This is a genomic window from Chryseobacterium nepalense (genome assembly GCF_023195755.1).
Taxonomy (GTDB): Bacteria; Bacteroidota; Bacteroidia; order Flavobacteriales; family Weeksellaceae; genus Chryseobacterium; species Chryseobacterium nepalense.
This window is the reverse complement of the sequence record NZ_CP096203.1, coordinates 2,883,574-2,998,916: the sequence shown is the minus strand read 5'-3', so window position 1 is coordinate 2,998,916 and position 115,343 is coordinate 2,883,574. Positions and strand designations below refer to the sequence as shown.

General features: G+C 36.0%; 124 protein-coding genes and 3 tRNA genes (2 of these 127 only partly in view). 34 read left to right on the top strand and 93 right to left on the bottom strand.

Annotation, left to right across the window (positions count from 1 at the left end; genetic code table 11):
• Positions 1 to 868 carry the 5' portion of an OmpA family protein gene (locus M0D58_RS13445; RefSeq protein WP_248390277.1) on the bottom strand. The gene continues 632 nt to the left of window position 1, outside the view, so the window shows 868 of its 1,500 coding nt (coding positions 1-868); its start codon is at positions 866 to 868; its stop codon lies beyond the left edge, outside the window.
• Between the two features lie 77 nt (positions 869 to 945).
• Positions 946 to 1,404, bottom strand: a complete 459-nt coding sequence (gene smpB, locus M0D58_RS13440; protein ID WP_248390274.1) for an SsrA-binding protein SmpB — start codon at positions 1,402 to 1,404, stop codon at positions 946 to 948.
• A 190-nt stretch (positions 1,405 to 1,594) separates the two neighbouring features.
• Here smpB and M0D58_RS13435 point away from each other — a divergent pair, with 190 nt between their 5' ends.
• The 7 genes from M0D58_RS13435 (at position 1,595) to M0D58_RS13405 (ending at position 10,362) form a co-directional block, all read left to right on the top strand.
• The gene (locus M0D58_RS13435) at positions 1,595 to 3,217 is read left to right on the top strand and encodes an ABC-F family ATP-binding cassette domain-containing protein (protein WP_169231294.1); all 1,623 of its coding nucleotides are present in this window, start codon (positions 1,595 to 1,597) and stop codon (positions 3,215 to 3,217) included.
• A gap of 95 nt (positions 3,218 to 3,312) precedes the next feature.
• Positions 3,313 to 5,025 (top strand): single-stranded-DNA-specific exonuclease RecJ, encoded by a 1,713-nt coding sequence (gene recJ / locus M0D58_RS13430; RefSeq protein WP_248390268.1) that lies wholly within the window; start codon positions 3,313 to 3,315, stop codon positions 5,023 to 5,025.
• Position 5,026: 1 nt separating this feature from the next.
• Positions 5,027 to 5,614 (top strand): nicotinate (nicotinamide) nucleotide adenylyltransferase, encoded by a 588-nt coding sequence (gene nadD, locus M0D58_RS13425; protein WP_248390265.1) that lies wholly within the window; start codon positions 5,027 to 5,029, stop codon positions 5,612 to 5,614.
• 108 nt (positions 5,615 to 5,722) lie between these two features.
• On the top strand, positions 5,723 to 6,418 hold the full coding sequence (locus tag M0D58_RS13420; RefSeq protein ID WP_248390262.1) for a hypothetical protein: 696 nt from the start codon (positions 5,723 to 5,725) through the stop codon (positions 6,416 to 6,418).
• 5 nt (positions 6,419 to 6,423) lie between these two features.
• Positions 6,424 to 6,765, top strand: a complete 342-nt coding sequence (locus M0D58_RS13415) for a DUF3817 domain-containing protein (protein ID WP_248390259.1) — start codon at positions 6,424 to 6,426, stop codon at positions 6,763 to 6,765.
• 320 nt (positions 6,766 to 7,085) lie between these two features.
• Positions 7,086 to 9,362: an outer membrane beta-barrel family protein gene (locus M0D58_RS13410; RefSeq protein ID WP_248390256.1), complete on the top strand. Its 2,277-nt coding sequence runs from the start codon at positions 7,086 to 7,088 to the stop codon at positions 9,360 to 9,362.
• A gap of 139 nt (positions 9,363 to 9,501) precedes the next feature.
• Entirely contained in the window at positions 9,502 to 10,362 is an 861-nt protein-coding gene (locus tag M0D58_RS13405) for an alpha/beta hydrolase (protein ID WP_248390254.1), read from the top strand.
• 22 nt (positions 10,363 to 10,384) lie between these two features.
• On the opposite strand, the gene M0D58_RS13400 is transcribed toward M0D58_RS13405, so the two are convergent.
• The 22 genes from M0D58_RS13400 to M0D58_RS13295 form a co-directional block, all read right to left on the bottom strand.
• Positions 10,385 to 12,142 carry a discoidin domain-containing protein gene (locus tag M0D58_RS13400; RefSeq protein ID WP_248390251.1) on the bottom strand — a complete coding sequence of 586 codons (1,758 nt, stop codon included), beginning with the start codon at positions 12,140 to 12,142 and terminating at the stop codon, positions 10,385 to 10,387.
• Between the two features lie 29 nt (positions 12,143 to 12,171).
• Complete coding sequence (locus M0D58_RS13395) at positions 12,172 to 13,197, bottom strand: hypothetical protein (protein WP_248390248.1); 1,026 nt, start codon at positions 13,195 to 13,197, stop codon at positions 12,172 to 12,174.
• The gene (locus tag M0D58_RS13390; protein WP_248390244.1) at positions 13,194 to 14,783 is read right to left on the bottom strand and encodes an NAD(P)-binding protein; all 1,590 of its coding nucleotides are present in this window, start codon (positions 14,781 to 14,783) and stop codon (positions 13,194 to 13,196) included. Before M0D58_RS13390 ends, M0D58_RS13395 begins: the two co-directional genes overlap by 4 nt.
• Before the next feature lie 10 nt (positions 14,784 to 14,793).
• Positions 14,794 to 15,096 (bottom strand): type II toxin-antitoxin system RelE/ParE family toxin, encoded by a 303-nt coding sequence (locus tag M0D58_RS13385; RefSeq protein ID WP_248390241.1) that lies wholly within the window; start codon positions 15,094 to 15,096, stop codon positions 14,794 to 14,796.
• A complete protein-coding gene (locus M0D58_RS13380; RefSeq protein ID WP_076391904.1) occupies positions 15,074 to 15,418 on the bottom strand; it encodes a hypothetical protein in 345 nt (114 codons plus the stop codon). The genes M0D58_RS13385 and M0D58_RS13380 overlap by 23 nt, the downstream gene beginning before the upstream one ends.
• 57 nt (positions 15,419 to 15,475) lie before the next feature.
• Complete coding sequence (locus M0D58_RS13375; RefSeq protein WP_248390238.1) at positions 15,476 to 16,990, bottom strand: polyamine aminopropyltransferase; 1,515 nt, start codon at positions 16,988 to 16,990, stop codon at positions 15,476 to 15,478.
• Positions 16,983 to 17,198: a DUF350 domain-containing protein gene (locus M0D58_RS13370; protein ID WP_248390235.1), complete on the bottom strand. Its 216-nt coding sequence runs from the start codon at positions 17,196 to 17,198 to the stop codon at positions 16,983 to 16,985. Before M0D58_RS13370 ends, M0D58_RS13375 begins: the two co-directional genes overlap by 8 nt.
• A 10-nt stretch (positions 17,199 to 17,208) precedes the next feature.
• Positions 17,209 to 17,406: a hypothetical protein gene (locus M0D58_RS13365; RefSeq protein WP_248390232.1), complete on the bottom strand. Its 198-nt coding sequence runs from the start codon at positions 17,404 to 17,406 to the stop codon at positions 17,209 to 17,211.
• A gap of 1 nt (position 17,407) precedes the next feature.
• On the bottom strand, positions 17,408 to 18,877 hold the full coding sequence (locus M0D58_RS13360; RefSeq protein WP_248390230.1) for a DUF4178 domain-containing protein: 1,470 nt from the start codon (positions 18,875 to 18,877) through the stop codon (positions 17,408 to 17,410).
• Between the two features lie 2 nt (positions 18,878 to 18,879).
• Positions 18,880 to 19,239, bottom strand: coding sequence for an S-adenosylmethionine decarboxylase family protein (locus M0D58_RS13355; RefSeq protein ID WP_248390228.1), 360 nt, complete (start codon positions 19,237 to 19,239; stop codon positions 18,880 to 18,882).
• A gap of 24 nt (positions 19,240 to 19,263) precedes the next feature.
• Positions 19,264 to 20,187, bottom strand: coding sequence for a citrulline utilization hydrolase CtlX (gene ctlX / locus M0D58_RS13350; RefSeq protein WP_248390226.1), 924 nt, complete (start codon positions 20,185 to 20,187; stop codon positions 19,264 to 19,266).
• A gap of 184 nt (positions 20,188 to 20,371) precedes the next feature.
• Positions 20,372 to 20,674 (bottom strand): four helix bundle protein, encoded by a 303-nt coding sequence (locus M0D58_RS18155; protein WP_428037160.1) that lies wholly within the window; start codon positions 20,672 to 20,674, stop codon positions 20,372 to 20,374.
• Positions 20,675 to 20,769: 95 nt separating this feature from the next.
• Positions 20,770 to 21,684, bottom strand: coding sequence for a dimethylarginine dimethylaminohydrolase family protein (locus M0D58_RS13340; RefSeq protein WP_248390219.1), 915 nt, complete (start codon positions 21,682 to 21,684; stop codon positions 20,770 to 20,772).
• A gap of 206 nt (positions 21,685 to 21,890) precedes the next feature.
• On the bottom strand, positions 21,891 to 22,349 hold the full coding sequence (locus M0D58_RS13335) for a hypothetical protein (RefSeq protein ID WP_248390217.1): 459 nt from the start codon (positions 22,347 to 22,349) through the stop codon (positions 21,891 to 21,893).
• Positions 22,350 to 22,462: 113 nt separating this feature from the next.
• Complete coding sequence (locus tag M0D58_RS13330) at positions 22,463 to 23,749, bottom strand: citrate synthase (RefSeq protein ID WP_248390215.1); 1,287 nt, start codon at positions 23,747 to 23,749, stop codon at positions 22,463 to 22,465.
• Between the two features lie 86 nt (positions 23,750 to 23,835).
• Positions 23,836 to 25,128 (bottom strand): phosphopyruvate hydratase, encoded by a 1,293-nt coding sequence (eno, locus tag M0D58_RS13325; protein WP_248390209.1) that lies wholly within the window; start codon positions 25,126 to 25,128, stop codon positions 23,836 to 23,838.
• Between the two features lie 194 nt (positions 25,129 to 25,322).
• The gene (locus M0D58_RS13320; RefSeq protein ID WP_248390207.1) at positions 25,323 to 25,880 is read right to left on the bottom strand and encodes a hypothetical protein; all 558 of its coding nucleotides are present in this window, start codon (positions 25,878 to 25,880) and stop codon (positions 25,323 to 25,325) included.
• Positions 25,877 to 26,077 carry a hypothetical protein gene (locus M0D58_RS13315; protein ID WP_248390204.1) on the bottom strand — a complete coding sequence of 67 codons (201 nt, stop codon included), beginning with the start codon at positions 26,075 to 26,077 and terminating at the stop codon, positions 25,877 to 25,879. The genes M0D58_RS13320 and M0D58_RS13315 overlap by 4 nt, the downstream gene beginning before the upstream one ends.
• A gap of 35 nt (positions 26,078 to 26,112) precedes the next feature.
• Positions 26,113 to 26,709 carry a hypothetical protein gene (locus M0D58_RS13310; protein ID WP_248390192.1) on the bottom strand — a complete coding sequence of 199 codons (597 nt, stop codon included), beginning with the start codon at positions 26,707 to 26,709 and terminating at the stop codon, positions 26,113 to 26,115.
• A 108-nt stretch (positions 26,710 to 26,817) separates the two neighbouring features.
• On the bottom strand, positions 26,818 to 27,615 hold the full coding sequence (locus tag M0D58_RS13305; protein ID WP_248390189.1) for a sensor histidine kinase: 798 nt from the start codon (positions 27,613 to 27,615) through the stop codon (positions 26,818 to 26,820).
• A 630-nt stretch (positions 27,616 to 28,245) separates the two neighbouring features.
• Positions 28,246 to 29,106 carry a hypothetical protein gene (locus M0D58_RS13300; RefSeq protein WP_248390186.1) on the bottom strand — a complete coding sequence of 287 codons (861 nt, stop codon included), beginning with the start codon at positions 29,104 to 29,106 and terminating at the stop codon, positions 28,246 to 28,248.
• Positions 29,107 to 29,112: 6 nt separating this feature from the next.
• Positions 29,113 to 29,745, bottom strand: a complete 633-nt coding sequence (locus tag M0D58_RS13295) for a response regulator (RefSeq protein WP_248390185.1) — start codon at positions 29,743 to 29,745, stop codon at positions 29,113 to 29,115.
• Between the two features lie 182 nt (positions 29,746 to 29,927).
• Here M0D58_RS13295 and M0D58_RS13290 point away from each other — a divergent pair, with 182 nt between their 5' ends.
• Positions 29,928 to 30,347, top strand: coding sequence for a hypothetical protein (locus M0D58_RS13290; RefSeq protein WP_248390182.1), 420 nt, complete (start codon positions 29,928 to 29,930; stop codon positions 30,345 to 30,347).
• Between the two features lie 57 nt (positions 30,348 to 30,404).
• Here the strand turns inward: M0D58_RS13290 and rplQ are convergent, their stop codons facing one another.
• From rplQ to rplC, 28 genes are all read right to left on the bottom strand, one after another.
• Complete coding sequence (gene rplQ, locus M0D58_RS13285) at positions 30,405 to 30,929, bottom strand: 50S ribosomal protein L17 (RefSeq protein ID WP_248390179.1); 525 nt, start codon at positions 30,927 to 30,929, stop codon at positions 30,405 to 30,407.
• A 6-nt stretch (positions 30,930 to 30,935) separates the two neighbouring features.
• Positions 30,936 to 31,931, bottom strand: coding sequence for a DNA-directed RNA polymerase subunit alpha (locus M0D58_RS13280; protein ID WP_066434456.1), 996 nt, complete (start codon positions 31,929 to 31,931; stop codon positions 30,936 to 30,938).
• Positions 31,932 to 31,964: 33 nt separating this feature from the next.
• Positions 31,965 to 32,573: a 30S ribosomal protein S4 gene (rpsD, locus tag M0D58_RS13275; protein WP_169231317.1), complete on the bottom strand. Its 609-nt coding sequence runs from the start codon at positions 32,571 to 32,573 to the stop codon at positions 31,965 to 31,967.
• A 19-nt stretch (positions 32,574 to 32,592) separates the two neighbouring features.
• Positions 32,593 to 32,982: a 30S ribosomal protein S11 gene (gene rpsK, locus M0D58_RS13270; protein ID WP_002983263.1), complete on the bottom strand. Its 390-nt coding sequence runs from the start codon at positions 32,980 to 32,982 to the stop codon at positions 32,593 to 32,595.
• A 12-nt stretch (positions 32,983 to 32,994) separates the two neighbouring features.
• Positions 32,995 to 33,372 carry a 30S ribosomal protein S13 gene (rpsM, locus tag M0D58_RS13265; RefSeq protein ID WP_042720400.1) on the bottom strand — a complete coding sequence of 126 codons (378 nt, stop codon included), beginning with the start codon at positions 33,370 to 33,372 and terminating at the stop codon, positions 32,995 to 32,997.
• 9 nt (positions 33,373 to 33,381) lie between these two features.
• Complete coding sequence (gene rpmJ / locus M0D58_RS13260) at positions 33,382 to 33,498, bottom strand: 50S ribosomal protein L36 (protein ID WP_007839480.1); 117 nt, start codon at positions 33,496 to 33,498, stop codon at positions 33,382 to 33,384.
• A 111-nt stretch (positions 33,499 to 33,609) separates the two neighbouring features.
• Positions 33,610 to 33,825 carry a translation initiation factor IF-1 gene (gene infA / locus M0D58_RS13255; protein WP_029297754.1) on the bottom strand — a complete coding sequence of 72 codons (216 nt, stop codon included), beginning with the start codon at positions 33,823 to 33,825 and terminating at the stop codon, positions 33,610 to 33,612.
• A gap of 3 nt (positions 33,826 to 33,828) precedes the next feature.
• Positions 33,829 to 35,208 (bottom strand): preprotein translocase subunit SecY, encoded by a 1,380-nt coding sequence (secY, locus tag M0D58_RS13250; protein WP_066434454.1) that lies wholly within the window; start codon positions 35,206 to 35,208, stop codon positions 33,829 to 33,831.
• A gap of 9 nt (positions 35,209 to 35,217) precedes the next feature.
• On the bottom strand, positions 35,218 to 35,667 hold the full coding sequence (rplO, locus tag M0D58_RS13245) for a 50S ribosomal protein L15 (protein WP_248390176.1): 450 nt from the start codon (positions 35,665 to 35,667) through the stop codon (positions 35,218 to 35,220).
• A 19-nt stretch (positions 35,668 to 35,686) separates the two neighbouring features.
• A complete protein-coding gene (rpmD, locus tag M0D58_RS13240) occupies positions 35,687 to 35,863 on the bottom strand; it encodes a 50S ribosomal protein L30 (RefSeq protein ID WP_029297759.1) in 177 nt (58 codons plus the stop codon).
• 11 nt (positions 35,864 to 35,874) lie between these two features.
• Complete coding sequence (rpsE, locus tag M0D58_RS13235; protein ID WP_034712988.1) at positions 35,875 to 36,396, bottom strand: 30S ribosomal protein S5; 522 nt, start codon at positions 36,394 to 36,396, stop codon at positions 35,875 to 35,877.
• 18 nt (positions 36,397 to 36,414) lie between these two features.
• Positions 36,415 to 36,768: a 50S ribosomal protein L18 gene (rplR, locus tag M0D58_RS13230; RefSeq protein WP_169231319.1), complete on the bottom strand. Its 354-nt coding sequence runs from the start codon at positions 36,766 to 36,768 to the stop codon at positions 36,415 to 36,417.
• A gap of 15 nt (positions 36,769 to 36,783) precedes the next feature.
• Positions 36,784 to 37,329 (bottom strand): 50S ribosomal protein L6, encoded by a 546-nt coding sequence (rplF, locus tag M0D58_RS13225; protein WP_076391864.1) that lies wholly within the window; start codon positions 37,327 to 37,329, stop codon positions 36,784 to 36,786.
• Positions 37,330 to 37,346: 17 nt separating this feature from the next.
• Positions 37,347 to 37,745 (bottom strand): 30S ribosomal protein S8, encoded by a 399-nt coding sequence (rpsH, locus tag M0D58_RS13220; RefSeq protein ID WP_116095828.1) that lies wholly within the window; start codon positions 37,743 to 37,745, stop codon positions 37,347 to 37,349.
• Positions 37,746 to 37,892: 147 nt separating this feature from the next.
• Positions 37,893 to 38,162 (bottom strand): 30S ribosomal protein S14, encoded by a 270-nt coding sequence (rpsN, locus tag M0D58_RS13215; RefSeq protein ID WP_027387207.1) that lies wholly within the window; start codon positions 38,160 to 38,162, stop codon positions 37,893 to 37,895.
• Positions 38,163 to 38,165: 3 nt separating this feature from the next.
• Positions 38,166 to 38,717: a 50S ribosomal protein L5 gene (gene rplE, locus M0D58_RS13210; protein ID WP_072883928.1), complete on the bottom strand. Its 552-nt coding sequence runs from the start codon at positions 38,715 to 38,717 to the stop codon at positions 38,166 to 38,168.
• Between the two features lie 13 nt (positions 38,718 to 38,730).
• On the bottom strand, positions 38,731 to 39,057 hold the full coding sequence (gene rplX / locus M0D58_RS13205) for a 50S ribosomal protein L24 (protein ID WP_123852737.1): 327 nt from the start codon (positions 39,055 to 39,057) through the stop codon (positions 38,731 to 38,733).
• Positions 39,058 to 39,076: 19 nt separating this feature from the next.
• Entirely contained in the window at positions 39,077 to 39,445 is a 369-nt protein-coding gene (gene rplN / locus M0D58_RS13200) for a 50S ribosomal protein L14 (RefSeq protein WP_007839504.1), read from the bottom strand.
• A 2-nt stretch (positions 39,446 to 39,447) separates the two neighbouring features.
• Entirely contained in the window at positions 39,448 to 39,702 is a 255-nt protein-coding gene (rpsQ, locus tag M0D58_RS13195; RefSeq protein ID WP_029297775.1) for a 30S ribosomal protein S17, read from the bottom strand.
• Between the two features lie 12 nt (positions 39,703 to 39,714).
• The gene (gene rpmC, locus M0D58_RS13190; protein WP_089999869.1) at positions 39,715 to 39,900 is read right to left on the bottom strand and encodes a 50S ribosomal protein L29; all 186 of its coding nucleotides are present in this window, start codon (positions 39,898 to 39,900) and stop codon (positions 39,715 to 39,717) included.
• Positions 39,901 to 39,912: 12 nt separating this feature from the next.
• On the bottom strand, positions 39,913 to 40,338 hold the full coding sequence (gene rplP / locus M0D58_RS13185) for a 50S ribosomal protein L16 (protein WP_002983219.1): 426 nt from the start codon (positions 40,336 to 40,338) through the stop codon (positions 39,913 to 39,915).
• A 99-nt stretch (positions 40,339 to 40,437) separates the two neighbouring features.
• Positions 40,438 to 41,196: a 30S ribosomal protein S3 gene (rpsC, locus tag M0D58_RS13180; protein ID WP_248390172.1), complete on the bottom strand. Its 759-nt coding sequence runs from the start codon at positions 41,194 to 41,196 to the stop codon at positions 40,438 to 40,440.
• A gap of 7 nt (positions 41,197 to 41,203) precedes the next feature.
• Entirely contained in the window at positions 41,204 to 41,602 is a 399-nt protein-coding gene (gene rplV / locus M0D58_RS13175; RefSeq protein ID WP_029297778.1) for a 50S ribosomal protein L22, read from the bottom strand.
• A gap of 2 nt (positions 41,603 to 41,604) precedes the next feature.
• On the bottom strand, positions 41,605 to 41,883 hold the full coding sequence (gene rpsS / locus M0D58_RS13170) for a 30S ribosomal protein S19 (RefSeq protein ID WP_002983209.1): 279 nt from the start codon (positions 41,881 to 41,883) through the stop codon (positions 41,605 to 41,607).
• Positions 41,884 to 41,885: 2 nt separating this feature from the next.
• Positions 41,886 to 42,707 (bottom strand): 50S ribosomal protein L2, encoded by an 822-nt coding sequence (gene rplB, locus M0D58_RS13165; RefSeq protein WP_034678013.1) that lies wholly within the window; start codon positions 42,705 to 42,707, stop codon positions 41,886 to 41,888.
• A 21-nt stretch (positions 42,708 to 42,728) separates the two neighbouring features.
• Positions 42,729 to 43,019, bottom strand: a complete 291-nt coding sequence (rplW, locus tag M0D58_RS13160) for a 50S ribosomal protein L23 (protein ID WP_029297784.1) — start codon at positions 43,017 to 43,019, stop codon at positions 42,729 to 42,731.
• Between the two features lie 3 nt (positions 43,020 to 43,022).
• On the bottom strand, positions 43,023 to 43,652 hold the full coding sequence (gene rplD, locus M0D58_RS13155; protein ID WP_248390169.1) for a 50S ribosomal protein L4: 630 nt from the start codon (positions 43,650 to 43,652) through the stop codon (positions 43,023 to 43,025).
• Positions 43,643 to 44,269 carry a 50S ribosomal protein L3 gene (rplC, locus tag M0D58_RS13150; protein ID WP_072883922.1) on the bottom strand — a complete coding sequence of 209 codons (627 nt, stop codon included), beginning with the start codon at positions 44,267 to 44,269 and terminating at the stop codon, positions 43,643 to 43,645. Before rplC ends, rplD begins: the two co-directional genes overlap by 10 nt.
• 315 nt (positions 44,270 to 44,584) lie before the next feature.
• Between rplC and M0D58_RS13145 the strand changes: the two genes are divergently transcribed.
• Genes M0D58_RS13145 through M0D58_RS13135 form a run of 3 tightly spaced genes read left to right on the top strand, consistent with a single transcriptional unit; the run spans position 44,585 to position 48,460 of the window.
• Positions 44,585 to 44,728 carry a hypothetical protein gene (locus M0D58_RS13145; protein WP_248390166.1) on the top strand — a complete coding sequence of 48 codons (144 nt, stop codon included), beginning with the start codon at positions 44,585 to 44,587 and terminating at the stop codon, positions 44,726 to 44,728.
• Positions 44,728 to 45,705 (top strand): hypothetical protein, encoded by a 978-nt coding sequence (locus tag M0D58_RS13140; RefSeq protein WP_248390163.1) that lies wholly within the window; start codon positions 44,728 to 44,730, stop codon positions 45,703 to 45,705. Before M0D58_RS13145 ends, M0D58_RS13140 begins: the two co-directional genes overlap by 1 nt.
• Positions 45,706 to 45,757: 52 nt before the next feature.
• Positions 45,758 to 48,460, top strand: coding sequence for a hypothetical protein (locus M0D58_RS13135; protein WP_248390160.1), 2,703 nt, complete (start codon positions 45,758 to 45,760; stop codon positions 48,458 to 48,460).
• Positions 48,461 to 48,507: 47 nt separating this feature from the next.
• Here the strand turns inward: M0D58_RS13135 and M0D58_RS13130 are convergent, their stop codons facing one another.
• From M0D58_RS13130 to M0D58_RS13090, 9 genes are all read right to left on the bottom strand, one after another.
• Positions 48,508 to 50,727 carry a zinc-dependent metalloprotease gene (locus M0D58_RS13130; RefSeq protein ID WP_248390157.1) on the bottom strand — a complete coding sequence of 740 codons (2,220 nt, stop codon included), beginning with the start codon at positions 50,725 to 50,727 and terminating at the stop codon, positions 48,508 to 48,510.
• A gap of 144 nt (positions 50,728 to 50,871) precedes the next feature.
• Positions 50,872 to 51,369, bottom strand: coding sequence for a low affinity iron permease family protein (locus M0D58_RS13125; RefSeq protein ID WP_248390154.1), 498 nt, complete (start codon positions 51,367 to 51,369; stop codon positions 50,872 to 50,874).
• Positions 51,370 to 51,449: 80 nt separating this feature from the next.
• Positions 51,450 to 52,277 carry a GLPGLI family protein gene (locus tag M0D58_RS13120; RefSeq protein WP_248390151.1) on the bottom strand — a complete coding sequence of 276 codons (828 nt, stop codon included), beginning with the start codon at positions 52,275 to 52,277 and terminating at the stop codon, positions 51,450 to 51,452.
• Between the two features lie 20 nt (positions 52,278 to 52,297).
• A complete protein-coding gene (locus M0D58_RS13115) occupies positions 52,298 to 53,134 on the bottom strand; it encodes a GLPGLI family protein (protein ID WP_248390148.1) in 837 nt (278 codons plus the stop codon).
• A gap of 217 nt (positions 53,135 to 53,351) precedes the next feature.
• Positions 53,352 to 53,657, bottom strand: coding sequence for a 30S ribosomal protein S10 (rpsJ, locus tag M0D58_RS13110; RefSeq protein ID WP_002661363.1), 306 nt, complete (start codon positions 53,655 to 53,657; stop codon positions 53,352 to 53,354).
• A 17-nt stretch (positions 53,658 to 53,674) separates the two neighbouring features.
• Entirely contained in the window at positions 53,675 to 55,792 is a 2,118-nt protein-coding gene (gene fusA / locus M0D58_RS13105; RefSeq protein WP_248390145.1) for an elongation factor G, read from the bottom strand.
• Positions 55,793 to 55,798: 6 nt separating this feature from the next.
• Positions 55,799 to 56,275 (bottom strand): 30S ribosomal protein S7, encoded by a 477-nt coding sequence (gene rpsG / locus M0D58_RS13100; protein WP_169231334.1) that lies wholly within the window; start codon positions 56,273 to 56,275, stop codon positions 55,799 to 55,801.
• A gap of 22 nt (positions 56,276 to 56,297) precedes the next feature.
• Positions 56,298 to 56,711 (bottom strand): 30S ribosomal protein S12, encoded by a 414-nt coding sequence (gene rpsL / locus M0D58_RS13095; RefSeq protein ID WP_027381287.1) that lies wholly within the window; start codon positions 56,709 to 56,711, stop codon positions 56,298 to 56,300.
• A 110-nt stretch (positions 56,712 to 56,821) separates the two neighbouring features.
• On the bottom strand, positions 56,822 to 58,366 hold the full coding sequence (locus tag M0D58_RS13090; protein WP_248390142.1) for a hypothetical protein: 1,545 nt from the start codon (positions 58,364 to 58,366) through the stop codon (positions 56,822 to 56,824).
• A gap of 152 nt (positions 58,367 to 58,518) precedes the next feature.
• On the opposite strand from M0D58_RS13090, the gene M0D58_RS13085 reads away from it, so the two are divergent.
• The 5 genes from M0D58_RS13085 to M0D58_RS13065 all read left to right on the top strand — a co-directional run bounded on the left by M0D58_RS13085 (position 58,519) and on the right by M0D58_RS13065 (position 62,213).
• Positions 58,519 to 58,995, top strand: coding sequence for a Dps family protein (locus tag M0D58_RS13085; protein WP_248390139.1), 477 nt, complete (start codon positions 58,519 to 58,521; stop codon positions 58,993 to 58,995).
• Between the two features lie 87 nt (positions 58,996 to 59,082).
• Positions 59,083 to 60,261, top strand: coding sequence for a nicotinate phosphoribosyltransferase (pncB, locus tag M0D58_RS13080; RefSeq protein WP_248390136.1), 1,179 nt, complete (start codon positions 59,083 to 59,085; stop codon positions 60,259 to 60,261).
• Between the two features lie 175 nt (positions 60,262 to 60,436).
• A complete protein-coding gene (locus tag M0D58_RS13075) occupies positions 60,437 to 60,778 on the top strand; it encodes a YciI family protein (protein WP_248390133.1) in 342 nt (113 codons plus the stop codon).
• Between the two features lie 4 nt (positions 60,779 to 60,782).
• Positions 60,783 to 61,373 carry a hypothetical protein gene (locus M0D58_RS13070; RefSeq protein ID WP_248390130.1) on the top strand — a complete coding sequence of 197 codons (591 nt, stop codon included), beginning with the start codon at positions 60,783 to 60,785 and terminating at the stop codon, positions 61,371 to 61,373.
• A gap of 84 nt (positions 61,374 to 61,457) precedes the next feature.
• Positions 61,458 to 62,213, top strand: a complete 756-nt coding sequence (locus tag M0D58_RS13065; protein WP_248390127.1) for a DUF5995 family protein — start codon at positions 61,458 to 61,460, stop codon at positions 62,211 to 62,213.
• Positions 62,214 to 62,218: 5 nt separating this feature from the next.
• Here the strand turns inward: M0D58_RS13065 and M0D58_RS13060 are convergent, their stop codons facing one another.
• On the bottom strand, positions 62,219 to 62,878 hold the full coding sequence (locus M0D58_RS13060) for an SGNH/GDSL hydrolase family protein (RefSeq protein WP_248390124.1): 660 nt from the start codon (positions 62,876 to 62,878) through the stop codon (positions 62,219 to 62,221).
• 165 nt (positions 62,879 to 63,043) lie between these two features.
• On the opposite strand from M0D58_RS13060, the gene M0D58_RS13055 reads away from it, so the two are divergent.
• Together M0D58_RS13055 and M0D58_RS13050 are read left to right on the top strand one after the other, a co-directional pair.
• Complete coding sequence (locus tag M0D58_RS13055) at positions 63,044 to 64,552, top strand: DNA recombination protein RmuC (protein WP_248390121.1); 1,509 nt, start codon at positions 63,044 to 63,046, stop codon at positions 64,550 to 64,552.
• Between the two features lie 105 nt (positions 64,553 to 64,657).
• Positions 64,658 to 65,425: a TrmH family RNA methyltransferase gene (locus M0D58_RS13050; RefSeq protein WP_248390119.1), complete on the top strand. Its 768-nt coding sequence runs from the start codon at positions 64,658 to 64,660 to the stop codon at positions 65,423 to 65,425.
• Between the two features lie 91 nt (positions 65,426 to 65,516).
• Here M0D58_RS13050 and M0D58_RS13045 read toward each other — a convergent pair whose 3' ends face one another.
• On the bottom strand, positions 65,517 to 65,783 hold the full coding sequence (locus M0D58_RS13045) for a hypothetical protein (protein ID WP_248390116.1): 267 nt from the start codon (positions 65,781 to 65,783) through the stop codon (positions 65,517 to 65,519).
• Between the two features lie 184 nt (positions 65,784 to 65,967).
• Here M0D58_RS13045 and M0D58_RS13040 point away from each other — a divergent pair, with 184 nt between their 5' ends.
• Positions 65,968 to 67,131, top strand: a complete 1,164-nt coding sequence (locus tag M0D58_RS13040; RefSeq protein WP_248390113.1) for a hypothetical protein — start codon at positions 65,968 to 65,970, stop codon at positions 67,129 to 67,131.
• A complete protein-coding gene (locus M0D58_RS13035; RefSeq protein ID WP_248390110.1) occupies positions 67,115 to 67,699 on the top strand; it encodes a hypothetical protein in 585 nt (194 codons plus the stop codon). The genes M0D58_RS13040 and M0D58_RS13035 overlap by 17 nt, the downstream gene beginning before the upstream one ends.
• On the opposite strand, the gene M0D58_RS13030 is transcribed toward M0D58_RS13035, so the two are convergent.
• The gene (locus M0D58_RS13030) at positions 67,645 to 68,223 is read right to left on the bottom strand and encodes a 5-formyltetrahydrofolate cyclo-ligase (RefSeq protein WP_248390107.1); all 579 of its coding nucleotides are present in this window, start codon (positions 68,221 to 68,223) and stop codon (positions 67,645 to 67,647) included. The genes M0D58_RS13035 and M0D58_RS13030 overlap by 55 nt on opposite strands.
• Before the next feature lie 106 nt (positions 68,224 to 68,329).
• Positions 68,330 to 69,694, bottom strand: coding sequence for an oxygen-dependent tRNA uridine(34) hydroxylase TrhO (gene trhO / locus M0D58_RS13025; RefSeq protein WP_248390104.1), 1,365 nt, complete (start codon positions 69,692 to 69,694; stop codon positions 68,330 to 68,332).
• Positions 69,695 to 70,048: 354 nt separating this feature from the next.
• On the opposite strand from trhO, the gene M0D58_RS13020 reads away from it, so the two are divergent.
• On the top strand, positions 70,049 to 71,581 hold the full coding sequence (locus tag M0D58_RS13020; RefSeq protein WP_248390101.1) for a trypsin-like peptidase domain-containing protein: 1,533 nt from the start codon (positions 70,049 to 70,051) through the stop codon (positions 71,579 to 71,581).
• 60 nt (positions 71,582 to 71,641) lie between these two features.
• Here the strand turns inward: M0D58_RS13020 and M0D58_RS13015 are convergent, their stop codons facing one another.
• From M0D58_RS13015 to M0D58_RS13005, 3 genes are all read right to left on the bottom strand, one after another.
• Positions 71,642 to 72,094 carry a hypothetical protein gene (locus M0D58_RS13015; RefSeq protein WP_248390098.1) on the bottom strand — a complete coding sequence of 151 codons (453 nt, stop codon included), beginning with the start codon at positions 72,092 to 72,094 and terminating at the stop codon, positions 71,642 to 71,644.
• A complete protein-coding gene (locus M0D58_RS13010; protein ID WP_029297852.1) occupies positions 72,094 to 72,474 on the bottom strand; it encodes a RidA family protein in 381 nt (126 codons plus the stop codon). Before M0D58_RS13010 ends, M0D58_RS13015 begins: the two co-directional genes overlap by 1 nt.
• A gap of 68 nt (positions 72,475 to 72,542) precedes the next feature.
• The gene (locus tag M0D58_RS13005) at positions 72,543 to 75,131 is read right to left on the bottom strand and encodes a putative LPS assembly protein LptD (protein WP_248390095.1); all 2,589 of its coding nucleotides are present in this window, start codon (positions 75,129 to 75,131) and stop codon (positions 72,543 to 72,545) included.
• Positions 75,132 to 75,197: 66 nt separating this feature from the next.
• Here M0D58_RS13005 and M0D58_RS13000 point away from each other — a divergent pair, with 66 nt between their 5' ends.
• The 6 genes from M0D58_RS13000 (at position 75,198) to M0D58_RS12975 (ending at position 77,795) form a co-directional block, all read left to right on the top strand.
• Positions 75,198 to 76,484, top strand: a complete 1,287-nt coding sequence (locus M0D58_RS13000) for an N-acetylmuramoyl-L-alanine amidase family protein (RefSeq protein WP_248390092.1) — start codon at positions 75,198 to 75,200, stop codon at positions 76,482 to 76,484.
• A gap of 56 nt (positions 76,485 to 76,540) precedes the next feature.
• Positions 76,541 to 76,612: transfer RNA gene (locus tag M0D58_RS12995), tRNA-Glu, on the top strand.
• A 291-nt stretch (positions 76,613 to 76,903) separates the two neighbouring features.
• Complete coding sequence (locus M0D58_RS12990) at positions 76,904 to 77,224, top strand: hypothetical protein (RefSeq protein ID WP_248390089.1); 321 nt, start codon at positions 76,904 to 76,906, stop codon at positions 77,222 to 77,224.
• 67 nt (positions 77,225 to 77,291) lie between these two features.
• Positions 77,292 to 77,546: a 30S ribosomal protein S20 gene (rpsT, locus tag M0D58_RS12985; protein ID WP_072883895.1), complete on the top strand. Its 255-nt coding sequence runs from the start codon at positions 77,292 to 77,294 to the stop codon at positions 77,544 to 77,546.
• A gap of 11 nt (positions 77,547 to 77,557) precedes the next feature.
• Positions 77,558 to 77,629 (top strand) — tRNA-Glu (locus M0D58_RS12980).
• A 94-nt stretch (positions 77,630 to 77,723) separates the two neighbouring features.
• Positions 77,724 to 77,795, top strand: a tRNA-Glu gene (locus M0D58_RS12975).
• 122 nt (positions 77,796 to 77,917) lie between these two features.
• Here the strand turns inward: M0D58_RS12975 and M0D58_RS12970 are convergent.
• From M0D58_RS12970 to M0D58_RS12925, 10 genes are all read right to left on the bottom strand, one after another.
• Positions 77,918 to 78,859, bottom strand: a complete 942-nt coding sequence (locus M0D58_RS12970; protein WP_248390086.1) for a transporter — start codon at positions 78,857 to 78,859, stop codon at positions 77,918 to 77,920.
• Between the two features lie 7 nt (positions 78,860 to 78,866).
• On the bottom strand, positions 78,867 to 79,952 hold the full coding sequence (locus M0D58_RS12965) for a cytochrome-c peroxidase (protein ID WP_248390083.1): 1,086 nt from the start codon (positions 79,950 to 79,952) through the stop codon (positions 78,867 to 78,869).
• Positions 79,936 to 80,763, bottom strand: coding sequence for an MbnP family protein (locus M0D58_RS12960; RefSeq protein ID WP_248390081.1), 828 nt, complete (start codon positions 80,761 to 80,763; stop codon positions 79,936 to 79,938). Before M0D58_RS12960 ends, M0D58_RS12965 begins: the two co-directional genes overlap by 17 nt.
• 180 nt (positions 80,764 to 80,943) lie before the next feature.
• On the bottom strand, positions 80,944 to 81,312 hold the full coding sequence (locus M0D58_RS12955; protein ID WP_248390078.1) for a hypothetical protein: 369 nt from the start codon (positions 81,310 to 81,312) through the stop codon (positions 80,944 to 80,946).
• A gap of 4 nt (positions 81,313 to 81,316) precedes the next feature.
• A complete protein-coding gene (locus tag M0D58_RS12950) occupies positions 81,317 to 81,991 on the bottom strand; it encodes a superoxide dismutase (protein WP_282569105.1) in 675 nt (224 codons plus the stop codon).
• A gap of 110 nt (positions 81,992 to 82,101) precedes the next feature.
• Positions 82,102 to 82,782 (bottom strand): SCO family protein, encoded by a 681-nt coding sequence (locus tag M0D58_RS12945; RefSeq protein WP_248390075.1) that lies wholly within the window; start codon positions 82,780 to 82,782, stop codon positions 82,102 to 82,104.
• A complete protein-coding gene (locus tag M0D58_RS12940; protein WP_248390072.1) occupies positions 82,769 to 83,044 on the bottom strand; it encodes a YHS domain-containing protein in 276 nt (91 codons plus the stop codon). Before M0D58_RS12940 ends, M0D58_RS12945 begins: the two co-directional genes overlap by 14 nt.
• Before the next feature lie 288 nt (positions 83,045 to 83,332).
• Positions 83,333 to 83,695, bottom strand: a complete 363-nt coding sequence (locus tag M0D58_RS12935; protein ID WP_248390069.1) for a hypothetical protein — start codon at positions 83,693 to 83,695, stop codon at positions 83,333 to 83,335.
• Between the two features lie 205 nt (positions 83,696 to 83,900).
• Positions 83,901 to 85,859: a heavy metal translocating P-type ATPase gene (locus M0D58_RS12930; RefSeq protein WP_248390066.1), complete on the bottom strand. Its 1,959-nt coding sequence runs from the start codon at positions 85,857 to 85,859 to the stop codon at positions 83,901 to 83,903.
• Positions 85,860 to 85,905: 46 nt separating this feature from the next.
• On the bottom strand, positions 85,906 to 86,325 hold the full coding sequence (locus M0D58_RS12925) for a Fur family transcriptional regulator (protein ID WP_248390063.1): 420 nt from the start codon (positions 86,323 to 86,325) through the stop codon (positions 85,906 to 85,908).
• A 189-nt stretch (positions 86,326 to 86,514) separates the two neighbouring features.
• Here M0D58_RS12925 and M0D58_RS12920 point away from each other — a divergent pair, with 189 nt between their 5' ends.
• Positions 86,515 to 86,922, top strand: coding sequence for a type II 3-dehydroquinate dehydratase (locus tag M0D58_RS12920; protein WP_248390060.1), 408 nt, complete (start codon positions 86,515 to 86,517; stop codon positions 86,920 to 86,922).
• 132 nt (positions 86,923 to 87,054) lie between these two features.
• On the opposite strand, the gene pckA is transcribed toward M0D58_RS12920, so the two are convergent.
• From pckA to M0D58_RS12880, 8 genes are all read right to left on the bottom strand, one after another.
• A complete protein-coding gene (gene pckA, locus M0D58_RS12915) occupies positions 87,055 to 88,674 on the bottom strand; it encodes a phosphoenolpyruvate carboxykinase (ATP) (protein ID WP_248390057.1) in 1,620 nt (539 codons plus the stop codon).
• A gap of 127 nt (positions 88,675 to 88,801) precedes the next feature.
• Positions 88,802 to 89,707, bottom strand: coding sequence for a GYDIA family GHMP kinase (locus M0D58_RS12910; protein WP_248390054.1), 906 nt, complete (start codon positions 89,705 to 89,707; stop codon positions 88,802 to 88,804).
• Between the two features lie 11 nt (positions 89,708 to 89,718).
• On the bottom strand, positions 89,719 to 90,594 hold the full coding sequence (fabD, locus tag M0D58_RS12905) for an ACP S-malonyltransferase (protein ID WP_248390052.1): 876 nt from the start codon (positions 90,592 to 90,594) through the stop codon (positions 89,719 to 89,721).
• Between the two features lie 70 nt (positions 90,595 to 90,664).
• Entirely contained in the window at positions 90,665 to 92,602 is a 1,938-nt protein-coding gene (locus M0D58_RS12900) for a LysM peptidoglycan-binding domain-containing protein (protein ID WP_248390050.1), read from the bottom strand.
• Positions 92,603 to 92,639: 37 nt separating this feature from the next.
• A complete protein-coding gene (gene bshC, locus M0D58_RS12895; RefSeq protein ID WP_248390047.1) occupies positions 92,640 to 94,226 on the bottom strand; it encodes a bacillithiol biosynthesis cysteine-adding enzyme BshC in 1,587 nt (528 codons plus the stop codon).
• Between the two features lie 12 nt (positions 94,227 to 94,238).
• Positions 94,239 to 96,176, bottom strand: coding sequence for a putative porin (locus M0D58_RS12890; protein WP_248390043.1), 1,938 nt, complete (start codon positions 96,174 to 96,176; stop codon positions 94,239 to 94,241).
• Between the two features lie 122 nt (positions 96,177 to 96,298).
• Complete coding sequence (locus tag M0D58_RS12885; RefSeq protein WP_248390041.1) at positions 96,299 to 97,762, bottom strand: RagB/SusD family nutrient uptake outer membrane protein; 1,464 nt, start codon at positions 97,760 to 97,762, stop codon at positions 96,299 to 96,301.
• A gap of 11 nt (positions 97,763 to 97,773) precedes the next feature.
• The gene (locus M0D58_RS12880; protein WP_248390039.1) at positions 97,774 to 100,638 is read right to left on the bottom strand and encodes a SusC/RagA family TonB-linked outer membrane protein; all 2,865 of its coding nucleotides are present in this window, start codon (positions 100,636 to 100,638) and stop codon (positions 97,774 to 97,776) included.
• An 867-nt stretch (positions 100,639 to 101,505) separates the two neighbouring features.
• On the opposite strand from M0D58_RS12880, the gene M0D58_RS12875 reads away from it, so the two are divergent.
• The 3 genes from M0D58_RS12875 to M0D58_RS12865 are packed head-to-tail and all read left to right on the top strand — an operon-like array spanning position 101,506 to position 103,047.
• A complete protein-coding gene (locus tag M0D58_RS12875) occupies positions 101,506 to 101,757 on the top strand; it encodes a S8 family serine peptidase (protein ID WP_248390037.1) in 252 nt (83 codons plus the stop codon).
• Positions 101,727 to 102,410 carry a S8 family serine peptidase gene (locus tag M0D58_RS12870; RefSeq protein WP_345892717.1) on the top strand — a complete coding sequence of 228 codons (684 nt, stop codon included), beginning with the start codon at positions 101,727 to 101,729 and terminating at the stop codon, positions 102,408 to 102,410. Before M0D58_RS12875 ends, M0D58_RS12870 begins: the two co-directional genes overlap by 31 nt.
• 10 nt (positions 102,411 to 102,420) lie before the next feature.
• On the top strand, positions 102,421 to 103,047 hold the full coding sequence (locus M0D58_RS12865) for a T9SS type A sorting domain-containing protein (RefSeq protein WP_248390035.1): 627 nt from the start codon (positions 102,421 to 102,423) through the stop codon (positions 103,045 to 103,047).
• Positions 103,048 to 103,115: 68 nt separating this feature from the next.
• Here M0D58_RS12865 and M0D58_RS12860 read toward each other — a convergent pair whose 3' ends face one another.
• From M0D58_RS12860 to M0D58_RS12850, 3 genes are read right to left on the bottom strand one after another with little or no spacing between them, the layout of a single operon-like run.
• Positions 103,116 to 103,922 (bottom strand): DUF4843 domain-containing protein, encoded by an 807-nt coding sequence (locus M0D58_RS12860; RefSeq protein WP_248390033.1) that lies wholly within the window; start codon positions 103,920 to 103,922, stop codon positions 103,116 to 103,118.
• Between the two features lie 14 nt (positions 103,923 to 103,936).
• Positions 103,937 to 105,487: a RagB/SusD family nutrient uptake outer membrane protein gene (locus M0D58_RS12855; RefSeq protein WP_248390031.1), complete on the bottom strand. Its 1,551-nt coding sequence runs from the start codon at positions 105,485 to 105,487 to the stop codon at positions 103,937 to 103,939.
• Positions 105,488 to 105,501: 14 nt separating this feature from the next.
• Positions 105,502 to 108,372 (bottom strand): SusC/RagA family TonB-linked outer membrane protein, encoded by a 2,871-nt coding sequence (locus M0D58_RS12850; protein WP_248390029.1) that lies wholly within the window; start codon positions 108,370 to 108,372, stop codon positions 105,502 to 105,504.
• 145 nt (positions 108,373 to 108,517) lie between these two features.
• Here M0D58_RS12850 and M0D58_RS12845 point away from each other — a divergent pair, with 145 nt between their 5' ends.
• Together M0D58_RS12845 and M0D58_RS12840 are read left to right on the top strand one after the other, a co-directional pair.
• Positions 108,518 to 110,431, top strand: a complete 1,914-nt coding sequence (locus M0D58_RS12845; RefSeq protein ID WP_248390026.1) for a S8 family serine peptidase — start codon at positions 108,518 to 108,520, stop codon at positions 110,429 to 110,431.
• A 276-nt stretch (positions 110,432 to 110,707) separates the two neighbouring features.
• Positions 110,708 to 111,406, top strand: coding sequence for a hypothetical protein (locus M0D58_RS12840; RefSeq protein WP_248390023.1), 699 nt, complete (start codon positions 110,708 to 110,710; stop codon positions 111,404 to 111,406).
• A 199-nt stretch (positions 111,407 to 111,605) separates the two neighbouring features.
• Here the strand turns inward: M0D58_RS12840 and M0D58_RS12835 are convergent, their stop codons facing one another.
• The 4 genes from M0D58_RS12835 to M0D58_RS12820 form a co-directional block, all read right to left on the bottom strand.
• Positions 111,606 to 112,262 (bottom strand): hypothetical protein, encoded by a 657-nt coding sequence (locus M0D58_RS12835; RefSeq protein ID WP_248390020.1) that lies wholly within the window; start codon positions 112,260 to 112,262, stop codon positions 111,606 to 111,608.
• Between the two features lie 4 nt (positions 112,263 to 112,266).
• Entirely contained in the window at positions 112,267 to 112,839 is a 573-nt protein-coding gene (locus M0D58_RS12830) for a DUF6705 family protein (RefSeq protein WP_248390017.1), read from the bottom strand.
• Positions 112,840 to 112,856: 17 nt separating this feature from the next.
• Complete coding sequence (locus M0D58_RS12825; protein ID WP_248390014.1) at positions 112,857 to 114,461, bottom strand: hypothetical protein; 1,605 nt, start codon at positions 114,459 to 114,461, stop codon at positions 112,857 to 112,859.
• A gap of 217 nt (positions 114,462 to 114,678) precedes the next feature.
• Complete coding sequence (locus M0D58_RS12820) at positions 114,679 to 114,846, bottom strand: hypothetical protein (RefSeq protein WP_248390011.1); 168 nt, start codon at positions 114,844 to 114,846, stop codon at positions 114,679 to 114,681.
• 15 nt (positions 114,847 to 114,861) lie between these two features.
• On the opposite strand from M0D58_RS12820, the gene M0D58_RS12815 reads away from it, so the two are divergent.
• Positions 114,862 to 115,343 carry the 5' portion of a DUF6261 family protein gene (locus M0D58_RS12815; protein ID WP_248389997.1) on the top strand. Its footprint extends 259 nt past the window's final position, so 482 of the gene's 741 nt are visible here — the first part of the coding sequence; its start codon is at positions 114,862 to 114,864; its stop codon lies beyond the right edge, outside the window.

Genomic DNA, 115,343 nt, shown 5'->3' with positions numbered 1-115,343 from the left:
CGTCTGTATCTGGCCAAGGGCATCCGTTGTTTTCAACCGGACCAGCTACGTCTGGACATTGATCATCTTTATCTGGAACTCCGTCTCCATCTGTATCAGGACATCCCTGGAATTCTGGTAAACCTGGAGTATCAGGACATAAATCATCTTTATCTAAGATACCGTCCTTATCTCTGTCTCTGTTACCGAATCTGAAGTTCAATGAAGCAGAAGCTTGCCAGAAGTTAGCAACATTTGATTTATCACCTGGAGTTGATACGTAATCTCCTTGGATACCTAAACCGAAGTTTTTAGTCAACCAGAAGTTAATACCAGCACCTGTAGCAACAGTAAAGAAGTTTGCTTTACCATTTTCGTTACCGTTATCACCATTTCCAATTACTTCTCCAGTAGGCATTCCGTTAATAAGAGCTTCTCTTGGGAAAGTAAGAGATGTATAATCATGTCTCAGGTAGTTAGCACCAACTCTTAAATAAGGATCGAACCAAGATTCTTCATCCCATAAAAGACCTGCAGCTTTTGCCTGGAAACCAAGACCAGTCATTAACATGAATTCTTTACCCATGTTAAATCTCTTGTTTTCAACATTACCTACAGTAGTTTGCCAGTCGATTACTAAACCTTTACCTATGTTTCTAGCAACAGTAAGCTTAGATAATGGCGGAGTAATAGAGAAGTTGTTCACATTGAACATGTTCTTCGTCAAATTATTAGCAGAGAACGTATTACTGAAGTTGTCTCTCTGTGCCGAGTGGTTTTCCGCATGAGCACCAACCCCGATCATCCACGGATTGTTGGTAGTCTGAGCGAACACAGTAGAAGCGACAGTAAGCGCCAATGCTGAAATTCCTAATTTTAGATTTTTCATAGAATTAAATGATTAAATAATTGATAATGCAAAATAAATATAATTTTTCTTTATATACAAAGTTTTTCCGATGATTTTTAACTTTTCTTTAATATTCTGTCGAGGTTACGTTTATTTTCTCTATCTTTAATGCTCTCCCTTTTATCAAAGAGTTTTTTACCCCTTCCGAGGGCAATCAGCACCTTTGCTTTTCCCTTATCATTGATATATAATTTCAAAGGTATAATGGTATTCCCTGCATCCTTTAATTTCTTTTCAAGCTTTTGCAGTTCTTTTTTGTGCAACAGCAATTTCCGTTCCCTTTTTGTTTTATGATTATAAAATGTACCCAATTTATATTCATCAATCATCATATTAATTATATATAATTCCCCGTCAATAAACTGACAGAAGGATTCTGCAATAGAAGCCTTAGAAGAACGCAAAGATTTTATCTCCGTACCGGTGAGCACCATTCCGGCTTCATATTCTTCAAGAATTTCGTATTCAAATCTGGCTCTTCTATTGAATATATTGACTGTTTTTTCTATTTTCATCTTGATTTGTCTGATATCTGAATAAATAAGGTTTATCTGATACTCATCAAATTATTTTGAGAAATCCTTATTTATATAAATTTATTAATGAAATATATAAAAAATACCTTACATTTAAAAACTTGAATATTACATTATTACGAAATACCCAAATTCTTTTCGTATTTTTGCGCCAAATTTACAAAACTATATGTTAACAGTATCTAACTTATCTTTACAATTCGGGAAAAGAGTTCTTTTTGACGAAGTAAACATTATGTTTACCAAAGGAAACTGCTACGGGATTATCGGAGCAAATGGTGCAGGAAAGTCTACATTCCTTAAAATATTAACAGGAAAACAGGACCCAACAACAGGACACGTATCTTTGGAACCTGGAAAAAGAATGTCAGTTCTTGAGCAGGATCACTTTGCTTACGATCAATATACTGTTCTGGAAGCGGTTTTGAGAGGTAATAAAAAACTATTCGAAATAAAAGAAGAGATGGACGCGCTTTATGCGAAGGAAGACTTTTCTGATGAAGACGGCATCAAAGCAGGTGAACTGGGTGTAATCTATGATGAAATGGGCGGATGGACTGCAGAATCGGATGCACAGACCATGCTTTCTAATGTTGGGATTACAGACGATATGCACTGGCAGATGATGAGCGAGCTTGAAAACAAAGACAAGGTAAAAGTTCTTTTGGCTCAGGCGCTTTTTGGGAATCCTGATGTACTGATTCTGGATGAGCCTACCAACGACCTTGATATCGATACGATTTCATGGCTGGAAGATTTCCTTGCAGATTATGAAAATACGGTAATTGTTGTATCTCACGACCGTCACTTCTTAGACACGGTTTGTACCCACATCGGTGACCTTGATTATGCTAAACTTAACCTTTACACGGGTAACTACTCTTTCTGGTACCAGGCTTCACAATTAGCAACAAGACAAAGAGCTCAGGCTAATAAAAAAGCGGAGGAAAAGAAAAAAGAACTTCAGGACTTCATCGCAAGATTCAGCTCCAATGTTGCCAAAGCTAAGCAGGCAACAGCAAGAAAAAAAATGATCGATAAATTAAACATCGATGATATTAAACCATCTTCCAGAAGATATCCGGCAATCATTTTCGAAATGGAAAGAGAAGCAGGAGATCAGATTCTTGATGTAAAAGGTCTTGAAAAAACGAAGGATGGAGAATTATTATTCTCTAACATCGATTTAAATCTTAAAAAAGGAGATAAAGTTGCTGTTTTGTCTAAGAACTCATTGGCAATCACAGAATTTTTTGAAATTTTAGCGGGAAATGTTCAGGCTGACAAAGGAACTGTAGCCTGGGGAGTTACCACTACTCAATCTCACATGCCTTTAGATAATACAAACTTCTTTCAGGAAGACCTAAGCCTTGTTGACTGGTTAAGACAATTCACTAAAAATGATGAAGAGCGTCACGAAGAATTTGTAAGAGGATTTTTGGGAAGAATGCTTTTCTCTGGTGATGAAGCATTGAAATCCTGTAAAGTACTTTCGGGAGGTGAAAAAATGAGATGTATGTTCAGCCGAATGATGCTTCAGAAAGCCAACGTTCTTTTGCTTGATGAGCCTACCAACCACTTAGACCTTGAGAGTATCACGACGTTGAACAACTCGTTGTCTAACTTCAAAGGAAACATCTTATTGGCTTCTCATGACCACGAAATGCTTTCCACAGTCTGTAACAGAATCATCGAACTGACTCCAAACGGAATTATCGACAGAGAGATGACTTACGACGAATACCTTGCCGATAAAAGGGTAAAAGAATTAAGAGAGAAAATGTATTCTTAAATATTTGAAACCGTTCATAACCTGAGCGGTTTTTTTTAACATTCTGCGGCAACATTAAACTTTCCTTTTAAAATATATTTCCCTATTTTTGTGAAATGAGTCAAAAATGGATTTACAAGCCCGAACCCGATGAAGAAATTGTGGATGGATTAAGTTCGTCTCTTGGTTTTGGAACTTTTGAATCTAAGCTCCTCGTTCTTAGAGGAATTGACAATTATCAAAAGGCCAGAGAATTTTTTAAACCGAACCTTACCGACATTCACAATCCGTTTTTAATGGCAGATATGCAGAAAGCCGTAGAACGCATTGCCACCGCCATTGAGAATGGAGAAAAAATACTGGTATACGGAGATTACGACGTAGACGGAACTACCGCCGTTGCCCTGATGTATCTGTACCTCAGCAAAATTGTTCAGAAAAAATACCTTGATTTTTATATTCCCGACAGAAATTCTGAAGGGTACGGAATTTCTACAGAAGGTATTGATTTTGCCAAAGAAAACGGCTTTTCATTAATCATTGCCCTGGATTGCGGAATCAAAGCATTGGATATGATCAATTATGCCCAGAATTTAGGCATTGATTTTATCATTTGTGATCACCATTTACCCGGCGACGAAATTCCCAGTGCAGTTGCCGTTCTCGATCCTAAAAGAAGCGATTGCCGCTATCCTTTTAAAGAACTTTCCGGATGCGGAGTTGGTTTTAAACTTTGCCAAGGTTTAAATACGATCTACAAACTTCCTGAAGCAGAGCTTTTTGAACTCACAGATCTTCTTGCCATTTCTATTGCTGCCGATATTGTTTCTATGACCGGAGAAAACCGGGTTTTGGCTAAAATGGGTCTTAAAATCCTACGCAAAACGAGAAATTTAGGATTACGATTATTAATTCCTGACGACAAACTTTCTCATTTTGAGATTTCCAATATTGTATTCGAAATTGCTCCCAAAATCAATGCTGCGGGAAGAATTTCTCACGGTAAAGCTGCTGTAGAACTCATGGTTTCTGACAACCTGAAGCACGCTCACCAGATCGTAAGCGACATCATGGATCTCAATGATGAAAGACGAGAACTAGATATGAATTCCACCCTTTCTGCTCTGAATCAAATTATTGAATCCCAGCAGGAAACAAAATACACCACTATTGTTTACCATCCTGAATGGAATAAGGGCGTGATTGGAATTGTAGCATCAAGATTAATTGAAACTTATTATAAACCAACTTTGGTTTTTACTGACGGAAATAATGGTGAAATGGTTGCTTCCGCGAGGTCTGTAGCAGATTTTGACGTTCATGAAGCTTTGGATATGTGCTCTGAGTATTTCCTGAAATTCGGAGGACATCACGCTGCAGCAGGACTTTCAATGGAAAAAGATAAATTTGATGCCTTCAAGGAAAAATTCGAGAGAGTGGTTTCGGAGAAAATTAAAGAACATCAGAAGGAACCTTCCATTACTATTGATTCTGAAATTCAGATAGATGAGATTAACAGGGAGTTTATTAATTTTCACAGAAAGCTGGCTCCTTTCGGGCCTCATAATATGAAACCCATCCTTGCTTTAACCAATCAGAAGGTTTCAGGATATATTAAAACGATGGGTAAAGATAATAATCATCTCAAGTTTTATATCAGACAGGAATCAACGGGAAGAAATATTGAATGTGTAGGTTTCAAATTGGGACAGTTTGCCGATGATTTCAGAACAAAAAGCTTTGATCTTGTTTTTACTCTTGAAGAAAATCACTGGAAAGGTAATGTAACACATTATCTTAATATTAAAGATGTGAAATTCAGGGATTAAAATGAAGAAAATAGGTCTCTTTTTCGGATCGTTCAACCCTATCCATATCGGGCATCTGATTCTTGCGAATTATATTCTGGAACATACGGATATGGACGAACTCTGGTTTGTGGTAAGTCCACAAAACCCTTTCAAAGAAAAAAAATCATTGCTGAAAGACCATAACCGCCTGGACATGGTACAGCTTGCCGTGAAAAATTATTCAAAAATGCGCGCTTCCAATGTGGAATTTTCTTTACCTCAGCCGAGTTATACCATTGATACGCTAACTTATCTTCACGAAAAATATCCGGATTATTCTTTCAGCTTAATTATGGGCGAAGATAATCTTCAGAATCTTCACAAATGGAAAAATGCAGATACACTTGTTAAAAATCACCATATCATCGTTTATCCAAGGGTATTTAAGGGTGAAAAAAAAGATTCGGAATATCTTCTGCAGCATGAGAATATTTCCTTTATTGAAGCCCCTGTCATTGAACTTTCTGCAACCGAAATCCGGAATATGATCAAAACCGGAAAAAATGTAAGACCTATGCTTCCTCCCGAAGTTTTCGAATATTTGGACGGTAGTAGTTTTTATAAGTAATTGTTTATGAAACTGTACTTTTTTTTAGTTTTACTATTTTGTCACTATTTTATTTTCGGCCAGGTGATTTTTCAGAAAGATTCTGTTGAAATAAAAAGAGAATCTGCGATGGAAAAAAGGCTACAGGAAATATTGAAATATAAAAAGGAGCAATGTACCAAAGATTCACTGATAGCCGTGCGTGACGCTAAAACTGTAAATAAGTACTTCATAAATAACATTGCACCTAATGGTTCTGAATTTCCTGCACATAAAGAACTAGAAGCTTCTTTAAAAAAGCTTGGAATATTTTGGGGCGGTACATGGATGGGAAATTGTATGGGAACCTACTCTGCAAATTCGTGCTATTATCACTATATGAATGAATTTACAGAAGAAAAGTTTGGCAAAGAAATAATACAAAATATTATTCGGAAATCGCTTCTTGATTATGTTGAAAAAAATCCTTCTATAATTTTTGAAATTAATGATCATTTGGATTGGTTATATGAAAATAATGGAATGTTAGCTGACCAATTAATCAATCAGCTTTTCTATAAAAAATATAAGTATCCAAAAGGATACAGAAAACCACCAAACATTAAAAATTCCTTTACTACTGTTTACCTTTTCTATGATAATACCTCTCATAGTTTAAAACTTGATCATTTTAGGCATCAAATATCTGATGCTCATAACCAAAAGTTCATTCCTTCTTTTGAAAGAATGATCATTGGTTTTATTAATTCTCCTATCTTTGTACTCTCTGAAAATGCAGGACGGTATAACGGATTAAAAACTTCATTTATCATTTATTATAAATAATTCAAATGAATTTCATCGAAAAATTTTTCTCAAAATATCCGCAGGAAAAAATAATCAAATGGTTTAAGCAGGTTTGCGTTGCCGAAGCAATCACGTGTTTCCTGCTCTACGGTGTTGCCATGATCTGGAAACGGTACGATGATGAGGGACTGCTGCCTACCATTTTCATCATTATCATTGGAAATGTACACGGTCTTTTTTTTACCCTCTATTTGCTGCTTTGCCTTCCTGCAAGAAAGATTTATGAATGGGACGATGAAGATTTTGTATTTGCACTTCTTTCGGCATTTTTTCCTTTTGCCACTATCTGGGTCGATAAAAAACTTGCGCGTTTTGACAGAGAATAATACTACACAGGATCTTTTCAGATCCTTTTTTTTGTAATCAACCTAGGATAGTTATCCTGCTGATTATTATAATTCCTTTTTCTTTATTTATTTTTTTAGCTTAACATGTAATATTTTATTCAGCTGAATTGTCTCTACAATAACGAAGACTTAATAAGTTAAAAATTTAACTAAAATTTTAATCACTGTAAATCAATTAGTTAAAATATATTTAAAAACATTTTAAGTACTTTGTATTGCAAGATACTTAATTTATTATATATCTTTGCAATGTTAAATAATAACAAATACAAGCTATTAAACTTTCTAAAATTAAAAACATGAAAACGACAATTTTAATTGCAGCTATATTTTTCAGCGGAATGACCTTCGCACAGGAGAAAAAACAAGACAGTGTAAAAACGAAAAGTATAGAAGGCGTTACAATGACCAAACAGGTTTTCAAAAAACAAAGTGACCGTTTTGTGTATGACGTAGCAGCTTCCCCAGTAGCAAAAGGAAATACTACTTTTGATTTGCTGAAGCAGACTCCCCTGTTGTCTACAACCGATGATAAGACTTTAAAGATTGCAGGGAAAAATAATGCATTAATATACATTAACGGTAGAAAAACCAATATGGATGCAGAATCTTTAACACAGTTTTTAAAAAATACTCCGGCAGAAAATATACAGAAAATAGAGGTGATTACGGTTCCCGGAAGCGAATATCAGGTAGAATCTTCTGACGGAATCATCAATATTGTTCTGAAGAAAAAAATGAGTGACGGCACAAGCGGAAACATGCGAATGTCTAACTCTCAGAATAAATATAATGCCAGTAACGCGAGCTTCTCTGTAAATTACAGAAAAGACAAATTGGGAATCAATGCCAACCTTAGCGGTGGTGAAAATATTAATCCACAAACATACATTTTGAGAAACAGATCAGGAAATGTTCAGAACGAATCCGTGGGTGATATTGATGATCCTAACAAAAACCTTGGAGGATATCTCAATGTTGATTATCAGCTGACCGAAAAGAGCAATCTTGCATTATCCTGGAATTCATGGGCCAATAAAAGCTATAATTCTACCATCAACTTGCTGAATATCATCACGAGATATGATAACAATGATAATTTGATATCAACAGATTATACGAGGACTAAAAATAAAGAAAATGCAAGAAATTATAATAATTCAGTTAATTTGAACTATGAGCTGAAACTTGATTCTCTCGGAAGTAAATTCAATGTAAATGCCGCTTATCTCAATTATAAAAGATTTCAGTATTCTGACAACAATACGATGATTTCAGATGTTCAGGGAAGCACTTCCGGATTTTCAAGAACAGGAAAGAAAATTATTCAGGATATTCCGCAGATCATCAATAATTTTTCCGGAACGGTAGATTATATTCAGAAATTTAAAAATGATTTTACATTTTCTGCCGGAGGAAATTTTAATAAGACCAAAACAGATAACGACACTAAAAATTACACCTACGATTACATCTACAACAATGCGGGACAGTTACAAATGATTGACTTAACCACAGATCCCAACCACTTTATTTATGACGAAAATATTTATGGAGCATATCTTACTTTAGAGAAAAAATTCTCAGATAAATTTTCGGGAAAAATCGGAGCAAGATATGAAATCACCAACAGCCTTGGAACATCTGACAATGCAAAACAACCTGAATATCAGAGAATAAAAAGAAACTACAACAACTTCTTGCCATATTTAAGCTTTAACTACGCGATTAATGACAAGAACAATATCTCGTATTCCTTTTCAAGCAGGATGAGAAGACCAAGTTTCTGGGAGCTTAATCCTGTGAAAAACATCATTACACAAGACAACTATACACAGAACAATCCTTTTGTAAAAGCATCTTCCACTTACAACCAGGAATTAACGTATATGTATAAAAACTCGTACTTCCTGATCCTGAATCACACTTATGAAAAAGACCAGATTACACAGGTGCCTTTACAGAGAAGCTATATTGATCCTGAAACCAACCAGAAAAGAGTTCAGTTGGCTTACATAAGGACGAATTTTGGGGACAAGCAGGAAATGTCTGCCATGCTTGGGGTTCAAAAGTCGCTTTTCAAGCAATATCTGACATTGAATTTCAATGCGGGAGTTCAGCACAATATCAACAACGGAACATTGAATACGGATCCTACAACCGGGCAGGTTTTTGACACCTACATCAACGACAGAAAATCTACCAGCTTAGTAATCACCAGTAACAATACCCTGCGTCTTGACAAGAAGAAAACATGGTTCCTGGGAGTAAACTTCTTCTATGTAGATCAACAGCAAATCGAGCTTGGAATTCTGAAAGACCTGATGAGTCTTGACCTTAGCATCAAGAAAAACTGGAACGACTGGACTTTTGCAGTAAACGTGAATGATGTTTTAAGAACCAATTTGGTGGAAATAGAAGATTTTCAGTCGAGTGGAAATTATAATTATATAAAAAACGACATGTACCGAAGAAGTATTACTGTAAGCCTTACCTACAATTTCGGAAATCAGAAAGTGAAAAAAGTAAGGGATATCGAAAGCGCTTCGGACGCTATTAAAAACAGAACCAGATAACAACAATCATTTCTTCATATATATTATTTTTTGTGGTAACTCACCGTTTTACGGTGGGTTTTTTATTGTTGAATCCTGGCACATACAATGAAGCATAATTTTTGATCAGGATAAATATAATCAGGAAAGATTTTTATACATGAACAACCGTTTATTCATTTTAAGTATTATATTACTTATAATATGCAGTAACTGCAGGCAAAAAAACGTTAATTTCGGAAATGGGGTATCATTTACGATTGAGAAAAATATTCCGTACGGAGAAGATTCCCAGCAGCAGATGGACATTTATCTTCCGGAAAACAGTAAGAAAGAAAAAGATATTTTTATCATTATTCACGGTGGAGGATGGCGCGCCGGAAGTAAATCTGAACTCACTGCTTTTACCTACAAACTGATGGAAAAATTCCCGCGAAATATCTTTGTCAATGCAGATTACCGACTCGCTTCCACAACAAATTTTGCTCTTCCGGGCCAAACTGATGATATTCGTACTATAACAAAGTACTTCGATCAGACATTATCATTCAAACCCAGATATATTCTTTTAGGAAACAGCGCAGGGGCAAACATCTCCATGTTATATGCCTATCAATTTGACCGGGATAATAAGGTAAAAGCAGTAATCAATATCGTAGGGCCTGCAGATCTCAATGATCCCGGATTTAAAAATTACAATGATTATTCATTTCTTGAAAAACATATGATTGATCCTGCCATTGTTCCCAAAAATAGATCATTAATGGATTTCGGAAGCCCTGTACGATGGGTAAATAAAACCGCTCCTCCTACTCTTTCTTTTTATGGAATTTATGATGATATTGTCCCGTTATCACAAATGAAAACCTTAGATTCCGTATTAGAAAAAAATAATGTATATCATGAATCCTATGAATTTAATGGAAACCATGTTAACTGGATCAATGAACCCAATTCTGATTTTCTTATTCAAAAAATACATATGTTTTTAAACAATACCGATCAAAAGAAAACGCTCTGAAAATTTCAGAGCGTTTTCTTTTTTATTCGGACTTAAAGATTTCTGACCTTTCCGAAACTCCGTTGGCATTGAAAGCCTCGATCTGGAAATAATAAGCATCGGTTCTGTCGGCTCCGGTAAAGAAATATTCATTTTTCCCGTACACCATAATACTTCCGTATAATTTCTCAGGAGATTTCCCCCAATAGATTACATATCCGTCTGCATCGGAATTCTGCTGCCACTTCATCCAGATGCTTCTTCTTTCGCCGTATTTTTTAGGATCAGAACGTAAAGGCACGAAATTCTGCACTTTTCCGGGAACTGCTCCTGCACCTTTTCCAAACACCCTGAATCCGCTTAATGCAAACTTTCCTGTCGGCATTTTTAAATTTTCCATCTTTAAAAATCTTGCTTTTGCCGGTTTTTCAAGTTCTACATAATCGTGCGGAACGTCTTTTGTATTTTTACTTTTATCAACAATAACATTCCATTTTTTGCCATCATTGGAACCGTAAATTTTGTACTGATGCATCTTGCCCAGCGTTTTACCCATAAATTCAACATCCTGATCCGCATAATTGATCTGAATGGCATTAATGGTGGAAACCTCTCCTAAATCCGTCTGAAACCACTCTCCGGAATTCCCTGTTTTGGCACTCCAGTAGGTTTTGATATCCTCATCCACCGCATAATTAGAGTGATATCCTCCCAGTGTTGATGAAACCTGAACCGGTTTGTTATAATTCAGTAACATCCATCCGGCAAAAAGCCCTTTGGAAAAGTCTTTTCCCTGTGCATACTGCGGAAGATAGGTGGGATAGTCTCCATAAGCCGTGTTGCAATACATCACATCATCTTTATCAAATCCTGCAGGCCAGATCCCCAGACGTCTTTCAAAATTATTTTTTGTGGAAATAAAAATGGTAGAAATATGCCACCAGTTTTTATAATTATCTTCGAAAGTTGCGCCGTGTCCCGCTCCCCGTGCAAACCCTCCCGGTTTATAAGAAAATGGATTGTGCTGCTGATATTCAAAGCCCCCCAAAGGCTTGTTGCTTACATACACTCCGTCTGAGTATCCACTGAATTCTGTTGCCGGAGCTCCGTACTGCATATAATATTTCCCGTTGTGTTTTGTCATCCATGCTCCTTCCACAAAAGGCTGCAGGAAAACATTATCATTGTATTCCCCGAATCTTTCCCAGCCGTGATCTTCAGGCTTCAGTCTTACAATCGGCTTTACAAAACCTTCCGACTGAAGCGTATTTACCTTCACTTCGGTGCCCAGTAAAGGCCATTCGTTACTGGAACCCCAGTACAGATACAATTTATTTTTGTCTTCATCGTAATGAAAGGCAGGATCCCAGGCTCCTACTTTTAGTGTATCAACAGCAATTTTCCAGTCGTCTTTTGTAGGATTGGTGCTTTTCCAGATCGGGAAATCCTGTTCCCAGGTAGATCCGAAAACATATAATGTATCCTTCATGGCCCAGACCGCCGGAGCATTCAGGTCGTGAATGTATTTGTTATCTCTCAGGAATTTTCTCTTTACAAATTTCCAGTCGAGCATATCATCACTGTACCAGTATCCTTCCTGATTGGTAGAAAAAAGGAAGAGTTTATTTTTAAAATTAACAATTACAGGATCTGCGGTAGCACGGTGTTTTCCCTGTTTTGAAAAAACTTCAAACGGGGTATAGCCGTAGTCGATATTAATGGGGTTACAAAATGTCTTCTGTTGGGCTTTTAAACTAAACAATCCCAACAGGAGCATTACTGACAAGAGGTACTTCTGCATTTTCATACTTTTTAACTTTGAAGACAAAATTAATTAACTTTTTTGGGTTTTCTCCAAATAAAACCGTCCAATAAATAATGGGTAAGCTGAGGAACGATCAATAAAGGGATTAAAAATTGGAACCAGGTAAGTGAAATATTTAGATTTAAAGAAAAATGTTCGTTCCAGATTAAAATTTCCCATAAAAATTCTTCAAAAAATGCAAAGGCAAGAATCGTTACAACAAACAGGAATATTCCGAAAGTTGATTTAAAAAGAGATAAATTATTTAATTTCTGCTCATCTTTCTGTTTTATTTCCCTGATGTAAATTAAAGCGACATAAGGAATCCCGTGTGAAATAACATTCAGGAAAGTGAAAACCAGATCATTATTAAAATAAACAATTCCAAAATACCAGGAAAGATAGGTTCCGGATATTAAGGCAATTTTAGGAATATTATATTGTTTCTTTTTAAATATTTCATACATCGTTTTCAATATCCAGATGATTAAAATTCCGAAATACAGGAAAGTAATCAAAGGAACAAAATCCGGAATATTCTGAAGCCAGCTGAATTCATTTTCAACAAACCATGTAAAAGCTCTGGGTGTTTTAAACCAGTACAACATTGGAAAAATGGTGGCAGAATATACGGCAATTCCGTCTATTTTTTTACTCCAGCTATTTGGTTCAAATCGGGCATAAATTCTCATGAAACCGTATTGCTGCCTGATAAAATGAAAAACGGCAATTAAGGCGAGAACCGACCAAAACGTCAAACTTCCGAATTGATATAAAACCAATCCCAAAATCCAGCTTACAGCAGGAATTCCGTAATACAAGAGCTTTCTCTTTCTAACCTCTTGCTTAACAAAATATGTTTTAAACAAAGTTGAATAGACATGCGCAACATCTACAAAAACAATCAGAAACAGCCATGTGTAAAAGGAATAATGATTTTCAAGTCCCTGAATCTGTTTCTGAAACAAGAAAACAATCAGCAAAATGATGAAAGGCGGCGATAAAATAAACCAGCCGTCTGTTTTTGCATTATGGATCCAGGGTTGTTTCATAACATATTTTTTGCAGTTCTCCATCCCTGATAAAATGCTTCTTCAAAAATTGAAATTCCCGAAAGATCCGAATGTGCAAAGAAAACTTTTCCGTCAATCGGCTGTTTTGCATTCTTGGAATTTTCGAAAATCTGCCCCGGAACCGGTGCAATCATTGCGTGCCCTATTTTATGAAACTGCATTTCGATAATAAAATCTTCAATCAGAGGATGTGCTTTTTTCAAATCTTCCAATACGAGGTTTTTCAGCTGATTTTCTTTTAAAGCATATAATCTTTTCCGTGCTTTCTTACAATTATCCGTCGAAAAACTCCTGTAATAAGTGATCACTTTTTCGCCCATAATTTGCTCTACATTCTGATGTTGGTCATAAATATAACCCAAACCGTCGGAACCATAAATTACGTTATCCCAAGCCAATTCTTCATCTCCTCCAAAGTCATTTCGTAAAATAATCGTTGTTAAAAGCCACGGAACATAATTGAAATTTCCTGCTTTTTTATGATTTAAAATTCTTTCGTTCACAAACTGTGGTGTTGCAAACAAAACCTTTTCAGCTACAATTTTCTTTGTTTTGTTCTGAATATTATCAAAGCTTAAAACCTCAACATTATCATTAATCTTAACATCAAAAACCAAATGGTTAGATAAAGCTTTATCTTTTATATATTTTGAAAAATGCTTTGCCAATCGTGCATTTCCTTCCGGCCAGGTAAAAACCTGATCTTTGTATTTCTTACTCCAGTTGTTTTTTCTTCCGGCAAAATAATGAATTCCCGCCCAGGCCGAAACGTAATCAGTTCCCAATCCATAATCGTCGCGGCACGAATAATCCAGCAGCCATAACAATTCTTCCGACATAAAATTTTCCTTTTTAAGCCAGTCTTTAAAAATAATTTTCTCCAATTGTAAAACCTCATCTTCGCGGCTGGAATCATGAACCGGAATGGCAAACCAATAGTTCCCCGATTCGTCTTTTTTGTTCCTGAAATCATCCATCCGTTTAAAAAAGCGGTCGAATTCCGTTTTTACTTTTGTTGAAATTCCGTTTTGGGGAACGATATCATTCTGCCAGGAATTTTTGAAGAATAGTCGTTCTTGCTGTGGAAAAGTCATCTGGTATTCATCCAGGATCGGGTCACCGGTTTCATCGTCGCCCTGATAAATTCCGGTTTCTTTCAGAAATTCAATGATTTCGGTGTTTTCTTTATTGGGCAACGGTAGATAATGTGCTCCCAGAGGAAATTTGGAGAATTGATTTTGTCCGTTGGATGAGTTTCCGCCCAAATGGTTTTCCATTTCCAGTAAGAGATAATCTTGTTCATTATTCTCACTGAAAAACCGGCAGGCCGAAAGCCCTGAAATCCCGCCTCCTACAATAAGATATTTCGTATGAATTTCTTCTGTAGGTTTAGGAAAATCTTTTGCCCAGAGTTTATGGCCTAAAATATGATTGGTTCCGGTGATTTTAAGCAATAATGATTTGCCTTTCTTACTGCAATACTGTAAAAAAGGAAGCATCAGACTGCCTAAAAATAAGGTTTTAAGGAAATCTTTCCGTGAAAATTGAGTGGATTGATTTGACAAGATTTAAAGTTTATTTTGAGATGCTTTCATAGTTATCATCAGGATTTTGAAAGTTGTTGATAATTCTTAAAACATACAGAACATCTGATCTAACGTCACAAATCATGGTATTATGTTTTGTTAGAAGGAATTTTCTATATTTGGTATCTTCATATTTTTCAAAAAAGACTTTTCCTGATTCTAAGATTGTAATTGCATTCTCCAGCTTATCATAAAAATTCAACAAAACCTTTTCGTTCCAATTTTGCAGAAGAAATTCTCCAATATTGTCGATATCCTGTTGAGCTTCTTCAGTTATTTCGACTCTTATCATTCTTAGACTGTATCAAATTTTTTCTTTTCTCTGCCAAAAATTCTCTAAAGGAAACAGTTCTGCCATTTTCAATATCTTCTTCAGCCCTTTTTAAAGATTCTAAAATCTCTTCATGGGTTTCATTTCTATAAACTGGCTCCATTACTTTAGCAATCGAAAGCAGTTCTTCGGAAGTAAATCTTTTTTCTTTCATCTTTTTAAAAAAAGTTGGTTTTTTTATTCCTGTTTTTTCAATGATGTAAGAGATTTTAAAGGGTGAATCTTTAAGAATCTGATCGATATTATTTTGGATTTCGATATATTTTTCAATTTCAGCTATCATAATTTTATATTTTAAATATCAATTTATGATACAAATATAGCAAATAATTGATAGCCTTTATTGTACTTTCCCCCACTCCTCATCAAAATAACGTACTAAAATTTGGTTATCCAAACGATTCACTTCAATATCTTTTGTCTTCATATCTTTCGTAAAGTAAGAAAGTTGGGAAAAATTGTAATCATAAAATTTCAGATTCGGAATTTTTCGGTAAATTTTATTATTAATAGGTTCAAATGAAGCCATTGAGAATCCCCATTCTCCAAATGACGGAACATATGTATGATATGCCGAGGTAAAAGGAAAAACCTGATTAATTGTTTTCTCAATACACCAGAAGGATTTCGGAGCAAAATAAGGAGAAGTTGTCTGCACAACAATTTTAGTGGCCAAAGTTGTCAGTTTTTCGAGTTCCCTGTAAAACTGTAAAGAGTATAATTTTCCCAAGCTATAATTAGAAGGATCCGGAAAATCAATAATGATAACGTCGTATTTTTTAGTATTCTCTTTCACCCAGATGTAAGCATCTTTATTAATGACTTTAAGTTTAGGGCTGGATAAAGAGCTTTGATTTAACCGACGCATGGTTTCATTATTTTTGAAAAAATTGGTCATTTCTCCATCGAGGTCTACCAAAGTAATGTCTTTTACGGCTTCATATTTTAAGACTTCACGAACCGCAAAACCGTCTCCACCGCCGAGAATTAAAATATGATCAATTTTTTTAGCCATCGACATTGCAGGATGAACCAATGCTTCATGATAACGGTATTCGTCTACAGAAGAAAACTGTAAGTTATTATTTAAATACAACCTGAATTCCCGGTTATTTCTTGTTAAAACTATTCTCTGATACGGTGAGCTTTTGGTATATACAACATTTTCACCATATAGCTTTTCTTCCGAAAATGATAAAATTTTATCAGAAAAAATAAAAAGAACAACCAGTAAAATGAATGCGCCAATCGATTTTATTTTTAATGAAACCGGTCTTGACAATTCATTTTTAAGGTAAAAACATAAAAATATCGCTATCGAAATATTAATCAATCCAAAAAACAATGGCGTTTTTACGATACCAAGATTCGGAATTAAAACCAATGGAAACAAAATAGAAGCCAGCAATGCACCGATATAATCAAATGCAAAAACGTTTGACACCAGATCTTTAAACTGCACCCTGTCTTTTAAAATATTCATCAGAAGCGGAATTTCAACGCCAACAAGGCACCCGGTAAAAAAAACAAAAAGATAAAGAACAGCTTCAAAATGCGCCAGCGTATTGAATAAAATAAACAAAACCACAGAACTGATTCCGCCGATAATGCCTACCAGAATTTCAATTTCTATGAATTTATCAAGTAAATTTCCTTTAATAAATTTGGCAAAATACGATCCTACTCCCATTGAGAAAAGATACACGCCGATGATAAAGGAAAACTGCTTCACGGAGTCTCCCAAGAGATAACTTGCCAGCGCCCCTGCCACCAATTCGTAGATCAGTCCACAGGTAGCAATGACAAATACTGAGAACATCAGCAGCAGCTCAAGAGGAATCCTCTTTTTATCCATGAATTGCCGCGCTTATAATAATTGAAATCCCGATGATGAAAGCTCCGAAAATAATAGCCAAAGCTGTATTTTTATTGTGAGCGATTTCGTGCCAGGTTTTTTCAGGGGTTAATTTTTCAATGATTACATAACAAACCAGCAATATGGCTATTCCCAGAAAGGAATAAATCACTGAATTGATGACCGGTAAAAAGTTGATCTGATCCATAGTTTATATTTTATTTGTGATAGTATCTGTAATAGCCGACTCCTGAAGAATGATATCTTCTTGTTGTTCCGTCGCGGTAGGTTTCTGTTTTTTCGCAGTCACAGAACTGATTTCCTGCGAAAGTAAGATAGGCAAACCAGCCGATAAAAAACATTCCGCACAGAAACAAAATCCAGTTTTCTTTTAAGTAATGAAGTATATTTTCCATCTTATGAATAGGTATACGGTGAATTTGAACTGTTGAACCATTTTGATCTTTCAAAGGCCCTTCTTCCGAAATACAGACCCAGAACCAATGCTATGAGAAATAAAAGAACAAATGCAAAATTCCTGAAAGAGACCGGCAACCATTCTGCTTTTATTTTTACAGATTTATTTTCAGAGGTTGCAGATATGCTTTCTGCTTGAGCATTTGCATTTAGTAAAGAATCAATATCCGCTTTTCCCAGTATCTTGTGAACCAATTGCCCGAGTGTACTTACCGAATCTTTTTTAATCATTTTAGCATCCCCGAAAGATGTGGTTTCGAAGGTCGACTGATTAGTTACGCTGACGGTTCCATTCTCTTCCCTCGATATCGAAAGATTACCATCCGGAGAAATATATTTTGCAGGCTGCGAAGTTTTAAGAGGTTCCTGTCTTTCAGCAGAAATCACAAAATGATAATTTCCGGGAGCAACGCCACAAAAATTAAATGATTCACGCTGGCTTCCCTCGCTCCAGTTTTCTCCATCTTCATAGCCATGGTATTGTTCGATATCCTTTGAAGCGAAGACAATTTCGTTGTTTTTTTCATTAACCAGGCCTAATCCTACATTTGCCCAGGAATTATCAACATTGGAAGAAACTTCAACATTCAAAGGTGCGGAACCGCCGGATAATTCGAAGCTTTTGCTTACCATTTCTTTATCTGCAACATCGGCAAAGTTAATTTCCTGTTCAAAAACCAGGGCATTTGTTCTGGTACCGACCACGTAAAGCTGAATGAGGCAGATTATTAACGCTGATACAGCCAGAATATTGATAGCCTGTGTTACATTGACATAAAAAGGCTGAACAATTCCTATTCCTGAATAATTCGGAAGACTAAGAATATTAAATGCTTTTTTTACTTTATATTTTGAAATATGTTTCCCGAAGAAAAACTCGGTGTTACTGCCCGACTGTTCCTGAGAAATCATTTGGGTTCCGTTTACATATTCTTTGTAGTTGGAAATCGAAAAATTGAGACTGTCTTCAAAAAAGCCTGCCGCCGCATGTATTGTACATTGCGTAGTTTCGTACCATCTGTAGTTTTTCATATGGAATTCCGCAACTTTATCATTAAGCTTTTTCTTAACATCCATAGCATTAATCACATGCAGAAAAACCCAGTGCCCGTCACTTTCACTTAAAAAAGCATTTCCTCCCTTTTTATCTTTTAAATAATATTCTCTCCAGAAAACAGTACTTCCGTATTTTCGGATGATAATTCCGGTTACGGTATAGTCTGTTCCGTCAATTATTCCTTTCTGCCCGACTTCCAGAACAACACTTTCGACAGGCTTTTTAACAACTTTTGCGGAAATATTTTTAGAAATATCAATAAGATTTGAACAGGATTTGCAGACATATTCACTGATTTCAAAATCTGCATCAATTGTATTCTCGGTTTTACATACGGGACAAATGTAATGCATGTTTATCTGTAAATTTTGTGTTTCTGAATGGTTTTAGCTTTAAAATACTGTATCATTTCTTCGGCAATTTTTTCAACTTTTGCCGTATTATCCTGTAAATAATTGCAGAGGAAAACATCAAAGGTAAGCTGCCTGAATTCCGGCCAGGTATGGATACACAGGTGAGATTCCTTAAGGCAGACAGCAGCTGTAAAGCTATGGTTTTCAAAAACATGACTCGTCACTCCTACAATTTCAACATCTTTTGTTGAGAGTACACTTCGGGTAAATTCCAAAAACCCTTCACTGTCTAATAATAAAGCTTCTGACTCCGTTTCCAAAGTCAGAAGAATATGTAAACCTTTGCTGGTAAATGATTCCAATTCAATATATTTTCAGCAAATATATTATTTTTTCGGTAAGAAAACTTCTGCAAGCATACAACGTGCGCTGCCTCCTCCGTTTACTTCAATCGTATTTAAGTCTGAATAAATAATTTCACAGTATTTCTCTATCGCAGAAATCTGATCTTCATGTAAAGATTTATAAGCGGTTTCGCTCATGACCAAAAACTTCTGCCCTTCTTTATTATTTACCTGAAGCATATTTCCGGCAAACTGCTGCATCTGTTCTTCAGAAATTTCAATGATTTCTTTTCCAGAATTTTTAATGGTTTCAATAACCTTGCTTCTTTCCAGTTCATCGTCAATACAATCAAGACAAATAATCACAAACTGATCTGCAACACACATCATCACATTGGTATGGTAAATCGGAAGTCTTTCTTCTCCAACCGTCTGGAATGAATGGAAAACAACCGGTGTAAAACCATATTTCTCACAAAACTCCCTGAATAGATTTTCATCCAGTCTTAAAGAAACCGAGCCGTAGGCAATTTTATTATCGTGATCGAAGATCATGCTTCCGGTTCCTTCCAGGTAATGACCCTGCGTTTCAGGGAAAGACCAGTCGTCGATCTCCGAAACTTCATATCCCTGGTCTTTGATGGTTTCGATGATATCTTCTCTTCTTTCCACTCTTCTGTTGGAAGCGAACATCGGGTATAAAACCACTTTTCCTTCTTTATGAAAGCTTACCCAGTTATTGGGGAAAATAGAATCCGGAGTGTGGGGATCCAATGTATCTTTTATGGTGATGACATTGATTCCTTTGCTTCTCAGTTTTTCAACAAAAGCTTTAAATTCTGACAACGCTTTGAACTGCGTATCAAATCCTTTCTGCTCTATCTGAAAATAGTTATTTTTTGCCGTCTCTGCATTAAATCCGAATGCAATCGGCTCTATCATTAGTACGGTATCTGTTGTCTGCATAGTTTGTGTTGTAGGGAGTTTTAGGTTTGAGAGTCTGAGTGGTTTAGTGTTTAGTGTTTAGTGTTTAGTGTTTAGTGTTTAGTACAAAATTACTTTTCTTCTTTTATTGATGAAAATGTACACCAAGTTTGTGACTGACTCATCATATTCACTAACATCCCGATTATTTGGTTGTATTGATTGTTTAAAATTTTAAATTATTCTTCATTAATATACTCACAACTTCTTGCAAATTGCAGCCAGGTCTGAGTTTCTCCTGCCTCGCCTTCAGAATCTGTAAGTTTTGAAATAAAAGATTCTCATATTTCCTTTTGCCCCATACTCCACTGATATTGGCTGAAACTGAGCGTGAGGATCTTCGTATTTGATCCGTAAGAGAATCACGTTCTTCTGCAGGGAAAATTTTTGAAAGCTTATAGATTTCCATTGCTGTATCAAAAGATTTCTGATAAACCCGCAGATCCTGATGAAATTTTATAGTAGGCATAATCATTTGTATTTAAGTTTAAAAATATAAAACTTTTTAAACAAAATGCAATTACACTGATACACTCATACTCTAAAACCCTATAACGTTCAAACTTATTCTCTCACAAGTGGCATCGTAGAACATCTCAGCAACCCTCCCATTTTTGAAATTTCGCGATAAGGGATTTCTTCAACGGTCATTCCCCATTCGTTTCTCAGGTGGTTGTTCATCCTGGTAAAAGTTTTGTCTGAAACCACTACTTCCGGAGAGATCGAAAAAACATTCGGGAACATTTCAAACATTTCTTCTGCCGTTACATGGAAACAGTTTTCTTCCCCAAAAATGTCGATAATCAGGCGATAATCACTTTCATCTACAAAACCGTCTTTGTAAATAATACATTTGTCTTTACCGATCGGGTTGAAAGTACAGTCGAGATGCAAAATACCTTCATATGGAATTTTATCATTTTTCTTCAGTTCCAGATCGATAATCCTTTTTTTAGGAAAGTATTCTTTGAGAATTTCTATGGCATATTCATTAGTTCTGGCTGTCTTATAGCTTCTGTAGTCTTCGCTGAAGCAGGTCCCAATAAAAAGAAAATCGTCCCAGACAATTACATCTCCTCCTTCAATATGCGCGGTTTCCGGTAGATTGATAATCTTTCTCCATTCCACTTTTTCAAAAATATTCCTGTAAGCTCCCTGTTCATCTGCCCTGTCGGTAATGACATTAGAAATGATCATTTTATCATCAATAACAAAAGCAACGTCTCTAGCGAAGACCTGATTATAATCTTCTATAATACTCGGGCGCAGTACTTCCACGTCGTATTTTTTCAATACGGATTCGAAAGCATTCATTTCATTAATAATATCCTGCTCTTTCGGGTAAATATTGTTTTGTATGGAATAATAGGATTTGGCATCATAACTTTCCTCAAGAGTCGGAACACCTCCCATAGAATTTGGCTGTCCCAGAACCACTGATTTCAGCCTTCCTGTTTCGTTTTTTATATTTAGTTTCATAAAGATTTATGCAATGCTACAAATATAAGTAAAGGCCTGAATCTGGGAAACTTTTAAAGCATTTTTAGACACGGGCTGCAATATAAATCTGAAAAACATTCCTATTGCAGTTTTTTATTAAGGCTCATTAAAGTACTAAAACATTTAATTGCTCGAATAAGCATCTTTTAAAGATATTTTATTATATTAAATTGTATTGATACTGCTTATTTTTCAGGCATATCAGATAATTTACGGTTTTTTGATATGTTTTTTAATGCTTTAAAGGCATACCAAAGTACAATTACACTTACCATCAACTGTCCCGGAACCAAAGTCCTTCTGAAAAGCATGCTGAAATCATTGGCTCTTTTATAGATAAAGGGTACCCACCTTTCTTCAGTTTCGTAAAAATATAGATAATACACCGTTCCGATTCTAAAAATAAAAAGACTAAGGCTAATATAAAACAACATCTTTACCGATTGTTTTGTTGATACAAGAATAATCAGAGTAAAAGCGCAAAGGAAACAGATAAACATCTCCATCTGGTAGAAAATCACATTTACGAGACTGTATGTGGGCGAATAATCTGCAGGTTTGGAATGCAGCATCTCTAGAAAATCGAATGTTTCAACCATGAGGAAAAGCCCGTAGATGATGTAGAGAACAATATTAATCCTCATTGCCCTCTTAAGCGAATTTAATTTCTCATTTTCCATGCTTTAAGTTAAAAAAAATCCACGAAATAAAAAATCCCAAAGCAAGCTTTGGGACTGATTTATAATAATATGAATAATTATCTGTTTATCATATCGATGTAATCTCTTTTCTGAGCACCTTGATATACCTGTCTTGGTCTTCCGATAGGATCTCCTTTCAATCTCATTTCTTTCCATTGAGAAATCCATCCCGGAAGTCTTCCTAAAGCAAACATTACCGTGAACATTTCTGTAGGGATTCCTAATGCTCTGTAGATAATTCCTGAATAGAAGTCTACATTCGGATATAGTTTTCTTTCAACGAAGTACTCGTCTTCCAAAGCAACTCTTTCCAGCTGCATAGCAATATCCAATGCTTTATCCTGAATCCCCAATGCGTTAAGAATATCGTCTGCTGCTTTTTTAATGATCTTCGCTCTTGGATCAAAGTTTTTGTACACTCTGTGTCCGAAGCCCATTAAACGGAAACTGTCGTTTTTATCTTTAGCTTTAGCTACCCATTTGTTTACATCGCCGCCATCTTTTTCGATAAGCTCAAGCATTTCGATCACTGCCTGGTTTGCTCCACCGTGAAGTGGCCCCCAAAGTGCAGAAACCCCTGCTGAGATAGAAGCGAAAAGACCTGTATGAGCAGAACCTACCATTCTAACAGTAGATGTAGAACAGTTTTGCTCGTGATCTGCATGAAGAATTAATAATTTATCCAAAGCCTGAACAACCACAGGATCGATTTCAAAATCCTGGTTCGGCATTCTGAAGGTCATTTTGTAGAAATTTTCTACATAATTCAGGTTGTTGTCACCGTGGTTAAGCGGTAATCCCTGGGTTTTTCTGTATGTCCATGCACAAAGGTGAGAGAATTTTGCAATAAGCAATTCTGCAGCATGATCCATTTCTTCTTTAGAATTTACATTAACGGATTTTGGATTAAAAGCCGTTAAAGCAGATGTTAATGAAGAAAGAACTCCCATAGGGTGAGCAGAACGAGGGAAAGCATCGATGATTTTTTTCATCTCCTCTGCTACGAAGTTATATTTTTTAATATTTGATTCGAAAGAATTGAACTGATCCTGATTCGGCAAGTCACCGTGCAGTAAAAGGTACATTACTTCTGTGAAGTTTGATTTATCGGCAATCTGCTCAATTGGATATCCTCTGTAGAATAATTCTCCTTTATCTCCATCTAAGTAAGTGATGTCACTAAGTGTAGCCCCGGTATTTTTATACCCTAAATCAAGTGTAATCAGACCAGTCTGGTCTCTTAATTTTGAAATATCGATTCCTCTGTCTCCGATAGTACTATCCACAATTGGATATTCATATGAATTACCATCGTAATTCAATATTACTTTGTTGTCTGACATTATTTATTTTTTTTCTAAATATACTATTTATTACAAAACACGGCAAACTAAAAATTTCGCTTGCCGTTATTTATAATTTCAATTAATTATCTTTTGATTTTAAATGCATCCAATCCTGGGAATACTGCAGTTTCACCAAGTGCCTCTTCAATTCTCAGCAGCTGGTTGTATTTTGCCATTCTGTCTGATCTTGAAGCAGATCCGGTTTTAATCTGTCCGCAGTTCATTGCTACTGCAAGATCAGCAATAGTAGAATCCTCTGTTTCTCCTGATCTGTGGGACATAACGGATGTGAATCTGTTATTCTGTGCCATTTGTACGGCAGCCATCGTTTCAGAAAGAGAACCAATCTGATTTACTTTAACCAAAATTGAGTTGGCGATACCTTCTTTAACACCTCTTGATAGTCTTTCAACGTTTGTTACGAATAAATCGTCCCCTACTAACTGTACTCTGTCTCCGATTTTATCCGTTAACATTTTCCATCCTTCCCAGTCGTTTTCCTGCATACCGTCTTCGATAGAAATAATCGGGTATTTCGCAGCCAGTTCAGCAAGGTAAGAAACCTGCTCACTGCTTGAAAACTGAGCGGCATCCGGAGTCTGGAACTTTCTGTAATCGTAAATTCCGTCTTTGTAGAATTCTGAAGCAGCGCAGTCCAGTGCCAACATGATGTCGTCACCAGGCTTGTATCCCGCTTTTTCGATGGCCTGAAGCAATGTATCCAACGCATCTTCAGTTCCGGAGAAAGTTGGCGCAAAACCACCTTCATCACCTACGGCAGTTGAAAGGCCTCTTGAGTGAAGTATGGATTTTAGGTTATGGAAAATTTCAGTTCCTTTTCTTAATGCATGGGAGAAAGAATCTGCTTTCACCGGCATGATCATAAATTCCTGGAATGCAATTGGCGCATCTGAGTGAGAACCACCATTGATAACGTTCATCATAGGAACAGGAAGGGTATTGGCATTTACACCGCCAACATATTTGTATAAAGGCATTCTCAGTTCAGTAGCAGCAGCTTTAGCAGCAGCTAAGGAAACTCCCAGGATGGCATTAGCCCCAAGATTTCCTTTATTGTTTGTTCCGTCAAGATCGATCATAATCTGGTCGATAAGATTCTGATCATAAACAGGAAGCCCTACCAATTCAGGCGCGATTACTTCTCTTACATTCTCAACAGCTTTAAGAACACCCTTCCCCATATATTCTGAACCGCCATCACGCAGTTCTACTGCTTCATGTTCTCCTGTAGATGCTCCTGAAGGTACTGCAGCACGACCCATAGCACCGCTTTCCGTGAATACATCTACTTCAACTGTAGGATTTCCTCTTGAATCTAAAATTTGTCTCGCTTCTATGTAAGAAATGTAACTCATTGTTCGTTTTTTTATAGTTCAGACAAATTTAATCAATTTTTAACTTTAAAAAGCAGATGACACGTAATTTATACGTTTATTCAGAGTTAAATTTTAGTTAATATATGAATTAAAAAATAACTGAAATAAAAACAGAGCCGTTATCATTTAAATCATAATGAGAATGATCATCACCTATATCGTGGCCTATTCTTTTATTTATTTAAATTATATTTTTCCCTCTCTTGCGGGCTAAGTGCTCTCATTGTTTTGGCTTCTTCCACTCTAGCTTCATTAGCAGCTGTTTCTGAAATTTTCTCCTGTAATGAGACTATTAAATCTACAACTTTATTAAAGCTGTTAAAATACTTTTCATCTTGGCATTGCTCAGGAAAATTCACACAATGCTCCTCTAATCTGTACAGAGCGTCTCTGAGCATATTCACCGGAGCTGTCCTTTCTCCCAGTTTGGATAATGTTTCAGCTATTTTTGTAATTTGTTCGGCGGATACACTATCTCCTGTTTTCAATTTGCCTGTGAGTTTGCTGGTAATATCCGTCGTGGTTGCTATGGCGGCATCAGGCTGAACTTCTGATAAAATTTTATCAATCTTACCATTATTATCAAGACTTATGACAGCTCCCCGGCGTGTAGCATCGTATGACATCTGATAATTTGAACCTTTATTTTCCAGTTCTTTCAATGTGGCTTTATGCCTTATATTACATGAAATACACGACAAAATTACGAGTAGATAAAATATTATTTTCATGGCATTACATTATAAATTGAGTTTTCTGTTTCATCAAATCTTGCATTTCCTTTTTCAAGCACTATTGCCAACGCTGAAAATTCCTGAAAGTTCAGATCATCTATTATTTCAGTATCTGCATCTTTAAGCTTTAATATAACCTTTCCTTTTTTGGAAGATATATTCCATTCTAATAAATAGTCAACAATTATTTTCATGGTCAATTTTTTAAGTTAGTGTATTATAAAGAACTTTATTTTACAGGTGTATTTGTGTTAACATTGATAACCGAGCTATCAGAAACAGTTTTTTTCTGTTTTTCATTTGTTTTAATGAGTAAATAGCCCGCGCTACTTGTTCCCATTAAAGCTAAAGCATAATTACCAAAAACAGGAAACTCCGTAGTATTATTAATGAATTGGCAGACAAACACTAAACCGAAAATTATATTAAATAACAAAGCCTGATAGCGGTGTACACTTATTCCGCCCGCATCTGATAATATATCTCTTATAAAACCATTACTATCAGTATTTTTTTTAGGATTTGGTATCTCGTTATCAATATATGTTGCTACACTTGCAGTTCCCACGCTAATTCCCAATAAAAGTAAAATTGAAGGTTCTTTCAGTTTCAAAAGCAAATCAAAGTTACCATTGTTTCCCATACCAGCGCACAAACATATTATTACAATCATTGTCCAATAAAACAACTGACTTCTTGAAAAGCTGTATGTTTTTTCTGATCCATTGTCGACCTGTGTGTCTTTTAATAAATCTGTTTTAACAGCAAGCCACATTCCGAATATAAAAATGGCTACAGGAAGAACATATTCGAATAAAATTTTCATGGTTATTAATTTTTAATTTGTACTTCAAAGTTATTTAAAAAATTTACTTCTAAACATTATTCAAAAAGATAATTCTATAGAAAGTGATATTCCGGTTAAAAAATTATCCTAAAAACTTATAATAAAAAACAGATGGGTTCCGTTTTCAGTTGTAATTTCACAACGACCGTTCTGCTCATGCATTCTTCTTTTCATATTCCGAAGACCATTGCCTTCCGGATTTTTATGGTTAATACCAATTCCGTTGTCGGAAATTTTCATGATAAATTCTTTCTCTTTTTGGCTGAATGATAATTTAATCTCACTGGCCTGACTATGCTTATAAATATTATTCAAAGCTTCTTTCAAGCATAAGAACAGATTTCTTCTCTGTTCGGTTGAAATGGTTGTTTTTTCAGCTATTTTTCCGCTTTCTGTAATGATTACAATTGTTGTTCTCTTAAGAAAGTTTTGAGCATATATTTTAGCATAATCGATAAAACTTCCCAGTGTATCATTCCCTGAATTCAGGCTCCAAAGCATTTCTCTCATGGAAAGATTCATTTCCTCTGAGGTTTTCAGAAGTTCTTCAATATCATTCTTGAGTTCTTCATCTTCGGCACGCTGTTTTAAAAATTCTGCCTGCAGTTTCAATGCAGAAATTCCGGCCCCGAGATCGTCGTGCATATCGTGGGAAATCCGTTCCCGTTCTTTTTCGATGAGCTTTTGTTTTTCAAGTTCTTTCTGGAGCAGCTGGTTTTGGTGTTCGGATTCTTTGAGTTGTTGTTGTTGAATAAAAAACAACTGCCTTTTATTATATAATATGACAATAAAAGCTATGAAAATAACAAAAGCCAGTAATAAAATAATCGCTATAATATAAGTTAATCTTATCGTATCCGGCAGTTCGTTTATTTTTTCATTCATATTTACCATCTTTTTCAAACTTTTCCAAAGCTATATAAAACAAGCTGTACATAATTATATTCACAAAATACTGTGTCATCTTTAATACCTCTAAAAAAGTAGGATCATTATCCTGAAGAAAAAACATAGGAATAGATCGGAAAATAAAGAATATACTCCATAACAATAATCCACATGTAACCCAGAAATGCGGATCATTCGTAATTTTTTTTCCATTAAAGTTTTTAAGCCTATTATAAAACCATATAAGAGAGTTGATGATGAAATAAAAGCAAACAATTATTCCTAGTTTATTATCATAATTTTCTCCATAAAATTTAGTAAAAAATAGGATGTACGCCAACATAATGACTAGAATACTCCAATAGATCTTTTTAAATTTCAATAAAAATTTTGAATAGTATACAAAAAAGAAAATGATAAGAAAAATACTATAATAATTAAATAGGTATGCATAATTTCGTTCCCCTAAATAAAGTTTATAATGACCATAAAGTTCTAATAAAAAAGAAAGCGATAAATAAATCAATAAATAGCCTTGACTGGAAAGATTTTTTCTTCCAGCCAAAACTATTGCTTTAACAACATCAATGAGAAGTATTGCTAAATATATTATTGATATTAACATTTTTATGGATATAATGATCCCATATCAAAGAAATTTCTTCTAATGCCAAGTTCCTCAGGCACATACCTTCCGAGTATAGTAATTCGTTTTTCCTCTTTAGCATAAGCTTCTCTATACCTATTTTCATCAAGTCCATATTTAGGATTTCTTCTAAAAAAATCCAGTATGTATTTATAATTCGGAACTTCTCCTATGATAAATTCTATTTCATCGTATAGATTTCCTTGCGAATTTGTTTCACTCATAATTTTATTTATATCCTCCCAAGGATAAAATACACCATCCGATGGTTTGTCTGGCATTCTATAATCAGAAACTATTCTAAATAAATCACTTTTCTTGTAATTGCAGTAAATGTCTCTAAAAGCATGATCGTCGATTATTGTATTTATATCGAAATTATTTTTCAGATTAAAAATTGCAAAATGTTCGCCTAATAAATTTTTATCATGATCTAAAGGTGTACCTATAATATATATAAATTCTTCTGCATCAGTATCACTTATATCTTCATTATCGGTATACATAAAATATTGCTTCCTATTTAATGTGATAAAATGAAACATTATTCCAAGACCCAAAGAGCTGTATTTTGTATAAAGTTCTTCTAAAGCTTTCTTTTTTACTGAATATTTATCTAAATATAATCTTTTTGAACCATTGTCTAATTTAGATAATACTCCTATTGTCGCCTGATATATAAAAATGTTAGCAATATCATGATGTACATCTTTAAATGCAAGTTCCTTTTCGACTCCTTTGTTATACACCAAATAATCAAGTTTATTTCCGTTAGCCTCCACATATAGAGTATCATAATTTTCTACCAGCGAACATTCGCTGTCTCTGTTAATTGCTTCCATAAGTTCTTAGTTTTTAAAATGGTTAAATTTATTAATAGCCTCCACTTTATTATTGACGTGGAGTTTTCTGTAAATGTTTCCGACGTGTTTTTTGACGGTATCAATACTGATGAATTTCCTATCGGCTATTTCTTTATACAGCAGACCTTGGGAAAGCAGCTCAAGGATTTCTTTTTCCCTCACTGTCAATTCATCGAAACCCTTTATTTCAGGAAGTTTTCTTTCGAAATGGCTTAATACTTTTCTGGCGATGGAAAAGCTCATGGGAGCGCCACCGTTGTAGACGTCCCGGATGGAAGAGAGAATCTTTTCCATGCTTTCACCTTTTACCAAATATCCCATTGCCCCGGCTTTTAAAGAATTAAAAACTTTTTCATCATCTTCAAAACTGGTACACATGATAAACTGAGTATCCGGAAGTTCTTTTTTTAGATTTTCAATAATTTCAATACCGAGCATATCCTGCAGCTGGATATCCATCATTACGACATCCGGAGAAATATCGGAAAGATTATGTAACGCGTCATTCCCATCAAAATACTGGGCAATTACTCTCATATCATCCTGATAATTGATGACTTTCTTTAACGTATTGTTATAATTCTTTTCGTCTTCTACGATGGCTATGGAAATACTCATGTCTGTGATTGTTTAGTTACAAATTTCAACAGAAAATAAACGGAAGTCAATTACTCTTTCGGGTAATTTTAAAAGATTTAAGTTTCATTTGTTGGTTTAGTTTTTGTTTTTATTAAATTTAATAAAAAATATTTTATTTCTAAAAATATTTGGCAATCATCACATTAAAAAAAATTAACATCATGAAAAAGGGACTTTTCGCAGCATTCGCAGTCATTGCACTATCATTTACAAGCTGCAAAAAAAGTGAAACGGGGAATAAAGCTGTATTAAAATCAGACGGTACCGAAAAATCTATGACTGATAGCAGTAAAGCAGATCCTAATATTCAGTATGAAACGGACGTTAACGGAAAAAAATATGTAAAAACAGACTTTGTGTATAAGGCAACTGACGGGAGTCTTGCCAAGGTTGTCTTCAATTATAATGAAAAGACGATGAGCATCAGAAGCAATAATAAAACTTTCATTCTGAATAAAGTTGATTCTGAAGGCAATGAGGCCGTTTATGAGAAAATGGACATGAAAGCTACGATAAAAGGAGACAGCCTGATTCTTGATCAGGACAATAATATCATTGAGCTGGTAAAAACTAAAATCTAAGCAATGAAAAAACCGTTCAGAATCTGAACGGTTTTTCTTTTTATATCTGAATGAATATTATTCTTCAGTCTTTTCCTCTGTAGAATCAGCAGCTTCAGCCGTAGGCTCAGCAGCTTTTTCTTCTACTACAGGAGCTTCAGCTACTACAGCTTCTTTCTTAGCTGTTGCAGATCTTCTGCTTCTTCTTGTTGTCTTCTTCTCTTCAGCATTAGGGTTGTAAAGCTCGTTGAAGTCTACCAATTCGATAAGAGCAGTATCAGCAGCATCACCAGGTCTGAAACCAGTTTTGATGATTCTTGTGTATCCACCGTTTCTCTCAGCGATTTTAGGTGCTACAGTTCTGAACAATTCAGCAACTGCTTCTTTATTTTGAAGATATGAAAAAACAACTCTTCTATTGTGTGTAGTATCTTCTTTTGCTTTTGTTAATAGAGGCTCAACATATACTCTTAAAGCTTTTGCTTTAGCAACAGTAGTGTTGATTCTTTTATGCTCAATTAGAGAACAAGCCATATTAGAAAGTAAAGCACTTCTGTGAGAAGCCGTTCTTCCTAAGTGATTGAATTTTTTACCGTGTCTCATTATTAATTATTTATCAGCGTCTAACTTATATTTTGCAACGTCGAAACCGAAGTTAAGACCTTTTGAATGCACTAATTCTTCTAGTTCTGTCAAAGATTTTTTACCAAAATTTCTGAATTTCATCAAATCAGACTTACTGTAAGAAACCAATTCTCCAAGAGTTTCTACTTCAGCCGCCTTCAGACAGTTAAGGGCTCTTACAGAAAGATCCATATCTGCTAATTTAGACTTAAGGAGTTGTCTTGTATGAAGAGTTTCCTCATCATATTGGATAGATGCTTTTACAGCTTCCGTTTCCAGCGTGATTCTCTCATCAGAGAACAGCATGAAGTGATAAATTAATATCTTGGATGCTTCTGTTAAAGCGTTCTGAGGACTGATAGATCCGTCAGTTTCTATATCTAATACAAGTTTTTCGTAGTCTGTTTTTTGCTCTACACGATAATTTTCAATGCTATATTGTACTTTCTTGATTGGCGTGAAAATAGAGTCGATCGCAATAGTACCTACCGGTGCATTGTTTGACTTATTTTGTTCAGAAGGAACATATCCTCTACCTTTTTCAATATTGAAAGTAATTTCGAAAGTTACATCACTGTTTAGGTTACAGATCACCAAATCCGGGTTAAGAACCTCAAATCCGTTGATAGATTTTCCTAAATCACCAGCAGTAATAACCGTCTGACCTGATACTTTGGCATTAACCTGCTCGTTTGACTGGTTTTCTGCCGTAGCTTTTAATCTTACCTGCTTCAGGTTAAGAATAATTTCGGTAACATCTTCGATTACTCCTGGAATAGTTGAAAATTCGTGCTCTACACCTTCTATTTTGATAGATGAAATAGCATAACCTTCCAGAGAAGAAAGCAACACTCTTCTCAAAGCATTACCGATTGTAAGCCCGAAACCTGGTTCTAGTGGTCTGAATTCAAATTGACCTCTAAATTCATCAGAGTTAAGTAAAATTACTTTATCGGGTTTTATGAATTGTAAAATTGCCATATTATTGGGTTGAGCAAAAATTTGATTAAAAAATTATTTAGAGTAAAGTTCGACGATAAGCTGTTCCTTGATGTCTTCCGGAATTTGGATTCTCTCAGGAGCAGAAACGAAAGTACCTTCTTTCTTCTCATCGTTGAATTGTAACCACTCATAATTTGCTTTAGAAGCCAATGCGTTGGTAACTACTTCAAGAGACTTAGACTTTTCTCTTACAGCAATTACATCACCTGCTTTTACCAAATATGAAGGAATGTTCAGGATTTCTCCGTTCACAGTGATGTGTCTGTGAGAAACCAATTGTCTTGCAGCAGATCTTGTTTTAGCAAAACCTAATCTGTACACTACGTTGTCCAATCTTGATTCGCAAAGTTGCAATAGAACTTCACCTGTTACACCTTTACTTCTGTGTGCTTTGTCGAATAAGTTAGCAAACTGTCTTTCTAAAATACCGTAAGTATATTTAGCTTTTTGCTTTTCAGCTAACTGAACTGCGTATTCAGATTTCTTAGCACCTCTTCTTTTGTTAGGACCGTGTTGTCCCGGCGGTTGGTTTTTTCTTTTCTCGAAGTTTTTGTCATCTCCGTAGATTGCAGCACCAAACTTTCTCGCAATCTTAGTTTTAGGACCAATATATCTTGCCATAATGGATAAATTCTAAAAATTAAACTCTTCTTCTTTTTGGTGGTCTACATCCATTGTGTGGCATAGGAGTCACATCAATGATTTCGCTAACTTCAATTCCTGAATTGTGAATAGATCTGATAGCAGATTCTCTACCTGCACCTGGTCCTTTCACAAACACCTTTACTCTTCTTAATCCAGCTTCGTGAGCTACAGCAGAGCAATTTTCAGCTGCCATCTGAGCAGCAAATGGAGTATTCTTTTTAGAACCTCTGAAACCCATTTTACCGGCAGAAGCCCAAGAGATAACCTCTCCGTTTTTATTTGTTAAAGAAATGATGATGTTATTGAAAGAAGCCTGAATATGCGCTTCACCAATAGCCTCAACTTTTACTTTTCTTTTCTTAACTACTTTAGTTTGTTTTGCCATAATTCCTAACGATTATTTACTAGCTTTTTTCTTGTTAGCAACAGTTTTTCTCTTTCCTTTACGGGTTCTAGAGTTGTTTTTCGTTCTCTGGCCTCTTAAAGGTAATCCAAGTCTGTGACGTATTCCTCGTTGGCATCCTATGTCCATTAATCGCTTAATGTTCAATTGCACTTCAGATCTTAATTCTCCTTCTACTTTAACGTTTTCAGAGATATAGTTTCTGATTGCAGCCAATTCATCGTCATTCCATTCGTTGACTTTCTTGTCTTCGCTGATACCGGCAGCTTTAAGGATTTCTGAAGAAGTACTTCTTCCAATTCCGTAGATGTAAGTTAAACCGATAACACCTCTTTTGTTTTTTGGTAAATCAATACCTGAAATTCTCGCCATAATTTAATGTTAGCCTTGTCTTTGTTTAAATTTTGGGTTCTTCTTGTTGATTACGAATAGTACACCTTTTCTGCGTACGATTTTGCAATCAGCGCTTCTTTTTTTAATTGATGCTCTTACTTTCATTTGAAAATATTTATTTTTTTAACTGTCAAAAGAATCCTTCGATTTCATTTGATAGTATTTATTTTTTTAACAATAGCCAAATGGAACATATGCTCCATTTGGCAGATTGTCTTAATATCTAAATGTAATCCTCCCCTTCGACAAATCGTAAGGAGACATTTCTAATTTTACCTTATCACCAGGTAATAACTTAATATAGTGCATACGCATTTTACCGGAGATATGAGCGATGAGAACATGCCCGTTTTCCAGCTCTACACGGAACTGAGCGTTCGAAAGTGCTTCCGTTATAACGCCGTCTTGTTCAATATGTTTTTGTTTTGCCATAAATTAATATCCAGTCGTTCTTGATAATTTAGACTGCATTAAGCCATCATAATGATGGTTCAGCAGATAGGTATTAATCTGTTGAACAGTATCTAAAATTACTCCCACCATAATCAATAGTGACGTTCCCCCGAAAAATAAGGCGAACGCATCTGTCTGAACAAAGCTTCCGTGTACAATTGCCGGAAGGACTGCAAAGATAGATAAAAAAATTGCACCTGGCAAGGTAATTTTTGATAAAATATCATCTAAATAATCAGCGGTCTCTTTTCCTGGTCTTACCTTTGGTACTAAACCTCCATTTCTCTTCAAATCATCAGCCATTTGGTTTACCGGAATTGTGATCGCAGTATAGAAGAATGAGAAAATAATAATCAATAGCGCAAACAATACATTGTACTGCCAGCTAAAAACATTCTTGAAACCTGCAAGAAAAGTGTTTGACTCATCTACTTTAGTTAAAAGCCCCGGAACGAACATCAGCGCCTGAGCGAAAATGATCGGCATTACACCGGCAGCGTTTACTTTCAATGGAATCCACTGTCTTGCTCCTTGCATAAGATTTCTGTTTACACCTCCTCTTGCCTGAGCTCTGCTTACATACTGGATAGGGATTTTTCTCACAGCAACGGATAATACCACTGCTAAAAGCACGACCAACATCCAGAAAATTACTTCAATAAGGATCATGATTGATCCCATTCCTCCTTTTCCGTTCTGAACTGCCATTTCCTGTACGAATGCTTCCGGTAATCTTGAAAGGATCCCTACCATAATAAGGATAGAGATACCGTTTCCGATACCTTTGTCGGTGATTTTTTCACCCAACCACATTGCGAATACTGAACCGGCAACCAAGATTACAATACTTGGTAACCAGAACATGATGGAATTTGGCTCTACATAATATGCAGATGAGAACTGAGCATATGGTAAGAATAATTGAGTAATAGAAGTTAAATAAGAAGGTGCCTGTACAAGACAAACTCCAATTGTTAACCATCTAGTTATCTGGTTCAATGTATTTCTACCGGACTCTCCATCTTTCTGAAGCTTCTGAAGATAAGGAATAGCCATTCCCATCAACTGAACAATAATAGAAGCAGAAATATAAGGCATGATACCTAACGCCATTACGGAAGCGTGACTGAAAGCTCCCCCCGTAAACGACGAAAGCAAGCCAAGGAGACCTGCTCCTTGCTTGTTACCGCCTTGATTTTTATAATGCTCTAAGAGATCTCCCACTTCTGCAAGGTTAATTGCAGGCAGAGAGATATAAGATGCGAATCTATACACAAGGATAATTCCTAAAGTAAAGATAATTTTATCTCTAAGTTCTTTAAGACTCCAAATATTTTTGAGTGTTTGTATAAATTCTTTCATTAGTAATTATTATAAGGTAATTGCTTTTCCACCTGCTTTAGCGATAAGCTCTTCAGCAGATTTAGTGAATTTGTCAGCTGAGATAGAAACCGCAGATTTCAATTCTCCCCTACCCATAATTTTCACTAATTCGTTTTTAGTTGCCAAACCGTTTGCTACCAAAACTTCTTTTGTAATATCTCCTGTGATAGATTTATTTTCAATTAAAGTCTGGATAGAATCAAGGTTAATAGCTCTAAACTCTTTTCTGTTTACGTTTTTGAAACCGAATTTAGGTAATCTTCTTTGTAAAGGCATCTGACCTCCTTCGAAACCGATTTTCTGAGAATATCCGGCTCTTGCTTTTTGTCCTTTATGTCCTTTTGTAGAAGTACCACCTTTTCCGCTACCTTGTCCTCTACCAATTCTTTTTGAATTGAAAGTAGATCCTGCAGCTGGCTTTATGTTGTTTAAATTCATTTTAAAATTATTTTAAAAATTATTTTTGAACTTCAAGTAAGTGACTAACTGCAGCTATCATTCCTAAGATAGAAGGAGTAGCTTCGTGTTCTACAACTTGGTGAAGTTTCTTTAATCCTAATGCTTCAAGCGTTCTCTTTTGGGTTTTTGTTCTTCCAATAGCGCTTCTTACTTGTTTTACTTTGATTGTTGCCATTGTTTTATTTATTAACCGTTAAACACTTTACTTAGTGAAACTCCTCTCATTCTAGCAATTTCTTCAGGTCTTCTGATATCCAATAACGCTTTGAAAGTAGCTTTCACCACGTTGTGAGGGTTTGAAGATCCTTTAGATTTTGAAAGGATATCGTGAATACCAGCAGATTCCAGTACCGCTCTTACCGCACCACCGGCGATAAGCCCCGTACCGTGAGAAGCAGGTCTTAAGAAGATATCTGCGCCTCCGTATCTAGCAGTAGTCTGGTGAGGAATCGTATGGTTCATTACAGGAACTTTCACAAGGTTTTTCTTAGCGTCTTCAACTGCCTTAGCAATTGCAGAAGCAACCTCTTTAGATTTTCCCAAACCGTATCCGATCACTCCTTCTTCGTTCCCTACAACAACAATTGCAGAAAATCCGAAAGCTCTACCTCCTTTAGTTACTTTTGTTACTCTGTTTACAGCTACGAGACGATCTTTAAGTTCTAATCCTCCCGGTTTTACTCTTTCTATATTATCTAGTCCTAACATATTTCCGAAATTTAATGATTAGAATTTAAGTCCACCTTCTCTCGCACCGTCCGCAAGAGCTTTGATTCTCCCGTGATATACGAATCCGTTTCTATCAAATACAATATTTTCGATTCCTGCAGCAATAGCTTTGGCAGCAATAGCCTTACCTACGGCAGCAGAAACTTCAGTCTTAGTTCCGTTAGCTTCAACGCCTTTCTCTCTTGAAGAAGCAGAAGCCAAAGTTTTTCCACTGTTATCGTCGATTAACTGAGCGTAAATTTCCTTATTACTTTTGTATACAGATAATCTTGGCAATTCAGAAGATCCAGAGATTTTTCCTCTTACTCTTCTTTTGATTCTTATTCTTTTTTCTACTTTAGTTAATGCCATAATACTTATAATTTATTAAGCAGATTTACCAGCTTTACGTCTAACAATTTCTCCTACGAATCTTACCCCTTTACCTTTGTATGGTTCAGGCTTTCTGAAAGAACGGATCTTTGCAGCTACCATCCCTAGAAGTTGGTTGTCGTGAGACGTTAAAGTAATAATTGGGTTTTTACCTTTTTCAGTCAATGTATCTACTTTTACTTCGCTTGGAAGTTCTAATACGATACCGTGAGAGAATCCTAAAGCCAACTCAAGTTTTTGACCTGCGTGTGAAGCTCTGTATCCTACCCCTACTAATTCCAGTTTCTTTTCGAAACCTGTATTTACACCAACAATCATGTTGTTGATTAACGCTCTGTATAAACCGTGAAGCGCTTTGTGTTGTTTAGCATCAGATGGTCTGTTTACGTTCAGTTCACCATCTTTCTGTTCTATAGTAATTCCTGCTGTAAGCTCCTGAGAAAGTTCTCCTTTAGGACCTTTTACAGTTACCACACCATCTTTTTCAGTGATTGTAACTCCTGCTGGAACTGTTATAATTGCTTTACCAATTCTTGACATTTTCCTGTGATTAAAAATTAATAAACATAGCAGATTACTTCACCGCCTACTTTCTCTTCTCTAGCTTTCTTGTCAGTCATTACTCCTTTAGAAGTAGAGATGATAGAAATACCCAAACCGTTTAGTACTCTTGGAAGTTCTCCTGAACCTTTGTACTGTCTCAAACCTGGTCTAGAAGCTCTTTGGATAGACTTAATAGCTGGTTTGTTGGTTTGCTTGTCGTACTTTAAAGCGATTTTGATCGTTCCCTGAACAGCGCTATCTTCAAACTTGTAGTTTAAGATATACCCTTGATCAAATAAGATCTTAGTAATCTCCTTTTTGATTTTCGATGCAGGAATTTCCACCACTTTGTGGCCTGCGCTTTGTGCGTTCCTTACTCTTGTTAGGAAATCTGAAATTGGATCTGTTACCATTTTTCTTTATAAATTATTGGTTAAAGAACAATCAGTATTGTAAGGACTTGAAGAGTAAAATATCAGACTTCAGAAATCTTCGGTCTGATATTTTTTATCTTTAGTATCCAGACAACTTAATTGTCCCGATTTTTTAATTAGTAATTATTACCAACTAGCTTTTTTAACGCCCGGAATAAGACCGTTGTTTGCCATTTCTCTGAAAGTTACTCTGGAAATACCAAACGTTCTCATGTATCCTCTTGGTCTTCCTGTTAGTTTACATCTGTTGTGTAATCTTACAGGAGAAGCATTTTTGGGTAATTTCTGAAGTCCTTCATAATCACCTGCTTCTTTTAAAGCTTTTCTTTTATCAGCGTATTTAGCTACTAACGCTTCTCTTTTGCGCTCACGCGCTTTCATTGATTCTTTAGCCATTTCTTAGTTCTTTTTGAATGGTAAACCGAAGTGAGTTAATAATGCTTTAGCTTCTTTATCTGTTTTCGCAGTAGTAACGAAAGTGATGTCCATCCCCTGGATTTTTTTCACTTTGTCGATTACGATCTCAGGGAAAATGATCTGCTCAGTGATCCCTAAGTTATAGTTACCTCTACCGTCAAAACCATCCGCTTTGATTCCAGAGAAATCTCTGATACGTGGCAAAGCAGAAGAAGTTAATCTATCCAAGAACTCATACATTTTGTTAGCTCTTAGCGTAACTTTAGCCCCTACAGGCATACCTTTTCTTAGTTTGAAAGCAGCTTCGTCTTTCTTAGAGATCGTACCTACAGCTTTCTGACCAGTGATATTCGTTAATTCTTCAACAGCATAATCGATAATTTTCTTATCTGCTGTAGCATCTCCTAAACCTTGAGACAAAACAATTTTCTCAAGTCTTGGTACCTGCATTACAGATTTGTATCCGAATTCTTCCATCATTGCAGGAACAATCGTTTCTTTATATGCTTTTTTGGGTCTTGCTATATATTCCATGTGTTATTTAAAATTATAAAGTTTCACCCGTTTTTTTGTTGATTCTTACTTTCTTATCTCCTTCGGTTTTATAACCTACTTTGATCGCTTTTCCGTCTTTTCCAACTAAAGCTACATTTGAGATATGAATAGAAGCTTCTTTCTCAGTGATTCCTCCTTGAGGGTTAGAAGCTGAAGGCTTAACGTGTTTTTTAACAATGTTAAGTCCTGCAACGATAACTCTAGGGTCTCTTCCTTCTTTTTTGATCACTTCAATAACTTCACCAGTCTTACCTTTGATATCTTTCTTACCGGTAGTAATGATTACGTTATCTCCTCTTTTTATTTTTAACTTTGACATTTTTTTAAAATTTTAAATATTAAAGTACTTCAGGAGCTAATGAAATGATTTTCATATATTCTTTGTCTCTCAACTCACGAGCAACTGGTCCGAAAACACGGGTTCCTCTCATTTCTCCCGCTGCGTTTAGCAATACACAAGCATTGTCTTCGAATTTGATGTATGAACCATCTTTTCTTCTAACTGCTTTTTTAGTTCTTACTACTACAGCTTTAGATACCTGACCTTTTTTAGCGTTTCCTGATGGTGTAGAATCTTTGATAGTAACAACGATTTTATCACCAACTGAAGCATATCTTCTTCTGGTTCCTCCCAGAACTCTGATAACCAATACTTCTTTAGCACCTGTGTTATCAGCAACTTTTAATCTTGATTCTGTTTGTAACATTATTACTTAGCTTTTTCAATGATTCTTACTAATCTCCATCTTTTGTTCTTGCTCAAAGGTCTAGTTTCTTGGATCAAAACTGTATCTCCTTCCGCGCATTCGTTGTTCTCGTCGTGTGCAGTATATTTTTTCGTTTTCAATACGAATTTACCGTACATCGGGTGCTTTACTCTCGTAGTTTCACTAACAACAATAGTTTTTTCCATTTTATTGCTGGAAACCACTCCGATTCTTTCTTTTCTTAAATTTCTATCCATTGTAAAATGAAATTATTGTTTGTTAGTTAACTCAGTATTTAGTCTTGCGATTGTTTTTCTCAAATCTCTGATTTGGATCGGGTTTTCAATTGGGCTGATTGCATGAGCCAATTTCAATTTAGAATATTGAGCTTTTGCTTCAGTTAATTGGTTTTGAATATCACCCGCGCTTAAATTTTTAATATCAGCTTTTTTCATTGTATTCAAAGATTAAAGAGGTTTAACAAAATCGTTAGCAACTATAAATTTAGTAACAACTGGTAATTTTTGTGCCGCAAGTCTAAGAGCTTCTTTCGCTACTTCGTAAGGAACTCCTCCTACTTCGAACATAATTTTACCTGGTTTTACTACAGCTACCCAATATTCCACGGCACCTTTACCTTTACCCATCCTTACTTCAGCTGGTTTTTTAGTAATTGGCTTATCCGGGAAGATTTTGATCCATAGCTGACCTTCTCTCTTCATATATCTTGTCGCAGCGATACGAGCAGCTTCAATCTGTCTTGCAGTGATCCAAGCACCTTCTGTCGCCTTGATTCCGAAAGTTCCATAAGCAAGTTGACTACCTCTCTGGGCATTCCCCTTCATCTTCATCTTATGTACTCTACGGAACTTGGTTCTTTTTGGTTGTAACATAATCTCTAAATTTTAGATTTTAGATTTTAGATTTTAGATTGTTTTTTATTTTAAAAAAGTAACGGTAATTTAAAATTCAAAATGGTCTAATCTAAAATTTTAATTATTATTGTTATTATTGTTATTGTTCTTTCTAGGTCCTCTGTTGTCTCTTCTGTCTCCTCCTCTGTTATCTCTTCTGTCAGACTGACCGCCTTTTTTCTGTTGTCCCACTAGCGGAGAAAGTTCTCTTTTACCGTAAACTTCACCTTTCATGATCCAAACTTTTACACCTAGCTTTCCGTACTGAGTTAATGCCTCACCAATATGGTAATCGATATCTGCTCTGAAAGTAGACAATGGAATTCTTCCGTCTTTGAAAGATTCTGATCTTGCCATTTCAGCACCGTTCAATCTACCAGAGATCTGAACTTTGATACCTTCTGCACCCATTCTCATGGTACCTGCCATTGCCATCTTCACAGCTCTTCTGTAAGAAATTCTGTTTTCGATTTGCTTAGCAATGCTGTCAGCAACTAATACTGCATCCAGCTCAGGTCTTTTAATTTCGAAGATGTTGATCTGAATATCTTTCTTAGTCAATTTTTTCAACTCTTCTTTCAGTTTATCAACTTCCTGACCTCCTTTACCGATGATAAGTCCCGGTCTAGCAGTAGTAATTGTAACTGTTACTAATTTTAATGTTCTTTCAATATAAATTCTTGAAATCCCACCTTTAGATAATCTAGCTTCAAGGTATCTTCTGATTTTGTAGTCTTCCGCGATTCTGTCTCCATAATCGTTTCCGCCAAACCAGTTAGAATCCCATCCTCTGATGATACCTAATCTGTTACCAATTGGATTTGTCTTCTGTCCCATACCTTGATTAATTTTCTTTATTACCTAAGATTAATGTAACGTGGTTAGATCTTTTTCTGATTCTGTACCCTCTACCTTGCGGAGCTGGTCTTAGTCTCTTCAATTGTCTTGCACTATCCACGAATATTTCTTTAACGATAAGGTTTGCTTCCTCGATGTCTGCACCTTCGTTTTTTACCTGCCAGTTGGCAATTGCAGAAAGAAGTAATTTTTCTAATTTGTTAGAAGCTTCTTTCTTAGAATATTTAAGGATATAAAGAGCTTTATCTACTTGCTCTCCTCTAATGATATCAGCAACTAATCTCATTTTTCTAGGAGAAGATGGGCAGTTATTTAATGAAGCTTTAACAACGTCTTTGTTAGCTTCTTTTCTTGCGATTGAACTATCTTGTTTTCTTGATCCCATGATTATCTGCTTCCTTTGTTTTTGTTACCACCATGACCTCTGAAAGATCTTGTTGGAGAAAATTCGCCTAACTTGTGACCTACCATGTTTTCTGTAACATATACAGGGATAAAAGATTTCCCGTTGTGTACAGCAATAGTTTGTCCTACGAAGTCCGGAGAGATCATCGATGCTCTAGACCAAGTTTTGATAACTGTCTTCTTACCAGACTCTATATTTGCCTGAACCTTCTTATCTAAAGTATGATGAATGAACGGTCCTTTTTTAAGTGATCTTGCCATAATTATTTTCTTTTAGATACGATGTAACGGTTAGACACTTTGTTTTTCTTTCTAGTTTTGTAACCTTTAGACGGCATACCGTTTCTAGATCTTGGGTGACCTCCAGAAGAACGTCCTTCACCACCACCCATTGGGTGATCTACAGGGTTCATTACAACCGCTCTTGTTCTTGGTCTTCTACCTAACCATCTGCTTCTACCAGCTTTACCTGATACAGTTAATTGGTGATCAGAGTTGGAAACTGAACCAATCATTGCCATACATTCAGTAAGGATCATTCTTGATTCTCCTGAAGGCAATTTGATGATTGCATATTTTCCGTCTCTTGAAGTTAATTGCGCTGATGAACCAGCACTTCTTGCTAAAATAGCACCTTGACCAGGCTTCATTTCAACACAAGAAATTACAGTACCCAATGGAATATTTTTCAATTTCATTGCGTTACCTACGTTTGGTTCTACGCTCTCACCTGAAACTACTTTCTGATCTACTTTGATACCATTTGGAGCGATGATATATCTCTTCTCTCCGTCAGCATATTCTAATAAAGCGATAAATGCAGTTCTGTTTGGATCGTATTCTACAGATTTTACAGTTGCTTCAACGTTTGCTTTGTTTCTTTTGAAGTCAATAATTCTGTATTTCTTTTTGTGTCCACCTCCGGTGTAACGCATGGTCATTTTACCTGTTTGGTTACGTCCACCTGACTTTTTAATACCAACTGTTAGAGATTTCTCTGGTTTGTTGGTAGTAATTTCCTCAAAATTGTTTACAATTCTGAATCTCTGTCCCGGGGTGATAGGTTTTAATTTTCTAACAGACATTACTATTATTTATAATTATAATTAATTTACAGCAAAAATATCGATAACCTCACCTTCAGCAAGTTTGATTACCGCTTTTTTCAATTTATTCGTCTTTCCAACCTGAAGACCTTTTTTAGTATATTTCGCAGATACTCTAGGAGCATAAATCATTGTATTTACGTCTGCTACTTTTACACCGTAAGCTGCCTCAACAGCCTTTTTAATCTGGATCTTATTCGCTTTGGTATCTACCAAGAAAGAATAAGTACCTCTTAAATCCGTAAGGTAATTAGCCTTTTCTGAAATAACTGGTTTAATAATAACTGACATGATTTATTTCTTTAAATTTTCCTGGAATTTTTCAACTGCACCTTCGAAGAATACGATCTCACCTGCGTTTACTAAATCGTAAGAACTGATTTCATTGAAGTTCATTACTTTAGTTTTAGGTAAGTTTCTTGAAGATAAATATACATTCTTGTTAGCTTCAGGAAGAACGAATAAAGATTTTTTACCGTTAAGTTCCAATGCATTTAATACATTGATGAAATCTTTAGTCTTAGGAGCATTTAGGCTCAGATCTTCTAAAACTCTGATGCTGTTGTCTCTCATTTTCTGAGATAAAACAGATTTTTTAGCTAATCTCTTAAGAGCTTTGTTCAATTTGAATCTGTAATCTCTTGGTTTTGGTCCGAATACTCTACCTCCACCTCTGAATGTTGGAGATTTAATATCCCCGTATCTTGCAGAACCAGATCCTTTTTGCTTCTTAAGTTTTTTAGTAGAAGCAGTGATTTCGCTTCTTTCTTTTGCTTTATGAGTCCCTTGTCTTTGTGCAGCAAGGTACTGTTTAACTTCTAAGTAAACCGCGTGCTGATTTGGCTCGATTCCGAATACTGTTTCGTCCAGAGTTACTTTTCTTCCGGTCTCTTTTCCTGATGTATTTAATACTACTAGTTCCATTTTCTGATAATTACATAAGAATTTTTAGCTCCCGGAACAGCACCTTTTACTACTAAAAGATTCTGATCTTGATCCACTTTTAATACCTGAAGGTTTTGTACAGTCACCTGCTTACCTCCCATTCTACCAGCCATTCTCATCCCTTTGAATACTCTTGAAGGGTCTGATCCAGCACCGATAGAACCTGGAGCTCTAAGTCTGTTGTGCTGACCATGAGTTGCCTGCATTACACCTCCAAAGCCGTGTCTTTTAACAACACCTTGGAAACCTTTACCTTTAGAAGTACCTGTTACGTCAACGAATTCACCTTCAGCAAATAAGTTTACAGTTACTTCCTCTCCTACTTTCACTTCATCAACGAATTCTCTGTAGAATTCTACCAATTTAGCTTTAGGAGCAGAACCAGCCTTTTTAAAATGACCAGCTAACGCTTTACCAACGTTCTTCTCACTCTTGTCATCGAAACCTAACTGAACTGACTTATAACCGTCTTTTTCAATGGTTCTGACCTGTAAAACCGAGCACGGACCAGCTTGAATAACTGTACAAGGAATATTTTTCCCTGCTTCGTCAAACAAAGAAGTCATACCGATTTTTTTACCAATAATACCTGACATTGTTTATGTTATAATAAAATTTATCCTTTATTTATCGTCATTTTCAGGAAGTCTGAAGTAATTTCTACGTTTGATGTAGGCATACTACGCCCCTAAAATGAGTGTGCAAATTTATGAATATTTTTATAACTGACAAATATTTCGTGCAAAATATTTTGATTTTTAATCAATTAGACCATTTTTGTAAAATCGGGAGAAAAATTCAGAGGAATAATTTGTGAATAACAAAATCTTTTCATTACAACCGTTCTTTAGTTGCTGTAATTACGGTTTGATTTTTGTTAGGTTAAATTTATTTATAAATCTTCTGATGATATGAAAAATACATACAACCAACTTATTCCGCATCTGAAAAATGCATTCAGTAGTCCTTTTAAATTTTTTGAAAGAAACCTTAGTAATGCCGTAGAAGCAATAAATTCCGCTTTTACCTTTGATGATATTGATTTGTATCAGTAATGAGAACACTCAGATTCTTATGTATTCTGCTTTTGATATTTTCCTGCAGCACGAAGGAAGATCATCCATACACTTTTTATTATTGGAAAACCAAACTTGCTCTCAATGCGGACGAAAAAATGGCATTGAGTAAAACTACCATCCCTTATCTCTATACCCGCTTTTTCGATGTTGATAAATCCGGAGAAAAATTCCAGCCTTTAGGGGTTATAATTCAGGACAAAAGTTTTATAGTCCATCAGAAAATAATACCCGTTGTTTTCATTACGAACCGTACTTTTCTTTACATCAAAAAAGATGAAATAAATTTTCTTGCCCGAAGCATTAATGAGCTGGTAAAAAAGAAAATTACAGACTATCATCTGAACTCCGCACCAGAAATACAGATCGACTGCGACTGGACGGCGGGAACACGTAATGATTATTTTACATTTTTAAAAGAACTGAAAAAAATTTCAGGCAAAGAAGTCACCTGCACGCTCCGTCTTCATCAAGTACGGGATAAATCCACAACAGGCATTCCACCGGTTAATAAAGTTTACCTTATGTGCTACTCCACTTCTTCACCGTTGGAAAACTCTGATAAAAATTCTATCCTGGATGTCCAGATTCTGAAAAGTTATCTGGCAGATATTGATCAATATCCTATAAAAAAGATAGAGGTAGCATTGCCTATCTATTCCTGGGGAATTGTAACCAATTATCTGGGAAAGCATAAGCTGATTAACGCTCTAGCAGAGAAAGATCTTGAAAATTCAGATTTTAAAAAGATTTCAGATCATGAAATTGAAATTATGAAAGATGGATTTTACTTCGGAAACTATATGAATAAAGGTTTCAGGATTAAAATTGAATCCATTTCTGACAGTCAGCTCACAGAAGTCACCGATTTTCTCGATAAAAAAATTTCCCGTTACCATATTATTTATTATCAATTGGATAGTAAATTTGTCAGGAACCGAAATTTAATTTTTTAGTTCCTTTCGGATGGTAGTAAACAAATAAATGCTCACTAAACACCGCTATACAATGAAAAAATACCTTCTCTCACTCGCTGTTGTTTCTCTTTTTTATACAGAATCCGGGGCTTGTGCCTGGTCTGATCCGGATTACGAATATTTCAATCTTTTTACACAGATTATTATTAAGGATAAATCTTACCTGCCTTTTCTTCACAGCTATTCGACCAGATTTTATACTGATTTTAAACCTTCCATGATACCTGACGAAAATATCGATTCATGGAAAAGATATTTCAGCAATCAGCTGAGCTATGCGCAGACGGAATATCTGGTTAATAAAATGAATATTAACGATCTTAATGCTTTAAAAAAAGGATCGCCCACCAACCAGCTATTGGTAACGTTAGGACCTCGATTTTACCAAAGATACCGTGAAGGACTCGATTATCTTATTGAGGCCAAATACCTGGAACCATACATGAAGATCAATTATATTGAAAGCGCAGATTCATTTTATTATTACAGAGAGCCGGGAACAGGAAAGAACGCAACCAATCTCGATTACAATAAAACCATTGCTGCACTTACCTCATTATATAATGCTGCAAAAAATCCCGAAATAAAACAGCGGTACGGTTATCAGCTTGTGCGATTCAATCATTACACAAGAAATTACGATGCGGCGGTAAAAGCATTTAAAACTTATGTAGAACCTCTGAAACTGAAAGGTGCACCATACATTATGGCGCTTGATCAGCTTGCAGGAGCTCAGCGCGGATTGGGAATGAACAGCGAAGCCAACTGGAACTTCTTCCAGGTGTTCAGGGACAGTAAAAGCAGAAAAGAATCCGCTTTCATATCTATGAAACTTTCAGATACGGCCTCATTTAATAATATTTTAAAAAGAGCCAATACTAATGAAGACAAAAACATGGCTTATTTTCTTTTAGGGTATGAAGATTTCAATAATCCCATTCCTGTAATGGAAAAAATGTTTGAGATCAATCCGGATTCTGAGATCCTGAAAGTAATGGCGGTGAGAAGCATCAATGAGCTGGAAAGAAGCTACCTTCCTATTTATTACTATACAAACGACGACAATAGTGAGAAAACAATTACCGGAACAGATAATACGGATCCGGGTAAAACACAGACTGCAGAGCCTAAAAAAGAGGAACTATCATTCTGGCAGAAAATAATAAGGTTTTTCAAAAACCTATTCAGCAGTAAGAAAGATAAAAATTCTCCTGATGGAAAAGCAGATCAAAGTGATGATGAACTTCTTGATAATCCGGACAGAATTCCTGTATTCACCAGAAATAACTACTGGTATGATGACAAAACTAAAGATTTTCTGGATGACCTGGAAAAATTCACCTCCAAAACAAAAGAAAAATCCAAAGATGAATATTGGCAGATTGCTGATGCATATCTGAAATTCCTGAAAAAAGATTATAAAGCAAGCACCGAAATTCTAGAGAACATCAAAACCTCCAATCCGGAATACACGGAAGAGATTAAAAGAATGAAAGTTCTGAATGATATTGTTTCCCAGCCGAAAATTGATGCGGATTACGAAGATCATTTAATGAAAGACTATTCAGAATATTTTACAGAAAAACCGGAAGTAAAAAAGGACAGTACCGAAACAGATGAATATAATTATTACGGTGAAGTTCCTTCTACAGCAGACTTTCTGAAAGATGTTCTTGCCAACCGTTATTTTCTTCAGGGTGAAGATGGCAAATCTTTCCTGATGAACAATAAGCTTTCCGATCTGCAGTACAGCCCGAATTCAAGTCTTGTGAAAAGTGTGGAAGATTTCTACAGAAAAACAAACAAAACACAGTTTGAGCAGCAGATTATTGCTAAAAACATTAACGACGTCGGAAATATTGATGCTTTTTTTGCCGTAATTTATGGAGACCGGGCCATGAGACAGGCAGATTTTGAAAAAGCTAAATCATATTATGCAAAAGCACAGAACTTCTCCGGAATTCCAAGATCCGATTGGAACTATGATGAGAAAAAACTTACTCCCTTGAAATATCAGGCAGGAGCTTACAACGGATTCAGCAATATTTCCGATCTTGTTTTTGGCCATAATGTCTGGGTAAGTTATCAGAGTGATCCTGATGAAAGTATGAAGAAGGAAGATTATTCCGCATTTCCATTCATTAAGCCAGCTATGAATAAACTCGAACTGGCGGATGCATTGATCCAACTGAAAAAAATCGGAAATGGAAAAGATGAAAAATCTGCTATAGCCAATCAATTGATAGGAAATGTATTGTACAATACTTCGATTCTCGGATATTACAGGCAGCTTTTTGTGATGGATCTTGACAATTCAAACGGAGGAAAATATTACTTTGACACGTCGCCACGAACAAATCCTTACAAGTATTACTACAAAGGATTCCCGGACAGAATTTATATCGAACCGGATAATTTTGATCTGGCAATCAATTATTATAAACGAGCATTGAGCATTTCAGCCAATAAAGAACAGAAAGCGAGAATTCTTTTCCAGATGGCAAGTGCCGAACAGGGAAAATATTACCAGTATGAGGCCTCACACCCTTCAACCGTTGATTATTCTGATCCGAAATACAGTGAGAAAAGCGATGCTTATCAGAAACAGCTTGATCAGATTAAAAATCAGAAGTACAGAACCTATTTTGCTTTGCTAAAAGCACAATATGCAGATACGGAAACAGCTAAAGACCTGCTGGGAAGCTGCACTTATTTTGATTATTTTATGCAATAAATTATTAAAAAAACCTCTGATTAATCAGAGGTTTTTTCTTGTCATCATTATTTTTTTATAAACTTGTTTTTATATAGTGTTCCTTTTTCATCGATATTAATAAAGTAAACACCTTTAACCAAACCTCTTACTATAATCTTACCATCCCCTACTGATCCCTTATTAATCAGCTGCCCCGGAGCATTATAGATTTCATATGTTGCTTTAGATGAAATATTTTTCACGTTTAATACGTCATCAACAGGATTTGGATAAATCTCAACAGTTTTAACATTTTCGGTTTCTGATGTTGCCAATGTTCCCACATTGTTCTGTTTTACCGCATAGAAGACATTTCCAATGGCAGAAACTCTTATATGTCCACTTTTCCCGGCCAATGCTGCAGGAACAAAAACCGTCGCCGAACCTGAATTGGGAACGGACGCCGCTAAAACAGTCCAGTTGTCTCCTCCGTCATAAGTATAATCAATCTTTACGTTGGCAACATTATATGGAGCAGCCGTAGTTCCGGAAACTACCCATGTTACAGTTGAATTCGTATTAGGAGTTAATGTTGTTGCATTAACAGTAAACGCCGCTGCAGATCCTACGACGATTGTCTGAGTAGCATATGCAGTCTGAGCTTGTCCACCGATTTTATTATCTCTTACAGTTACCCGGAAGTTTGTAGTTCTTGCCACAGTAGAAGCAGCCTCAAAATCAGCAGTATTTTTTACCGTTCCTGTCAAAACAGTTGATAATTTAGGAAAATATCTTGTAGGGGTTGATGTAGCAGGCCATGATCTGAAACTTGCTCCGGAAGTAGTGTTGCCAATATTATTTTTAGTAACTCCATTTGCCAGACTACTGGAATTTACCTGCTCCCAGGAATAAGTTAAAGCATCTCCATCCGGATCTGTTGCAGAAGCTGTCAACACAAATGCCGTTGATTTCGGAATGGTATATGTTGTTGTCATTGGAGTTACCACCGGCGGACTATTGGTTATAGGAGTTTCAATATCTGCGGTAACACTCGCTAAATTTGTCTGAACCTGATCAATACTTACACTATGAAAATATGGATCCGAATGTTGCTGAACATCTGTATTTGAGCCTGTAATTCCTGCATAACCCATGATTGTAGATCCTGATCCGGGCTCTACACAAACGCCCGTTCCTTCGTTAAAACTGTAGGTATGATTATCTCCTAACTGGTGCCCTATTTCATGAGCAACATAATCAATATCAAAATTATCTCCCATCGGAATATTATCCGCAGGTGAAGTAATACCACTTCCTTTATAATTATCGGGTGAATTGTATGTGTAAGCATTGCCAAATGAATCCGCACAGTCATTATATGTTGAATAGCTTACATCATTACTTCCTATACATCCAATACATCCTGCATTTCCTCCGCCACCGCTAGCTCCGAATAAATGTCCGATATCATAGGTTGAATCTGACACACCATAAGTTGCTCCGTGCAATACATTCATTAATTCGTAGTTCCATTTACACATAAATTCCGAACTGCTGTACGGATCGGTAGCAGGATTGGAAAAAATAAGATTGGGCGCACTTACCATATTAAGGTGAAGATTGAATTCCTGTTCAAAAACACCATTTACTCTCGTTAAAGTCGCATTTATTTGAGCAAGCGCATTCGCTGTTCCTCCAAAATAATTAGTATATTCTCCTGTAACAGACATTGCAAGCCTTAATGTATGATATTTTTGATTTCCGGATTTTGCAGCTGCTCCTTTTGCCATCATGTCCTGCATTCTTGCTACAGCCTGCTTGTCTTCTTTAGTACTACATACAAAAGCATGTCCGTTCTTAGAAGATTTCCCGTGGATGGAATATACCGTTTTATCTGAAGAGGAAGGCTCAATAAATTCATATTTCCCATTGCTGATAATCATCGATTGAAAATCATTAGGAGCCACACTAAATCTGATATATTTTTCAGGGTCATCAATTCCTTTACCTACGTAAGATCCCAGTTGATATTGATTTGCCATTGCTTCGTCAACTACTGGAAAGCTGTTTACGGCAAATTTTTCAATCTTACCTTCCAGAGTAGGAATTTTGATTGTGACCGCTTTGCCTTCGCCTATTTTTTGAGCTTGCAAGAGCTGTGTTCTAATTTGATCTATATCCAATTTGTAATAAATAGGATTATCATTTCTTCTTACAGCATCTTTTCCAGGCAGTGTTCTGCTCCATTGTGCGTTTACCATTGTTCCGGCAACAGCCAGCAACAAAATTGGTAGTTTTGTTTTCATAAATTAAAATTAGGGCAACAAATTTAAAATTTAATAACAAAACAGCAATAATAACTTTTAAATTATAAATTAATTAACAATTATATAAGAGCCATCTATTGAAAACATTAAACCTTATTGATTTTAATAATTATCTGAATAGAATCAGTTTGATTCTTTCTTTTGTTGTTCCTGCAGCCACTCTTCATGCTTTTTCCTGAAGATTCTGTCTTTATGATCCTGATTTCTATGCGCTGCATCAATAGAGTGTGAGGAATGAATATCATCATCTTCTTCCGCAAAATCCGCAAGTTTTTCATAATAGCAGTGCAGCTGGTCTAGCTCCTTTTCCGTGAGGTCTTCAATATCCACTATTCTGTTGCTCGCTTTTTCATTGGCGGCAATCAGCTCATTCAGCTTGATCTGAATTGCTTTTGAATCTTTATTCTGTGCCTTCTGAATTAAAAACACCATCAGAAAAGTGATAATTGTAGTTCCGGTATTAATAACAAGCTGCCATGTTTCCGAATAATTAAAAACAGGTCCTGAAACACCCCAGATGATTATAATTAATGTTGCTCCTATAAATGCATAGGAACTTCCCGTAAATTTTGTTGCCCAATTTGAAAATCTTTCAAATATACTTTGATCTGATTTAGACATTACACTATTTTTTTCAATAAAAAGCAGCAAAAACTCCGCCGAAGTAGCGGAGTTTCTGGTTAAATTAACCGGTAATAAGATTAGTTATAATGTATCGCTTTATCCACTTCTATAGGATTATTATTTTTCTTAATATTTTTCTGCATCATTTCAGAAAGTTCTTTGAACTGTTCCGGGCTTTTTACTTCGATTCCCATTACCATAAAACGTGCATCAGGATGGGTGTTGTTTTTATATTGTTCTTTAAAGCCATGCAGCGGATCATTATAATGGTCAAGCAACATTTTCTTAAGTCTGGATTCAGGGATTTTGACAGGTTTCTGTCCGCCAAAATTTTCGAGAATCTCTCTGGTTTCGTACGTTTTATAAAGTTTGTAACTTTTTACTAATGAGAATCTGAAGTTATCTTTATCATCATAAATCTCAAATATCATTCCTGGAAGGCCATTAAATTTGTACGGACCTTCATTCAGGCTGATTTCTTTAGTAAACCATGCGGTCCAGTTTCTTCCTCCGTATTTCGCCGTTGCTTTCTGAAGCTTATAACCTCCGATTATTTTTGTCTCGTTATCAAGATTCCAGTTTATTTTATCAGTGGTTTCCACAATAAACATATTCTGAACCATAATATAATTTGAATTTACTAGTGAATTTTTCTTTCTAGTAAGCGCAGGAGTATCATCCCAAACTATATTGTTTTCACCTTTTGTCTTATTGATAGAGTCTGTAACAACAAAATCATAGTTATAGAACTTTACTTCGTCAGGATTCACATCCAGCACCATGCTCACTTTCCTTTTTTCGGCTGCTGTGGAATCCGTTTTAAAATGATATTCATAAATGAATCGGTGCGTTTGTGCACTCAATGATAAGCTAAATAGTATCATTACAAATAGATATTTTTGCATAGTAATTTTACGTTTACTTATTATTTTTTTATTTTCGGATAGTGAACTGCTTGGTCGAGCTCGATAGGGTTGTTATATTTTCTAATTCTTCGCTGTTCCTCAAGTGCATATTGGCGAAGTTCTTCAGGCTTATAAATTATCCTTCCGTCTTCCAATCCCAATTTATGTTCTTCATTAATCTCGATCTGACCGCTGTTGATAAACTTTATAGGATCATGATAATAGCTCAATAGCATAGATTGGTATTTTGAATACGGGATTTCCACTCCTCTTGCCTTTGCATTTTTGTAGAAACTTATGAATTGTGTTTCAGTAAAGTTTTCAGATTTATTTAATGAAAAATGGTAATTCTTTTTATCATCATATATTTCAACAATCAATCCCGGCAAACCGTGAAACTTATAAGGCCCTTCCTGAAAAGCAATGTCTTTAGAGAACCAAGCGATCCAATTTCTGCCTCCAAACTTCGCCGTCGCTTTCTGTAGCTGCAGAGAAGAAGACTTTTTGGTTTCCTTTTCAATTTTCCAAGAGATTTTAGGCTTGTCCTTTAACTGATAAATATCAAAACTCTGGATGCTGTATAGCACATACTCCTGCGTTTTAATTTTTTTACTCATAAGATCCGTAACCTTTCCGTTGAAAGTTCTTAAACCGGAAGTCTTTTCTATAGAATCGCTTACAAAGAAAGGACGTTCATAATAAAATGTTTCATCCGGATTAATATCAAGATAATAATTCGCTTTACGTACTTCAGTTGATGCAGAATCCGGCCGGTAAACGACATCGTATATAAAACGGTGGGTCTGTGCGGTCACTGAACAAGCAAATAGTATGATCAGGTGCATGAGTTTATTCATAGTAATAATTTTGTCCAAATATACATAATAAACAGAACCTTGCAATACATAATACTGATTTTAACATTTTATTTTAAATTTGAAGCATAAAAAAATCCCTCTTCTTTAGAAAAGGGATTATTATCATAGCACGCTTCGACTATGCTCAGCGTTTGGAAACTCAATTGTGATGCTCAGAAAACTTTATCATTCAGACTTCCGTTTTCCAGCAGATTTATCACACTTTAATTTCTACGTCTACACCTGAAGGAAGTTCTAATTTCATTAGAGCATCAACAGTCTTAGAAGAAGAAGAGTAGATATCCATCAATCTCTTGTGAGCTGATAACTGGAACTGCTCTCTTGCTTTCTTGTTTACGTGTGGAGATCTTAACACAGTGAAGATTCTCTTGTTTGTTGGCAATGGAATAGGTCCGTTTACAACAGCACCTGTAGCCTTTACCGTTTTTACGATTTTCTCTGCAGATTTATCTACTAAGTTGTAATCGTAAGATTTAAGTTTTATTCTGATTCTTTGTGACATTTTAATCTAATTTAATATTAACCTTTAGCCTTAGCGATTACTTCTTCAGCAACGTTACTAGGAGCAGCTTCGTATTTCTCGAATTCCATAGAAGATGTTGCTCTACCTGAAGATAACGTTCTAAGAGAAGTTACATAACCAAACATTTCAGAAAGCGGAACGAAAGCTTTGATAACTTTAGCGTTATTTCTGTCATCCATACCGTTTACTGTACCTCTTCTTCTGTTAAGGTCACCTACGATATCACCCATGTATTCTTCAGGAGTTACCACCTCAAGCTTCATGATAGGTTCCATGATTACTGCTTTAGCAGCTCTACCCGCTTCTTTGAATCCCATTTTAGCAGCTAATTCGAAAGAAAGCTGATCGGAGTCAACCGCGTGGAAAGATCCGTCTTTAAGAACAATCTTCATTGCCTCAACTTCGAAACCAGCCAAAGGACCGTTCTTCATTGATTCTTTAAATCCTTTCTCAACAGCAGGAATAAATTCTCTAGGAATATTACCACCTTTAATTTCGTTGATGAATTCAAGACCTGTCTTACCTTCGTCTGCAGGACCGATTTCAAATACGATATCTGCGAACTTACCTCTACCTCCGGATTGCTTTTTGTAAACCTCTCTGTGGTTAGCTTTTTGTGTAAGAGCTTCTTTGTATTCTACTTGCGGCTGTCCTTGGTTAACCTCTACTTTGAACTCTCTTCTCATACGGTCTACGATGATGTCCAAGTGAAGCTCACCCATACCGGAGATGATTGTTTGTCCTGAAGCCTCGTCAGTTTTAACCTGGAACGTTGGATCTTCTTCAGCCAATTTAGCCAAAGCGTTACCCATTTTATCCTGGTCAGCTTTCGTTTTAGGCTCAACAGCGATACCGATTACCGGATCTGGGAAGATCATTGATTCAAGAACGATTGGGTTCTTTTCGTCAGATAACGTATCTCCTGTTTTAATATCTTTAAATCCTACAGCAGCACCGATATCTCCAGCCTCGATATACTCAACCGGATTCTGCTTATTTGCGTGCATCTGATAGATTCTTGAGATTCTTTCTTTGTTGTTTGAACGGGTGTTCAATACATAAGAACCTGCATCCAATCTTCCTGAATAAGCTCTGAAGAATGCTAATCTACCTACGAACGGGTCAGTAGCAATTTTGAAAGCTAATGCAGCGAAAGGCTCATCTACAGATGGTTTTCTTTCAATATCAGCATCAGTTCTCGGATCTGTTCCTTTGATATTATCCTTATCCAGTGGAGAAGGAAGATATTTACAAACAGCATCAAGCATGAACTGTACTCCTTTGTTCTTGAAAGAAGAACCACAAGTCATTGGGATAATAGAAAGGTCAATAGTAGCTTTTCTAAGTGCTTCGTTGATTTCCTCTTCAGAAATTGAATCCGGATCTTCGAAGAATTTCTCCATCAAAGTCTCATCATAATCAGCTACCGCTTCTACTAATTTCTCTCTATATTCAAGAACTTCATCTTTCATATCTTCCGGAATTGGAACTACTTCATAAGTAGCACCTTGTCCAGCTTCATCCCAGATGATCGCTCTGTTTTTAATTAAGTCTACAACTCCTTTAAAATCTTCTTCAGCACCAATTGGTAAAACGATTGGAACGGCGTTAGATCCTAACATTTCTTTTACTTGTTTTACAACGTTCAAGAAGTCAGCACCCTGTCTGTCCATTTTGTTTACGAATCCCATTCTTGCCACTTTGTAGTTGTCAGCAAGTCTCCAGTTTGTTTCAGACTGAGGCTCTACACCGTCTACGGCAGAGAAAAGGAATACCAATCCATCTAATACTCTCAAAGATCTGTTTACTTCTACGGTGAAGTCAACGTGTCCCGGTGTATCGATAATGTTGAAGTGGTAAGGCATTGTTTCAGGTAATTTCTTACCTTGATCTGTTGGGAAATTCCAGTTACAAGTAGTTGCAGCAGAAGTAATGGTAATACCTCTTTCTGCTTCCTGTTCCATCCAGTCCATTGTAGAAGCACCATCGTGAACCTCCCCAATTTTGTGGTTTACACCTGTATAGAATAAAATCCTTTCTGTAGTGGTTGTTTTTCCTGCGTCAATGTGAGCAGCAATACCAATATTTCTTGTAAATTTAAGATCTCTTCCCATTTCAGATTAGAATTTGAAGTGTGAGAAAGCTTTGTTTGCTTCCGCCATTTTGTGAGTATCAGTTTTCTTTTTGAATGCAGCACCTTCTTCTCTTGCAGCAGCTACTACTTCATTAGCCAGTTTCAAAGCCATAGACTTGTCATTTCTAGCTTTAGAATATTTGATTAACCATTTCATTGCCATAGAAATTTTTCTATCAGCTCTGATTGGCATTGGGATCTGGAAGTTAGCTCCACCTACTCTTCTGGAACGTACTTCTACGTGAGGCATAACGTTTGTTAATGCATCTTTCCAGATTTCAAGGGCTGTTTTCTCAGTATCTCCTTTTTTAGTTTCTACGATATCCAACGCATCATAGAAAATTTTGAATGCAATTGACTTTTTACCGTCAAGCATTAAGTTGTTTACGAATCTAGTTACCAATTGATCATTAAATTTCGGATCTGGTAACAACGGTCTTTTTTTAGCTTTCGTCTTTCTCATTGTTTTATTCCTTATTTAATGATTATTTTTTCTTTCCTTTTGCTGGTGCAGCTGGTGCCTGACCTGGCTTAGGTCTCTTAGCTCCATACTTCGATCTTCTCTGTGTTCTTCCATTTACACCAGCGGTGTCTAAAGCACCTCTTACGATGTGGTAACGTACTCCCGGTAGGTCTTTCACCCTTCCGCCTCTTACCAATACTATCGAGTGCTCTTGAAGATTATGTCCTTCGCCCGGGATGTAGGCGTTGACTTCTTTACCGTTAGAAAGTCTTACCCTTGCAACTTTTCTTAGTGCAGAGTTCGGTTTCTTAGGAGTGGTAGTATATACTCTCGTACATACACCTCGTCTTTGTGGACAAGAATCAAGGGCAGCCGATTTGCTCTTCTTGGCAAGCGTGGCTCTTCCTTTTCTTACTAATTGTTGAATAGTAGGCATTTAATTGCTTTTTATTTTAGGGTGCAAAAATAATAATATTTTTTTAATTAACAAGCAGTTATACAGAAATAATATTTTTATTTAAAAATTAATTAACAGATACTTACGTTTCACTTTACTACAGTAACCTCAATATTTCTGTTCCATCTAAAATTTCTGATATTCTCCTTAAGCTTTTCAAGATTTTTTTGATCAACAGCATAAATACTTACTTTATCTCTCGCTACGGTAACGGGATTATTTATTTTCAGTTCAGCTGCTTTTTTCCAGTTTCCAGGAATATTATTATGGAGCCATGCATCATAAATAACAGCAATATCATATCTATTATTGGACGTATAGCGCGTCAAAAAATTTTGAAATTCTGCATCAGGAACCCTTTTATTTTCATTAAAAACAATAGTCTCTAACGAGCCCAGCCCCGCAGTATCCAATAACTGAATCTCCGTAAAGTAGGTAATCGCTCCAATATCATTCGCCACTACTTTTGATTCATTATAATAAGTATGAAGAAACTTTGCCGACTGTATTTGCTGTTCGTAAATATTTTTCCCGCCGTTTTCCAGCATTTTGTGAGCAAAGGCAAATTTGTAAATTAGCAGAAAAATATTTATCAATACAATTCCGGCAATTAACTTTTCCTTTTTAACATAGCTTCTGAAATTTTCAAAAAGACCTTTAAGTTTCGGAATAAGAGCCATTGAAAATCCGGTGAGAATGTATGCTTCGTAACGGAACATTCCTTTAAGGTCTGCAAACATGGAATGAAAAATCATCAGTAAAGAAATCACGATTAACAAAAAATTGTCCCTTATAATATCCTGAAAATTTTTACCTTTCAAATCCCTTATTATGAAAATAGCACTTAACACAATAGGAAAAAACCCGACTTTATAAAAACTTACATTCAATAAAAAATTATCTAAAAAAATGGCTTTTAACTGATGTGGAAAATTCGAATTGAAGCTTAATTTTGTTCCTTTTACGATTACGGAGTTCGGGAATAAATGTCCGTCCTGCTGAAAATTAAACCAACAAAAAAGAACAATCGGAATAAATCCTGTTATTAAAACCAGAAAAGTTTCTTTCCACTTTTCCATTAAAGCAAAGACAAAAGCAAGCGTAACAAAATAAAACATGCTTTCGAAACGTACCAATCCCATCAATAATAACGACAGATAAAATCCCGCAAGCGAAAATTTATTTTTAATTGTTGATAAACAGTATATATTCAGCACGAATAAAAAAACATGGAAAACATGTTCCATTCCGGATAAAACCTGAAGATGCAGAACTGAAAAAAACAATGTGAAAAGCACTGAAATTACGATATATTTAGCATTACTGAATATTCCTGAAAAATACCGGCTTAAAAAATATACGGTCCCGAAACTAAAAGCAATATTAACATACAGAGAAAACCGGTCTGTATTTCCAAAAACTTTTATCAGCAAACTTAGAATGTAAGTAAAAAACGGCGACGAAGAAGTGGAGGAAAATTTATATTTGGTAACACCCCAAACTTCATGAAGCGCAAAATTTTTAGCCATTGCCAGATGAATATATGCATCATCTATAAGATAGATATAATGGCCATCTGTTTTAGAAACCGATAATAAATAATATCCGGCGCATACTATTGTAAAAACAGCCATTGAAATGAAAAAGCTTTTTAAGGCAAGCTTAGATTTACTCAACATAAAAATTAATTCTAAGAATTTCAAAGATAAGTATCATCAATCACGATTTTAGCATTTCGGCATAATATTTACTTAAATTTGTTGTACAAAAATAAACTATCATCAATATGAAAAATGCTAATATTATAGGACTTCAGGAGGAAGACTGCCAGAAAATAGCTGAAAAGCTGAATATACTTTTGGCCAATTATTCAATATTCTACCAGAATACCAGAGGTTCCCACTGGAATATTAAAGGAGATCAGTTCTTTACGCTCCATCCTAAATTTGAAGAATTGTACAACAATCTGGTATTAAAAATAGACGAAATCGCAGAGAGAATACTTACCTTGGGTTCAACACCTGCTCACAATTATTCCGATTATCTGAAAGTGGCAACCATTAAAGAAAGCCTGGAAGTAAATGATGCAACAAAAAGTGTAGAAAATATTCTTAATTCCTTTAAAGTAGTGATTGATTTACAGCGAGAACTTCTCGACATCACAGATCAGGCTGGAGACGAAGGAACGAATTCTCAGATGAGCGACTATATTACCGAACAGGAAAAAGAAGTGTGGATGTACAACTCTTATCTGGGTAAATAATAAATTCGCATCAGCAATTAAAAAAATCACCTTACATTTAGGTGATTTTATTTTTATTAATTATATTTGCGTATAAATTACACAATCATGCACAGCGTTCGATTAAATTCTATTCTTGATAATGATTTCTATAAAATTACCATGCAGAATGCTGTGGTAAAACTATTCCCTGGTTCTGTGGTAAAATATGAATTCATCAACCGCGGAAAACACCAGTTTCCGGCCGGTTTTGATATTGCTTTACGGGAAGCAGTTAATAAGATGGCGGAACTAAAACTTACCAAAGAAGAAAAAAAATATATGGCGAGAACCTGTCCATATATCGATTTACCTTACCTTGATTTTCTGGAAGGCTATCATTATGATCCTTCTGAAGTAAGAATACACCAGGAAGGAACAGAGCTTTCCGTTATCGTGGAAGGTCTTTGGTACAGAACAATCCTTTGGGAAGTGCCCTTGTTAGCCTTAATCAGTGAGCTTCATTATGAAATGAACCACATGGAAAGAGATTCTAATGAAGTGATCATGAACAGAACATTGGAAAAAGCTGCCACTTTGGAGAAACTCGGAGTTAATTTTGCTGAATTCGGAACAAGGAGAAGACATTCTCATAAAGTGCAAAACCTGGTAATGGAAGCACTTACTCAGAACAAAAACTCTACATTCATTGGAAGTTCAAACGTACACTTCGCTATGAAATACGGCGTAAAGCCTATTGGAACCCATGCCCATGAATGGTTTATGTTTCACGCCGCAGAATACGGTTTTAAAATGGCTAACGAACTGGCTCTTGAACATTGGGTAGATGTTTATCGGGGTGATCTGGGGGTAGCCCTTTCGGACACCTATACCACGGATGTTTTTTTCAAGCAGTTTGATAAAAAATTCGCCAAGCTTTTTGATGGAGTGCGCCATGACAGTGGAGATCCTCTTGAGTTTACAGACAAAACAATTGCTCATTACCAGAGACACGGAATTAATCCTTTATTTAAATATATCATTTTTTCCGACGGGCTGAATCTTGAAAAAGTAGAAGAAATCACCAACTACTGCAAAGGAAAAATCGGGGTATCTTTCGGAATTGGCACCAATCTTACCAATGATGTAGGCTTAAAACCTATGAACATTGTGATGAAATTAATAGGCGTTCAGGCTCCGAACAAAGAATGGATCCCTACCGTAAAACTTTCCGACGAACATGGAAAATATACCGGTGATCCTAAAATGATTGAACTGGCTAAGGAATTTCTAAGAATAAAAAATTAAACGCTATAAAAAACTTTTATTACTACTGTTCCTGTCTACATTTCTCTTTTCCTGTGTCATTACAAGAGGGAAAGACGGTGAACCGGGAAAGCCGGGAAAGAATTCATCAGACACAGCTTCTTCAACTATATTCAACCAGGAACTCGCCACAAAGCTTGGAGCCGATCAATATGGTATGAAGCCTTACGTTATCGTAATGCTCACTACCGGCTCTGCAAAAGTTGAGGATAAAACCAAAATGGGAGAATTAATGAAAGGACATTTAGCCAATATCAGGAAACTTTCCGACGAAGGGAAAATTGTTGTTGCAGGTCCTTTTTTAGAGAAAAATAAAGAAGACTATCGTGGTATGTTTATCTTCAACACTCAATCAAAAGAAGAAGCAGAACAATGGGTAAAAACTGATCCTGCTGTAATGGCCGGAGTTTTCAGTTATGAAATTTTCCCGTGGTATGGATCGGCTGCGTTGCCGATGTATTTAAAGCATCATAAGGAAATTGCAAAAGAAAATCCGTAATCAAATGGGATTTTACACTAAGTTTTCAGAGCAAGATCTTATTGAGTCATATAAAAATCAAATTGATTACCAAGGTAAGCCAAGTAATGAGCTATTAGAAGAGATTAAAAAAAGAGGCTCTTTGGAAGATTTTCAGTTAAAAGTTGAGGATCAAAAAAAGACATTGGATGAAAGAAATAGAATTATTCGGGAAATTCATCAGCATTATATGAATAAATCTCCTGAACTGGAATGCCTCAGACAGATCGATTCTGATATATACACTAAAAAGGAAATCCATTTAATGATTCATCAGAAGTATGGTCACATCAGCAAGAATGTTGAAAACCTAAAAGTTGATTCGGACACGATTCTATTCAGTATATTAGGAATTATGGTTTCAACGGTTGCAAGTTCTGTCATTCTTCTCCTATGCTTATATCAATTTGAGTTCCTGGCAGCATTTCATTTTTATTTGCTTGTTCCGGTTTATATCATCAATTATCTGATCATAAAATCCATAACACGGAAAACAAGGGATAATATCGTGGTCTTTCTTGCAACTTTTATAGCAACAGTTTTAAATGTTTTAATATTTATTCTTTTACTAAGATAATAGCGTCTTAGCTATATAAATTATCCAAACACAGCCTCGCATAATTTGTGAGGTTTTATTATATTTATTAAAAGAAACAAAACCATGAAAACCATTGAAGAAGTTCTTAAAAAATTAGACGACATTATCCTTTGGGCCAAACAAAACCAAAGTCCCATCGGATATTTTGCCTGCACCTACCGAATCATGACCGCAGCGGTTCTGAAAGGAATCCAGCAGAAAAAATTCGAGGACAATGCCAGAATGATACAGCTTGATATTGCCTTTGCCACCCGTTATCTTGAGGCATGGGAAGCGTATTCCAAAGGTAAAAAATGTACCAATTCATGGTATATCGCATTTGAAGCGGCAAAGAATCAAAACCTGTTGATTCTCCAGCATATTTTTCTCGGCATGAATGCTCATATCAATCTTGACCTCGGAGTTTCTGCAGCGTCCATTATGCCGTACCGGAAAATTAATCCTTTAAAAAAAGATTTCGAAAACATCAACAACGTTATTGCATCGATCAACCAAAATGTTCAGGATTCATTGAATACAATCTGCTATCCTGTAGATTTAGTTGATAAAATTTCAAACGGCAAAGACAATACCGTTCTGGATTTTGCCATTTCAAAAGCCAGGGAAACCTCATGGGCATCAGCCGTTATCACTTCAAATACTCCCGCATTTTTACGTGAATCCGTTATTGGCATCATTGATTATGCCGCAGCAAAAGTTGCCACGCAGATTATTAATCCAAAATTTACAACTTCAGCCCTGCTTAAAGAATTAAAAAAATGCGAAAGCAACAATGTTGTGAAAAACATTGAGATTCTTGCCTCAACTAAGAATTTATAAACAGACTATTTTATTCCTAATTTTTTAATCAGAATAGATTCCATTTTCTCATACCCTTTTGCGGTAGGATGAATTTCGTCTTCCGTATAAATTTTATCAAGTCCGTTCCGTGAGTCTTTCATTTCGGAATGATAATCTATATAGGGAATATTTCGCTTTTTGGCGTAATTCTCAATCATTTTATTGAGGGCAATTACTTTTTCTGCGGGATGCATACCCTTTCTCCACCCAAAATCATATGCAGGAAGAAGAGAGCATAAAACAACTTTAATGTTATTTGCTTCTGCAAGTTCTACCATTGAAACAATATTTCCAAATACTTTATCCAGAGAAATCGGCCCCTGATTTTCTGCAATATCATTTGTTCCTGCAAGAATAATTACGCGTTTCGGTTTCAGATTAATAACATCTTCCCTGAATCTCAAAAGCATCTGCGAAGTAACCTGCCCGCTGATTCCTCTCCCTACAAAATTATGTTTTGTAAAGAATGACGGATCTGTAGAAAACCAGCCCTCTGTAATGGAATCACCCATAAAAACCGTATTCGGAGCAATATTTTGGGATAAAATTTCCTGATTTTGTTTTTCATATTTAGCATAATTAGCAAAATCCTGCCCTGATAATACGGCTGAAAAAATAATGGCTGCAATACTTAAGAATTTCATTAAAGAATATTTAAATTAAACGGATGCAATAATAACAGTACAAATATACGTTTTGAAACGAGCTGTAAAACCTTTTAATAAAATACTATTTAAAATTTTATTCCCAAATTAAAACTTACGGTTTCCCGCAAAAGAAATCAGCTTTGCTTTTTGTAATTTTGAAAAATGGAGATCACATATTTAATATTAGGATGTATCGCAGGCGGATTTATCGGGTCTGTCATTCAGTATTTTGCCTTAAAATCGTCAATGATTTCAAGAAAATCCTTTGACGAACTGAATAATCTTTATATCAAAAGCAATTCTGATCTGGAAAATTCAAATCTCAAAATCCAGGAGCTGAATCTACAAATCATGAATGATAAAGAAATAACCCTTCAGCAAACCGACCTTTTGAATGACTTAAAAAATGAATTTGCAAAAATTTCAGCAGAATACACCTCATTGAACACCCAGTTTACTGAGCAAAAACAAATACATTTAAAGCAAACTTCCCAGATTGAAAGTCTTCTGACAGAGAAACAGGCACTCTTTGCAAAAAACTCTGAAATTTCTGCTATCAATGAAAGCTTACAGAAATCTCTTGAAACCCAAAAACAGGAAATAACCAAAATTCAGGAAGAATCCAAATTGCAGTTTGAGAATCTCGCCAATAAAATTTTAGAAGAAAAGGCAGAAAAATTCACCACTCTGAATCAGCATAATCTCAAAACCATCCTGGAGCCTTTTCAGGAAAAAATTACTGATCTCAAAAACCGTGTTAATGAAGCCTATGAAAAAGAAAATAAAGAGCGCTTTTCACTGGCAGAAAGAGTTAAAGAACTCGCCGAGCTGAATCAGCAAATTTCAGAAGATGCCAAAAAATTGACCCGTGCCTTGAAAGGCGAAAGCAAAACGCAGGGTAACTGGGGAGAAATGATCCTTGAAAGTATCCTTGAAAAATCAGGGCTGGTAAAAGGCAGGGAATATTTCCTGGAACACGAGCTCAGAGACGAAGACAATAAAGCACTGTTTTCAGAATTCTCCGGTAAGAAAATGCGCCCCGACGCCGTGGTAAAATATCCGGACGAACGAAATGTAATTATTGATTCAAAAGTTTCTCTTACCGCTTTTACTGAGCTTGTGGATGAAGCCGATCAGGATGTATATCGTATAAAACTGAACCAGCATCTGTCATCCATCAAAAACCATATCGCTCAACTGAGCCAGAAAGCTTACGATGATTACGGGAAATCTCTTGATTTCGTAATGATGTTCATTCCGAGCGAACCGGCTTATATTGCAGCAATGCAGGCAGACCAGGATCTCTGGAATTATGCATACGAAAGACGGATTTTATTATTGAATCCAAGTAATCTGATCACTTCCCTAAAACTGATCTCCGATCTCTGGAAACGTGAATACCAGAACCGGAACTCTATGGAAATCGCAGACCGCGGCGCCCGGCTGTATGATAAATTTGTCGGTTTTATAGACAACCTGGAAAAAGTAGGTAAAAATCTTGATCTGGCGAAAAATGTTTATAATGATGCATTTAAACAGCTATCTACAGGAAATGACAATCTGGTAATACAAACTCAAAAACTTAAGCAGCTGGGGATAAAAAACAAAAAAGAACTCCCACAGAGCCTTATCGACAGCTCGCAGGTACATCTTGATATTTCCGGGGAGTAAATTTTCAATATAGCCTTAAGATTAAGCTCTGGCCTTCGGCCGGAGCTTAATCTTAAGGCGCATTTATCAGAGGGATCTTAAAAAGATTTTACATAATTTTGCAACATGTTAATAGAAAGTTTTCAGAACGAAAAAGTAAAATACATTACTAAACTCCTTACCGATAACAGATTTCGTAAAAAGTCGGAAGTTTTTGCGGTGGAAGGACAGCAGGAAAATGAGAGGGCACAAACCTTCGGTTTTGAACCTGTTGAGTTTTTCATATGTGAAAATATCTTTCAGAAAGAATTTCCAAAAGGTAAAATTCATCTTGTAAGCGAAAAAGTGTATGAAAAGATTGCATACCGCGGAAGCTCAGAAGGAATTATCGGGGTTTATAAAACAAAAGAAACCGATTTATTTTCATTTAAGCCTAAAGCAGATTCTACGATCATTGTGGTAGAGGGTGTTGAGAAGCCCGGAAATTTAGGCGCCATTTTAAGGAGTTGTGAAGCTTTTGGGATTGACGGACTTATTGTTTCCGACGGAAAAACAGATTTTTACAATCCCAATGTCATAAGATCAAGTGTAGGCTGTCTTTTCGGAATGAACGTTTTTCAGGCAGCAAATGAGGAGACTTTAGAGTTCCTGAGTAAAAACGGTTATGAAATTTACACTACCATTATGGATGAAAGTTCAAAAGATCTATATACAAGAGATTTCAAAGAGAAATCAGCTGTGGTATTTGGAACGGAGCATTCTGGCCTGAGTGACTTCTGGATAGGAAAAGGAAAAAACACCCTCATTCCTATGACGGGAAGCATCGATTCACTGAATCTGAGTAATGCCGTAGCTATTACCTGCTATGAAGCACTGAGACAAAAAACAGTTTGATAACTGCAGTATTACCATATTGGAGAATTTTGAGCATAAAAAAACCGCATCACTGAGTGAGCGGTTCTTTTATTTTTAAAGCGTGCTTTAATTATTTAGCAGCTTCTTCTTTCTTAGCTTCAGCTTTAACTTCTTCTTTAGCTACTTTAGCATCAGCTTTAACTGAATCTTTAGCAGCATCAGCGTTAGCTTTTACTGAATCTACAGTAGCATCAGCTGTAGAATCGATAGCTGTAGTAGCTGAATCAGCAGTAGCGTTTACTGAATCTTTAGAAGCGTCAGTTGAGTTAGTTTCAGTTTTTTTACAAGCAACTAAAGAGATAGCAGCGATAGCAGCTACGAATAATGACTTTTTCATAATAAATTAAATTTAATTTTGTTAATATTGTTTTATAAAATCTTTTCTCTGTTCGGTTATTTGAACGAGACAAAGGTATAGCAGATAGAAAATTTGTTTAAGAAAAATAATTGTAATACCTTTGTAAAATAGATTTACAAATAAATATACATGATAATCAATAATTTAATTATTTTAAAATAAATTGACTGATTTAGATTTATTACACTTTGAGCAGCTGAAAAAGGATGTACAGGCTCAATACCTGAAAGAACATACCCCTTCCTATGATGATATTTCTAAATGGAAGGGAATTGATATCATTTATTTTCAGGAAGACCTTCGCAAAAAAGCGAAAGGAAACATCAGCGAAAAATCTTTTTATACCTATTTTAAAAATTCACCCGTTACCAAATTACCCAGAATTGATATGCTTAATTTATTGAGTATTTATGCGGGTTATGAGTCTTGGTACGAATTCAAAAAGCAACACCTTTTTGCCGGAGAATTTCTAAAGGATGATGAAGAAATGACCGATGAAGATCTTGTTGAAATTGAAAAAACAGTTTCAGAATCCCCTGTTTTCTCAGCAGATGAAATTTCAGTTCAAAAACAGGACCGAAAAGCACCTGAAAATACAGATTTACAAAAATCAATTACTGAAAATCAAATAATTAATCAAAAACAAGAATTGCCTATCGCAATTAGCACCAATGAGTCGAAACCAAAGAAAAGCTTCGTTCGAAAAAACGTCTGGGCTCTTGTAACCTCTGTTCTGGTAATTCTTACAGGGCTTTTGGGATTCAAAGATGTTATTTTTTCAAAAACATATAAATACTGTTTCACTGACGCAGACAGAGGGGTTGGTGTTGTAAACACCATCGAAATTAAAGTGATCAAGGAAAACGAATCCCCGATTCTTTATAAAATCAAGCCTGGAGAATGTTTTTATTACTCTACGAAGGATAAGAATCTGAAAATGCAGATCAGTTCACCATTTTATGAGTACCTGGAAATCAACAGAAGCCTGGAAAACGCACCAGATGAAGAAATTATTGAATTGAAACCGGATGATTATAAGATGGCGGCCTATTATTTCTCTATTAAAGATGCTAATGGAGATCCTGAGGAACTCAAAAGAAAAAGAAATCAGCTGGAAAGCCTCATCAGCAGTAATGCTGTTATTTACCAAATTTATGACAATAATATCTACGGAATAGAAAGGCTGGACAAACAAAAATATATTACCCTGGTAACAACCCCTACTACATCCCTGAAAAATTTAAGTGTTATTGAAATGAAAAAAGACAATAACGGAAAAATCATCTCCATCAAATTTAAAATTGCAACAGATGAAAAGAATAAATAACTTTTTAATATTTACAGTTCTGCTTCTTGCATTTGTTTCCTGTAACAACAAAAAAACTGAAATAAGTGACCTGGACAAGCTTCGAAACAGCAATAATACCAAAACCTATCCTGCAGTACAGATGGATAGCGCACAGGCTATTAATTACATTACCAAACAAAAAGTTCAGGAACTTCTTGACCTGTCAACACTGTATTTATCCGGAAATAAAAATACGGAAATTGATACCCTGATCTATTCCCAGATGCAGAGTTATTTTCATAAACCTGACAGTCTTACTTTCAAAAATCTTTTTCATGAGCTGGACAGCCTGAAGGTAAAAACCGTTAAGGTAAATAACCTGGAAGTATATAAAGACATCTATAATCAGGATACGCTGGATTTTGCAAAATTTAGTGTAGAATATTTCGACAATAAGAATAAAACGTTGGGCACGTTTGAGAAAAATGCACAATACATTCTTGTTTCCACACCGAATACAAAAAAGGAGTTTAAATTTTTCTTTCTGAACTTTTATTCCAATCCTTTATTAAAAAAAGACAGTACATCGGTAGGTGTAACCAGATAATCCAAAGAAATGTCCTCTTTCCGGACATCATCGATATTTTCATCGGGGTTAAAATAATTAACTCCGATTTTTTTTGATTCCGAAGAAATATTTCTGAAAAAATCATCATAAAAACCTTTTCCGTATCCTACTCTATTGCCGTTTTTATCAGCATACAGCAAAGGGGTAATTACATAATCAAAATCTGTAATCCCTGAATCATCATTGCTAACAGGCTCCAAGATACCCCATTGATTTAACAAGAATGCCGTATCCTCAAAAATTTCTACGGAAATCAGCATTGTATCAACTATCTTAGGCACAAATACCCTGATATTTCGACTAAAAAAATAACTTGTGAAAAACCGGGTATTAATTTCCCTGAATTTATTAATAGGAATGAAAATGTGTGCTTTTTGCTGCGGTAAAGGTTTGAAATATTCAATAAAATTTTTAAAGATATTTTCAGATTTCTGAAAGATTTCTTCATCAGAAAAGAACTTTCTCTTCTCCAAATATTTTTTTCTAAGCTCAGATTTTTTCATAACTAAATTTATAAAAAAGATAGCGCTCCTACGGAGCGCCATTTTATTATTTTCAAAACTTTGTTCTACACAGACAAAACTCTACGGAGTTTCAAGGCCTAAAACATTACTCGGTAATTTTATATAATTTGTCCGATAAACGAACTCTGAAAGGAAGCCCGAAAGTAATCTGATCTCCAGCTTTTGCAAGATTGTTAAAATTTCCGTTAACAAAAATATCAGATATTGTCACTTCCTGTTCCCCTGTTGTAGGCCCGGAAATCAAAACCTTATCCCCTACGGCAAGCTCACCATTCTCAATTAAGAACTGGGCAATTTTAGATTTTGAATAGTAATGCTCTGCTTTTCCGATCAATGTTTTTTTGATTTTGATTTTCTGGCGGATATCCTTTGTTTCAGGTTTTGCTGCTTTTGCTAAAGGCACATCCGGTAAATCACCTGACTTTTTAAACTTCAATGCTTCGGATTTTCCTTTTCTGAAAACTTTATTTCCAACCTGCAGTCCTTTTCTCAGTTTTACCTGTTCTTCCCATGGCATATGAATTGTTTCCTGGCATTCTGTGGAACAGCAGTTTTCCATCGCCGTCTTACACTCGTCACACTGAATAAACAATAAATGACAGGCATCGTTTGCACAATTGGTATGGTTGTCACACGGTTTTCCGCACTGGTGGCACTGTGCAATAATATCGTCGGTAATTCGCTCACCTAACCTGTGGTCAAACACAAAATTTTTTCCGATAAATTTACTCTGAATCCCCTCTTCTTTAATCTGGCGGGTATATTCAATAATTCCTCCTTCCAGCTGGAAAACATTTTTAAAACCCTGATGCTTGAAATAGGCACTTGCCTTTTCACAACGGATTCCTCCGGTACAGTACATCAAGAGGTTTTTATCTTCTTTGAAATCCTGTAGTTGTTCGTTGATAATAGGCAGGCTTTCTCTGAAATTTTCAACATCCGGCGTGATGGCCCCTTCAAAATGGCCTACTTCGCTTTCATAGTGATTTCTGAAATCTACAACAATCGTATTAGGATCTTCAAGCAATTCATTAAATTCTTTTGCCTTTAAATGAACGCCTTTATTGGTAACATCAAAAGTTTCATCGTTCAGACCATCGGCAACGATTTTATTTCTGACTTTGATGGTTAATTTTAAGAATGAATGATTATCCTGCTCCACTGCTACATTAAGACGAATACCCCGCATGAACTCATATGCCTCAAGCGTTTCACGAAATGCATCAAAATTATCCGCAGGAACACTCATCTGAGCATTAATACCTTCATGAGCAACATAAATCCGTCCTAATGCATCCAGCGCATTCCAGGCTATAAATAAATCGTCACGAAATTTTTTAGGATCTTCAATTTTGGCATACGCATAGAAAGATAATGTAAGACGCTCTTTTCCGGCCTCATCTATAAGTCGAGCTCTTTCTTCTGCGCTTAAGGTGTTGTACAGTTGCATGCTATAAACGTTTAAGTGAGAAAATTTTTGCAAAGATAATTATTTTCTAACTATTGAAAAAATAACAATTGTCATATCGGCGGGTGATGTGGTATTGTTTTGGTGTTATAACACTCAATTAAATTTAACTTTATGACAATAAAGACATCCATATGTCATAATGTCATTAAGTTTTTTTTAAGTTTCGTTAATTAAGATTTCAAATTTACAGGAAACTATATAAAGTATTACAATTGCTGTTAAATTTTAGTTAAAATTAAAACATTACATACCAAGTGCATACTTATTTAGCATTAAATTTGTTCACAACAATAATGAAAATTTCACATAATAATTAAATAAGAAAGATATATAATGAAGAGTACTTTAAAAAAGCTATTACCATTTGCCGTAGTAGGAGTGATCTCAGGAGCTACTACCGTTGGAACCTTACAATATTTTAATCATGACTCCAACAGTGCGGACCAGTCATACTTTACCAAATCGGCTTCTGATGTTACCTTTGCTGGGATGAATTCATCTGCTGTGGGTGATGATTTCGTGAAAGCAGCAAAAACTACTGTTCCTGCCGTAGTAACCATTAAAAATTACCAGTCCAGAACGGCCAACAGAGCTTCCGAGCAGGATTTATTTGATTTCTTTTTCGGGGATCCTTTCGGAGGAAGAGGACAGCAAAGACAACGACAGCAGCAACAGGTTCCTGATAATATGCCTTCAGGAATGGGTTCCGGAGTAATCATTTCTCCTGATGGTTATATTATTTCAAACAACCACGTTGTGGCAGGAGCTAATAAACTCGAGGTCGTTTTAAGCAATAAAAAATCTTACATTGCTACTCTAGTCGGCACTGACCCAAACACCGATATTTCTTTACTAAAAATCGAAGAAAAAGGGCTTCCTTACCTGAATTTTGCTAATTCAGATAATATTGAAGTTGGACAATGGGTACTTGCCGTAGGAAATCCACTTGGATTGAATTCTACTGTAACGGCCGGAATTATTTCTGCAAAAGGAAGGGGTATAGGAATTTTAAGCTCACAAGGCAAAGCAGCCAACCCTATTGAAAGCTTTATCCAAACCGACGCAGCCATTAACCCCGGAAATTCAGGAGGTGCTTTGGTGAATACGAACGGAGATCTTATCGGTATCAACTCTGCAATACAGTCTACTACAGGATATTATCAGGGTTACGGTTTCGCCGTTCCATCCAATTTAGCAAGAAAAATTATTGAAGATATCAAGAAATTCGGTATTGTACAGCGAGGCTTCCTGGGCGTACAGTCATTAGATTTATCCAATGACATGCAGGTAGCTGCTTATAATAAAGAGAAAAAAACCAATATCAAAGCTGGCTCCGGAGTGTATGTAACCGGTTTCGGAGATAACAGCGGCGCTGAAGATGCAGGATTAAAAGTAGGTGACGTTATTACGAAAATCGACAATACTGCTGTAACGGACTTTGCAGACCTATCAATTGCCATTGGAAGCAAACGTCCTGGTGATAAAGTTTCGGTAACTTATGTAAGAAACGGAAAAGAAAACATGACTACCGTAACGCTGAAAGATCAGAAAGGCGGAACCTCAACAAGAACTAAAGCAGACCTTAGTGTTACAGAAAAAATCGGAGCTGAATTCAAACCTCTTGATGAGAGATTTAAAACAGATTACGGATTAAATAGTGGCGTAATTGCGACAAATGTCACAGAAGGAAGCGAGATTGCTAAAATAGGAATCGTAGACAACTATATTGTTATTGAGGTTAATGGCAAGCCTGTGAATTCGCAAAAAGATGTAGAAAAGATTCTTGATAAATATTCAGGGAATGTATCGGTAAAATTTGTGGATGCTTACGGACAAATTTATACCAGAGGATTTAAAATGCCTTAACAAATATTCACATTCATATCAATAAAAAACGCTGCCGTTGGCAGCGTTTTTTTATGTTTTTTATGATTGATTTACTTTTTCGGAAATTCTTCTTTTATTCTTACGTTCATAAATAATTTCTACAATCTTTCCTCCTATCCATGAAAACGGGAAAAAAGTTAAGAAAATGGAAATTTTATAGAAGGTAGGATGATACGGGAAAATAATAATATCCAGCATAGCCAGAAATAACATGATGAAACCGATTAGAATAGCATAAGCCACCTTCGCATATTTTACAATCATCGCTGTAGCAACGCCTCCTACTGTTGTTCCCAGTCCTGAAATAAACAAAAGGAAACCAAAGAATGCATCATCATTCTGCATGCTTTGAAGAAATCTTTCCCAATGCTCAAAGGGAGCAAAAGCTTCAAAAGTAATCCATTGCGGAAACACCCTTATCCCAAGAGTAATAATAAGCCCGGCAATTCCCAGACCTACAATAACCGCAATTGTATTTCTTATAAAATTCATTAATCCTGATGAGCAATCATAGAAATTTCGATATCCACATTTTTCGGCAGGCAAGAAACCTGTACTGTTTCACGAGCCGGGAAGCTTTCTGCATCAAGATAAGATGCATAAATATCATTCATTACTGCAAAATCATCCATACTTTTAAGGAAAATGGTTGCTTTCACCACATTTTTAAATGTCATTCCTGCTTCCGTAAGAATAGCTTCAAGATTTTTCATTACCTGATGTGTTTCCTTTTCAATTCCTTCCACCAATTTACCTGTTGCAGGATCTACAGGAATCTGACCCGAAATGTATAAAATTCCGTTTGCCATATTGGCTTGTGAATAAGGTCCGATTGCTGCAGGAGCATTTACAGTGTTGATTATTTTTTTCATTAGAATTTATTTTGGGTGCAAATATAAAATTTATATTCTATTTCTATAATCAAATATCAAATCTAATGCTAGAATGGTGCATTCGGCTGTGTAAAACTTCTGTCTTTATATTTCAGTGCATCACTTAAGATGTTGGCTTTGATACCGATAAAGAAATCATACACCTTATATTGCCCGAAAGGTACCCAGTTAAAATTGATGGTAAAACTTCGCTGATCCCTTGCGAAACCAATCCTGGTATATGCCAATTGTTTGGTCACCATATCATAGTGAGTACTTGCATTAATATTCCAAAACGGCGTGAGCTTAATACTTCCGTCAAGCCCTACAGAAGCTAATCTCGTGGGCGTTCTTGAAGCATAGCTTTTTGTGTAAGCATAATTCGCATTTACATTCAGGGTCCAGGCCTGATCAAAATGAGCATAATTATCATCATCAAAATAATAATTTTCATTTCTCACCTCCCCTTTCGACTGGTACTTTTTGGAATAATCTGTTTTTTCGCCGAAAATTTCGCTGCTTAAAGGATAAGACAGCTGAACATTAAAGCCCTGTACGCTGAAACCTCCCAGTTCTTCCGTTCTGATTCCGGTATCCTGTCCGGGAAGATAAATGATTTTATACGGATCTAATGATAAGCTGGTGTTTACGCTTAATTTATTATCAAAGAATGAAGACTGCCCGTTGATGGTAAGGATGGAAAAACGATGGTCTTTTGCGGCAAAATTGTAATTTCCTGAAAGATTTAAAGATTCGAAAATTTTTATCTTCTTTACTCCCGTAGAATCTTTTTTAGACTTCACTTTCATTTCAATATTGTTTCCGATATTGAATCCCAGCGCGCCTACCATTCCACTGCTTGGCGTTCCTACAATACCGCCTTCAAAAATAGAATAAGGCGTTAAAGCTCCGTTGGCATCATAATAATTCTTATAATACCCGAAACCGGAACCTCCGAAATCAGGAGAATAAGTAAACCCGATGCTTGGCGTCATCATATGCCTGATAGCCTCAATTGCAGAACCCTTCTTGAAATTTGCCTGCCCGTATAAAGTAGTCTGAATACTCGCCGTCGTTGAAAAAGTAGAATATCCCGCAACTCCTTTATCGGTTGCCGTAATAGCTTTGTTGGCAATAGGATCATAATATTTTCTAACAGTTTTAGTCGTTAAAGCATTATCGATATTAGCTCCTAAACTGAATGTGAAATATTTCGCGATGGTGGTATTGGTTCCTAAGGCAATATTATTTTTTAGTCCGGTCTGCAATTTATCCCACATCGCCGCTTTGAAAAGTTCTCCTTCATCCGTCTGAACAAAATTGGTAAGATTGATTCCAGTATTTACCGTGATATTTTCCAGCAATCCTGTTCTTGTTCCGGTTTTAGAGCCGAAAAGATAAAACTGATTAATTGCCACATTCATCTGCGGGAGACGAAGATCTGACAATCCGGTAGCAAAGTTCTGGGAATAAGATGCTGTTGCTGTAATGGTTGCCGGTAATCTCAAAAATCTCTTAGTAACCGTTACGGTTGAATTTTGCTGGGTATTTAATACGTTTTGATTTAAAATATAATTGTTGTTCAGGGTATTGTTGTAGAATTTGGTACTCACAATATCTACCGACGCAGAAAAATTAAGAAACGGATTTGATTTGGTATCCTGAGTATGTCTCCACGCAATTCTGTAGGTACTTGTTTTTCCGTAATCATCCAATCCTTTAATTCCGCGCACCGCCGTTCCGATATCTGCGGAGAAGTTTCCGGAATACCTGTATTTCTTGACATAGTTCATTTCCGGGCGTAAGTTCCAGCTTCCTTTTGTATAAATATCGGCCAGAATCTTAAGATCAAAATGCTCTCCAATCGGCTGATAGTATCCCAGTCCGTTCAGGAAAAAGCCGACATCCTGCCTTTCCCCGAAACTCGGAATCAGGATTCCTGCAGACCTTTTGTCTGAGAACGGCAAAATCGCAAATGGCATGATTAACGGAGTAGGAACCTGTTCGATATACATCTGAATAGGTCCTGAGATGATAGAAGATTTATTTTTTGTTTTAACCAGTTTAATATTGGAAGCACGCAAAAAATAGTCTGCCGTAGTATCTTTCTTTTTAATGAAATAATCATCGGTTGTATAATCCGCCCGCCTCATGGCGAAAACAGAATCATTATATTTCTTTGTCTTTTCAGCAACAATGACCCCTTCATTTTCCTCGGTCCTGGCATTAAATGCGATAGCCTTTTTTGTTTTTGTATTGTACTGAAACTCGTCGGTTTCATATTTTTTACCGGCTTGTGTAATAACAGCGGGCTCGATATATCTTCCCAAAGAATCCTGCTTCCCGCGCGCGTACATAAGACTTTTGGTTTCATCGATGGAAATATAATCCGCATCGATCTGAACATCCTGGTATTTTACCTGTGCGTTCTTGTTCAGATAAATCATTTTTTTCTGAAAATCCCGGCGGTTATAATCTGCTTTGGTCTGAAGAACACTTTCGAGAGGCTCTTTCTTCAGAACAACAGTATCTTGTTTGGGAATAGTATCATTAACCGTATTTTTAGTCAATTTTTCGGGAGCTTCCTGTGCTAAAAAATTGTTAAAAATTAGGATAATTAAAATTTGTAATATATTTTTGGAGACGGTTTTGACCAATTTATTTGTTATATTTATTTATATACAATTAAGGCTCAAAATTAATATAATTTTTAAAACTGTAGGATGCACAAAGTAAATTTTAAAATAATTTTATCATTTCTCCTTCTTCTTTCGATCAACTTTATTTTTTCGCAAAAGAAATTCACCATTGTTCTGGATGCAGGACATGGGGGAAATGACCATGGGGCTAACAGAACTTATGAAGATATAGGCAGGATTGCTGAAAAAGACATCACGCTTGCCATTACCTTAAAAGTTGGAGCAATGCTCGAAAAAAATAAAGATTTCAAAATAATTTATACCCGAAAAATAGACGAATACCCTTCATTGTCGGACAGAACCAACCTTGCCAACAGAAGCAAAGCGGATCTTTTTATTTCAATACATTGCAACTCTTCCAAAAAGCCTACCGCCTACGGAACGGAAACTTTTGTACAGGGGCCGGACCAGAATGACACTAATCTTGAAGTTGCCAAAAGGGAAAACGACGTGATATTTCTTGACGAAAAAGACAAACAGACCTTCGGTTCTTATGATCCGAGTTCACCGGAATCCCTGATTGCACTGAAACTTCAGCAAAGCAAATATCTGGAATCCAGCTTGCTTCTGGGCGGCCTTGTGGAAGACAACTTTGTTAATAAAGACAAAAGAAGCTCTCGTGGTGTTTTCCAGAAAAACCTGCACGTTCTTCGTATGAATGCGATGCCTTCCGTTCTTATTGAGACTGGTTTTATCAACCATCCCGAAGAAAGCCATTACCTTGCTTCAGATAAAGGACAGGATGAAATTGCAGAAAGTATTTACAGAGCGGTTATTGATTACAAAAAAGCGGTAGACCGTAAATCAGGATATGCTGCATCAACGAAAAAACCGGAACCGGAAAAACCTGTGGAAGTTGCCCTGAAAAATGACTTCAGAATTTTACTTCTAAGCTCTCCAACAAAATACAACGACGGAGACCCTGCATTAAAAGGATTAAACTACATTCTTCCCATTAAGGAAAACGGACAGTATAAATACTATTACGGTGTCACAAATCTGGCTTCTGTGCGGGATATTAATATCAAAACAGCTAAAGATGCGGGATTCCGAAATGCATATGCGGTAGGTTTTATGCCGAATCAGAAGCTGAATACAGGATACTATACAATTGAAGTGTATGCAGGTGATAAACTGAACGGAAATTCATTTATCCTGCAAAACCTGAAGGACGTAGAACGAAATAAGGAAAACGGTGTTTTCTACTATACGTATGGAAAAGCACAGACACTGGAAGATGCAGTAAAACTCCAGAAAGATCTTGAAAATAAAGGCATTAAGAATACGGTCATCCAAAAAGTAGCTAAATAAAGCAATATAATTTTGAAGTTAAAAAGTTAATAACTACTTTTGCAACCTCAAAATTTGGCCTATTCGTCTAGTGGTCAGGACTCAAGATTTTCATTCTTGCAACAGGGGTTCGATTCCCCTATAGGCTACGACATACAATTAATCTCTGATCTGTAAAGATTGGAGATTTTTTTTGACTGTAATTAGATAAATAATTACAGTCATTTTCATCATTCAATTTTATTACTTATAATTCATTTTACCATCAGACGACTTTCCAAACCCAATAATCCTATTAAAAAAATGATACACATTATGAATTATTTATCTTAAAAAACACCCAAAAATAGACAGAGGCATTTTGTTGAAAAGAAAAAAATATTATCTTTGCACCGCTTTAAAAAAGAATAGTTATTCTTTCAAAGCCACAAATGTATATCATGCCGGATTTAAAAATACAGGAAGCGAAATTGCTTTTCAAAAAAATCCACTCTAACCCAAAAAGTTACGATTTAAGAATCAATGAAGACGGGATTACAGGCAGTGATGATGAAATAAGTTTCAGACTTTACAGGACAGAAGAAAGAGTCGATTTTGCAGTAACGATTGACGGACTTACCTTCACCAACACCACTGGAGAATGGAACAACGCGATGGCCATGCTTACCGCAACCATCAAAAAATTAGAAAGAGAAGAAGAGAATATTAAAATAGAACAGGCAATAGGAAAACTCCGAAAATATTTATCAGAAGAAAATTAAAAATTTTTAAAGATAAATTTGGCAGATAAAAAAAAAGTTTTTACTTTTGCACTCACATTTGAACGATATGGCAAATCATAAATCAGCATTAAAAAGAATTAGACAAAACGAAGTAAGAAGACTTCGTAACAGATACTACCACAAGACTGCTAGAACAGCAATGAAGGTGTTAAGAAATGAAGAAAACAAAGCTGCTGCTACAGAGCAATTGCCAAAAGTTATCGCTTTGTTGGATAAATTAGCTAAGAAAAATATTATCCACAAAAACAAAGCTGCTAACTTAAAAAGCAAATTAACTAAGCACGTTAATAAACTAGCTTAATAAGTATAGTTGGCCCGTTCGTCTATCGGTTAGGACCTCAGATTTTCATTCTGGTAAGAGGGGTTCGATTCCCCTACGGGCTACAAAATTTAATTACTATTCTAACCTGGTAATTAATAAGAGTTGATACTTATAAAAACAAAAAAACTAACATACTAGCAATAGTAGAAGATAGCTGGCCCGTTCGTCTATCGGTTAGGACCTCAGATTTTCATTCTGGTAAGAGGGGTTCGATTCCCCTACGGGCTACTTAAAAGAGATTCAATTTTTTGAATCTCTTTTTCTTTTATACGACGAATCTATTTTAATCAAATGGCAGCGTAAAAAAATAACCTCCACCATTAAAGTAAAGGTTATATTAGATACTACATTTAAATCCCAACATTCAGAAAGATACTGAACCTTGATTTTGCTTCAATGTCGCCTCCGGCAAGATTGGTGTAAGCAGGAAGCATCACTTCACTGCCCAAACTGAATTTTTTATATGAAGCTTCAAAACCAAGCTTTCCGTACAAAGCACTTCCCGCGGTTTTGGGCATTATTTCTCCAAATTGCCTATTCCAGTCGTAAACTTCACCCTGCATTCCGAATTTTCCGGAAAGAATACTGTTTTCATTTTTCCAGAGCCTGTAAAATCCTGCCGCCGCATAATTCCATTGGTTTCCGAAACGGTAATGTTTATTATTTTCAGTTTTCAAAGTATAATCTGTGTTCAGCAGCACCGCCAGTTTATCTTTCTGAAATTTATAATTCAGAACCATTTGATAATCCCAGCTTCCCGTTCCCAGTTGAAAACTCGGATTTACGCCTGTAATTCCTTTTTCATCAAATCTTCCAATTGGAATTTTCAAACCCAAACCTCCGTTTAGCTGGTGGGAAGAATCTTTGGAATTGAGTAGCTGATAAATTCCCATCACATTTGCATCTCCTATTCCATCAATTCTGATATCTCCCTGTAACGTTTTTTTGTTATGAAACTGAAAAGGAATACTTGCATACACACTTATGTTTTTAGCAACCGGAATTTTCCCCCAAAGCTGAAGCGTATTGAAATACTGATCCTGCGTAAGATCATTGACGAATAAATTTTCTTTCGCTCTGTAATGCTGTGCAAAATATTTAACCCCGATGAACTGAGGATTCAGTAAAGATTCAAAGCCGGAAGATCCATTTCCTGCGGCACAGCCACACGCATCACAATCATTAAAAAAAATTGGGCTGAGCTCTTTAAGAATCAATACACTATCATGGATTTCTTTTGCCTGGCTAAAAAAGCCTGCGGTTAAACCCAATGTTAAAAATATCTCCTTCATGATTTTATTATTCTGCAAATTTGGGGTTGGTTATAAAATTTTTATCACTTAAAGTTTTTAGAAAAGTAATAATGTTCTGTTTCTCCAAAGACGTCATCGGAATTCCGATGTGCCCGTTTTGTTTCAGCAACGGATCCAGGTTGGGTTGATTTTCTACGTTTTCAGAATAGAAATTCATCACTGCATCTAAGCTGTAAAATCGTCCGTCATGCATATACGGCGCGGTGTATTCTACATTTCTTAAGCTCGGAACACGAAATTTCATATTGTCATTCCAATCCAGGGTTACACGATATCTTCCTCTGTCATTAAATTGCGAATTGTAATACATCCCCGTATTCCGATAGCTTTCATCAGTAAACAGATCTCCTGAATGACAAGCCGCACATTTATTCTGAAACAAAGCCATCCCCTGATTTTCATCAGCAGTGAAAACGGCGTTTCCTTTTTTCATCCGGTCGTACTTTGAATCGGCAGAAATCATGGTTGCCATAAATTGGGAAATGGCTTTGAGAATTTTTTCACCGGTAATATTTTCATCCCCGAATGCTGCCTTAAACATTTTTTTGTAATTCGCATCAGCATTTAGCTTTGCTACTGCTTCAGGAAGAGAACTGTCCATCTCAAAATCAGTGGTGATCGGAACCAAAGATCTTTCATCAAGATTATGGCTCACTCCGTCCCAGGTATAATTTTTCAAAAAAGCCATATTTTGGATTGGCGGGGCATTGCGCATTCCCAACCGATCATCAATTCCGTGGCTTATATTGTGGCCGTGATGGGTAAAAGCATTTTCCTGAATATGGCAGAATCCACATGAGATGGTATTGTTTCTGGATAATTTTCCTTCATAAAAAAGCTTTTTTCCTAATGCAACTCCATTTACTGTGATTGGGTTTCCTGTGCTATCGAAAGTCATTTCAGGAAAACCGGATGATTTGTCGAGACGATAAGCTTCATCTTTAGGCAAAGGCTCAATAACCTCATTGCCCGTGCATGATATCAACACAAAAGCTGTAAAAAACAGTAAAATCAAAAGAGAGCCGGAACGACCTCTTTTGGAGGGTCTTAAAAAACTAATCATTGTGAACATGATCTACTTTAAACATTTTTGAAATATTGTTCGTCACCTTCACCAGATGCTGGTTCGATCCCATTGCCATATCGTTGGAACTATCCAATGTTAAAGCGGTTTGCCCACTCAGATATTGATTAAGATCCGCCAGAATATGAACGGAAGGAGTAATTTCTTCAGACACTCTTGCTGTTGTAGGAAAATCAAGGATAATTTCACGGTAAAGATCTGGCGTATTGTTGGCAGAAGTATCCCCCATATTTCCGCAATGGTTCATAAATTCTGTTGTTGCCGAAGATGTTCCGTATCTGCCTTCCAGTTTTGTGAAAATGTATCCTGCAGCCCAGGACCAGGCCATTCCCGCAGTTTTTGCTTTCTGCCAGAAAATTCCCTGTCCGTTCTGTCCCAAAAGATAAGCCGACTGGCTGATTCCTAAACCGATTCTTACTTTTTTGTAATTATTTTTAGGAATTTCTTTCAGGTTGATGTAATTGATTCCGGCAACGGCTTCTGCCTGATCTACGATAAATGCTCCGTTGTCGGGATCGTTGTAATGATATTTGAACTCACTTCCCTTTTCATCAATTAAAGTAATGTTGCTGATTATATATTTCAGGGTGGAAAACTGATGCTTTTGTCCGTTAACGGAAGTTTGGGTGGTTTGATTCAAAACTACATCTCCAAGATTATTGAATCCGTTTTCGAATTTTAGCTGAAGATTTCCCGGAGTGGAATCCATTACCTCATCATCGTCATTGCTGCTACATGATGATAGGGTAAACAAAGTGAAGGTAATAAAGAATAATGATAAAAATTTATAGATTTTCATTGTTGATTTTTTAGTGATAAATAGGTTGATATGCCCCATCGCGATAGGGATGGAAGCGGTTATCCTTTTTTTGGATTCTGACGAAAGGCAGAATCTAAAAAAAGATAGTAGCGGACAGCCCGACCCGTGCAGCCGGAAAAGCCAGGGAAAGGGGATCGCCCAAAAAGATAAAATGATACACTAAAAAACCGGTGGCCGGAAAATAGGTTTTAAGAACAGAAAAGAGTACGCCGTCTCATAGAGAAAACTGGAATTTGAAAAGAATGCGTCTTCTGATGTGTTAATTTCCGTAATATCAGGAAGGACGTAGATGTCCAACAATTTCTGTCCTGAATTTTTTGTTTTGTTTAAAGGAGAAGAATCGGTGTCATTGGTTTTTGCAATTTGTTTGCTTACGTAACATTTTCCGTTACAGTGAAGCTCCGGATTGCTTTTGTTGACACACAAAACTTCGGAGATATAATTATAATTTACAGCATATTCCACCAATGGCACCAGAGGTCTGAATACCACAAATAGTGTGAGAAATATGCTGCAAATTAAGTTCACTGAATTATTTTTTGCTGATCGCTTCTTCGTATCTTCTGCTGATTTCTTTCCAGTTCGTTACATTCCAGATCGCAGTCAAATAATCTGCTCTTTTGTTCTGATATTTTAAATAATATGCATGTTCCCATACATCAATTCCGAAAATAGGGGTTCCTTTTTCTTCTACCACATCCATTAAAGGGTTATCCTGATTAGGGGTAGATGAAACGAACAGTTTTCCGTTTTTGTCCACTGAAAGCCATGCCCATCCCGATCCGAAACGGTCTGCCCCCGCTTTTGCCATCTTTGCTTTAAAAGCATCCATGCTTCCAAATGTTTCATTGATTGCTTTTGCCAGTTTAGCTGAAGGCTGTGTATTTTTTTCAGGGGTTAAAACGGTCCAGAACAGCTCGTGGTTATAGTGTCCGCCGGCATTATTTCTTACGGCAGCCGGTAATTTTGAAGCATTGGACATGATCTCGAATAAGGTTTGTTTTTCCTGAGGCGTTCCTGCAATTGCCTTATTCAAATTTGCTACATACGCTGCAGCATGTTTGGAATAATGGATTTCCATGGTCTGCGCATCGATGTTTCCTTCCAAGGCATTGTAGGCGTACGGAAGTGGAGTCTGTTTAAACTGAGCCATCGCAAACTGCGCCGCAAATACTGCACTTAAAGCAGCAATTTTCATAATTTTCATACTTTTTATTTTAGGTGGTTTATCATTTGGCGGAAAGACGGGTGATGGAAGCTCGAAGTCTTTACATACTACATAAAACTTCCAGCCTCTAACTTCCATCTTCCAAACCTCTATTTCAACAATTTTTTAATATCTTCCATTAAAATTTCGCGGTCAGGATGGTATTTCCCATTCAGCTTTGGCACTTTTCCTTCCGGATCTTGATAATTCAACCCTGAATAATAGAGGATCGGCATATTTTCTTTATTGTACCGGCACCGGACATTTCCTTCTTTATCGACCAGGGCAATCATTCCGCTGTGGTTCAGGCTTTCGCTTTCATCTTCTTTATCTCCCACATAAATATTGAACTGATCAGCAAGCTTACCTATATAATCCCTGTTTCCTGTAAGAAAATGCCAGTTTGGAGATTTTACTCCGATTCTTTCGGCATGTTCTTTCAGAGCTTGCGGTGTGTCGTTTTCAGGATCAATGCTTATGGAAATGATTCCGAAATTAGGATTGTTGATCTCATCTTCAATGGCTCTCATATTGGTATTCATGACCGGACAAATTGTGGGACATTTGCTGAAGAAAAATTCAACCAGATATACTTTTCCAAGCATATCTTTATTGGTGATTTTCTTATTGTTCTGGTCGGTGAGCTCAAAGTCGGGAACCTTCATTACCGTATACAGATTTTTTTTGAAATAGCCCATTCCGACACCGATCGCGAGGAAAAGTAAAGCAATAACCGCAATCGGAACAATTACTTTGCTTTTGGAGTTATTGGTCTTTTTATTTTTGGACATATTTCTCAGGATTCTTTTTGAATTCGTCTTTGCAATAAGCACTGCAAAAACCGTACGTTTTATTTTTATAAACAGCGGTGTCTTTCATGTCGGTATCAGTCGGCATATTACAGATCGGGTCTACTGCATTGGCAAATTTCACCGGTTTTGCATCGGATTTTACTGCTGTTTTTGCCTTTTTATGTTTTACTTTAGGCGTTTCCTGGGCACATGCCATTAATGAAACAGACAATAATGCTGTTAAAATAACTTTTGATTTCATTTTTATTTAAATTGAAAGTAATAATGATTTGAATGGATCGATTTTTAAACTAGACTTACTAATGAATTCCTTGCTTATCCTTAATTAATCATAATGTCTTCTAACGCAAAGATCACAAAGATTTTTTTATAAACTTACTGTTTTTAAGTTCGCAAGTTTTTTGTAAACTTAATGTTTACGGGTTCGCAAGGGTACTTCGACAGGCTCAGCATAAACTAAGCACTCAGCAAGTGATAGCTATACTTTATTTTTAGTATCAATTCAACTAAAGATTAGCTGAAAATAATTTTAAGCTAATGGTGGATGGAATATTCTGGAAAAATATTCTGAAGTACGGAAATTGAAGTAATCCGATTCTGATTTTTTGTTTAAAACATCAAACTGACTGTTATCCGAAAAAGAAAGAATTTCATGGGATATAAAAACATCAATTCCTGAAATTTTTACCGTCTGATTGGTATTTGACTGTTTTTCTGTTTTTGCGAGTTCTTTGGCAACATAACATTTCCCTTTACAGGTAGATTGAGGAATGCTTCTGTTTTCGCAGAGATTCTTTACGATATATTCATAGTTAACCGCATAATTGATCAATGGCAGAACCGGACGTAATGCAATAGTACATATGATTAATATGGAAATAAAAAACCTCAACTTTCTTTTTATTACCACAAATATACTACTGAAAGTTTTCTTATAGGGCAATTATGATGAAAATCATTGATATTTCCGGACAACCCGCTGCACCTTGCGGAAAACTTTCCGGAATTACCAGAAAACTTTTTGCACCCATGCTTTAACTTTTCGGGTTATTAAAAAAGGCTCTATAATAGTTTTACCTATTCAAATATATTTTAATCTAAAAGATCATTCGCTGTATTCTCACGGCATTCAGAATAGCCAGTAACGCAACGCCTACATCTGCAAAAACCGCTTCCCACATCGTTGCCAGACCTCCCGCACCCAGAATAAGGACAGCTGCTTTAATAGTAAAAGCCAACGTAATATTCTGCCAGACAATTTTTCTGGTCTGTTTCCCGATGTTGATCGCCATTGGTATTTTACCCGGCATATCATCCTGGATAACAACATCGGCTGTTTCGATTGTAGCATCACTTCCCAGTCCGCCCATAGCGATCCCAACATCACTGAGTGCCACAACAGGCGCATCATTCACCCCATCACCAACAAAGGCAACGGATTCCTTTCCTGCTTTTATCTCTTTTACTTTATTAACCTTATCTTCCGGAAGAAGATCGCCATAAGCGTTCGGAATTCCCAATTGGGCGGCAACATGTTTTACAACAGAAACTTTATCTCCGCTGAGCATCGTTATTTTTACGTTTAATGCCTTTAACCGGTTGATAGCCGATTGTGCATCTTGTTTAACGGTATCGGCAATGGTGAGATAACCCACAAATTTTTTATCGTAAGCAACCGCTATCAGTGTATACACTATATTTTCAGAATCGATATTGTATTTAATATTGAACTGATCCATCAGTTTGAGGTTTCCAACCAACAGTTCTTTATCATTAATGTTGGCTTTCAGGCCGCGCCCTGCAATTTCCTCAATATTTTCCAGCGGAATGGAATGGTCTATTTCTCCCACATATTCATGAATAGCAGTTGCCACAGGATGTGAACTTTTGCTTTCCAACGCATTAATGAGCTTTAAAATTTCATCTTTATTAAAATCATTATTAAATTGAATTTCCTGAACTTTAAAAACACCTTCTGTTAACGTTCCGGTTTTATCCATTACCACATGCTGAATATTGGCCAAAACATCTAAAAAATTACTTCCTTTGAATAAAATTCCGTTTCTGCTTCCGGCACCAATTCCTCCGAAATAGCCCAAAGGAATAGAAATCACCAGGGCACACGGACAGGAAATTACCAGAAAGACCAATGCCCGATAAAGCCAGTCCCTGAATTGATAACCTTCAACAAAAAAGTAGGGAAGAAAAGTAATTCCTATAGCAAGAAAGACCACAATCGGGGTATAAATTTTAGCAAATTTCCTGATGAATAATTCTGTCGGAGCTTTTTGAGCTGTTGCGTTTTGCACCAGTTCAAGTATTTTACTCAGCTTGCTGTCTTGATAAGCGGCGGTTACCTTTATCTGGCTTACGGTGTTCAAATTAATCATTCCTGCCCATACAGAATCCCCTTTCATTTTTGTATCGGGTTTGCTTTCTCCCGTTAAAGCAGCCGTATTGAATGAAGCCGTTTCAGAGAGCAGTTCGCCATCTAATCCCAATTTTTCTCCTGATTTTAACTGAATGATTTCTCCTATATTGACTTTTTCTGCTTTCACAGTCTCCGCCTTTCCATCTTTTAAAATCGTCACTTCATCAGGTCTTTGATCAAGCAGCAGTTTAATATTTGTCCGGGCTCTTGTTACCGCCATCCCCTGAAAGACTTCACCAACCGAATAGAAAAGCATTACCGCTACTCCTTCCGGATATTCTCCTATCGAGAAGGCTCCTACCGTTGCAATTCCCATCAGGAAAAATTCTGAAAAGACATCACCGTTTTTAATACTTTCAAAAGCCTCTTTTAAAACAGGAAGTCCTACCGGTATATAGGCCGCCAAATACCATATAAAACGAATGATCCCTGTAAACCATTGTGGTTTGATAATATGATCTAAAGCAATTCCTATCAATAATAATATAAAAGAAACAATTGCAGGAAGAAACATCTGAAATACAGTCTTATTTCCTGTATCATGAGAATGTTCGTGATTGTGATCATGTCCTTCGTGATCATGTGTATGTTTCGGTTTTGGTTTTGTACTGCAGCATTCTTCCATAATTCTTTAATTTTATTTCAAATGTACAGACAAAATGCGTGCAACACTATTGCAAACTTTCCATACAGCTCTCACAGATTCCTTTGGCAAACAGCCTTATTTCATCGATCCTGAAATTGGTTTGAAGATTTTCCGGAAAAGAAATATCTTCTTTGCAGGTGGTCTGTTTACAGATTTTACAGTAGAAGTGAAGATGCCAGTCTTTGTGTGTATTTTCGTTACATCCGTCGTGGCAGAGTTTATATTTGGTTGTTGTGTTTTCCTGAATACCGTGAACAATTCCCTTTTCTTCAAATGTTTTTAACGTTCTGTAAATAGTGGTCCGGTCTGCAGTTTCAAAATGATTTTCGATTTCAGATAATGATAAAGCAGCTTCCTGAGAACTCAGAAAGTCATACACCAATATTCTCATGCTGGTGGGCTTTGTGTTTTTGTCTATTAATTTGTTTTCGATATCTTTTTTCATATGCTGTATCATTTGTTATTATAGCCTGTAACAGATTGGCATTTTACAGAATTGATTTTCAAAGTTAATCGTTTTAAAATAGATAACCCGATTGTTTTGCAGGACTTTCCCCGGAAATTGTGTTAGATATTTCGTTAAAAAATTATGCAGGCTACTACACCATATAGTAAAAACCATTAAATTTATCGTATGAAAGTTTTAATTGTCAATGGTCCTAATCTCAATTTATTAGGCACAAGAGAACCTGAAATTTACGGGAATATATCTATGGAAGATTATCTGGGTAATCTAAGATCTGAATTTCCATCTTGTGAGATCCAATATTATCAATCAAATATTGAAGGAGAAATTATCAACAGGCTTCAGGAAGATGATTTTGACGCATTGGTGATTAATCCCGGAGCTTTTACCCACTATTCTTATGCGATTGCGGATTGTTTAAAAAATATTCAGAAGCCTAAAGTGGAGGTCCACATCAGTAATATTTATAAAAGGGAAGAATTCCGGCAAAAATCTGTAACGGCGGCAAATACCGATGCGGTGCTGTCAGGATTCGGGATGGACGGATATAGGCTGGCAATTTTAAGTTTAAAATGATTTAAAAAAATAAAGATGCTTCTACAGGCTCAGCATGACAGACTCTAATACTAAATGTTCTATTTAATAGAAGTTTTAACTCCGAAGCATTTACAAATAAAAAATCCTCATCGTTTGATGAGGATTTCACATTTATTTAATTGTCTGTGTCTGCAGTTGAGGTCCTGAAGCGACTAATTTCTTAGCTTCTTCAGAATTGCAGTACTGTTCAAAGTTTTTGATGTATTTTGCAGCAAGATCTTTTGCTTTTTCTTCCCACTCTTCAGCATTGCTGTAAGTGTCCCTCGGATCAAGGATTCCTTCAGAAACATTTGGCAATGATGTAGGTACTTCCAGGTTCATAATCGGAATTCTTGTCTTTGGAGCATCTTCAATAGAACCGTCAATAATAGCATCAATAATTGCTCTTGTATCTTTTAAGGAGATTCTTTTTCCGGTTCCGTTCCATCCTGTATTTACCAGATAGGCTTTGGCGCCGTGCTCTTTCATTTTACCAATCAGTGTTTTGGAATACATGGTAGGGTGCAATGTTAAGAATGCTTCTCCGAATGCCGGTGAGAAAGATGGTTCCGGTTCTGTAATCCCCCTTTCCGTTCCTGCTAATTTTGAAGTATATCCGCAAAGGAAATGGTATTGCGCCTGATCTTCATCCAATACTGAAACCGGAGGCAATACTCCGAAAGCATCAGCAGAAAGGTAAACAATCTTCTTGGCATGTCCTGCCTTTGAAGGTAAAACAATCTTATTGATATGGTAAATAGGATATGATACTCTTGTATTTTCCGTAATAGAATTATCCGTATAATCTGAAACACCGTTGTTTACAACTACATTTTCAAGAAGTGCATCTCTTTTGATAGCCGCAAAAATATCCGGTTCTTTTTCTTCAGAAAGATCAATCACTTTTGCATAACATCCGCCCTCATAGTTGAAAACGCCATTGTTGTCCCAGCCGTGTTCATCATCTCCGATAAGATATCTTTTCGGGTCTGCAGATAAGGTTGTTTTCCCTGTTCCGGAAAGCCCGAAGAAAAGGGCAACATCTCCTTCTTCGCCTACATTTGCCGAACAGTGCATAGAAGCCATACCTTTTAACGGAAGGTAATAATTCATCATGGCAAACATTCCCTTTTTCATTTCACCGCCGTACCATGTTCCTCCGATGATCTGAAGTTTTTCGGTAAGGTTAAACATGATAAAGTTTTCAGAATGTAATCCCTGCTCTTCCCAGTTCGGGTTTGTTGTTTTCGATCCGTTGATTACCGTGAAATCCGGTTCTCCGAAATTTTGCAGTTCATAATGAGAAGGACGGATAAACATATTCGTAACGAAATGTGCCTGCCACGCCACTTCCATAATGAATCTCACTTTTAACCTGGTATCTGCATTGGTTCCGCAAAAAGCATCCACCACATAGATTTTTTTGGAGGTTGAAAGCTGATCGAGCACTAATTCTTTACAAGACTGAAAAATTCCCGGTGTTGTTGGCAGGTTTACTTTACCGTCCCAGAAAATTGTATCTCTCGTAACATCATCCTGAACAATGTATCTGTCTTTAGGTGAACGACCTGTGAAAATTCCTGTTTTTACTGATACTGCACCAGATTCCGTAAGCTCAGCTTTCTCAAAGCCCTGATTTTCAGGAGAAACTTCCGCCTGATACAATTCTTCGTAAGAAGGATTGTAAACGACTTCATAGTTTCCTTTAATCCCTAATTTTTCTAAATCCTGGATGATTTTAGCGTTTTTCATTTTACTTATATTTTCTATTTCTTTTTTGGGTTTAACAAAATTAATATTAATTAATTGTTAAAAGTGGTTTAAATATAATGATATAAGTCAGAATGGCAAATAAAAAAACAACTTTATAATCTATTGATTACAAGCTTATTATATCCGACCATTCAAAAATAGTGTTAAAATCTTTTCCCCAAAAATAGTCCTTAAAGCCGTCAAATTTTGAGCTCATTACAAAATCTCCGCCCCATGCGCCCAAACTTTTAACAAAAACAGGACAATCTGCGAAAAAACGGCCTTTAACTGCAGGAATTTCAAGAAAATCCGATATTTTTTGCTCATGAATCAACATTAGTTCAGAAAAATTTTCCAATTCTTTGCATAACAAAATTTTTCTTGTGAGATCCGAAAATTCATCAACGAGTTTTTGTGACTTATTTTTTGACTTGTATAAATTGATTCCTTCCCGGCTGTCCTGCTTCTGATTCAGATGAATAAAAATAAGCTCATTTTTAAATGAAGGATTGAAATTTACCTTTTCATATTTTATCTCCGGTTTATTCTGATAAAGCACCGCAGATCTCTCTTTTGCCACGGCAATATCATAACCGCTTCCGCCAAGACTTATCGTATTTAAGGTAAAAGGATTTATACCCGCCCATTCGGCAAGGTTGTTCATTAAAGTAGAACTGCTTCCCAGTCCGTAGTCTGCCGGAAACTGAAGATTCGTTGTAAGGTAATAGGTAAAATTACTTTTAAATTTAGTTTGAGAAAGTAACTGAACATTTTTTAATGTTTTTAAAATGAATTCAGCACTTGCGGGAATATTGGTTTCCACGATCTGCCAGTTTTTATAATCGATGACCGCTTTTAACCAAGGTTTGTTCTGATGGTAAGCTTCCCAGAAAACAAGGCATTTCCCATCTTTTTCTTCTTTAAAAGAAAACTCTTGTCCCAGCCTGGTAGGTACCGCTAAGACAAGAGCTCCGTCCATTGCGAAATATTCTGAAGTAAGCATCAGCTTTCCCGGTGAAAATATCTCGCCCATGATTGTATTTTTTAGACTGCAGACGCAACATCAACAGTGCTGTCTATTTTTTTGATCAGTCCCTGTAACGTTTTTCCCGGGCCTACTTCTACAAAGTTAGTGGCACCATCTTTAATCATATTCTGAACCGACTGCGTCCATTTTACAGGACCTGTAAGCTGTGCAATCAGGTTTTTCTTAATTTCATCCGGATCAGAAACTGCTGTTGTAGTAATATTCTGATACACAGGAATGGTGGCTTTTCTGAATTTTGTCTGCTCAATCGCAGCGGCAAGCCTTTCTTGTGCAGGTTGCATCAAAGGAGAGTGGAAAGCTCCGTTTACAGGCAATAATAATGCTCTTTTTGCTCCTGCTTCTTTTAATTTTGCACATGCTTCTTCAACGGATGCTGTTTCACCTGAGATCACCAATTGTCCGGGACAATTGTAATTGGCAGGCACAACGATCCCGTTGATCTGGGAACATATTTCTTCTACTTTGGCATCTTCAAGGCCAAGGATTGCAGCCATAGAACTCGGATTGGCATCACAAGCTGCCTGCATGGCTTTTGCTCTTTCAGAAACCAGTTTCAAACCGTCGTCAAAAGATAAAACACCATTGGCAACCAATGCGGAAAACTCTCCTAAGGAGTGCCCTGCAACCATTTCTGCTCCAAGACCGTTCACTGCTTTTAATGCAGCTACGGAATGTATAAAAATTGAGGGTTGAGTAACTTCGGTTTTCTTAAGATCATCATCCGTTCCGCTGAACATGATAGAAAGGATATCGAATCCTAAAATTTCGTTGGCAGATTCCATCAGATCTTTGATGTCTTTTCTAGAATCATACAATTCTTTTCCCATTCCTACGAACTGAGAACCCTGCCCGGGAAACACAAGTGCTTTCATCTATTAATTTAAATATTTTTGCAAATATAAATATAATGTTAATAATATTCTCCAGAAGTAATCAGATGATTTACGGAACCAGTCTGATGACACGATATCCCGTATTCACATAAGCTCCGTTTGCTTTTGATTTCACAAACTCAAACTTGGTCGCCAGCTGTGTCTGAACTTTATTTATTTGTTTAAAAATCTCACCTTTTTTGTTTTCACGGGTCAGCATATCGTTAACGACATCAAAACCGATGATGGCATATTTTGGAGGCGTTTTGCAGTATTTACTTTTATAGGCTGCCAGGATTTCCTTTTCAAAATTTCCTTCCGTATTGATTTTTCTGTCCATGAGATAAACCAGGTTTGCCAGAGCAAGATCATCTACTTTTTTCTCAAATGCAGGAACATAATGCATACTGAACGCTTTTACGCCCTGAACTTCTTTAGACAATGCAATAACCCTGTTGGCAAAAGCTTCACCGGTTGCATCGTTGTCACTTGCAAGAATAGCAATTACGGGAGCCGACTGCCCGGTCATCATATTTTGGTCAAGCTGAATATCCGAAGCGGAGGTTACAATAGTAACGTTAGGGTTCTTCAACATTTTCTCAAGGCCTGCTTTTATGTAGTTGGCATTTTCCTTTTTAGAATCAGCAAGGACATATATTTTCTGATCAGAATAAGCGGCTTTAACCTCTTCTACAATTTTATCAGCATAGGTCTGATCGTTTGTCTCAATGATAATAAGATTGCTGTAATTGTATAATTCCGGAGAATTGGCAAAAGGCGCTATAATCGGAATTTTTTGATTTTTTGTAAAGTCAAGGACATCTACCACATTCGACTTAAAAAATGGGCCGATAATAAGATCGGTATTATCCGGATTTATCTGTGTCAATGAATTCCTGAAAGATGCTTCATTTCCGGAATCTACGATTTTCACATCCAATTTTTGCCCGTTTCCGGCATTTCTTTCAATGGCAAGTTTTGCTCCGGTAAGGAAGTCAAGAGCCATTGTTCTGTATTGGGTTTCTCCGGTACTGTATCCGAAAGGTAACATTACGACAACGCTTAATGCATCTCCGTTTTTCTTCACATACGCAGGATCAAGCTTTTTAATTTTTAAAACCATTCCTGCTTTTAATCCACGGGATAATTCAGGATTTAATGCAATTAATTCATCAATAGAGATTCCGAATTTATTGACAATAGAAAATACCGTATCTCCCTGTTGGACAGTGTAGGTCACATAATCATCAGAGGCAGTATTGCTGTTTTTTGAGGAGATTTCGTTTCCGGAATCCATTTTTGCTTTTGAATTTTTTGTTTCTTCAAAAACATCTGCACCGGATGCATTTCCGTTTCCTGATTTTTTAACTAAAATTTTCTCGCCAGGTTTCAGACCTTTCTCTTCAAGTCCCGGATTTAAGGCGAAAAGCTCTTCTCTGGTAAGATTGAATTGCTTAGCAATTTTATAATAATTATCTTTCTGCTGAACAGTATATTCTCCTTCTGAAACTGTAACAGCAGGTTTTTCCACTGTCTTTTCATCAGATTTCGCTATTGAAGCTGAAGTTGTGGTCTGCTGGCCGGTTCCGTATTTTTTTATACTTTCAAGAGGCAGGGTAATTTCATCACCGATCTTCATATGAGATTCAAGATCGGGATTCAGTTTTCTGAGATCGGTTTCTGAAATCCTGTATTGTTTTGTAATTCCGTAAATGGTCTGTTTCGGCTGTAGAACAATTTTCCCCAGCTGTCCGCCAGTGGCAGGTTTTATAGGAACATTCATTTTTGATGAAGATCCCGTTTTATCGTTTTTAACCGTTAAAACTTCTCCGATTGCGATCTTACCATCCTTTACAGAAGGATTAAGCTTCAGCAATTCATCAACAGTAAGTCCGTATTTTTTAGCAATATTATAAGGAGTATCGCCTTTTACAACGGTGTGCAATTTCTGAGCAGACACCCCCAAAACCATGCATAAACTGGACAGAATAAAAAACCTCTTTATCATATTGGATCATTATATTTACAAAAATACTTCTTTAAAATTAAATGGCAAGAATTATTAATTTAGACTCGTCAATTTGCATTTCTTCTAAACAAGTCTCAAGCCATGCATTGCCGTGATCTGCAAAAAAGACACTGAAATTATATACTCTTTCCTGCCAGTTTTTGGAAGGATGTACATCCAGAAACAGATTTTCGAGTCTTTCAAGCATTTCTCTCTGCTTAATTTTTTCAGCATGAAGGAGTCTTTTTTTCATTCTTTTAAAAGATTTCATCTGGCGCACTTCTTCTGCTTTTACCATATTTCCAAAAGACTTTTCGGTGGTTTCCGCAACTGCTTTCAAGTCTGAAAACTGAAGCATTAGCTGGCTTTCTTTTTCTTCCAGAAATCTTAAGATCTTATTATCATCTAAGATTTTATTGTTGGTAATTGCCGTAAAATTCTGAAAAAAATCTTCTGTTTTTAATGCAAGCTTTTCAATTTTCCCTAATGTCTTTTGGTTTAGAAATAACATTGAATTCCTTGGAATCAGGATTGGAAACGGCAGATTAATTTTTTTGAAATAATCCTTCAGTTCCAGCCAGTACATGATTTCAGCATTACCTCCGATGTAAGCAAGATTGGGCAAAATCGTTTCCTGATAAACGGGACGCATTACCGCATTTGGGCTGAATTTCTCCGGGTTATTTTCCAGTTCTTCGAAAATTTCTTCTTTTGTAAACGTTTTATTTTTATCAACAATGATATATTGATTCCCGTCAAAATCAATCCTATCTCTGGTATCTGTAAGATAGAAAAGATTAATTTCCCGGGGATTGACCTGAACTTTACCATATTTTTCAGTTAAGAAATCTATTTTTTCCTTTGATTCTTTATACAAACTGAAATTCAAAAGCTCATCTTTAAATGTTTCTTTCATTTGTGTCTTCAGTTCCTTCGAATCTCCGTCAAGGATCAGCAAGCCAAATTCTGAAAACAGGCGATTGACCAATATCTGAATAGCCTGTGTTAAAGTATTGCCTGCTTTATAGGCTTCTTTCAGCATTAAAATCAATTCGGTTCCAAAAACAAAGTCTTTGAATTCTTTCTCAAATTCTGAAATGAAAAACGTATCACTTAAAGGAATTCTTCCTACCGCTCCACCGGATTTTTCATTAATTTCATAATACTTGTTCTCCGTTTTAAAATGATTGATTTCTGCAAAATCGTGATCTTCTGAAGCCATCCAATATACAGGAACGAAATTGAATTCCGGAAAACTGTCTTTTAAAAAAGAGCAAGTTTTAACAGTCTGCAAAATTTTATACACAAAAAAAACAGGTCCTGAAAAGAGATTCAGCTGATGTCCTGTGGTAATTGTAAATGTTTTTGTATGCCTTAGACTCTCTATATTTTGTTTTTGCTTCGGTGAAAGAGTAAGATCTGAAAGCTGTTTTTCCAATGCTGCAACAAGAATTTCTCTTTGCCCTGAAGTAAAGGAGCTCTGTTTTTCATGGATCTTCTTTTCAAAGTGAGATAAAGAAAATGTATTCTCTTCAAAACCTTCAATATTGTGATTTAAAAAATCCTTTACCAATTTCGGGATACTGACGATATCCTGAAAAGATATTTTGTTAATTGTTTTCAACCTGACTGAATTTTAGTTGAACAAATACCATACTATCCCGATATTCAACCTGAAATCATAAGTTGGATAACTTGGGAATGCATATGCTTTATTATGTGAAATTACGGTTCCTATTTGCTGGCCTTCGATGAAAAAGAACATTTTTTTAACTTTCATATTAAAATAAACGTCAGCAATTGGCTGTCCGCCAATCGAAAAAGAGCCTGCTCCCGGCAGAATATATTCATTAAGAATCGGGAAATATTCTCTGGAGGCAAATTTTGAGAAATAATAGACTTTTATACCGGTCTGTATTTCGGCTGCATTTTTAAATGCTTTCGCCTGATAAAAGAAATTGACACGTCCGATAAATCCCGGCAACGGCAGAAGATCTTTGTTTGTGAGCACGTTCTGGAACTGCAATCTTGTATTTAAATGAAAATTTCGGTAGCTGAATGTTGCATCACCTCCGATCTGGGAAATATTCACGGAGCTTCCGCTTTGCTTAGGCATCGCTGCCATATCAAAATAAGTGTAGTTTTCAATTCTGAAATAATTAGCAAATAATTCGGTTTTGAACCATTTCAGATTGAGACTTCCGCCGGCTTCCATTACCGTCTGGTTTTTTGCATCCTGAAAATAGTAATTGAAATTATTATAAATTGAAGTATTCAGAAGATAATTAAATGAGGGGTATGCTGTCTGAAAATTAAGTTTTGCATTAACAAAATAATCTTTTACCGGCTCGAATTTCAGACTGTTTGCCGTTCTCAGATAACTTCCAAACTGTGTTCCGTTGGAAAATTCCAAAAATGAATTGAGCTGAAATTTATCAAACAACCTGATCTGCAAATTTCCTACAGCCCCAATCCTGTTTTCTTTGATTTCCGTAGGAATTTCGAGCAAAGGCAGAACGACCTGGCTTGAACCTAACTTCAGCATTTGATACCGGACTCCCGCATCAAGCTTAAATTTTTCATTATCCCAAACCAAGCTTACTGTATTGCTGAAATTATCTGAATATTTTTTTGATGACAAAGGACCGTCTGTAACAAGCTGTTGTGGCGCCTCATACCAAAATGCTTCCGGCGTGTTCTGGGTATAGTAGTACTTATTTCCCTGATGAGAAATGGTATGTCTAATTTTAAAAGGAATTTTCTCAGAATTAAAAGGGGCAAATTGATGCGTCAGATAATATCTGCGGTACGAAAACTGAGAACTGGAGGATGCCAAATTTACCTGCATATTCTGTCTGTTTCTGGAGTCACTGTTGCCATTCTGGAAAAGGCTGTCTACTGCAATCCCCCCATTTTCCTGGTTATTAACATTCTGATGGAGATAATGGGCAAACAATTCATAATTTCCGCTTTTGGAAACATAGTGGCCGGTAAACAGGGTATTATTATTGGAAGCCAGGGAGTTCCTATATACTCCCTGAGATCTTAACCCACTATATTCCAAAGAAAAATTAAATCTTTTCCCGATATTCTGAGTATAGGTAGATTTTAGAGCCGCCCCGTTTTTCATGGCATTGTGGTAAATGAATGTTGCTGTGGGGGTTTTTACATCGTAATAGTGAATATCATTAATGCCCAGTATACCATAAGACTTGTTGGTTGGTAAAAGTGCCAGGTTTTGTTCAGGATTTAGCTCATAAGAGAGTGGGTTGAATCCCGCTCCAATATTAGCAACCTGAACTCTCCCGAAGTTGTCCCTGTTGTTGTATTGCGAAAAGATATAGGTTTTGTCAAAAGTCATTACCGTATCAAATACTTTTTTTTCTGCAAATTGTGTTTGATATAAATAATCATTGATGGTAGGCTTAAATATTTTTAGGGAATCTTTTGTTCCTGAATCAATGACCAGGGTATCTTCTCCATTCTTAGAAAGCTGGTTTGCATCGGTCTTATTTTTGACCTGAGCGTTTATGGTAAGGCTGAAGAAGAGTATGATTGAAAGTATATACTTCATGTGTTGATTTTTATACAAAAATGCAAGTGCAGATTTGGTAAGGCAAAAATAAGAAATAATGGGGAATAAAAAACCCGCACTTAAAGTACGGGTTTAAAAAAGATTATTGCATTAAATTGATATTAATAGCCAGGGTTTTGCTTCATATTAGGATTTAAGTTTATTTCAGATTGAGGAATCGGCAACTGCCACCTGTAATCTGATGATTGTAAATTAACTATACTTGCTCCAGGACCAGTTCCAGTACCATCTACATTTGGTCCGAATGCAGATCTATTAACAGGAAGTCCTAATCTCTTTAGTGTCCAAAATCTATCATTTTCGAAAGCTAGTTCAAGTCTTCTTTCAGAATAAATGGCATTTAATAATGCAGTTCCGGTTTCTGTACCAGGAGTATATGGTGAATACCTTTGTCCTCTTAAAATATTCAACAATTGCAAAGCCCGTCCTGCGTTTGGTGTTGATGATTTCATATATGCCTCTGCTGTATTTAAATATACTTCAGCCGTTCTTATAAATTTAACATTAACAACCTGAGCGGTGGAAGACCCTGTTCTTGTTCTATATTTTATTATATGATTATAAGGTGTTCCCGCATAATTTGCTGTAAGCAGATATCCTGTTTTTCTTATATCTGAAATTCCCGTTGGTGAATATTTAAGAAATAAGTCGTAATTAACATTATATTCAGACCTAATACCAGATGCATTCTGATTATAACATACTCCTACCGTCATATTATCAGTATTTACATTTCCATTTAATAGCGAAAGAAGTACTCCGTCTGTATTTGCATCCGTCCATATGCCCGCAAAATTTGTTCTTGCCCCAACAGACGAAGAGTTTGTTATAACATATTCTCCATAAGTAATGGCATTTGCATAATCACCCATATATAAATACACTCTATTCAAAAGAGCTGCTACTGACGTCTTATTAAATCTTCCGATACTACCATTAGATGTATTAATATTATTATATGCAAATAACAAATCTGCGATTACTTTATTATAAGAATCCGTTACAGTTGCATCTCTACTTGGCTTCTGAAAAGGATCAAATACGGTAATATATGGTATTCCCATAGAAGTTGAAGCACTACCATCTTGAGTAGGAATTTTACTATACGCTCTTAACACTTCAAAATGCATTGCACCTCTTATTGCTTTTGCTTCTGCCTCAATATTTTTCATAAAAGCTGTATAAGGTATTTTGTTCAAATTATCAAGCACAAAGTTTGCTCTTGAAATTGCAAAATAAGAATCACTAAATAAAGCTGTTGCTCCACCGGATGTTCCGTTATAACTCCACTGATATTGACTGGTATTTGTTAATCTGCCTTGAGGATTTAGTATTAAGTTATCTGCCAAAACGTCAGCTAGTATTAAGGCATTACCATTATCTCCATCGAAAATATTTTTCATTGCATCATAGGCACCATCAGTAAGTGACCTAAATGATGATTCTGACTGTGTTACAGAATTTGGATTATCCAAGTAATTTGGTTCTACATCAAAGTGTTCTTCGCTACACGATACCAATAACAATAAACACGAAAGAGCACTTATTTTAAATATATTTTTCATTTTATAATTTTTTAAAATTCTACATCAATTCCAAATAAAAATGTTTTTACCTGAGGATAACTATAAAGAGCATATGCTCCACTAATAAATGTACCCCCAGATACATTTTGTGTTTCACCAGATCCTACTGATACTTCAGGATCTCCTTCAAATTTTGTCCATGTTGCTAAATTTTGAGCAGTTACAGAAAGTCTTAGCTTTTTAAGCGGATTATTTTCTCCTAAGAATTTCCTATCAAAAGTATAACCCACTGTTAGGTTTCTAAATCTGATATATGAACCATCCTGTAAAAATCTATCGGAAGTTTGAAGACCAGTTAAACCGTTAGGAGCAGCTCCGGGTTTTGGTAAACTTGCATTTGTGTTTTCCGGAGTCCAGAAATCAATAGCGTCGGTTCTAAGATTATTATTTCCTCCGTTATCTGAATCCAGCATATTTAAAGCCATGTAGTTGTATATATAATTTCCATACTTGAAATTAAAATCTGCATTTACATCAAAGTTTTTATATCTGAATGTTGTTCCAAATCCTCCATAACCTTTCGGCAAGGGTGACTTTCCTGAAAGCGCAACTTGATCATTAGGACTATAGTTCTCAGTTATATTTCCATTAATATCATAATATTGTTCATTCCCGTTCAAAGGATTTACTCCTGCACTCCTCACAAGATAAAACACAAAAGGCTCCTCTCCTTCTTTCAGCATGTTAATACTCCCTACAACTCTTTGACTTTCAAGATCGCCTCTCAATTTATTAAGCTTGTAATCCAAAAGGGAAATATTTGCTCTTAGAGACCAATTAAAGTCTGTAGTTTTAATCACATCTCCATTCAAAGAGAATTCCCAACCTTTATTCTTCATATCACCCGCATTAATAGAAGTTGCATATCCTCCTCCTGTATCTCCTACATTAGGTATTGACAAGATAAAATCCTTTTTACTATCTATAAAATAGTCAACAGTACCACTTATTCTATTTTTCAATATCGAAAACTCTGCTCCATAATTTTGTGACTTTGTGACTTCCCATTTTAGATCAGGATTCCCTTGAGTTGCAGATGGAGATAAGGTTGCAAAGTTATTTGGCGTATTAAGTCCTCCATATGCTGATCCTACAATTAACGGTTGATTTATGAAAAGAGGAATATTATTATAACCCCTAGTTCCCCAGGAAGCTCTTAGTTTTAGATTATTAATATATGTATTATCCTTTAAAAATGTTTCTTTAGTAACATTCCACGCTACACTGGCTGACCAAAAAACATCTGACCAAACATTATTAGCTCCAAATCTAGAATCGGCATCTCTTCTTGCTGAACCGGTTACAATATATTTTTTCATATAATCATAACTTGCCAATATACCATATCCAAACAGTCTTCTTTCTCTACTAAATCCGGTTGTAGAAAAAGGTGTAGAGGTGTTCGATACTTCAGATAATATCGGAGAAGAAAAATTTCTCCCCACAGCATTCACTCTATCTAATTTGAAATTAACATATTCAGCAAGTGCAGTTGCTTCAACATTATGCACTTCGCCGAAGGTTTTACTAAAAGTAAGTAAATTTGTGAATGTGTAATTAAATGAATTCTCAAGTGTTTTTGAAGCTTGTCCATTAATCCCTAGTACTTGATCTAACACTGATCCTCTAAGAATTCTATAATCATATGTATATGCATCAAAAACTCCGGAACCTTGTATTTTATATGTTAAGTATGGTAATATTTTATACTGTGCAAAAATATTAGCATCAATAATAACATCAGAGTTATACTCTGGATTATTCTTTAAAGCTTCTAATATAGGAAACCCCTGAAATGTATTGTTAAAACTTCCATCTGGATTATAAACAGGTTCGTATGAATTATAGTCATACATTGCTCTAAAAGGATTCTGAACATTATTTCTATCCCTAGGATCTTGTGTTCTTCTATAAGAAGCACCAACACCAACACCAAAATCAAGCTTTTCATTTATCTTTCCGTTGTATTTGAATCTACCAGAATATCTTTTGAAAGCATTTAAATATTGAACTATACCATTATCATTGTCATAACTTAATAATAAAGAATAATTGCTTTTATCATTTCCTCCTTTAATACCAACATTATGGCTCTCAATAAATGATCTTCTAAGAATATCTTTTTGCCAATTATGATCCTGACCCAAAGCGTCATTTATTTCCTGTTGATCTGGCCAATCATAATAGCCAGCAACCGTTCCTAAAGCAGCAACTTTTTGCTCATAAGCAATTTTTTCTGCCGCATTCATCATTGTAAAGTTTATATCCTTGATTTTCTCCGAAAATCCAAACTGAGCAGAGTATGAAACCGTAGTTCTACCTCTACCATTCTTGGTTGTAACTACTATCACTCCATTAGCTCCCTGCGATCCGTAGATAGCTGCAGATGCAGCATCCTTAAGCACTGACACATCTTCAATATCTCCCGGCGGGATAGAATTTAAAAGAAACTGCGCTGTGTCATTATTTCCTACGACATTTCCGTCAATAACGATTAAAGGAGAGCTAGCTCCAGATGTGGTTGTAACATTCCCTAACCCTCTTATATTAATATTAGCACCAGAGCCCGGTTTTCCTGAATAAGATGTGATATCTACACCTGGACTTTTTCCCTGCAGTATATTTGTTACTGTAGTAATAGGAGAATATCTTTCCAATGTTTCAGATTTAATGCTTGAAACAGCAGAAGTTACAACATCCTTGTTTTTTTTGGTATACCCTACAACAACAACTTCTTCTATGTCTTTAACTTTAGTTGCCGTATCCTTTTTTTGATTAGTTTTTTGCGCCAAAAGCATCTGCCCTCCTACAAAGAACAAAACACCTGCACTTAATACACGTAATTTCACATTCATATTAACAAATTTTAATATTTAATGGGACAAATATGTTAATAAATATTAAAATCACCAAACCAAATAAAGTTTCAACTAATTGAATTACAGTATTTTATATTAACCTAAATACTATGTTTTAATTCAAAATATTAATTCATAATAATTTTTTGAGAAAAAAATTTTCGTGAAAAAAAATTATGGATGTACTAATTTTTAGGAAAAAAATTATTTAGAATTATTCTAAATTTATAAAGCATAGTTAATCAATGAAATAGAAATACTTTAAAATTATACAAATAATATTATTCTAATCGAAGCTTGCCTGAAACATTGAGATTAAAAGGAATAATTCATTTTTCAGAAATTTGATAGAGATTTTACTCAAATTAAAAGTTGATAAAATACCATCTACCATGATTTAAAAAATGTTAAAGAAAATTAAGATCTCATTTTTTTTCTTGAGAGTTTTTCTATAAAGTCCTTAGTTTTTATATTTTTAGACTATATAAACACATCTATATGAAAAACGGGAAATTATTACTTTTTACTGCAGTTTCGTGGTTCTTCACGCTCCATGGCCAAACCGCCGATGAGCGAAAGGAAATTTCAAATCAGTCTAATAAAACGCTAATATACTATTGCAACATAGATTTAATATTGAACAATCCCAACGCAATTTGCGATTATCACGATTTTTAAATCAGAATCCCGGGGTACTCAAAAAAAATCAGCCAACCAAACTTCGGAGTCCGAGAGCTCGTTGATGTTTTACCTAATGGCGAATATATTTATGCCCAAACTGATAATGCAGGTGTTTCGATCACCGCAATAGCCAATAAGCTTTATAGTGGCGGCAGCTTAGGCCTTAATATCCAGGGACAAAATATGATTGCAGGCGTATGGGATGGCGAAAGTGCCCGGACTACACATCAGGAATTTGTGGTCAACGCAACCTCTAAGCTTACCAATATGGATGGAGCCACAAATATAGATCATGCTACCCATGTTACCGGAACTATTTGTGCACAAGGTATTCTATCAACTGTAAAAGGTATTGCATTCAACGCTTCAGTACTTAATTACGATTGGAATGATGATCTTTCTGAATACTTTCACAAGCAAGCTCAGGATTATTAACATCCAATCACTCTTATGGCTTTGGTTCTTTAAGCAATATATGGTTTTACGGTGCCTACGACTCGAGGGCACAAACATTTGATGAGATCTGTTACAATAATCCGTATTACTTACCGGTAGTTTCAACTGGTAATAGCAGAAATGACACCTCCTCTCCAGGATCTGTTCAAATTGCCAACAAAGGAGGATATGATTTAATCTTCGGGCATGGAAATGCAAAGAATGTAATGACTGTTGCCGCTGTGAGTGAAGTTTCTAATTATGTTGATGAATCTAGTGTAACGATGTCTACCTTCAGCAGCTGGGGACCATCGGACGACGGTAGAATAAAACCGGATATTTCTATGAAGGGTGTAGGTGTAAGGTCTACACTAAGCACCTCTAATACAGCTACAGGTCTTTTATCCGGAACAACTATGGCATCTCCCGGAATTACAGGAATTGTTTTACTATTGCAACAGTATTACAAGCAACTTTATTCCAACTATATGAGATCTGCTACTGTAAAAGGATTAATATTACACACAGCAGATGAAGCGGGATATTGGGCTGGCCCGGACTACGAATATGGATGGGAATTGGTAAATGCAGAAAAAGCCGTCATAGCTATACGAGACAAAAATTCTGCAACTTCTACAAAAAAGCGTACTTGATGAGCTTTCTTTGAGCAACGGCGCTACCTATACAAAAACAATTACCGCAAGCGGTGCATCTCCTTTGAAGGTTTCAATTTCCTGGACATATCCTCAGTCTTCATTTACGAATTCCGGGACTGTAGACCCATCTACCAAATACCTGGTAAATGATCTGGATATAAAAATCACAAAAGATGGTGTAAATTACTATCCATGGAAAATGCAGGGTATGTCTATACCATTCAATAATGTAACGAATACAGGAACTAATGATGCGGATAATTTTGAAAGAATAGACATTAACAATCCTTCAGGAACATATACAATAACTGTTACCCATAAAGGAACATTAACTGGGGGCAGTCAGAACTTTTCTCTAATAGCAACAGCCGAGTCTTTAAGTACTTTAAGTGTAGGAGAAACTCAACAAAAAGAAGTAACACAGTTTTACCCAAATCCTACCAAGGATTATATTTATATCAATGAAACTAAAAGTAATTTGAAAGTTACGGTTTATGATGTATCAGGAAAAATGGTTTTAAATAGATCACTGACAAATAACAGACTTGACGTAAGCAGCTTAGAAAAAGGGAATTATGTTGCGAGCTATATAAGCAAAAAGAGGATAAAGAGTTTTAAATTTATTAAGGAGTAGCTGCCTCCATCAAACAAAAAAATCCGTCCCACTTGTTGTGAGACGGATCTATTATAATGAATTATATCTTAATTTTTAATTAAAACAAATTGATTATTAAGTGCCGATCCGGCAGCTCCTTGAAAATCAAGATCATTGATATTTATAGCACCAGTACAGAAATTAACTGTTCCACTACCAGTTATATTTAGAGTTCCTGTTGAACCACCATAGTTAAACGGTTCGTTTGAAGCTACTGCAATACTTCCATCAGTATTAACAGTTACAAGCATATATGCCGTACTAAAGTTTGTAATATATGGGTTATTGCTCGCCAATATCTTGAATTGGTTAGGCAATGGTCCCTGTTGTAAGACCACTGTATCTCCTGGTTCATAATCCGCCCAAGTATCAGTTACAACTGTATAGTTTCCAGAAAAAGGAGTGATGCTAAATTCACAAGCCTTAGTATATCTTAAGATATAAGTCTGGTCGAAAGTAGCATTCGCAATTGATGAAGACTGCAATTTAAATACAATTACTTTAGGCTCAACAGTTGCAGTTGCTTCAAGAAGCTTAACCTGAAACTGACCTCCAATCTGACCTGCGTTTACTGTAACTTCAGGATTCAAAATCTGAAAATCTGTTCCTTGAACGGCTGTAGAAACTGTATTATCTACTACCAGCTTCACTTGAGCTGCACCTGATAATGCCTGAATCGTACCAAAATCGATAGTAACAGTTGTCGATCCAGTATTTTGTCTCACAACAGCTTCACCGCTTGTACCCTTATTGAAATGCAGGAAGGGCTGACCATCATATACCTCTGCCTCATCTTTACAACTGTTAAGCAGGAAGATAAAAGAGGCCAATATTAAAAATGCAATTTTTTTCATAAGTTTTGTTAAAATTAATTATAACCAGGGTTTTGTTGAACATTAGGATTAGCATTAATCTCATCCAACGGAATAGGAAGTGATGTGAATCTGTAATCACTAGCAGGCAGCGTTAATGGTAATGTCTGATTATCATCATCATACTTATCTCTGTCTATACCTACACCTGCAGCTACACCCATTCTTTTTAAATCTAAATAACGGTGTCCTTCAAAACAAAGCTCTCTTCTTCTTTCTAAAAGAATATCAGCATAAGCCTGCTGAGGAGAAGTATAAGTAATTGTTGCAGCTAAGCCACCTTTAGATCTATTTCCTCTAATTGTTCTGATTCTAGTAGCAGCAGTCGCCAGATCACCTTCACGAACAGCAACCTCAGCTAAGATGAAATACATTTCAGATAATCTGAACATCTTGATATCATTTCTCAATTGAGTTGTTGCAGGAACGTTAGCAGGGGTTTTCCCCGGATACTTGTTAATGACAATCACATCATCCTCTCTAGGATTTGGTCCATTAGGATAAAAATTATCAAATACAGATGATGGATCAACAAAAGCGTCCTTTCTAATATCATCTCCCGGAATTTGGTTGTTGATTAAGGAATAGAGTTTTCTACTCATATCAAAATTTACCGATCCGTTAATATCTGTAGAGTTGGTTGTAAATAAACCTGCAATGTTTGACCATGAACCTACAGCACTATTAGGTCTGGATAGAGACCATAAAATTTCACCTCTAGTAGTGTCCTGCCACATTGTAACGTAACCAGTTCCTGTGCTAGCAGGCTGAAGTGTTAAACCACTGGTAGTAATTGCTGTTGTTGCATTTAGCTTTGCATTGGTATTATCACCTCTATAGTTATAATATCTTGCTGCTATAGCATGGATAGCAGGTTTTTGCAAATAATGCTGTGCTAACAGTAATGATCCACCTGCTGATACACTTGTAGTAGAAAAATTGGTAAGCGCATACTGCAGATCTGATTCAATTAAAGCAAAAACCTCTGAATTTTTTACTCTCGGTAATTTTGTATTCAATATATCAGCCGGTTCAGTACTTAACATTACTCCTAAAGCATTTGGATCTTTCATATCCGTAGAGAAGTAAGACTCTAAAGTTGTGTACGCATACGCTCTGATTGCTCTGGCATGAACTAAAATAGCAGTATATAATGCTTTATCACTTGCATTAAGATTGTTATAATTGATCAATTTACTACCATTTAAAAGAATATTCACTTTATTGATGATATTATAATTGCTCGCCCAAATTCCGGCAACATCTCCAGTAGTTGAGTTTAAAACCCATCTATGTGTCTGGATATCTGTGGTACTAACCCCAGCAGGACCATATCCTACCTCATCAGTAAAAATTGATGTGAATGATATCTCATTCAACGGATCAACAGAAGTATATACGCTTCCATTCAGAAACAACTTCATATCATTAACAGTCTGAAACGCTGTTGCTTGATCATTTATTTCACCATCCTGAACGATATCTAGCGCATCACTACACGATGTCATTACTAAAAATACTGATAGTATATAAAATATTTTTTTCATTTTCTTAATTTAATTTAAAAATCAACTTTTACTCCTAATGTATACATCCTTGGATTCGGATAAATACTTAAACTCGACCCAACCAAAGGTTCAGGATCGAAACCTCTCCATTTTGTCCATGTAAAAATGTTTTCAGCCTGAACATATATCCTAAGACCCGTAATAGGCATATTTCTTAACATTTCTTTGTTCAATTGATATCCAATTGTTGCAGATCTTATCTTAAGGAAAGATGCATCTTTTACGAAATAATCTGAATCCGCTGTATAATCCCAATTGGTAGCTCTTAGGCTTGGAGTATCACTATTTGGGTTTTGAGGATTCCATGCATCTAACAAGTCTGTTGATAAGTTACCTGAACCTACTGCATTAGATCCTAATCCAACTGGATTTGCTAACCAATACAATGCGTTATCAAATTTTTTCACACCTTTTTGGAATGTAAATAAAGCGTCAAAGAAGAAACCTTTGTACGATGATTCAAAGCCAAAACTTCCTGCATACTTAGGAACAGTACTAACTTCTAAATACTGAGCGTCACTAACATCTGGTTTTTCTGTAACACCGCCATCTTTCGTGTAAAACAAAAGATTACCATTACTCTTGTTAACACCTGCATATTTGTATACAAACCATTCGAATAACTGACGTCCTGCAATAGTAGTTGTAGTTCCCGGTTCCGGATCACCATTAATTGTATAATCATTAATTTTGTTATCATTATAAGAACCATTTGCGAATATGCTAAATCTTATATCATTCTTATTAATAACATTATAACGCAATCCCAATTCAATACCCTTATTCGTCATTTTCCCGTTATTCCCTGACACGGAATAAGTTCCTGACACCCCTGAAACAGGAATAGAACTGAATAAGTTTGTTGTTACTTTGTTGTAGACATCAAGAGTTCCTTCTAATTTATTATTCAATAAGGTGAAATCTAACCCGATATTTGCCTGCGCCACATCTTCCCACTGTACCGTAGGATTACCATATCCGAAACCTGAACCTAATACGTTCCCGTAACCAGTCGGTGTCGTATACTGATCTCTTACAATAGTACTTGCAGTAAGTAATGGATTAGCTCCTGGATTACCGGCAAGGATATTTTGGTTACCATTAGTACCGTAAGAAGCTCTAAGTTTCAAGTTACTAAAAGTAGATCCTTCCATGAAAGATTCTTTATCAATATTCCATCTCCCCGCTACAGACCAATAAGTAGCCCATTGATTATCTCCGATAAATCTATAACTTGCATCTCTTCTTATTGTCCCACTAAAACCATATTTACCTGCATAATCATAATTTGTGGTTAAAAAGTATCCTAAAGTACCGGCAGTAATTCTTGATGCACCCACCGTTGGCAAGTAGTTAGTACCATCAAATGGCACATAACCAGTACCAGATCCAGGAACATATGTTCTTGGGTCAAGACCATTTTGATTTCTGGTAGTCGTTCTGTAATAAACTTTGTTATACTCTAAACTTGCCGTAGCATCTAAAGTATGTTCACCAGACTGACCGTTATATCCTACAGATACTACGTTATTGATACTTAAATCCCTTGTTGTAGTCTGTGTTTCATTACCAGTATAAGTGTTAGCTCCTCTGGTTGCCTGAGCCAAATAAGACCATGGCGCACGACCAGAGATTCTATCCCCTTGTCTGTAATCAACACCCAATTTGTTATTTAAGCTAAAATTCTTGGTGATACTGTAAGATGCTCCTAAGTTGCCCGTGATTGAAACTTGGTCAACAAAGTTAGGAAGATTCCCTTTAGTTAATAAATTTTCCAGTACATAAATATTGTTTCCATTATTAAAGTTTGTACCAATTGTATTAAATAAATCTGTCCCGTTAGCGTAAACACCAGGAGCTAGATATGGCAAACCTTGTAAAACTCCTAAAAGTGGGTTTTGCACAGAGTTGTTTCTAATTGCCGTACTGGTTTCCTCAAACAATTCATTTCTTCTAGAAAAAGCAAGACCAATCTGAGAATTTACTGTTAACTTTTCATCTTTTGATTTAGCTTGAATATTTGATCTAACAGTAAATCTTTTGAAATCGGTTGTTGGAACAGCTCCACCTTGCTCCATATATCCAAAAGAGGTATATGAATTAACAGTACTTCCACCTGCCGAAATAGCCACATCGTGAGACTGATACAATTCCGGCTTAAAAAATACATTTTTCCAGTCTGTATCAATTCCAGCTGCCTGACCAGCCAATGCTGTATCATAAGAAGACGTACCTGGGCCTAAACCATAATCTCTCATAATATCTAAGTACTGACTAGTATTAGCAAGTCTGTATTTATCCAATGGTCTTAGGGACATACCTGTCATACCAGTATATGAAACTTTAAAACCACTATTAAATCTTCCTCTCTTCGTTCTGATAACAACAACACCATTTGCTCCTCTGTTACCATAGATCGCAGTTGCTGCAGCATCCTTAAGAACAGTCATCGACTCAATATCGTTTGGATTCAAGTTTCTGTATTCAGAAGCATTTGAAGGTACATCATCAATAACAATTAATGCATCAGTATTACCATTAATTGAACTTGTTCCCCTAATAAGCAAGCTGAATTTAGCAGATCCCGGGCTACCTGATCCACCATTCATTAATACACCCGGAGCAGCTCCCTGTAATGTCGTTAATACATTGGTAGTTGGTCTATTTTCAAGAAACACATCTGCTACCGTATTTGACGCAACTGCTGAGTTCTTTTTTGTAATAGTTTTAGAATAACCTAGTACAACAACCTCTTCGATCTTTTGCTCCTTAACCGGCTGGGTCTTGGTAGAATCCTGAGCAAAAGCCAATTGTCCAGTGAAGAACAGCACGCCCGCCGTTAGCACACTTAATTTAACATTCATATTAACAAATTTTAATATTATTTCGTGCAAATATGTTAATAAATATTAAAACCGCCAAATTTTTTGAACAAAATTTTATGTAAAATAATTATATGAACTAATATAATAACATATTTTACATATATTTGCCAAAAATAGTGTTAAAATGAAAAAATATACTCTTTGTGGATGGTTAATTCTCGCCTCTTTCATTGCTAAGGCTCAAACACAGGAAGAAAGAAGAGAAATTGCCAGCCATTCTGACCAGATTGCTAATCAGTTACTTCTAAAATCGTTAAATACTGAAGAATATCAACGTAAGATTAGAATAGAACAATATCTACAGCAAAATCCAAATGTTAAAAAAATAATAAAGTTTGGAGATATGGGAATACAGGAATTAATGGATGTATTGCCTAATGGAGAAAAAATATATGCATGGACTACTAATTCAGGTGCTGCTTACACTGCAAGGGCAAATCAGTTATATAGCGGCGGGAGCCTCGGCATAAACATTCAGGGTCAAAATATGACTGCTGCTATTTGGGATGGAGGCAATGTGCGGAATACACACCAGGAGTTTATGGTGGGAACAAACAGCAAAATAACATTAGTGGATGGTACTAATTTTCAAGAGCACCCAACGCATGTTGCCGGTACGATTTGCGCCCAGGGAATAAATCCTGATGTAAGAGGTCTTGCATTTAACGCCTCTTTATTATCACACGATTGGACAAATGATTTAGCCGAAATGTTAGATCAGGCATCTTCAGGATTACTAGTTTCCAATCATTCCTACGGAATAGGACAATTAAGCAGTTTATGGTTCTATGGAGCCTACGATTCCAGAGCTCGTCAAATTGATAATATATGTTTTAACAATCCATATTATCTTCCAGTTGTTTCAGCTGGTAATGACCGTAATTCGACTACAGCGCCAGGATCAATTCAAATAAACAGCAAAGAAGGATATGATATGATTTTTGGTCATGGGAATGCAAAAAATATTATTACTGTTGCAGCCGTAAATCAGGTTTTAAATTATGTCAATCCGTCTAACGTGTTAATGTCTCCATTTAGTAGCTATGGCCCGTCTGACGATGGTAGAATTAAACCAGATATTTCAATGAAAGGAGTAAATGTCTTATCTACCTTATCTACTTCTGATACTGCTATCGGGTATATGTCAGGAACCTCAATGGCATCACCTGGAGTTACCGGTGTAGTTGTTCTGCTACAGCAATACTACAATCAGCTTTATGGTAATTTTATGAGGTCAGCAACAGTTAAAGGATTAATTCTTCACACTGCTGATGAGGCAGGCACAACGATTGGTCCGGACTATAGATTCGGTTGGGGACTTATTAATGCACAAAAGTCTGCCATTGCAATTCGTGATAAAAACTCCAGTACAAATTCTAAGAGCGTTATAGAAGAACTTACCCTTAATAATAATGCTACTTACACCAAAACGATAACAGCCAGTGGCACAAGTCCATTAAAAATATCCATTTGCTGGACAGATCCACAGGCACCTGTTAGCAATAATGGAGATGTAGATCCAACTACTAAATATTTAGTGAATGATCTTGACATTAAGGTAACTCAAAATGGCGTTGATTACTATCCATGGAAACTTCAGGGCATGTCTAGTCCATCGCTACCTGCTACCAACACTGGGACAAATAATGTTGATAATTTTGAAAGAGTAGATATTAATAATCCCTCCGGAACATATACAATTACTATTACACATAAAGGAAATCTATTTGGGAATAACCAAAAGTTCAGTTTAATCGCAACATCTGATAATCTGGGCACACTTTCTACTTCCGAAGCTATTAAAGCTAATGACAGCAAAGTTGATTTTTACCCTAATCCTGCGAAGAATTACATTCAGATTAACGAGAAAGATAAAGATTTGTTAATTAATGTTTATGATGCTTCAGGAAAATTAGTAATAACTTCTAAGCTAGTTGATAACAGAATTGATATCAGTCATTTAACTAAAGGAAACTATATAGCAAATTTCATTAATAAAAAAGGAGAAATTAAAAGCTTCAAATTTATTAAAGAATAAACAACAGTTCGTTTAAAAAATAAAAAGAGTTTCTCGCATTTGTGAGAAGCTCTTTTTTTATTACAAACCATATGTAATCCTCTTATTATTCCGAATGCGATATTCGCTGGAAACATTTTATGCTCCAAAAGATAATCGATATTTGCATTTAATACAAATAAAACTATATTCAAATTATCTCAATTATTAAAATTAAATTCTCATTAATAAATAAGCATAACTTATAATAATAATAATAATAATATATTTTGTAATTTTACAATAAAGTTTATAAAAATGACAAAAAAGATTATAGGTATTATTATATTAATATCATCATATACTTTATCTGCACAGCAATTAACCGCATTATCATACAGTGGTGGACAATTATCCACGGGAGGCTCAATGTTTAAAGTAGATTCTCCAGGCTCAAAAAGGGGGTTATCATATGATGAAATTAAAGGTACACCTTATTTAGACAAAACATTTTCTCCGGCAAGATTTATTATTTCTGATAAGATGAATGCTGAAACAGCACCTGCACGCTATAATGCCTATTCTGATAATATAGAATTTCTGAAAGGAGATGAAGTTCTGGCCCTTTTACCTGAGAATCCTTTTACAAGAGTTGAATTCACTGATACGAAGCAAGTATTGGTGAAATTAAATATTGACGATGATTTGAAGGGATATTTTTTTGAGATAGCAAGTGGCAAAAACTCACTATACAAAAAGGTGAAAGCTAAATTTAATGATTTTGTGCCTGCACCAAATTCTTATGCGACGGATAAGCCTGCTAATTTTAATATCTTACCTCCGACTTATTATATTAAAACAGAAAAAGGATTTATCAAGCGTCCAAACAATAAGAAAGAAATTATCGAACAATTTCCTGAAAAAAAAGAAGCTCTAAACAGTTTTCTTAAGGAGAATAAAATTCGATTTGATAAAGAAGAAGATCTGAAAAAACTGGTTAATTTTCTAAATCAATAAAAGTTTATCCAGAATTATAGTGTTAAATTTTCCTTCTGGATTATAGAAAGAGATTGTTTCTTGTGAGACAATCTCTTTTATTCTTACTGCTTTGTAAAAACCATCTCCAAAGGAAAAGTACTTCCCAGATAAACCGTGGTAGAATGTTCTCTTAGTAAGATAATTTTTCACTCTCCCAAATATCTTTTTTTCTTCAAATTCAGAAAACAAATGCTTGAGTGACTGCTATATATTTTTTCCTTTTTTTATAGTATGGTTTTACAAACTCAGGCATAGAGTAATGTTTTGTATTATAAAACGAGTCGTTGATTATCATTTTTACCCTTTCAGAATTTTTTATTTTCTTAGGAAATACTTTTTTATAATTAATAAAAGGGTAATTATTTTTATAAGGCAAAACCCACTTATTATTTTTAATCGGGTAGACTTTCTCTACAAAACTTTGACACCACATATTTTCTAATCTTATAACACCAATAAGAACATATTGACTTTTTTTTGCTTCTTGAATTTCAAAGATTGGGGGCTCAGAGATATATGTCGTATGAACAGAACTTAACAGTTTTTCATCATACTGTCCTTTTATTACTTTTATAACCTTGTAAGTTGTTTGGCTTTCAATACTTTCTCTCAAAGGAACATTTCTTTTCATTAACGGTAAAAGAACAACATCATCATCTATTTTAAAAAAATCATGCTCATATTTATAACTGGGAATAATAATTCTATTGCTAAGTTTTAATTCTTGTTTTTCTTCTATTTTTTCTCCTATAAAAAAAAATTGATATCGATATTCATATTTCTGTGAATATGTAAAACAATAAATAAAGTTTAAGATAAATATAGCAACCTTCATATTCTTACTGCTTTGTAAAAACCATCTCCAAAGGAAAAGTACTTCCCAGATAAACCGTAGTAGGTGTTCTCCCAATGTGATAAGTGCCTTCTCCTACTTTACCAGTAAACTTCATTTGTGTGGTTGAGAGTTTTTTTAATATTACTATAAAACTTTTCTCTTTTTTGACATCCTTAAAAAAAGAAGCTACAACGCCGCCTCCACATTCTATGTCAAATTCGACTTTCAATCCATAGTCATCCATCAAATTATCTCCAGAAGTATCTATGATTGTCAACCCATTTTCTTTATATACATAATAACCAACCAATCTGTCAGCGTAATAATTATCTGTACCTGAAGTATAGTGATATTTAGTCTGTTTAATCAATGTTAGAGTCATTTCTTTGTTTCCTGATGTCCATTTCCATACACCTAAATAGGGCATAATTATATTGCTTATATCTTTCAAATACAGACTTCCATCATTTAAGTTAATAGAATTATGATTGCAAACATCAGTAGCGTCAATAATGTTAGCCTGACTTTTACAGTTAATAGTTAACAGTAATATTATTAATAAAATTAGTTTATTCATTTCTTTGTTTTTTCAAATTATAAAGGACAATCATCTGTTTTCACTGTTCCGTCGGGATCTAATTTTAATTTACCCCATGTGGTATTGTTTCTTCGGTATAAACTGATTCCATTTCCGAAACTCTGAATAATCCTCAAAAATATCTTTTCAGACTTTTCTTTATCGTGAGGAATTTCATCCTTCATTCCATTTATCTTATAAATTCTTTTCATTTTGTTATAAGCCTTTGCTTGTTCATCCTTAGAAAAGTTTCCGCTACCAATGGTTGTAAATTCTGCAAAGAAAGCATCTAAAGCAGCAATATTATCTGCTTTCAGGGCATATACTTCGCCGTTATAGCATGCAAGGTAATAAATATAATATGGTTTAACCGCAGCATCCAAATATTTGTAATGATCATAGAAGTCTACCAGATCAAGATAAGAAGGAGCCAGAAAAGCAGACTTCACCGTATGATTGTGCATCACTGCAATATCAGAGTTAGTAATTCCTGTTTTTACAGCTTGTACGTTGGGGCCTATTTCTTTTGGCATAACGTAGGTGTTATAAACAAGCTGTCCGTGATCATTGGTTACGACAACAGCAGTTTCATGCTCATCATACCCGTTTGTCGATGGCATCACCCGTGTTTTTAAGTCATCAAGTTTATCCTGAAACACCGTATCATTAGAGTTTCTTTTGAGCATTGCACAGGGTGTTATACTTTTAGTAGGCAAAGTTGGCTGTGTAGGTATTCCGCCGCCACATCCTCCATCACTTATATCATAATTGGGGGTTTGGGGAGCCGTCAGGCCACCGTTGCAGTTTCCGACTTCATTGGATGGTAAGCCGGTGTTTCCGCTGCCATCATTTTCACCGCTTCCTAGTCCTCCCGGTGAGGTTCCGGGGCCGGTTGTACCCGGACCGGTAGATCCACCAGGAGTACCGTCGTCTCCTATCGCTTTACAATCTCCTACAACCAGTACAATCAATTGAGATAAAGTTTTTGCATTACAGGTACCGGTACCGGGCTCTCCGCTTCCCGCAGGCTCACCATGTGAATGCACCCCTTCACTGCAGGTTGTATAATGAGTATCTATAGTCCAGGTACATACCGTGCTTTTAGAAAGTTGGCCGCCACCGTTGAAAGTGCCTTTTTGCAGATCGGTAACAGTCACTTTATTTTTGGTATCTACAAAGCCCCCATTCATCAGGATTTGCTTTTCCTGTAAGCTAAGATTGTAAGAAAACAAAAGCTCTCTGTAAGTGCCATCGGTAAGAGGGCTCAACACGAGATTCTCAACAGGAGCATCTGCCGGAGCATTTTCCCGCTTGATATTGAATGTGTAGGTATGGTAATTGGGTCCGTTTTCGATATACGTTACATCATCGGTATCGATGGAAATACCGTTTCCGTAATTTACTGTTTTTGCCTGAGCATTCATCACGGTTTTTACCTTCTCAATTTCAGGAATAAGCTTCAGTTTGTGTATTGCTTCGTCCAGGGAAATTCGCTTCGAGATAAGCTGGAATTTTGAGCTGTTGTGGTAGTTGTCGTTTTCATTGAACTGGTCAGTTCTGCAGGAATACACAGAAAGGCTGACCAGAAGAGTCAGGCAGAGCCTGAAAAATAGAGTCTTCATCCTAATGGTTAATGTTTTAATGGTTAAATATATCACTTTTTTATAACTCAACAAATAGGTGACAAATATTCGAAAAATATACGGAAGAAAATTACTGGTTTCCGGATTATATTATTAAAAGAAATTTTTATGTACTTTTGGAAAAAATACAATGCGCCATGACATTAGTTGAATATTGTATGACTGAAAAGCGCAGGTAGAGTTATGGATAAGTCAGTCACAGGATGCGAAATAATATTCCCTGTTTCCGGAAAGCTTCCCGCACCCCTGCAAGAGGTTTTCCGGAAGGTGGGAAAGTCTGCCGCACCCCTGCAACAAGCATTCCGGTAAGCGGGAAATATTGCCGCAGTACTGTAACAAAGATTCCGGCAAAAAAGAAAAACAAAAAATATTTTAAAATATGAACACAATTGAATTAAAATTACTTCGTAACGCAGAGTACCTGCAATATGTGAAAGATTATTTAGGTATTATCAACCTGAATAACTCTATACAGTTAGGGATCGAAGCCAAACTCAATGCTTTTGCCGGGAAAATTACCGAACTGGAAGCCCTGTACAAAAAAGCAATGGCAAGCGAGAAAACTCAGGAACTTTTGATACTGGATGAAAGAAGGGATAATGCCGTCAACGGAATCTACTATTTCCTGCTCAGCCAAACCTACCATTATGAAGCTGGCAGACAACAGCAGGCACAGCTTCTGCTCTCCAACATGGAACTTTACGGCAGCGGTATTGCCCGACTGAATTACCAGGCAGAGACAGCTACCCTCAACAACATCATACTCGACTGGCAAAGTAAACCCGAACTTACGGATGCTGTTTCTACTTTTAATCTTTCAGCTTGGGTAAACGAACTGAAAACCGTCAACGAAGAATTCAA

Coding starts and splice junctions, on each gene's coding strand:
- smpB (WP_248390274.1), bottom strand. CDS start 1,404: ATGAAAATAGAAAAAACAGTCAATATATTCAATAGAAGAGCCAGATTT.
- M0D58_RS13435 (WP_169231294.1), top strand. CDS start 1,595: ATGTTAACAGTATCTAACTTATCTTTACAATTCGGGAAAAGAGTTCTT.
- recJ (WP_248390268.1), top strand. CDS start 3,313: ATGAGTCAAAAATGGATTTACAAGCCCGAACCCGATGAAGAAATTGTG.
- nadD (WP_248390265.1), top strand. CDS start 5,027: ATGAAGAAAATAGGTCTCTTTTTCGGATCGTTCAACCCTATCCATATC.
- M0D58_RS13420 (WP_248390262.1), top strand. CDS start 5,723: ATGGAAAAAAGGCTACAGGAAATATTGAAATATAAAAAGGAGCAATGT.
- M0D58_RS13415 (WP_248390259.1), top strand. CDS start 6,424: ATGAATTTCATCGAAAAATTTTTCTCAAAATATCCGCAGGAAAAAATA.
- M0D58_RS13410 (WP_248390256.1), top strand. CDS start 7,086: ATGAAAACGACAATTTTAATTGCAGCTATATTTTTCAGCGGAATGACC.
- M0D58_RS13405 (WP_248390254.1), top strand. CDS start 9,502: ATGAACAACCGTTTATTCATTTTAAGTATTATATTACTTATAATATGC.
- M0D58_RS13400 (WP_248390251.1), bottom strand. CDS start 12,142: ATGCAGAAGTACCTCTTGTCAGTAATGCTCCTGTTGGGATTGTTTAGT.
- M0D58_RS13395 (WP_248390248.1), bottom strand. CDS start 13,197: ATGAAACAACCCTGGATCCATAATGCAAAAACAGACGGCTGGTTTATT.
- M0D58_RS13385 (WP_248390241.1), bottom strand. CDS start 15,096: ATGATAAGAGTCGAAATAACTGAAGAAGCTCAACAGGATATCGACAAT.
- M0D58_RS13380 (WP_076391904.1), bottom strand. CDS start 15,418: ATGATAGCTGAAATTGAAAAATATATCGAAATCCAAAATAATATCGAT.
- M0D58_RS13375 (WP_248390238.1), bottom strand. CDS start 16,990: ATGGATAAAAAGAGGATTCCTCTTGAGCTGCTGCTGATGTTCTCAGTA.
- M0D58_RS13370 (WP_248390235.1), bottom strand. CDS start 17,198: ATGGATCAGATCAACTTTTTACCGGTCATCAATTCAGTGATTTATTCC.
- M0D58_RS13365 (WP_248390232.1), bottom strand. CDS start 17,406: ATGGAAAATATACTTCATTACTTAAAAGAAAACTGGATTTTGTTTCTG.
- M0D58_RS13360 (WP_248390230.1), bottom strand. CDS start 18,877: ATGCATTACATTTGTCCCGTATGTAAAACCGAGAATACAATTGATGCA.
- ctlX (WP_248390226.1), bottom strand. CDS start 20,187: ATGCAGACAACAGATACCGTACTAATGATAGAGCCGATTGCATTCGGA.
- M0D58_RS18155 (WP_428037160.1), bottom strand. CDS start 20,674: ATGCCTACTATAAAATTTCATCAGGATCTGCGGGTTTATCAGAAATCT.
- M0D58_RS13340 (WP_248390219.1), bottom strand. CDS start 21,684: ATGAAACTAAATATAAAAAACGAAACAGGAAGGCTGAAATCAGTGGTT.
- M0D58_RS13335 (WP_248390217.1), bottom strand. CDS start 22,349: ATGAGGATTAATATTGTTCTCTACATCATCTACGGGCTTTTCCTCATG.
- M0D58_RS13330 (WP_248390215.1), bottom strand. CDS start 23,749: ATGTCAGACAACAAAGTAATATTGAATTACGATGGTAATTCATATGAA.
- eno (WP_248390209.1), bottom strand. CDS start 25,128: ATGAGTTACATTTCTTACATAGAAGCGAGACAAATTTTAGATTCAAGA.
- M0D58_RS13320 (WP_248390207.1), bottom strand. CDS start 25,880: ATGAAAATAATATTTTATCTACTCGTAATTTTGTCGTGTATTTCATGT.
- M0D58_RS13315 (WP_248390204.1), bottom strand. CDS start 26,077: ATGAAAATAATTGTTGACTATTTATTAGAATGGAATATATCTTCCAAA.
- M0D58_RS13310 (WP_248390192.1), bottom strand. CDS start 26,709: ATGAAAATTTTATTCGAATATGTTCTTCCTGTAGCCATTTTTATATTC.
- M0D58_RS13305 (WP_248390189.1), bottom strand. CDS start 27,615: ATGAATGAAAAAATAAACGAACTGCCGGATACGATAAGATTAACTTAT.
- M0D58_RS13300 (WP_248390186.1), bottom strand. CDS start 29,106: ATGGAAGCAATTAACAGAGACAGCGAATGTTCGCTGGTAGAAAATTAT.
- M0D58_RS13295 (WP_248390185.1), bottom strand. CDS start 29,745: ATGAGTATTTCCATAGCCATCGTAGAAGACGAAAAGAATTATAACAAT.
- M0D58_RS13290 (WP_248390182.1), top strand. CDS start 29,928: ATGAAAAAGGGACTTTTCGCAGCATTCGCAGTCATTGCACTATCATTT.
- rplQ (WP_248390179.1), bottom strand. CDS start 30,929: ATGAGACACGGTAAAAAATTCAATCACTTAGGAAGAACGGCTTCTCAC.
- M0D58_RS13280 (WP_066434456.1), bottom strand. CDS start 31,931: ATGGCAATTTTACAATTCATAAAACCCGATAAAGTAATTTTACTTAAC.
- rpsD (WP_169231317.1), bottom strand. CDS start 32,573: ATGGCAAGATATATTGGTCCTAAAACTAAGATTGCGAGAAAGTTTGGT.
- rpsK (WP_002983263.1), bottom strand. CDS start 32,982: ATGGCAAAACAAACTAAAGTAGTTAAGAAAAGAAAAGTAAAAGTTGAG.
- rpsM (WP_042720400.1), bottom strand. CDS start 33,372: ATGGCGAGAATTTCAGGTATTGATTTACCAAAAAACAAAAGAGGTGTT.
- rpmJ (WP_007839480.1), bottom strand. CDS start 33,498: ATGAAAGTAAGAGCATCAATTAAAAAAAGAAGCGCTGATTGCAAAATC.
- infA (WP_029297754.1), bottom strand. CDS start 33,825: ATGGCAAAACAAAAACATATTGAACAAGACGGCGTTATAACGGAAGCA.
- secY (WP_066434454.1), bottom strand. CDS start 35,208: ATGAAAGAATTTATACAAACACTCAAAAATATTTGGAGTCTTAAAGAA.
- rplO (WP_248390176.1), bottom strand. CDS start 35,667: ATGAATTTAAACAACATAAAGCCAGCTGCAGGATCTACTTTCAATTCA.
- rpmD (WP_029297759.1), bottom strand. CDS start 35,863: ATGGCAACAATCAAAGTAAAACAAGTAAGAAGCGCTATTGGAAGAACA.
- rpsE (WP_034712988.1), bottom strand. CDS start 36,396: ATGTTAGGACTAGATAATATAGAAAGAGTAAAACCGGGAGGATTAGAA.
- rplR (WP_169231319.1), bottom strand. CDS start 36,768: ATGGCATTAACTAAAGTAGAAAAAAGAATAAGAATCAAAAGAAGAGTA.
- rplF (WP_076391864.1), bottom strand. CDS start 37,329: ATGTCAAGAATTGGTAAAGCAATTATAACAGTTCCAGCAGGAGTTACA.
- rpsH (WP_116095828.1), bottom strand. CDS start 37,745: ATGGTAACAGATCCAATTTCAGATTTCCTAACAAGAGTAAGGAACGCA.
- rpsN (WP_027387207.1), bottom strand. CDS start 38,162: ATGGCTAAAGAATCAATGAAAGCGCGTGAGCGCAAAAGAGAAGCGTTA.
- rplE (WP_072883928.1), bottom strand. CDS start 38,717: ATGGAATATATAGCAAGACCCAAAAAAGCATATAAAGAAACGATTGTT.
- rplX (WP_123852737.1), bottom strand. CDS start 39,057: ATGTCAAAGTTAAAAATAAAAAGAGGAGATAACGTAATCATTACTACC.
- rplN (WP_007839504.1), bottom strand. CDS start 39,445: ATGTTACAAACAGAATCAAGATTAAAAGTTGCTGATAACACAGGTGCT.
- rpsQ (WP_029297775.1), bottom strand. CDS start 39,702: ATGGATAGAAATTTAAGAAAAGAAAGAATCGGAGTGGTTTCCAGCAAT.
- rpmC (WP_089999869.1), bottom strand. CDS start 39,900: ATGAAAAAAGCTGATATTAAAAATTTAAGCGCGGGTGATATTCAAAAC.
- rplP (WP_002983219.1), bottom strand. CDS start 40,338: ATGTTACAACCAAAAAGAACCAAGTTCCGTAGAGTACATAAGATGAAG.
- rpsC (WP_248390172.1), bottom strand. CDS start 41,196: ATGGGACAGAAGACAAATCCAATTGGTAACAGATTAGGTATCATCAGA.
- rplV (WP_029297778.1), bottom strand. CDS start 41,602: ATGGGATCAAGAAAACAAGATAGTTCAATCGCAAGAAAAGAAGCTAAC.
- rpsS (WP_002983209.1), bottom strand. CDS start 41,883: ATGGCAAGATCACTTAAAAAAGGACCGTTCATTCATCATACTTTAGAT.
- rplB (WP_034678013.1), bottom strand. CDS start 42,707: ATGTCTGTTAGAAAATTAAAACCTATCACCCCGGGACAGAGATTCAGA.
- rplW (WP_029297784.1), bottom strand. CDS start 43,019: ATGTCAGTTATTATTAAACCAGTTATTTCAGAAAAGGCTAATTACCTT.
- rplD (WP_248390169.1), bottom strand. CDS start 43,652: ATGGAACTAGTAGTATTAAATACATCAGGAAAAGAGACCGGAAGAAAA.
- rplC (WP_072883922.1), bottom strand. CDS start 44,269: ATGTCAGGTATTATTGGTAAAAAAATCGGTATGACTTCTTTGTTTGAC.
- M0D58_RS13145 (WP_248390166.1), top strand. CDS start 44,585: ATGAAAAATACATACAACCAACTTATTCCGCATCTGAAAAATGCATTC.
- M0D58_RS13140 (WP_248390163.1), top strand. CDS start 44,728: ATGAGAACACTCAGATTCTTATGTATTCTGCTTTTGATATTTTCCTGC.
- M0D58_RS13135 (WP_248390160.1), top strand. CDS start 45,758: ATGAAAAAATACCTTCTCTCACTCGCTGTTGTTTCTCTTTTTTATACA.
- M0D58_RS13130 (WP_248390157.1), bottom strand. CDS start 50,727: ATGAAAACAAAACTACCAATTTTGTTGCTGGCTGTTGCCGGAACAATG.
- M0D58_RS13125 (WP_248390154.1), bottom strand. CDS start 51,369: ATGTCTAAATCAGATCAAAGTATATTTGAAAGATTTTCAAATTGGGCA.
- M0D58_RS13120 (WP_248390151.1), bottom strand. CDS start 52,277: ATGCAAAAATATCTATTTGTAATGATACTATTTAGCTTATCATTGAGT.
- M0D58_RS13115 (WP_248390148.1), bottom strand. CDS start 53,134: ATGAATAAACTCATGCACCTGATCATACTATTTGCTTGTTCAGTGACC.
- rpsJ (WP_002661363.1), bottom strand. CDS start 53,657: ATGTCACAAAGAATCAGAATAAAACTTAAATCTTACGATTACAACTTA.
- fusA (WP_248390145.1), bottom strand. CDS start 55,792: ATGGGAAGAGATCTTAAATTTACAAGAAATATTGGTATTGCTGCTCAC.
- rpsG (WP_169231334.1), bottom strand. CDS start 56,275: ATGAGAAAGACGAAAGCTAAAAAAAGACCGTTGTTACCAGATCCGAAA.
- rpsL (WP_027381287.1), bottom strand. CDS start 56,711: ATGCCTACTATTCAACAATTAGTAAGAAAAGGAAGAGCCACGCTTGCC.
- M0D58_RS13090 (WP_248390142.1), bottom strand. CDS start 58,366: ATGGCTGTTTTTACAATAGTATGCGCCGGATATTATTTATTATCGGTT.
- M0D58_RS13085 (WP_248390139.1), top strand. CDS start 58,519: ATGAAAAATGCTAATATTATAGGACTTCAGGAGGAAGACTGCCAGAAA.
- pncB (WP_248390136.1), top strand. CDS start 59,083: ATGCACAGCGTTCGATTAAATTCTATTCTTGATAATGATTTCTATAAA.
- M0D58_RS13075 (WP_248390133.1), top strand. CDS start 60,437: ATGAAGCCTTACGTTATCGTAATGCTCACTACCGGCTCTGCAAAAGTT.
- M0D58_RS13070 (WP_248390130.1), top strand. CDS start 60,783: ATGGGATTTTACACTAAGTTTTCAGAGCAAGATCTTATTGAGTCATAT.
- M0D58_RS13065 (WP_248390127.1), top strand. CDS start 61,458: ATGAAAACCATTGAAGAAGTTCTTAAAAAATTAGACGACATTATCCTT.
- M0D58_RS13060 (WP_248390124.1), bottom strand. CDS start 62,878: ATGAAATTCTTAAGTATTGCAGCCATTATTTTTTCAGCCGTATTATCA.
- M0D58_RS13055 (WP_248390121.1), top strand. CDS start 63,044: ATGGAGATCACATATTTAATATTAGGATGTATCGCAGGCGGATTTATC.
- M0D58_RS13050 (WP_248390119.1), top strand. CDS start 64,658: ATGTTAATAGAAAGTTTTCAGAACGAAAAAGTAAAATACATTACTAAA.
- M0D58_RS13045 (WP_248390116.1), bottom strand. CDS start 65,783: ATGAAAAAGTCATTATTCGTAGCTGCTATCGCTGCTATCTCTTTAGTT.
- M0D58_RS13035 (WP_248390110.1), top strand. CDS start 67,115: ATGAAAAGAATAAATAACTTTTTAATATTTACAGTTCTGCTTCTTGCA.
- M0D58_RS13030 (WP_248390107.1), bottom strand. CDS start 68,223: ATGAAAAAATCTGAGCTTAGAAAAAAATATTTGGAGAAGAGAAAGTTC.
- trhO (WP_248390104.1), bottom strand. CDS start 69,694: ATGCAACTGTACAACACCTTAAGCGCAGAAGAAAGAGCTCGACTTATA.
- M0D58_RS13020 (WP_248390101.1), top strand. CDS start 70,049: ATGAAGAGTACTTTAAAAAAGCTATTACCATTTGCCGTAGTAGGAGTG.
- M0D58_RS13015 (WP_248390098.1), bottom strand. CDS start 72,094: ATGAATTTTATAAGAAATACAATTGCGGTTATTGTAGGTCTGGGAATT.
- M0D58_RS13010 (WP_029297852.1), bottom strand. CDS start 72,474: ATGAAAAAAATAATCAACACTGTAAATGCTCCTGCAGCAATCGGACCT.
- M0D58_RS13000 (WP_248390092.1), top strand. CDS start 75,198: ATGCACAAAGTAAATTTTAAAATAATTTTATCATTTCTCCTTCTTCTT.
- M0D58_RS12990 (WP_248390089.1), top strand. CDS start 76,904: ATGCCGGATTTAAAAATACAGGAAGCGAAATTGCTTTTCAAAAAAATC.
- rpsT (WP_072883895.1), top strand. CDS start 77,292: ATGGCAAATCATAAATCAGCATTAAAAAGAATTAGACAAAACGAAGTA.
- M0D58_RS12970 (WP_248390086.1), bottom strand. CDS start 78,859: ATGAAGGAGATATTTTTAACATTGGGTTTAACCGCAGGCTTTTTTAGC.
- M0D58_RS12965 (WP_248390083.1), bottom strand. CDS start 79,952: ATGTTCACAATGATTAGTTTTTTAAGACCCTCCAAAAGAGGTCGTTCC.
- M0D58_RS12960 (WP_248390081.1), bottom strand. CDS start 80,763: ATGAAAATCTATAAATTTTTATCATTATTCTTTATTACCTTCACTTTG.
- M0D58_RS12950 (WP_282569105.1), bottom strand. CDS start 81,991: ATGAAAATTATGAAAATTGCTGCTTTAAGTGCAGTATTTGCGGCGCAG.
- M0D58_RS12945 (WP_248390075.1), bottom strand. CDS start 82,782: ATGTCCAAAAATAAAAAGACCAATAACTCCAAAAGCAAAGTAATTGTT.
- M0D58_RS12940 (WP_248390072.1), bottom strand. CDS start 83,044: ATGAAATCAAAAGTTATTTTAACAGCATTATTGTCTGTTTCATTAATG.
- M0D58_RS12930 (WP_248390066.1), bottom strand. CDS start 85,859: ATGGAAGAATGCTGCAGTACAAAACCAAAACCGAAACATACACATGAT.
- M0D58_RS12925 (WP_248390063.1), bottom strand. CDS start 86,325: ATGAAAAAAGATATCGAAAACAAATTAATAGACAAAAACACAAAGCCC.
- M0D58_RS12920 (WP_248390060.1), top strand. CDS start 86,515: ATGAAAGTTTTAATTGTCAATGGTCCTAATCTCAATTTATTAGGCACA.
- pckA (WP_248390057.1), bottom strand. CDS start 88,674: ATGAAAAACGCTAAAATCATCCAGGATTTAGAAAAATTAGGGATTAAA.
- M0D58_RS12910 (WP_248390054.1), bottom strand. CDS start 89,707: ATGGGCGAGATATTTTCACCGGGAAAGCTGATGCTTACTTCAGAATAT.
- fabD (WP_248390052.1), bottom strand. CDS start 90,594: ATGAAAGCACTTGTGTTTCCCGGGCAGGGTTCTCAGTTCGTAGGAATG.
- M0D58_RS12900 (WP_248390050.1), bottom strand. CDS start 92,602: ATGATAAAGAGGTTTTTTATTCTGTCCAGTTTATGCATGGTTTTGGGG.
- M0D58_RS12890 (WP_248390043.1), bottom strand. CDS start 96,176: ATGAAGTATATACTTTCAATCATACTCTTCTTCAGCCTTACCATAAAC.
- M0D58_RS12885 (WP_248390041.1), bottom strand. CDS start 97,762: ATGAAAAATATATTTAAAATAAGTGCTCTTTCGTGTTTATTGTTATTG.
- M0D58_RS12880 (WP_248390039.1), bottom strand. CDS start 100,638: ATGAATGTGAAATTACGTGTATTAAGTGCAGGTGTTTTGTTCTTTGTA.
- M0D58_RS12875 (WP_248390037.1), top strand. CDS start 101,506: ATGATTGCAGGCGTATGGGATGGCGAAAGTGCCCGGACTACACATCAG.
- M0D58_RS12860 (WP_248390033.1), bottom strand. CDS start 103,922: ATGAAAAAAATTGCATTTTTAATATTGGCCTCTTTTATCTTCCTGCTT.
- M0D58_RS12855 (WP_248390031.1), bottom strand. CDS start 105,487: ATGAAAAAAATATTTTATATACTATCAGTATTTTTAGTAATGACATCG.
- M0D58_RS12850 (WP_248390029.1), bottom strand. CDS start 108,372: ATGAATGTTAAATTAAGTGTGCTAACGGCGGGCGTGCTGTTCTTCACT.
- M0D58_RS12845 (WP_248390026.1), top strand. CDS start 108,518: ATGAAAAAATATACTCTTTGTGGATGGTTAATTCTCGCCTCTTTCATT.
- M0D58_RS12840 (WP_248390023.1), top strand. CDS start 110,708: ATGACAAAAAAGATTATAGGTATTATTATATTAATATCATCATATACT.
- M0D58_RS12835 (WP_248390020.1), bottom strand. CDS start 112,262: ATGAAGGTTGCTATATTTATCTTAAACTTTATTTATTGTTTTACATAT.
- M0D58_RS12830 (WP_248390017.1), bottom strand. CDS start 112,839: ATGAATAAACTAATTTTATTAATAATATTACTGTTAACTATTAACTGT.
- M0D58_RS12825 (WP_248390014.1), bottom strand. CDS start 114,461: ATGAAGACTCTATTTTTCAGGCTCTGCCTGACTCTTCTGGTCAGCCTT.